The sequence below is a fragment of the Kitasatospora sp. NPDC096147 genome (assembly GCF_044763225.1).
Classification (GTDB): Bacteria; Actinomycetota; Actinomycetes; order Streptomycetales; family Streptomycetaceae; genus Kitasatospora.
The window spans coordinates 108,889-223,993 of record NZ_JBIWFX010000002.1 but is presented as its reverse complement, the minus strand read 5'-3'; the positions used below and the strand labels follow the sequence as shown (position 1 = coordinate 223,993).

Sequence of the window (115,105 nt, the reverse complement as noted above, 5' to 3'; positions counted from 1 at the left end):
CAGGAACTGCACGTCGTCCACCAGCAGGATGTCCATGTCCCGGTACCGCTTGCGGAAGGTGTCCGCCTTGCCGTCCCGGATCGAGTTGATGAACTCGTTGGTGAACTCCTCCGAGCTCACGTAGCGCACCCGGGTGCCCGGGAACAGGCTGCGCGAGTAGTGCCCGATGGCGTGCAGCAGGTGGGTCTTGCCGAGGCCGGACTCGCCGTAGATGAACAGCGGGTTGTACGCCTTGGCCGGCGCCTCGGCGACCGCCACCGCCGCCGCGTGGGCGAAGCGGTTGGAGGCCCCGATCACGAAGGTGTCGAAGAGGTACTTGGGGTTCAGCCGGGCGGCCGGCTCGTCCTTGCGCGAGCTGCTGCCGGCCGGCGGAGCACCCGGCGGCGCGGGCACCGGCACCGGCGAGCGATCGGTCGGCGAGGGGCCCGACTGCGGTGCCACGTCCGGGAGTTGACCCATCGGTTGGCCGGTCGACTGGTCCGCACGCCCGTCCCCCCGGCCGGTGCCCCGCCGGGCCGGCGGCCCGCCGGCCGCGGGCCGGTAGGCGCCGCCGAACAGGTCGTCCTGCCCCGAGCCGCCCGCGGCCTCCCGGTACGGCCCGGACTCCTGGTAGGGGCCCGGCTCCGGGTACGACGGGCTCTCCCACGGCCGCCCCTCGGACCGGCCGCCGTCCGGACCGCCCCAGCCGCCGGACTGCTCCGTGTCGGTGCCGCTGCCGTACGGTGCGGGCCGCTGCTGGTAGCCGGCCGTGTCGTAGCGGCCGGGCCGCTCGTAGTTCTGCTCCGGGGCGGCCTCGTAGGCGGGCCGCTGGCCGGCCGGGCCGTACTCGGCGCCGGTCGGCTGGTAGGACTCCGGCTGCTGGTAGTCGTCCTGGTACTGCTCCGGCGCCGACGGGTACGGCTCGGACACCGGCCAGCGGCCGGGGCCGTGCTGCCGCTCCGGACGCTCGGGGCCGTGCGGGCGCTCCGCGCGCTCCTGGCGCTCCGGGTAGCCGGACGGCTCCTCGCGGTACTGCTGGCGGGGCGGCCACTCGTCGGCCTGCTGCGGGCGGTCCTGACGGTCCTGGTGGGCTTGGCGGTCCTGGTGGGTCTGGCGGTCCTGGTGGGTCGGCTCGGCGGGGGCCGGGGCGGGCGGCGGGGGAGTGGCGTTGGCGTCCACCATCACGGCGATCCGGACCGGGCGGCTGAACGCCTTGCTCAGCTCCTCGGTCAGCGGCGGGAGCAGCCGACCCTCCAGCACCTGCTTGGCCCGCTCGTTGGGGGCCGCCAGCAGGGCGGTGTCGTGCATCATCCACATCGGCTGGGTGCGCTTGAGCCACATCTTGTCGCTGTCGCCGACTACCGGGTCGTTGACCAGCCGCTCGACGACCCTCGTCCAGACCGCGACGAGATCGCTGTTGACATCAGCCACTGGTGCACGCTTTCTCGTTCCCCGCGACGGGGGGTGTCAAGGGACTCCCGTGCCGGCCCGATCAAGACGAACAAACCCGACAAGTCCTGCAACGGTAGTCAGCCGACTGCACTGATACAAGTTTCTGTCCACAGGCTGTGGGCAGGCTCGCCGGAGGGCCGTCCGCAGGGCGACGGTGTCGGCACGGTCCTTGTGCCGCTTGGCCTCTATCATGATCGGGTCGCCTCCGGCGGGAGCTTCCCGGAGGTCGGAGGGCGGGGTCCGGTTTGACCCCCCGCCCCCGTCGCGCGTACCGTAACCAGGTCGAGTTGTCGATGGCCGCTGCCGCATGTCCGCGGGTCCGCCCGCATTCCGAAGGCGCGCAGCACGGGCGCCGTGGATTGCCTCAACCCCAGCCGACCTGGGTGTTAGGGGCCGGATTTCCCAGCGAGGGGAGATCACGCGGACGCACGGTGACGGCCAAGCGACCTCCCGTCACCCTACGATTCACCTCAGGAGCCCCCGAGTGAGCAAGCGCACCTTCCAGCCGAACAACCGTCGTCGCGCCAAGACCCACGGCTTCCGGCTGCGCATGCGTACCCGCGCCGGCCGCGCCATCCTGGCCGCCCGCCGTGGCAAGGGCCGCAGCGCCATCTCCGCCTGATCCGCGCAGTACAGGGTCTGCAGTGCTGCCCTCCGAGAATCGGCTGCGGCGGCGCCAGGACTTCGCGACCGCGGTGAAACGTGGTCGCCGGGCCGGTCGGCCCCTGCTGGTGGTCCACCTCAACAGAGACGGGACCACCGGGGGGCCGGCCGACCGGAACAGCGACATCACCAGCCCGCACGTCGCCGAGGGGCCCCCTTCGGCGCGTGCGGGTTTCGTCGTGAGCAAGGCCGTCGGCCCCGCCGTGGTGCGCAACCTGGTGAAGCGTCGGCTGCGTCACCTGGTCCGTGAGCGACTGGCGATGCTGCCCGCAGGTAGCCTGATCGTGGTGCGCGCGCTTCCCCCGGCGGGGGCGGCCTCGTACCTCGATCTCGAACAGGACCTGGACGCGGCGCTCCGCCGGCTGCTCCGGGCGGAGCCGGCCGCCACCGCGCCGACGGGAGCAGGGCGATGAAGTACCTGCTGATGGGGCTGATCAGGCTCTACCAGTGGACCATCAGTCCCCTGCTCGGGCCGGTCTGCCGTTACTACCCCTCGTGCTCCCACTACGGGTACGAGGCGGTCAGGACGCACGGCGCGATCAAGGGCGGCGGTCTGACCGCCTGGCGCATCCTGCGATGCAATCCGTGGTCCCCCGGTGGGGTCGACCATGTACCGCCGCGCAAGCATCCGGTCTGGCACCGTCGGCTGCGCGATCTGCTGAGCCCCCCGAGCGGGACCGCCGGGCCAGAGCCGGTGGCTAGCCCGATGTCCAAGGAGTCTGACCGGTGACCTTCGGTTTTCTGAGTCCCCTCTACACAGCGGTGTCCTGGATCATCGTCCAGTTCCACTCGCTGTACAGCCACGTCTTCGATCCGGACGGCGGCTGGGCCTGGGGCCTGGCCATCGTCTCGATGGTGATCGTCATCCGGATCTGCCTGATCCCGCTCTTCGTGAAGCAGATCAAGGCGACCCGGGCCATGCAGGCGATCCAGCCGAAGATGAAGGCCATCCAGGAGCGCTACAAGAACGACAAGCAGCGCCAGTCCGAAGAGATGATGAAGCTGTACAAGGAGGCGGGTACCAACCCGTTCTCCAGCTGCCTTCCCATCCTCGTGCAGGCGCCGTTCTTCACCGCGCTCTACGGTGTGCTCGCCTCGGTCGCCGACGGCAAGACCATCGGCGTCATCAACACCTCGCTGCTGCACAGCGCCCAGCAGGCGCACATCCTCGGGGCGCCGCTCTCCGCGACCTTCCTGAAGAGCGACGAGGTCAGCGTCAAGGTCGTCACCGCGGTGATGATCATCCTGATGTCGCTGTCGCAGTTCATCACGCAGCGGCAGCTGATGACCAAGAACATGGACCTGACGGTCAAGACGCCGTTCATGCAGCAGCAGAAGATGCTGATGTACATCTTCCCGATCATGTTCGCCGTGATGGGCATCAACTTCCCGGTCGGCGTGCTGCTCTACTGGCTGACCACCAACGTCTGGTCGATGGGCCAGCAGCTGATCGTGATCCGCAACAACCCGACGCCCGGCTCCCCGGCGTTCGCCGAGCGGCAGGCCCGGCTGAAGAAGGCCGGCCGGCTCAACCCGGACGGTTCGGTCAGCAAGGGCGGGCTGCTGGCGCTGTTCTCCGGCGGCGGGGCCAAGAAGGGTGTCGAGGTCGAGGCCGGGGCAGTCGTCCAGGAGGCGGCCCAGGTCCGCCGGCAGCAGCCGAAGAAGACCACCAAGGCGCAGCGCCAGCACACCGGCGCCCAGGCGGGCACCGCCGTCGAGGACGCCGGGTCGGCGGTGGCCGAGCAGCCCAAGGCCAACCTGGAGAAGGGCTCCGGTACGGCCGGTGCGCCCGCCGCGAAGGACGGTGCGGCCAAGCCCGCTGCCGCCCGGGGCGGCCAGCGGCAGCAGCCGAAGCGCGGCGGCCAGCAGGGCGGCCAGCGGCCGAAGAAGAAGTCCTGACCGGCTCCACCCCGGCCGGTAGCGGCCCCCCGAACTTCGTTCTCGGCCCCACCCGAGGGCCCATTCCCGAAGGAGTCCACCAGTGACGGAAGGCACCACCTCCGCCGCCGAGTCCTCGACCGACACCCTGGTCTCGCGCCTGGAGCAGGAGGGCGACATCGCGGCCGACTACCTCGAGGGTCTGCTCGACATCGCGGACCTGGACGGCGACATCGACATGGACGTCGAGGGCGACCGTGCCCTGGTCTCCATCGTCGGTGAGGGCAACGACCGCTCGCTGCAGCGACTGGTCGGCCAGGACGGCGAGGTGCTGGAGGCGCTGCAGGAGCTGACCCGGCTGGCGGTGCACCGCGAGACCGGCGAGCGCAGCCGCCTGATGCTGGACATCGCGGGCTTCCGGGCGCGCAAGCGTTCGGAGCTGGCGGAGCTCGGGGCCGAGGCGGCCGAGCGGGCGAAGTCGACCGGCGAGCCGGTGAAGCTCCGCCCGATGACGCCGTTCGAGCGCAAGGTGGTGCACGACGCGGTGGCGGCGGCCGGCCTGAGCAGCGAGTCGGAGGGCGAGGAGCCCCAGCGCTGCGTGGTCGTGTTGCCGCGCTGAGCGCGCCGCAGCCGGTCCGGTCCGACGACCCCGTCCGCCTCGTGCGGGCGGGGTCGTCGGCGCTCAGGGCTGAGCGGGTGTCAGAACAGCGCTGTTTCACGTGAAACGGCGCCACCGTGACAGAGTGTCCGGTATCGCGGGTGAGTGGAGACGGTGAGCGGAGAGGCTGAGATGGACACGGACGGCGTGGCGACCGAGGGCGGCCCGGCGGGGGACGAACCGCAGGGGCCGGGCGAGGCTCCGGCGGCGGCGCAGCAGATCTTCGGGGACCGGCTTCCGGTTGCCGTGCGCTACACCGAGCTGCTGGCCACGGCAGGGGTGCAGCGCGGCCTGATCGGGCCGCGCGAGGTGCCCCGGCTCTGGGACCGGCACGTGCTGAACTGCGCGGTGCTGGCCGAGCTGCTGCCGCCCAACGCCTCGCTCTGCGACGTGGGTTCGGGGGCCGGGCTGCCCGGCATTCCGGTGGCGATGGCCCGCCCGGACGTCTCGGTGACCCTGCTGGAGCCGCTGCTGCGGCGCACCACTTTCCTGGAGGAGGTGGTGCGGGAGCTGGAGCTGACCAACGTCACGGTGCTGCGCGGGCGGGCCGAGGAGATGGTCGGCAAGCTCTCGGTGGACGTGGTGACCGCGCGCGCGGTGGCACCGCTGGACAGGCTGGCCGGCTGGGGGCTGCCGCTGCTCCGCCCGTACGGGCAGATGCTGGCGCTCAAGGGCGACACCGCCGAGCAGGAGCTGGCGGATTCGCGGTCGGCGCTGACCAAGCTCGGTGCGGTGAAGTGGTCGGTGATCGCGGTCGGCGAGGGCGCCCTGGAGACCTCGACCCGGGTGGTCCGGGTGGAGGCGGGGGAGAGCCCCGGCGGCGTGAAGGCGGCCACCCGGCGGGCCAAGGCGGCCCGGGCCGGGCGTGGTCCGCGGACCGGTGAGGGCACCGGCCGGGGCGGGACCGGGCGGCGCCGGCGCTGAGGCCGGGGCGGCGGACCGGGGTTCGCCGACTGTTCACTTCCGCGGAGCGGGTACCCGGACGGGTGCCCGCTCCGCGCGTTCAGGGGGCGCACGGGGGCACGGGACCGGGAATCGGAGTGTCGCACCGTCAGATTTCCGACATAGCGGGCATGGTGTTTCACGTGAAACGTCGCTCACTGCTTTCCGGAATCCTCGGCCGCAGCCGGGCGGTGACTGTTGCCGCTCCGGTTTCACGTGAAACACTGACCCCCATGCAGGACTCGGAGACCATCGACCAGGTCGATGACACGCCCATCGCACGGGCCGCCATGGCTGCGGTGGCGGCTGCCGGACGAGCCGGCGAAGGACTGCCCAGGCCGCCCGCCACCCGGGTGATCGTGGTGGCCAACCAGAAGGGTGGCGTCGGCAAGACGACCACCACCGTGAACCTGGCCGCCGGGCTCGCCATGCACGGTCTGCGGGTGCTGGTGGTCGACCTCGACCCGCAGGGGAACGCGTCCACCGCGCTCGGCATCGACCACCACGCCGAGGTGCCGTCGATCTACGACGTGCTGGTCGAGGGCAAGCCGCTGGCCGACGTGGTGCAGCCGGTCCGGGACGTGGAGGGGCTGTTCTGCGTGCCCGCCACCATCGACCTGGCCGGTGCCGAGATCGAGCTGGTTTCGTTGGTGGCCCGGGAGAGCCGGCTGCAGCGGGCCATCGCGGCCTACGAGCAGCCGCTGGACTACATCCTGATCGACTGTCCGCCCTCGCTCGGGCTGCTGACGGTCAACGCCCTGGTGGCCGGCCAGGAGGTGCTGATCCCGATCCAGTGCGAGTACTACGCGCTGGAGGGCCTCGGTCAGCTGCTCCGGAACGTCGAGCTGGTCCGGGCGCACCTGAACCAGGCGCTGCACGTCTCCACCATCCTGCTCACCATGTACGACGCCCGGACCCGGCTGGCCGCCCAGGTGGCCGAGGAGGTCCGGACGCACTTCGCCCAGGAGGTGTTGAGCACGGCGATCCCGCGCTCGGTCCGGATCTCCGAGGCACCCAGTTACGGACAGACCGTGCTGACCTACGACCCCGGTTCCACCGGGGCGCTCTCCTACCTGGAGGCGGCACGCGAACTCGCCCTGCGGGCAGCGGGGACGGCGGTGCCCGGACAGCAGTCCGGGGCCGCCCTGGGGCAGCAGCGCACCGGCGCGGCGGCTCCGATGGCACAGCACGGCAGCACGATGGAGGACAACCGGTGAGTGGTGGGCGCAGGGGCCTGGGACGTGGGCTCGGGGCACTGATTCCGGCGGCGACGCCCGCGACGGCGCCGGCCGCCGTCCCGGCCGGTGCTGGGGGGCCGGCGGCGTCGCCCGGTGCCGTCTCGCCCAGCGCGGTCCCGCTGCTGCCCACCGACCGCGGCACGGTGGCCGCCAAGGTGGCGGCCGAGCTGGCCCGGGACACCGCGGTCCCGGCCGGACGGAGTGCCCTGGAGGACGAGCTGACCGCGCTGGCCCCGGTCGCCGGGGCCCGGTTCGCCGAGCTGCCGCTGGACTCCATCACGCCGAACCCGCGCCAGCCGCGCGAGGTCTTCGACGAGGACAAGCTGGCCGAACTGGTCGCCTCCATCAAGGAGGTGGGCCTGCTCCAGCCGGTGGTGGTCCGGCAGACCGCGGTCGGCCGGTTCGAGCTGATCATGGGCGAGCGGCGCTGGCGGGCCTCCCGGGAGGCCGGGCTGGAGCTCATCCCGGCCATCGTCCGGGCCACCGAGGACGACAAGCTGCTGCTCGACGCGCTGCTGGAGAACCTGCACCGGGCCGAGCTGAACCCGCTGGAGGAGGCCGCCGCCTACGACCAGCTGCTGCGCGACTTCTCCTGCACCCACGACGAGCTGGCGGACCGGATCGGCCGCTCCCGCTCGCACGTCTCCAACACCCTGCGGCTGCTGAAGCTCTCGCCCACGGTCCAACGCCGGGTGGCCGCCGGGGTGCTGACGGCCGGTCACGCCCGGGCGCTGCTCGGCGTGCTGGACGCCGAGGCGCAGGACCAGTTGGCCCGCCGGATCATCGCGGAGGGGCTCTCGGTGCGCACCACCGAAGAGATCGTCGCGGTGATGGACCAGGAGCAGAAGCCGCAGCGGGCCGGCGGCCCGAAGGCCGGCAAGCTCATCTCGCCGGCCTTCAACGACCTCTCGGCGCGGCTCTCGGACCGCTTCGAGACCCGGGTCAAGGTCGAGGTCTCGCAGCGCAACGGACGGCTGGGCAAGGGCAAGGTGGTGCTGGAGTTCGCCTCGGTGGACGACCTGAACCGGATCCTGGACAGCCTGGCCCCGGGCGAGGAGGGCCTCCGGCTCTCCGGGAGCTGACCGCCCCGGACCGACAGCAGCTGCGCGGGTGCATGTTTCACGTGAAACATGCACCCGTCGCCGTTCGGGGTGAGAGTGTTCCGGTGGGCTGACGGACCGTCGGAGGGTGCCGGCGGGGGAGCACGGAGGAGGCATCGGGCGTGGGGCGAAGGATCGTTCCGTTGACGCTGGACAACTTGGCGGACCTGCCGCTGCCCTGCCGGTCCTGCGTCTTCTGGGAGCTGGACCCGGTGAGCGGCAAGGCGGCCGAGGAGTCCGGCAAGCCGGAGCTGGAGAAGGAGGGCTGGATCTCCGCCGTGCTGCTGGAGTGGGGCTCCTGCGGCCGGGTGGTCTACGTGGACGAGCGGCCGGTCGGCTACGTGCTCTACGCCCCGCCGGCCTACGTGCCGCGCTCGGCCTCCTTCCCGACCAGCCCGGTCTCGCCCGACGCGGTGCAGCTGATGGTCAGTCGGCTGCTGCCCGGCTACCAGCGGCAGGGGATCGGGCGGGTGCTGGTGCAGACGGTGGTGAAGGACCTGGTGGCCCGGGGCTTCAAGGCGGTGGAGGCGTTCGGCGCGGCCGGCCGGGAGGTGCCGAGCTGTCTGCTGCCGGCCGACCACCTGCGGGCGGTCGGCTTCAAGACCGTCCGGCCGCACCACCGGTACCCGCGGCTGCGGCTGGAGGCGCGCTCCACGCTCTCCTGGAAGGGCGACGTGGAGACCGCGCTGGAGCGGCTGCTGGGCGGCGCCAGGGGAGGGGCGCGCAAGGAGCCCGCGCTGCGACCGTTCTGACGGGCCGGCGGAGGGTGACGGGGAGCGGTGCGGAGCGATGGGGGACGGCAGGGAACGACGGAGGGGCCCACGGTGTCGAACCGTGGGCCCCTCCGTCGTCAGGGGGTGGTGACCCCTAGAGGTACTCGGCCAGCTCGCGGAGCAGCGCGGCCTTCGGACGGGCGCCGGTGATGCTCTTCACCAGCTCGCCGTTCTGGTACACGTTCAGCGTCGGGATGGAGATCACGCCGTACTGGGCAGCGGTGCCCTGGTTGGCGTCCACGTCCAGCTTGGCGACGGTGAGCTTCTCACCGTGCTCGGTGGCGATCTCCTCCAGGATCGGGGCGACCTGGCGGCACGGGCCGCACCAGGTGGCCCAGAAGTCGACCAGGACGGGCTTGTCGCTCTTGAGGACCTCGGCGTCGAAGGTCGCGTCGGTCACGTTGATGGTGGCGCCGGCCACGGGAACTCCTAAAGGTCAGGACGGGGGTGTGCTGATGAGAACAACGCGCGGCGCTGTTCTGTTTCTCGGGCTCGCTCAGACCGCGACGGCGGCGGCCTGGGCGGCCTCGTGGTCCAGTGCGGCCAGGTAGCGCTCGGCGTCCAGCGCGGCGGCGCAGCCGGTGCCGGAGGCGGTGATGGCCTGGCGGTAAGTGTGGTCCACCACGTCACCGGCACCGAAGACGCCGGGCAGGTTGGTCCGGGTGGAGGGGGCCTCGACCTTGAGGTAGCCCTCGGCGTCCAGCTCCAGCTGGCCCTTGAAGAGCTCGGTGCGGGGGTCGTGGCCGATCGCGATGAACAGGCCGGTGACCGGCAGCTCGCGCTTCTCGCCCGTGGTGGTGTCGCGCAGGGTCAGACCGCTCAGCTTCGGGTCGCCGTGGATCTCCTCGACCGCGCTGTCCCAGGCGAAGGTGATCTTCGGGTCCGCGAAGGCGCGCTCCTGCATCGCCTTCGAGGCGCGCAGGCTGTCCCGGCGGTGCACCACGGTGACCGACTTGGCGAAGCGGGAGAGGAAGGTGGCCTCCTCCAGGGCGGTGTCACCGCCACCGACCACGGCGATGTCCTGGTCGCGGAAGAAGAAGCCGTCGCAGGTCGCGCACCAGGAGACGCCGCGACCGGACAGCTTGTCCTCGTTCGGCAGGTTGAGTTTGCGGTGCTGCGAGCCGGTGGTGACGATCACCGCGCGGGCCCGGTGCACCGTGCCCTCGGAGTCGGTGACGGTCTTGATCTCGCCGGTGAGGTCGACCGCGACGATGTCGTCCGGGATCAGCTCGGCGCCGAAGCGCTCGGCCTGGGCCCGCATGTTGTCCATCAGCTCGGGGCCCATGATGCCGTCCCGGAAGCCGGGGAAGTTCTCGACCTCGGTGGTGTTCATCAGCGCGCCGCCGGCCGTCACCGCACCCTCGAAGACCAGGGGGTTGAGGGAGGCGCGGGCGGTGTACAGCGCAGCGGTGTAACCGGCGGGGCCGGAACCGATGATGATCACGTTACGGACGTCGCTCACTGCTTCTCCTGGTTCGCATCGCGGGCCCGCGCTAGAGCGGGAGGGCGGTCCTGCTCCGCCGCCGGGGACAACGACTGACCAGTCTCCCGCATTCCCGGGCCGGGCCGTGCCAGACGCCCGCAGAGTGGGCAGCCGGGTGGGACGACGTCACCCGGACGCCGCCTCTCCGGCGGGTCGACGAGCGGTCAGCCGGCCGGGACGGTGCGGTGCAGCAGGACGCGGCAGCCGGGGGCGACCAGGTAGGTGTCGTAGCGGTCCGGGCCGAGCGGGAAGACCAGGGCGGTCACCTGCTCCCCGGCGTAGTCGCCCGGGGCCTCGGCCAGCGGCCGGCCGGGCGGCAGACCGGGGCAGGAGGGGCTCCCGGCCTCCTCGGTGCCCCCGGCGGAGGCGATGCCTGCCGAGGGGGCCGGGGAGGACGGTGCGGGGGAGGGTGCGGCGGGAGGGGTCGGTGCGGGCGAGGACGGCACCGTCGGGTGGTCACCGCCGTCGCCGGCGCCCGGCTGTTCGGCGGGGGCCGAGGCGCCCGGGCCCTTCCCGGGGGCGATGGCAGGGCCCCGGCCGGCGACCAGTCGCCGGACCTGTGCGGGCAGCTCCTGCTCGGTGAAGCGGGTGGCCGCGGTCGCCTTCGCGTCCGCGTGGGTCCCGGCCGCTCCGCTGGCGGCCGTGGTGTCGTGGGCCGACGGGTCGGGCAGGGCGCGCAGCAGGCCGCCGAATAGGCCGATCCCGAGCAGGGCGACGGCGGTGCCGATCAGGGCCCGGCGGGGCACCCGACGGCGGCGCGGTCGTCCGTCCCGGGGCCGGGTCGAGGCCGGGGTCGGGGTCGAGGCCGGGTTCGGGGGCCCGGGGCGCCCCGCCGGGAGGATCAGCGGGGCGGCCGGGCGGACGGTCGGTGCGATGGCCTCGGCGGCCAGTGCGGCGTCGATCCGCTCCGCCACCCCGGCGGGCAGCTCGGGGGACGGCATCGAGCCCAGCAGTTCGCCGACCTCGGCCAGTGCGGCCAGGGTGTCGGCGCACTCGGGGCAGTCGTCCAGGTGCGCCCCGAGGGTGTCGGTGGTGGCCGGGTCGGTGAGCCCCTCGGCCAGGTCGGCCAGCAGGTCGACCTCGGGGTGGTCGGTGCCGGACCAGGGACCGGTGGGCGAGGACGGGGAGGAGGGGGTCATCGCGGGGTCACGTCTCCTCTCAGGGCCTGGCCGGGGCTCGGCTGCTCTGGGACGGGCGGAGCGGCGTTCCGGTTCCCGGCCGCCGTTTCACGTGAAACGTCGCCGCTCCGTGTCCCGGGTCGTGGCCCGCGCCGTGCACCGGAGTCGGGGGAGGCATCGGAGGAGGGGGCGGGGGCGTCCGGGTCGGTGGATCCGGTTTCACGTGAAACCACACGCAGGTGCCGCACCAGCGGCAGCAGCTTGGCCCGGCCCCGGGCGCACCGGCTCTTCACCGTGCCGACCGGCACGCCGAGCACCTCGGCGGCCTCGGCCACCCCGTAGCCCTGCATGTCCACCAGCACCAGGGCGGCCCGTTGGTCGGGCGGCAGGGCACCGAGCGCGGCGGTCACCTCCCGCTGCAGTTCGGCCCGGACCACCACCGTCTCGGTGGCCTCGGCGCTGCCCAACAGGTGGTCCAGCCGGTGCTCCTCCCGGTCCAGCGGGGTGGCCGGGCGGCTGGCTGCGCGGCGGGCCCGGTCCAGGCAGGCGTTGACCACGATCCGGTGCAGCCAGGTGGTGACGGCCGACCGGCCCTCGAAGGTGTGGGCGGCCCGGAAGGCCGAGACCAGGGCGTCCTGAAGGGCGTCGGCGGCCTCCTCGCGGTCGCCCAGGGTGCGCAGGGCCACCGCCCAGAGCCGGTCCCGGTGGCGGGCCACCAGGACCCCGAAGGCGTCCGGGTCCCCGGCCGCATGCCGCGCCAGCAGGGTGGCGTCGGGCAGTTCCTCCGTCACCGCCACCCCCTCTCGCCCCGTCAGCCGGTGACCTTCACCTCGGCGATCCGGCCGCGGTACCTGCCGTCCACATCCTTGGGGATGCTGGTGAGCCAGAGCAAGAGGTAACGGGTGGTCAGCGGCTGGCCGGGCTTGAGTTCCAGCTGAGTTCCCTGCTGGACGGCCTGCGCGGAGCCGAAGGAGGCCAGGCCGTCCTTGCTGACCCGGGGGGCGGTGGTGGTGTCCTTGGGCTGGGCGTAGAGCTCCATCTTGCCGGGGCCGCCGAGCAGGACCTGCACCGAGCCGACCTGTTGCTCACTGCCCAGGTCCACCAGCAGGCCGGTGCCGGCCCGGTAGGCGCCGCCGAGGTCGTCGTTGTAGCCCGAGGTGGACCAGCTGGTGGCCGGGTCACCGTCGAAGGCGAACGGCACCTCGCTGGTGTGCTCGGCGTCGTTGCCCAGTGCGTTGAAGGAGGACATCCCCGCGATGGTGAGGTTCTTGCCCGGCGGGGCGGCCGGAGTGCCGGTGGCGGTCGGGCCCGAGGTCGGGGTGGTGTCCTTGCCGCCGTCGTCCGGCTGGTCCCGGTAGTTGCTGACGAGCTGCCAGGAGGCCACGCCGATGACGGCGAGCGCGACCACCGAGGTGGTCACCCGGACCAGTCGGCGCAGCCGGGGTCGGCGCGGGCGGGACGGCTGGTGGTGCAGGGCGGTCTCGGCGGCCGGCGGCTGCCCGTGGTTCGGCGGCACGGTGTGCTGCGCGGGGTGCGGCGGCAGGGTGTGCGGCGCGGGCCGACCGGGCGGCAGCTGGGCCCGGTGCGGCCGGGGCGGCGGCGGCGCGAACGAGGGGGCGGGCTGCTCGGGCTGACGGATCCTCGGCATCAGCGCGATCGCCTTGGCCAGCTCCTCCGGCGTGGTGATCGGATCCTGGTGGTGCGGCGGGTGCTCGCACAGGGCCCGGGCGGCCAGCTCGGAGAGGCCCTTGTGGACCCCGGCCTTCACCTGCTCCGGCGGGACGCAGTCCAGGCCCTTGGGCACCCCCTGGAGGTCGTAGCGGTCCTCCGGGTAGGGCCAACGGTGCGTCAGGGCGGCGAACAGCAGCGCTCCGATGGCCCGGGTGTCGGTGACCCCGGCGTCCTCGCCGTCCTCGCCGGGCAGCCCGCGCAGGGCGGCGTCCACCGCGATGCCGTTGATCCGGTACTGGCCGCTGTCGGTGCGCAGCACGCACCTGGGGGTGAGCCGCAGGTGGGCCTGGCCGCGTTGGTGCGCGGCGGCGATGGCGTCGGTGACCTGACGGACCATCTGGTACGCCTCGTAGGGCTCCAACGGGCCTTCGGCGAGCAGGTGGGCCAGATCGGAGGCGCCGGGCAGCCACTCCCGGACCACGTAGACGTGGTCGCCGTCCTGGACCGCGTCGAGCACCTGGACGAAGCGCGGGTCGTTCAGCAGGGCGGCCGACTTGGCGGCGGCCAGTACCCCCCGGGCGCGCTGGTGGCCGGCCGCCAGCAGGTGCACGCCGACCGGGCGGCGGAGCTTCTCGTCCACCGCGCGCCAGCTGCTGAAGTGCTCGGACTGGGTGATGCAGTCCTCCAGCCGGTACCGGTCGGCGATCCGGTCCCCGCTGTGCCGCAGCGGAGCCGGGCGGAGCAGCGGCAGTTCGCCGGTCGGCTGGTCGATGGTGGCGGCCAGTTCCTCGGACGTGGCGGCGGTGGCGGTCGCCGATGCTCGGACGGCCTTCCGGAGGGTCGCGGCGGCCTCCTCGGGGGTGCCGTCCTCCGGGGTTCCGGACGTGTCCTTGGAGTTCGCCTTCGGAGTGGTCCCGGCGTCGTCCTCGGTGGCGTTCTTGGTGGTGCCGGTCTTGGTGCTGCCGTTCTTGGTGGTGCCGGTCTTGGGAGTCGTGCGGTCCGGTGCCGGAGCGCGGTCGGTGAGTTCGGCGGCGATCTCGGCGGAGGAGAGCGGTGCGGTGGCCTCGGCCGCCCGCTCCACCGGCCCGTCGGAGCGGAGGTCGGAGAGGTCTCCGAGTGCGGTGGCCACCGCCGCCTCGTCCGTCGTGGACGTGTCCACTACCGCCTTGGTGCCATCAGCCACCGTTGTCCTGCCTCCCCTTGCATCGTCCCGGGTCCCGGAAAGTCGGCCGTCCGTCCGACCCCGCGGGGCGCCGTCGTGCCGGGACAATTGTGCCCACTGTTCCTCCCCTGCTACGACCGCTGGGCGAACCGACCGGTTGCGTTACGGTCTCGGCGGGCCGGAGTTCACCGTGCGGTGGCTTGCGCAGGCCCGGGAGAGCCACCGCACGGACTGACGGAGGGTCAGCGGCCCAGCCTGGCGCGCACCATACCGATCATCGCGGTCAGCTCCTCGATCCGCATCCGACGGGCGATCAGACCGAACACGGCCAGCTGCGCGCCGCCCGCCAGCACCAGGGTGACCACCGAGCCCGGCCAGTCGCCGAGCGCGCCGGTGAGCAGCTCGTGCAGCAGGAAGCCGAGACCCGCGCCGACCGCGGCGGCGGGCAGCGAGGCGATCGCCAGCCGGACGTAGGTCTTGGCGATCCGTCCGGTGTCCAGCCCGCCGATCCGGGCCTTCAGCCTGGGCACCGCGACCGCCACGCCGACGGCGTAGGCGAGGCCGTAGCCGAGGGCCATTCCGGTGACGGCCCACTGGGACGGCAGCAGGTACCAGCAGAGCACCGCGAAGGCCGCCTGGCAGCCCGCCACCCAGACGGTGTTGGCGAACGGCGTGCGGGTGTCCTCGTAGGCGTAGAAGCCGCGCAGCAGCACGTACTGGACCGAGTAGGGGATCAGGCCCAGGGCGAAGGCGGAGAGCATGTAGCCGATCGCGGTGGTGCCGTGCGCCACCGCGCCGCCGTTGCCGAGGCCGTAGATCGCGCTGCCGATCACCGGGCCCAGGGCGAGGAACAGGAAGGCGGCCGGCACGATCGCCACCGCCGAGGTGCGCAGGCCGTAGGAGAGGTCGTCCCGGACCGCCCCGGCGTCCTCGTCGGCGGCCGAGCGGGAGAGCCGGGGGAGCACCGCGCTCATCACCGAGACGGTGATCACGGCCATCGGCAGCTGCCAGATCAGCAGGGCGTTGGAGTACGCGGCCAGGCCGACGCCCAGGTGGCCGTCGGCCTCGGCGCGGGCGCCGGCGGCGGTGGCCAGCTGGGTGATCACCAGGTAGCCGGCCTGGTTGGCCAGCACGAACAGGAAGGTCCACTTGGCCAGCCGGGCGGCCTTGCCGAGGCCGTGGCCGCGCCAGTCGAAGCGGGGGCGGAAGCGGAAGCCGGAGGCCCGCAGGTAGGGCACCATCGCCAGGGCCTGGACGGCCAGCCCCAGCAGGGTGCCGAGGCCGAGCAGCCGGATGCCCTCGGGGGCGATGGTCCCGGGGGTCACCTCACTGTGCTGGAAGGTGCCGTAGACCCAGATGTACATCCCGAAGGTGAAGATCACCACGACGTTGTTGAGGACCGGGGTCCACATCATCGCGCCGAACCGGCCCCGGGCGTTCAGGATCTGACCCATCACCACGTGCACGCCCATGAAGAAGATGGTCGGCAGGCAGTACCGGGCCAGGGCCACGGTGGTGTCCGCGCTGGCCGGGTCCCTCATCAGCGAGTGCGAGATCAGCTGCACCAGCAGCGGGGCGCCGAGCACGGCCAGGAAGGTCACCCCGGCCAGGCCGGTCATCACCAGGGTGAGCAGCCGGTTGGCGTAGGCGGTGCCGTCGTCCGGGTCGTTCTTCATCGCGCGGACCAGCTGCGGGACGAAGACCGCGTTGAGCGCGCCGCCGCCGATCAGGATGTAGAGCAGGGTGGGCAGCGTGTTGGCGGCGTTGTAGGAGTCGCCCATGGTGCCGACGCCGATCGCGGCGGCGATCACCATGGTGCGCAGGAAGCCGGTGCCCCGGGAGACCAGGGTGCCGGCCGCCATCAGGGCGCTGGAGTTGACCAGCCCGGCCACCTTGCCCCCGCCCGGTGCCTTGGGCCCGGCAGCCGGTCCGGCATCGGCTCCGTCGGCCGGCCCGGCCGCGATCGGGGGCGCCAGCGGAGTGGCGGGCGGGCCGATCGCCTCGGCTTCGGAGAGCGGCGGGTCGAACTCGATCGGGGGGACGTACGGCTCGGCCGGGGTGCCGGGGCGGCGGGTGCCCGGGTCCCCGGTCGGGGTGGTGCCCGAGCCGCCCGCGGCGGTCAGCAGGCCGTCGACGCCGACGTACTCGGCGGCCGGGTCGGCGGGGTCGGCGGCGGGTGCGGCGGGTGCGGCGGGGACGGCGACCGGTTCGGCGGCCAGCGAGGCCCAGCGCGGGGCGGGGGCGGTCAGGTCGGGCTCGGCGGGGAGTTGACGGGCCGTCGGCCGGTGCAGCCGCAGGGTCTGCGGGTCGGCGGGTGCCTCCTGGGCGTCCGCCGCCGGCATCGCCGTCCCGGTCCCGGCGGGGGCGCCCGGAGCCGGGTCGGCGGGAGCCTCCGGAGCGGTGTGCTGCGGCGGTACGGCGGTGGCCGGGGCGCGCAGCCCGTACGGGTCCGGACCGGGCTCGGTCGGGTAGGGGTCGACGGCGTACGGGTCCTGGGCGTAGGTGTCCGCCAGGTACCAGTCGGCGGGCTGCGCCGCCGGGCCGTCCGGCCCGGCCGCGCGCCCCTGCTCACGGCCCTGTGCTCGGTCCTCGCGCGGCCCGCTCATGCCACCTCATCGCTGGTCGGGTACGGCCGCCCGTGCGGGGCGGCCTCAGTGACCCACCTTCTCATCACCGGAGGCGTGTTCCCCGGCACCTGCGCCGCTCTCCTGCGGCGTGCCTCCGGTCGCGGCGGCCCGCGCACCGGCCGGTGTGCCGGACTGCTCGCCGCCCCGGTCGGCGGTCCCGGCGGAGGCCGCGCGGTCTGCGCCGCCCGCAGCCTCCGTGGCGCCCGCACCGGCCGCGCGGTCGTTCCCGGCACCGGCCGTGCCGGGGGCCTCCAGCAGGGCCTCCGGGTCCTCGTGCGGCTCGTCCGCCCGCTTGCGCCGCTGCAGGGTGAAGCGGACGCCGGCCAGCAGCATCAGCAGCACGCCGCCGCCGATGACGTACAGCACGCCGGAGGTGACCGAGGTGACCTCCACCGTGAAGGCCATCGGCTCGCCGTACGGGCGGCCGTTGGTGGTCTCCAGCTGGGCGGTCATCGGGACCGGGCCGTTGCTCTTCGCCTTGGCGTTGAAGCGCAGGGTGCGGCTGGTCACCGCCTCGACCACCACCGGCTCGGGGCGGCTGACGAAGACCCGGTTCGGCTGGCTGGAGGTGAGCCGGATCCGGAGGTTGCCGACCGCCTGGTTGAGGTCGTTCTTCATGCTGACCAGGACGATCCCGTTGTCACCTGCGAGGGTGACCGTGCTCTTGGGGGTGAGCTTGACCGCGCCGATCAGGTTGTCCAGGTAGTTCTGCACCCCGGCCCGGTAGGTGGAGCCGGCCGGGCCCTGGTCGCGCCACTCGGTGGACATCGAGCGGACCATCGCCGCGTTGAACGGCCCCCGCACCTTCTGCGGCTGGGTGAGGATGAAGAGCAGCTGGTCCAGCTTGCCCTGGATGCCCATCACCTGGGCCAGCGTCTCGGTGGAGAGCTCGCCGGCCCGGAGCTGGTGCGGGTACTGGCCGGGGCTCGGCACGGCGGAGTTGGCGTTCGGGTCGGCCGGGGCGTTGGCCACGGCGGCCAGGCCCACCAGCTTGGCCCAGCCGCCCTGCTGGGCGGCGGCCACCGACTTGGCCAGGGTGTCGGCGGCGGCCGTCCCGAGGTTGCGCGGGGGGAGCACCAGCAGGGTGCGGGTGTCCGGCCGCTGATGGTTGATCACCATGGTCTCGGCCAGGAAGCGCTGGATCGTCGCGTTCTGCGCCTGAGGGGTGCTCAGGTCCTGCTGGAACAGCTCGGAGACGGTGGCGTCGGCCACCACGGCGGTCTGCCCGTTGCCGATCGGGCGGGCCGCGTTCGGGGTGTAGTCGAGCCGGTCGTCGGGCAGCGACCGGCCGTTGGCCAGCACCAGGCTGTTGCCGGTGGACCGGGCCAGTGCCGCGACCTGCTGGTCCAGCTGGCCCTGGTAGGGCCAGGACACGTTGGAGCTGATGTTCACCGAGAGGCGGCCCTCGGTGGTCACCTCACCGGCGGTCTGGGCCTTGCGCAGCGCGGTGTCCATGCCGGACAGGCCCTCGCCGTTGTGCGCGATCGAGGCCAGGTCCGGATCGGCGTACGGCAGCGAGACCACCTGGCTGCCGGCCGTGCCCACCGCCGTGCGGAGCAGCTTGAGCCACTCGGTGGCGGCATCCCGGCCGGCCCCGGCCACGGTGTTCTCCGGCTTGGCCGACTCACCGGCGGTGCCCGGCTTCTGCACCTGGTAGCCCCGGGTCATCGCCAGCACGGTGTCCAGCAGGTCCGGGTCGATCACCCAGGTCAGGCCGGCCAGGTCCTTGCCGGTCTGCACCAGCTGGTACAGCCGTCCGCCGGGTGCGAGCTCGGTGGCCAGCGAGTCGTCCCGCAGCACCGCCGTCTGGTCGTTCTCGGTGCCCATGCTCTGGGCGACCAGTGCCGGGGCGTGGGTGATCGGCCAGACCACCGCGAGCTGGGTCGGGTGGGTGTTCGGCTCGGTGGTGTAGGGCAGGAAGGTCCGGCCGATGCCCAGCGGACGGGCCTCGTCGTCGTCCTGGGTGCGCCCGATCGCGTCCACCGCGAGCTCCAGCAGCCCGCCCCTGGACGGCTTGAGGTCGGCGACCGGGAGGCTCACGGTGAACGCGCGGCTCTCGCCCGGGGCGAGCGTGCCCGTTTTCTCCCGGCCTGCGGTGATCGAGGTGCCGTCCGCGAACTGCTGCGGGTCGTTGCGCCGGGTGACGGCGTCGATGGTGCTCCGGTTGCCGATGCTGCGGGCGGTGCGCAGGCCCGCTTCGACGTCCTTGATCGGCGCGGGGCCGCCGTTGGTGATCCGCCCGGTGACGGTGACCCGGTCCTGCGGAGTGACCGCCCGGGGCGTCACCGAGTCCAGCGAGACCACCGCCGGGTACTCGGCCGAGGCGGCGGGCAGCGCCGGGGCGGCCGGGTGACCGGCCACGGCGGCCGTCCGGGCCGAGGCCGGCAGCGTGCCGCAGGTCAGCAGGGCACCCGCCGCCAGCAGCCCGGACAGCGGCCGGACCCATCGGCTCCACCGGGACCGGCCCGTCGCGCTCTGCCCCTGCTGCCGCACCGGCTCACCCACGCGTGTCGACCTCGCCGTTCTGGTTCGGAGGGCTCTGGATCGGAAGGAACTGGCGAGGCACCGAAGGAACTCGATGACCACGCACCGGACCGGGCGGGGGACGCCGTGACGGCAGCCGTGGCCCGGGCCGGATCTCACCACCGGCATGGTAACGAGGCCGGTGGGGCGCTGGTGTTGCGGGCCGGGAGCTCACGGGGCGTGACCGGCCGACGGGGCCCGGGGACCGGAGTCCGGGCGCCCGTCCGGATGGAGGACGCGGGGGCCCCGGTGACGGGTTCCGGGTGAACCGGACGAAACCGGGCGGCGGACGGCGGGGGCGGCCACGTACCCTTGTGAGCCGTGTCCACTGCCAACGCCCCCGGCGCCGAGTCCGTCCGCGCCCCGCTGCCCAGCACCGAAGCCGTCCGCGCCGCCGCCCCAGGTCTGACCGAGGCCCAGGCCCGGGGCCTCCAAGAGCTGCTCCGGGTCTCCCCGGTGGCGGACGAGATCGCCGGACGCTTCCGGGCGGCCGGGTACCGGCTGGCCCTGGTCGGCGGTTCGGTCCGGGACGCGCTGCTCGGCCGGCTCGGCAACGACCTCGACTTCACCACCGACGCCCGCCCCGAGCAGGTGCTCAAGCTGGTGAAGGGCTGGGCGGACGCGGTCTGGGACGTCGGCATCGCCTTCGGCACGGTCGGCGCCCGCAAGGACACCGCCGACGGCGGCTCCTTCCTGATCGAGATCACCACCTACCGGAGCGAGTCCTACGACCGCACCTCGCGCAAGCCCGAGGTGAGCTACGGGGAGAGCATCGAGGAGGACCTGGTCCGCCGGGACTTCACCGTCAACGCGATGGCGGTGGACCTGCCCGACCGCTCCTTCGTCGACCCGCACCACGGGCTGGACGACCTGGAGGCCCGGGTGCTGCGCACCCCGGCCACCCCGGAGGAGTCCTTCTCCGACGACCCGCTGCGGATGCTGCGGGCCGCCCGCTTCGCCGCCCAGCTGGACTTCACCCCGGCGCCCGAGGTGGTCGCCGCGATGACCGCGATGGCCGGGCGGATCGCCATCGTCTCCGCCGAGCGGGTGCAGGCCGAGCTCAACAAGCTGCTGCTGGCCGAGCACCCGGTGAAGGGCCTGCGGCTGCTGGTCGACACCGGCCTGGCCGGCCACGTGCTGCCCGAGCTGCCGGCCCTCCAGTTGGAGAGCGACGAGCACCACCGGCACAAGGACGTCTACGAGCACTCGCTGACCGTCCTGGAGCAGGCCATCGCGCTGGAGCAGGACGGGCCGGACCTGGTGCTGCGGCTGGCCGCGCTGCTGCACGACATCGGCAAGCCGCGCACCCGCCGCTTCGAGTCCGACGGGCGGGTCTCCTTCCACCACCACGAGGTGGTGGGCGCCAAGATGACCCGTCGGCGGATGCGCGAGCTCAAGTACTCCAAGGAGATGGTCGAGGAGGTCTCCCGGCTGGTCGAGCTGCACCTGCGGTTCCACGGCTACGGCGGCGGGGAGTGGACCGACTCGGCGGTGCGGCGCTACGTCACCGACGCCGGCCCGCTGCTGGAGCGGCTGCACAAGCTGACCCGCTCCGACTGCACCACCCGCAACCGCAAGAAGGCCGCCGCCCTCTCCCGGACGTACGACTCCCTGGAGGAGCGGATCGCCGTCCTGCGGGAGCAGGAGGAGCTGGACGCCGTCCGCCCCGCCCTGGACGGCAACCAGATCATGGAGCTGCTCGACCTCAAGCCCGGCCCGCAGGTCGGCCGCGCCTACAAGCACATGCTCGAACTCCGGCTGGAGCACGGGCCGATGGAGCACGAGGCGGCGGTGGCCGCGCTCCGGGCGTGGTGGGCGGAGCAGGACTGACTTCCCGTCAGGAAGTCAGTGGGGGCGTCCGGTGGGGGCGTCCGGTGCGGACGCCCCCACGGCACGTCAGTCCTTCAGGAAGTCCAGGCAGAGGGTGTACTTCCGGCTGCCCTGCTGCGCGATGAAGGAGCCGTCCGAGCTGGGGAAGCGGTCGCACAGCTTCTCGTCGGCGGCGTCGTCCACCTTGCCGACGATCCGCGCCTCGGCCTTCGGGTCGCTGCAGTCCAGCACCACCACGTCGGGGTCGCTGTCCGACTGGTCGGCCTGCACGGCCATGTGGCGGTTGTGCACGCAGTCGCCGACGGAGGCGTAGTCGGGGTCGCCGGCCAGCGAGTAGCCGAGCGCCCCGACCGCCAGCACCGGGAGCAGGATGCCCAGCGCGGCCGGGCGGCGGAGCACCGGCCGACCCGGGTTCATCGGCTGGCCGGGGGCGCCGGGGATGGGCTCGGCCAGCTTGTTGATCTTCAGGCGCTGGGGAATGTTGATCAGCATGGTGACCGGGTTGATGACGGCGGAGGCGATGCCCCACCAGCCCTGCCAGAGGCTCTTCGCCGTCATGTCGCGGTGCGCCGCGATGCCGCAGCTGCGGCAGAACGGCCCCTCCAGCTTGAGGAACTTCATGATCACCAGGAAGCCCTGGTGGCCCCGGATGGTCGCCTCGACGGCGGGTGCGGAGCCGCAGAACCGGCAGAACGGGCCGGGCGGCAGCGGGACGTGCTGGGGCGGCGGAACGGACAAGGGAATCCCCCGGAATGGATCGCGTGGTGAGAGAGAACGCCGAAAGCTATCGGGCGGGGGTGTTCCACCGGTAGGGAGTTTCCCGGGCGGTGGGGGAAATGACGCCTGGCCGTGATCATCGGGGCTTTTCCAAGATCGCCTGAACACCTGTCGCTTTAGCGGATCCGCTCGATGGTGTGCTCCAACTGCCGGGATCTGGCGGGTGGTTGGGCGGGCGTGGTGCGCTGTTCGCGGAGGCGGGACGGACCCGTCCTCCGGAGAGGGGCACGGTGATGGCCGTGGACGCGGTGCTGTTGGAGTCCCCGACGATGCGGGCGGTGGTCGCGGAGCGGGTGGAGGTGCTGGACCGGGTGAAGGCGCTGGCGGTGCTGCCGGACGGGGTGCACGTCACCACCGAGGGAGTGGCGCGGTACTTCGGGGTCGGCGAGACGGTGATCAAGGCGGTGATCCACGATCACCGGGGCGAGTTGGAGGCCGCCGGGTACCGGACGATCGAGGGCGGCGAACTGAGCTGTTTCAAGCAACTCTGTGGGATCCGGTCCCGCGCCAGGTCGCTCGCGCTGTTCAGCCGCCGGGCCGTGCTGAACGTGGCGATGCTGCTGCGGGACAGCGAAACCGCACGTCAGGTGCGGTGCCACCTGCTGGACGCGGAGCAGCACTACCGCCTGCAGCCTGTGGACAACCCTGTGCACCGGCCTGTGGACAACCGGTCGCGGTACCCCGAGGGGTCGGTGGACGCGGCGGTCGCGCGGGTGGCGGGGGAGGTGGTGCGCGAGGTGATCGGGACGGCGGTGGTGCCGGTGCTGAACGCGCTGGTGCTGGAGGTCGGCCGGAACAGCCGGAAGCTGGACGAGGTGTGCGGCCGGGTGGAGCGGCTGGAGCGGGTGGTGCTCGGCGGGTCGGGGCGGGCACGGGTGAGGGGGCGTCAGCGGGTGCGGGCCGAACGGGCGTAGAGGGCGGCGGTGACCGCGTAGAGCAGGGCGGTGACGAGCATCAGCGGGACGGAGCGGCCGTCGAGGGGGAGGAAGACGGCGGTGACGGCGGCGGCGCCGACGAAGGCCAGGTTGAACAGCACGTCGTAGAGCGCGAAGATCCGGCCCCGGTAGGCGTCCTCGACGGACTCCTGGACCACCGTGTCGGCACAGATCTTGACCGACTGGGTGACCAGGCCGAGCAGCAGGGCGGCGAGCAGGCAGGGGACCAGCGCGTAGGTCAGGCCGAGGGCGGGCACCAGGACCGCCGCCGCGCCGGTGCAGCCGGCGAGCCAGCCGGTCAGGCCGAAGCGCCGGGTGCACCAGGGGCTGATCAACGCGGCGAGGAAGAAGCCGACCGCCGAGACGGCCACCGCCTTGGCCAGGGTGGCCATGCCGGCGTCCACGTCCGAGGGGTCGTTGAAGGTGTTCCGGGCCAGCATCAGCACGGTGACCACCAGGATGCCGTAGCAGAACCGGACGGCGGTGATGGCGGCCAGCGCGTGGCTGGCCGGGCGGCAGTCCCGGACCAGGTGCCGTACGCCGTCGGCGAGTTCGCGCCCGGCCACCAGCAGGGTCCGGTGCAGCGGCGGCCGGTCGGGGTGCTGGTCGGGGCCGAGCAGGTCGGGGCTCATCCGCAGGGCGGAGAGCGCGGCGCACAGGTAGAGCAGCGCGGCGGCCGTGACCAGCAGGGCGTCCGCCGTGGCGCCGGGCGGCACGAACCGGTGGACCAGGAAGCCCAGGCCGCCGCCGGCCGTGGCGGCCACCGTGCCGAGGGTGGGGGAGAGCGCGTTGGCGGTGACCAGCTGCTCGGGCCGGACCACCCGGGGGAGCGAGGCGGAGAGCCCGGCCAGGATGAACCGGTTGAGCGCGGTGACCAGCAGGGCGGCCAGGAAGAAGAGCCAGCTGGGGGCCCGGGCCAGCAGCAGCGCGCCGGTCAGCAGGCCGAGCCCGGCCCGGGCCAGGTTGCCCAGGTAGAGCACCTGGCGGCGGCGCCAGCGGTCCAGCAGCACCCCCGCGAACGGGCCGACCAGCGAGAACGGCAGCAGCAGCACCAGCAACAGCGAGGCGATGTCGGCCGGGCTGGTCTGGCGCTCCGGGGAGAACACCACGTAGGAGGCGAGCGAGACCTGGAAGGCACCGTCGGAGAGTTGGGAGAGCACCCGCGCGGTGAGCAGTCGCCGGAAGTCCGCACCCCGGAGCAGTGCGCTGAGTGAGGTGCCGTTCCCCGTCCGATCCACCCGCCAAGGGTGCCACGACGCCGGGCGCGGTTTCACGTGAAACATCCCCCGGCGAAGCGAACGAGGGTCCTGACGTGACGTCAGGACCCTCGTTCAGGGGCTCAGGAGGAGAGCCGTGGTCAGCGCTCGACCTCGCCGCGGATGAACTTCTCCACGTTCTCCTTGGCCTCGTCGTCGAAGTACTGCACCGGCGGCGACTTCATGAAGTACGAGGAGGCGGAGAGGATCGGGCCGCCGATGCCCCGGTCCAGGGCGATCTTGGCGGCGCGGACGGCGTCGATGATGACACCGGCCGAGTTCGGCGAGTCCCAGACCTCGAGCTTGTACTCGAGGTTCAGCGGGACGTCGCCGAAGGCGCGGCCCTCGAGGCGGACGTACGCCCACTTGCGGTCGTCGAGCCAGGCGACGTAGTCCGACGGGCCGATGTGGACGTTCTTGGCGCCCAGCTCGCGGTCGCGGATCTGCGAGGTGACGGCCTGGGTCTTGGAGATCTTCTTGGACTCCAGGCGCTCGCGCTCGAGCATGTTCTTGAAGTCCATGTTGCCGCCGACGTTCAGCTGCATGGTGCGCTCGAGGATGACACCGCGGTCCTCGAACAGCTTGGCCATCACGCGGTGCGTGATGGTCGCGCCGACCTGGGACTTGATGTCGTCACCGACGATCGGCACGCCGGCCTCGGTGAACTTGTCCGCCCACTCCTTGGTGCCGGCGATGAACACCGGGAGGGCGTTGACGAAGGCGACCTTGGCGTCGATGGCGGCCTGGGCGTAGAACTTCGCCGCCTTCTCCGAGCCGACCGGCAGGTAGCAGACCAGGACGTCGACCCGGGCGTCTTTCAGGGCCTGGACGACGTCGACCGGAGCGGCGTCCGACTCCTCGATGGTCTCCAGGTAGTACTTGCCCAGGCCGTCGAGGGTGTGGCCACGCTGGACGGTGACGCCGGTCGGCGGCACGTCGCAGATCTTGATGGTGTTGTTCTCGCTGGCGCCGATGGCCTCGGCCAGGTCGAAGCCGACCTTCTTGGCGTCGACGTCGAACGCGGCGACGAACTCCACGTCACGGACGTGGTAGTCGCCGAACTGCACGTGCATCAGCCCGGGGACCTTGCCGGCGGGGTCGGCGTCCTTGTAGTACTCGACACCCTGCACCAGCGACGCGGCACAGTTGCCGACGCCCACGATGGCTACGCGAACCGAACCCATTCCGGTTGCTCCCTACTGATCTCATGAGAGCCGCCCGGACGGGCGGCCTCGCTCAACTTCTCTTCTCTGGCGGGCGCGACGCGCCCAGTCCCGCCGCCCACGCTCGGGGCGCGGCGGGTTCGGCGCTCCGTCAGGAACGCCCCGGGCGGTCGTGCGGTGGCCCCGGCGGGTCCGAGGACCCGGCCTCCTGGCCACGGCCGTCCGAAGTCATCTCGTCCGGTCCGGGACTGCGCCCGGCCCGGTTGGCCCGCTCGGTCTCGATCAGCTCGTTCAGCCAGCGGACCTCGCGCTCCACCGACTCGAGCCCGTGCCGCTGGAGTTCGAGCGTGTAGTCGTCGAACCGTTCGCGGGTGCGGGCGATCGAGCTGCGCATCCGCTCCAGCCGCTCCTCCAGCCGGCTCCGGCGGCCTTCCAGCACCCGCATCCGGACGGCCTTGTCGGTCTGGCCGAAGAAGGCGAAGTGCACGCCGAAGTGCTCGTCCTCCCAGGCGTCCGGCCCGGAGTCGGCGAGCAACTCCTCGAAGCGCTGCTTGCCCTCGGGCGAGAGCCGGTAGGTGATCTTCGACCGCTTCCCGTTCAGCGCGGTGGCCGGGACGTACTCGACGTCCGGGTTGTCCTCGACCAGGAAGCCCTGGGCGACCAGGCTCTTCAGGCAGGGGTAGAGCGTGCCGTAGGAGAAGGCGCGGAACGAACCGAGCAGCACGTTGAGCCGCTTGCGGAGCTCGTAACCGTGCATGGGGGCGTCGTGCAGCAGGCCGAGGACGGCGAACTCCAGCACTCCCGAGCGCCTGCTCACTCTCCCCCGCCTCCTTCCACCGTGCCCCGTATGCCGTGCCGATGTATCGGCTCGATATATCGAGAACAGTAAACCTGGGTCACGGAACGAGCAAGAGCGACATGGGTGAACGAGGTCACAGGATTCCTCCGGGCCGGACTGAGCATCCGTCAAGGTCCGTTCGGGGCCAGGTTGGCAACGGGCATGTAATGATCTGGCGGCGATATGCGCCGGTTGTCATCTGATGCCCGATTAGGTGCGTTCTTCGGATGCGTACTCTGTCGCGTGTGCACGGGCTCTCTGTTCGGCCGGGCACGAGGACCGAGGAGTGGCTGGAAGATGAGCGAACACCGCCGCAGGTCGCCGAACCCGGACGGCGACCAGGGGCCGCAGGGTAACCGGGCCGACGGCGGCCGTCCGTACGCGTACGGCTCCCCGCCGGACGGCGCTCCGGTGTACGGCGGCGACCGGGCCGGGGCCGCTCCCCGGGCCGGTGCCGCCCGGGCCACCGCCCAGCAGCCCCGGCTGACCAGGGCGGAGATGCGCCGCCAGGGCCAGAAAGCCGGGGCGAAGGGCGGTGCCGCCGAGGGACCGGGCCGGGGTGCCAGGGGCGGCAAGGGCGGCGGTCCGGGCAAGCCCGGAAAGAAGCGCTTCATCGACTACCCGAGGTTCGGCAAGACCGGCGTGCGGCGCTGGATCCCGTCCTGGAAGCTGCAGCTGTCGGTCTTCCTGCTGTTCTTCGGCACCGGCGTGGCGCTGGTCGGCGCGGCCTTCGCCTTCACCGAGGTGCCCAACCTGAACGCGGCCGTGGAGCGGCAGAACAACATCTACTACTGGGCCGACGGCACCGAGATGACCCGCCAGGGCGACACCAACCGCCAGGTGGTCGGGCTCGGCGACATCTCCAAGGACCTGCAGAACGCGGCCATCTCGATCGAGAACGCCAGCTTCTGGAACGACGCGGGCATCGACCCCAAGGGCATCGCCCGGGCCGTCTACAACATGGCCAGCGGCGGTGAGACCCAGGGCGGCTCGACCATCACCCAGCAGTACGTGAAGAACGCCTACCTGAGCCAGGACCAGACCCTGACCCGCAAGGCCAAGGAACTGATCATCACGCTCAAGGTGAACCAGGAGAAGGGCAAGCCGGAGATCCTCACCGGCTACCTGAACACCAGCTGGTTCGGCCGGGGCGCCACCGGTGCCCAGGCCGCCGCCCAGGCGTACTACGGCGTGCCGGCCAAGGACCTGAACCTCTGTCAGAGCGCGATGCTGGCCGGCCTGCTCAAGGGCGCCTCGTACTACGACCCCTCGATCGCGGCCAACAAGACCCGCTCGGTGAACCGGTGGAACGAGGTGCTGGACCGGATGGTGGTCACCGGCGCGATCACCAAGGAGCGGCGCGCCGAGTGCAAGGAATTCCCCATGCCGCTCGAGAAGAAGGTCTCGGCGAGCATGAACGGCCAGGTCAGCTACATGGTCGAGCTGGCCAACAAGTACGTGATGGCCAAGGACAAGAACATCACCGAAGCCGCACTGGGCCGGGGCGGCTACCAGATCTACACCACCTTCCAGCGGGACAAGGTGGACGCCCTGAAGAAGTCCGTGGACGACTTCCGGGCCGAGACCCTGGACGAGGTCAAGCGTCCGGACAACGACAGGTTCGTGCAGGTGGGCGCCGCCTCGGTGCTGCCGGGCGACGGCGCCATCGTGGCGATCTACGGCGGTGACGGGGTCGAGAAGGGGCACCACACCGACAACGCCGACACCTTCGGCATCCCGGTCGGCTCGACCTTCAAGCCCTTCGTGCTGGCCGCGGCCATGCAGGACGGCGTGCAGACCGAGACCGGCGAGGACGGCAAGCCCAAGCGGATCAACGCCGACAGCCGCTACCTGGCCGACGACAAGTCGGAGATCCGCGGCCTGGACGGCAAGCCGGTGCTGGGCGACGACAAGAAGCCCTACCGGCAGAAGAACAGCGGCAACAGCAAGCCGGGCTACGTGACCCTGCGCAAGGCGATGGAGCAGTCCTACAACGTCCCCTTCGTCCAGCTCGGCCAGGACGTCGGGACCAAGAAGGTCGGCGAGCTGGCCGAGCGGATGGGCCTGCGCAAGGAGAGCCTGGCCGACTCCTCGACCATCTCCTTCCCGCTCGGCACCTCCACCCCGAGCGCGATCCGGATGGCCTCGGCCTACGGGGTGTTCGCCGCCCGGGGGGTCCAGGTCGACCCGTACTCGGTGGTCAAGGTGGTCCACCAGGGCGCCGAGCAGAAGCAGTTCACCAAGCCGACGCCCACTCCGGTGTTGGAGCAGGCGGTGGCCGACAACGTCACCGACGTGCTGGTGAACGTCGCCAAGAACGGCACCGGGACCAAGACCAACGCGCTGAACCGGCCGATCGCCGGCAAGACCGGCACCACCGACAAGGGCATGTCGGCCTGGTGGGTCGGCTACACGCCCTCGCTGGTCACCTCGGTCGGCATGTGGCGCGAGGAGCCGGGCAAGCCCGGCCTGCTCACACTGAACGGCACCGCCAAGAAGGACGAGATCCACGGTGGTGACTTCCCGACCGACATCTTCACCCGCTACATGAAGACGATCCTGAACGGCCAGCCGAAGGAGAACTTCCCCAAGCCGGAGGAGATCGGCGAGCAGGTGGACTCCTCGGGCGCGCCGTCCACGGCCAGCCCGACGCCCACCGCGACCGAGACCGTCGCGGTGCCGTCGCCGACCACCATCGAGCCGACGGCGCCCACCGTGCCGACCGAGGCGCCGCCGAGCGAGAAGCCCTCCGAGAAGCCGACCGAGAAGCCGACCGAGACCAAGGACCCCTGCCTGGTCCCGGGCTTCTGCCCGACCCCCTCGGCCACACCGAGCACCAAGCCGACCGGGCGGCCGACCGGACGGCCCACCACCAGCACCAGCCCGAGCACCAGCACCAGCCCGAGCGACACCGCCTCGCCCGGTGGTGGCGCCGGCAACAACGGAGTGGCCCAGCTGGGCTGACGGAGCGTCCGTCCCGTCCGCACCACCCGGTGGCGGTCCTCCCCGGAGGGCCGCCACCGGCGCGTTCCGGGCGCGTTCCGGGCCGCCGCCGGAATCCGTTGGCGGGGGCACCTGCTGTGGAGTGGACCAGTGCGGCATCATGTCCGCCATGACGTCGAGCGCGCGTGACGAGAACGGCAGCAGCACGGCCACCGCCCCGGACCCGGTGGCGGCCGACGGGCCGCCGCCGAACACCGTGGTCGTGCCCGCGGACGAGGACCCGGTGGCCGCCGCCGGCAGCGAACTGTTCGGCGGCCCGCCCGGGCGCCGGGCCCTGCTCGGCGTCAACTGGTGGGTCCCGGCCCGCTTCCTGGCCCTACTGGTGATCGTCACCTGCGTGCTCGGCATGGCGCAGAAGCTGCCCTGCTACACCGACGGCTGGTTCCGGGGCGCCACCACCCAGTACACCCACGCCTGCTACAGCGACATCCCGCACCTGTTCACCTGGCGCGGCTTCGCCGCCGGGCTGACCCCGTACGTGGACATGCTGCCGCAGCCCAGTGCGGACATGCAGTACCTGGAGTACCCGGTGCTGACCGGCCTGTTCATGCAGGTGGCGGCCTGGCTGACGCCGGGCGGCGGCAGCACCGAGACCCAGGAGCAGTGGTTCTGGCTGATCAACGCCGGGATGCTGACGGCCTGTGCGGTGGTCACCGTGGTGGCCCTCACCCGGACCCACCGCCGCCGTCCGTGGGACGCCCTGCTGTTCGCGCTGGCCCCCGCGCTGGCGCTCAACCTCACCATCAACTGGGACCTGCTGGCGGTCGCCTTCTGCGCCGTCGCGATGGCCTACTGGGCCGGCCGCCGCCCGGCCTGGGCCGGCGCCTTCATCGGCCTGGCCACCGCCGCCAAGCTCTACCCCTTCCTGCTGCTCGGCCCGCTCTTCGTGCTCTGCTGGCGGTCCGGCAAGTGGCGCGAGTTCTGGCAGGCCGCCGGGGGCGCGGCCGGCGCCTGGCTGCTCGTCAACCTCCCGGTGATGGCGGCCAACTTCAAGGGCTGGTCGACCTTCTACACCTTCAGCCAGACCCGCAAGGAGGACTTCGGTTCCTTCTGGCTGATCCTGATGCAGGACCGGGGCGAGCAGTTGGAGACCCTCAACACCTGGATCGCCGGCCTGCTGATCCTCGCCTGCCTGGCCATCTGCTGGCTGGCGCTCTCCGCACCGCGCCGCCCGCGCTTCGCCCAGCTGGCCTTCCTGATCGTGGCCGCGTTCATCCTGACCAACAAGGTCTACTCGCCGCAGTACGTGCTCTGGCTGATCCCGCTCGCCGCGCTGGCCCGGCCGCGCTGGCGGGACTTCCTGATCTGGCAGACCTGCGAGGTGCTCTACTTCCTCGGCGTCTGGTCCTACCTGGCCTTCAGCGGCGACTCCAAGCAGCACGGCATTAACCAGGACTGGTACCAGCTGGCCATCGTGCTGCACCTGCTCGGCACGCTCTACCTGTGCTGGATGGTGGTCCGCGACATCCTCCGCCCGGAGCTGGACCCGGTCCGCTGGGACGGAAGTGACGACCCGTCGGGCGGGGTCCTGGACCGGGCCCCCGACGTCTTCGTGCTCGGCGCCGCCCGCCGCCTGCGGGAGGACCGCAGCTACGCCGACTACGCCCTGCCCGAGCAGGCCGACTGGCTCCCCGAGCGCTTCGAGCCCGGCCACACCGTGCACGACGTGGCCGGGGCGGAGGAGCCGGACGCAGCTGCGCCGGACGCCGAGGAGCCGGGCGAGCCGGGTGCCGGGCCGCGGCCCGAGCAACTGCGCAACGGCAAGGGCTGAGGCCTCCGGGCTAGGCGTCCACCACCCGGTCGAAGTGGGTGGTGGTGTGACGGGTGTTCAGCTCCAGCTCGTCGCCGATCGCCGGGGGCTTGGCCCCGGCGGGCAGGAACAGGATGCTCACCTGCATGTGCGGGGGCTCGGCGAACCAGAGCTGGCGGCCGTCCCAGGAGTACGGGGAGAGGGTGCGGTTCACGGTGGCCAGGCCGGCCCGGGCCAGGCCCTTGGCCCGGGGCAGCATGCCGTGCACGTACTTGGGCGCCTCCAGGCCGACCCCGTGCGCGGTGCCGCCGGAGACCACCAGCAGGTGGCCGTCCGAGGGGGCCCGGTGCTGGCGGTAGCCGTAGCGGTCGCCCTTGGCCACCGGGGTGACGTCCGTGACGGTGGCCAGCGCGGTGAGCGCGCCGACGTCGCCGAGCCAGAGCCGGGTGCCGATCCGGGAGCGGAAGTCGGTGCGGGGGTGGCGCTCGGCCAGCCGCGCCAGGCCGGCCGAGCCGAGGTGGCTGAGGAAGAACCGGTCGGTGGGCAGCCCGGCGGCGGCCACCGCGTCCACCCAGCCGGCCACCTCGGCCACCGGGTCGGAGCCGTCCGGCCGGTCCAGCGGCAGGTGCAGGGCGAAGCCCTCCAGCCGCAGGCCGTCCACCGGCAGCCGGGCCAGGTCGGCCGGCGCGATGCCGTGCCGGCGCATCGAGGTCATGCACTCCACCACCACCCGGCCGCCGGGCGGCAGTGCCCGGGCCGCCTCCAGGTGGGCCACCGTCCGGACCACCCGCCCGGTCAGCGCGGCCGGCAGCGGGTCCTCGCCGATCCGGTACGGGGTGAGCACCAGCAGCTCGCCGCCGAACGAGCCGGCCACCGCCACCGCCTCCTCGGCGGTGCCGACCGCGAGCAGCCCGGTGCCCAGCAGCCCGGCCTCCTCGGCCAGCCGGAGGTTGCCGAGGCCGTAGCCGTTGCCCTTGGCCACCGGCACCAGCCCGGGGAACTCGGCCAGCACGGAGCGTTGGTGGGCCCGCCAGCGGGCGGTGTCCAGCCGGAGCGAGAGGGTCATCTGGGCTTGTCTCCCCGGGGTGGTGAGGGTGGGTCAGACGGGGCGGGGCCGGGTCAGCGGCGCGACATGTAGAGGTCGAGCGCCTTGTGCAGCAGCTTGTTGAGCGGGAAGTCCCACTCGCCGACGTACTCGGCGGCCTGGCCGCCGGTGCCGACCTTGAACTGGATCAGCCCGAACAGGTGGTCCTCCTCGTCCAGGGTGTCGCTGATCCCGCGCAGGTCGTAGATGCTCGCGCCGAGCGCGTAGGAGTCGCGCATCATCCGCCACTGCACCGCGTTGGACGGCTTGACCTCGCGCTTGTGGTTGGCGGAGGCGCCGTAGGAGTACCAGACGTGCTCACCGACCGTCAGCATGGTGGTGGCGGCCAGCGGTTCGCCCTCGTGGTGGGCGAGGTAGAGCCGCATCCGGTTGGGGTCCTCGGCGGTGAGGGCGGTCCACATCCGCTGGAAGTAGGAGAGCGGGCGCGGGGTGAAGTGGTCCCGCTCGGCGGTCACCACGTAGAGCCTGTGGAAGACCGCGAGGTCCTCGTAGCCGCCCTGGACCACCTCGACGCCGCTCTTCTCGGCCTTCTTGATGTTGCGCCGCCAGAGCTGGTTGAAGCCCTTCTGCACGTCGTCCAGCGAGCGGTTGGCCAGCGGCACCTGGAACACGTAGCGCGGCTGCACGTCGCCGAAGCCGGCCCCGCCGTCCTCGCCCTGCAGCCAGCCGGACTTCCGCAGCCGGTCGGCCAGTTCGAAGGCGCGCGGCTCGTACCAGTCCGGGTCCAGGTCGCGCAGGCGCTTGGCCTGCTTGGAGGCGATCGCCTCCTTGATGGTGGGCGCGTTCCACCGGCGGATCACCACCGGCGGCCCCATCTTCACCGAGAACGCGCCCTGCGCCTTGAGGTGCGCCAGCATCGGGTCCAGCCAGCGGTCCAGGTCCCGGTCGAACCAGTCGATCACCGGGCCCTCCGGCAGGTAGGCCAGGTACCGCTTGAGCTTGGGCAGCTGCCGGTAGAGCACCAGCCCGGCGCCGACCAGCCGGTCCGCGCCGTCGAACCAGCCGATGCTCTCGGTGCGCCACTCGCTCTTGACGTCCCCCCAGGACGGCACCTGCATGTGACTGGCCGACGGCCGGGCCCGGACGAAGTCCAGGTGTTCCTCACGGGTGATCGTCCTCAGACGCAGGCTCATGCTGGGGTGCTCCTCCTAGGTCGGGCCGGTCCAGGGTGACCCTATCGCCCGAATGGTCCGTTTCGGGCGCAGTGCTCCGGGCCGGTCGGACGGCGGCCGGACGGCGCGGGGCGACGGGGGACGCCCTCCCTCGCGGTGTGTACGCGGGGAGGGCGTCGGAGGTTACGCGGTCCGGGCCGACCTGTCCGGCCGGACCAGCGCGCGGGCGTGGGTCACGCGCCCCAGAGTCCGCCGTGGGCGACGCCCAGGTAGAAGCCGACGCCGGCGGCGCCGAGCGAGATCATCAGCACGAAGCGCTCGGCCGTGGTGGCCGAGACGAAGAAGCCCCAGAGGGCGACCAGGATGCCGAACAGCCCGGTCCAGGAGCTGATCAGGTGCAGGTTGTGGAAGAACGCCGTCACGAAGGCCACCAGGCCCAGGACGACTGCCGCCCCGACGAGCGCGTTCTCCCTGGGGTGCGGATGGCCGTCGGTGTTGAGGGTGAACGGCGGCGTGCGGCGCACGGTCTGTGCCATGGGGCCCACCTCCCGGGTGAAGAGCCGTTCTGTCCAGATTGCGGCGATTGGGTGGTGGTTCACAACCCCTATGCGTTTTGTTCGGCCGTCCGGGTGCAGGTAGGCTGTGCGGTCTGCACTGGTGTACTTGTGCCCCCGTCTGCCCTTCACCGGGCCGGGAGCCGGATGTCAGTGCCGAGGGCTAGCGTCCTCGGTACGTCGTCCGCACACCCGTGCCGACGCTGCACAACCCTCCTGCCACGGAGAGACCGTGGCCGCTGAGTCCAAAGGAGGTGGGTTACCCATGCGTCACTACGAGCTCATGCTCATCCTCGACCCCTCCGTCGAGGAGCGCGCCGTCGCCCCGCTGATCGAGTCCTTCCTGAACGTCGTGCGCAACGGCGGCGGCAAGGTCGAGAAGATCGACACCTGGGGTCGTCGTCGCCTGGCGTACGAGATCAACAAGCAGTCCGAGGGCATCTACTCGGTCATCGACCTGAAGGCCACGCCCGAGGTCGTCAAGGAGCTCGACCGTCAGCTCAGCCTGAGCGAGTCGGTTCTGCGGACCAAGGTCCTGCGCCCGGACACCCACTGAGCCACCGTCTGACGCCCTAGGCGTCAGGTGGCTCGCGCCCGCTGTTTCACGTGAAACAGCGGACGAGCACCGCAGAACTTCTTTCCGAGAGGTCACCATCCATGGCAGGCGAGACCGTCATCACCCTCGTCGGCAATCTCGTCGACGACCCCGAGCTGCGCTTCACCCCGTCGGGTGCGGCGGTCGCGAAGTTCCGTATCGCGTCCACCCCGCGCACCTTCGACCGCCAGACCAACGAGTGGAAGGACGGCGAGAGCCTCTTCCTCACGTGCAACGTCTGGCGTCAGCCGGCGGAGAACGTGGCCGAGTCGCTGCAGCGCGGCATGCGCGTGATCGTGCAGGGCCGACTGCGCCAGCGGTCTTACGAGACCAAGGAAGGCGAGAAGCGGACGGTCTTCGAGGTCGAGGTCGACGAGGTCGGCCCGAGCCTCCGCTCGGCGACCGCCAAGGTCACCCGCGCCAACCGCTCCGGCGGTCCCGGCGGCGGCGGTGGCTACGGCGGCCAGCAGGGCGGCGGCGGCCAGGGCGGTTCCTGGGGCGGCGGTGGCGGCCAGCAGGGCGGCGGCAACTGGGGTGGCAACTCCGGTGGCGGCCAGTCCGGCCCGTCCGACGACCCGTGGGCTTCCAGCTCTCCCGCGCCCTCCGGTGGAAACCAGGGTGGCGGCGGCGGTGGCTGGGGCGCCCCGGCCGGTGGCGGCTACTCGGAAGAGCCTCCGTTCTAACAGCGGTGCGTGCCGGGCCCTCGGAAGCCCGGCGATGCTGACAGATCTCGTATTCACAGGAGCACACAATGGCGAAGCCGCCTGCTCGCAAGCCTAAGAAGAAGGTTTGCGTCTTCTGCAAGGACAAGGTCAACTACGTTGACTACAAGGACACGAACCTGCTGCGGAAGTTCATCTCCGACCGTGGCAAGATCCGTGCCCGCCGGGTCACCGGCAACTGCACCCAGCACCAGCGTGACGTCGCCACGGCCGTGAAGAACAGCCGTGAGATGGCGCTGCTGCCCTACACCTCCACCACGCGCTAAGAGAGGGTGACCGAAGAATGAAGATCATCCTCACTCACGAGGTCCCCGGTCTCGGCTCGGCCGGCGAGGTCGTCGAGGTCAAGGACGGTTACGCCCGCAACTTCCTGGTCCCGCGTGGCTTCGCCATCCGCTGGACCAAGGGCGGCCAGAAGGACGTCGACGCGATCCGTCGCGCCCGCAAGATCCACGAGATCCAGACCCTCGAGGCCGCCAACGAGGTCAAGGGCAAGCTCGAGGGCGTCCAGGTCAAGCTGGCCGTCCGCTCGGGCGACGCCGGCCGTCTGTTCGGCTCGGTGACCCAGTCCGACGTCGTCGAGGCCATCAAGGCCGCCGGCGGCCCGGCGGTGGACAAGCGCGCCGTCGCGATCGCCTCGCCGATCAAGACCGTGGGCACCCACAAGGTCTCGGTCAAGCTGCACGCCGACGTCCAGGCCAACCTCGACGTCGCCGTCGTCGCTGCCTGAACCACGCGTTAGCGTCAACGGCCCGGCCCCCCTCGGGGAGCCGGGCCGTTCGCCGTGCCGGAGCCGACGGGCCTTGTGGCGGCCCTGGGGGCGGGCCCGGGTGGCGGCCCTGGTGACGGGCCGTCAGCTCCGGACCGCGCCGGTGACCAGCCAGCGGTCGGTCAGCACCCGTCCGCCCAGGAAGGCGCCCCGGGCCAGCATGAACAGGTTGATCGCCCACCAGAGCGCGATCAGCCCGCCGCCCAGGGTCGGCACCAGCAGGGCCACCGGGGCGAACACCAGCAGGGTGCCGATCCCGGCCCAGGCCAGGTAGCGGCCGTCCCCGGCGCCCATCAGCACGCCGTCCAGCACGAAGACCAGCCCGCCCAGCGGCTGGGCCAGCGCGATCACCAGCAGCACCCGGGAGACCTGCTCGCGGACCACCGGGTCCTCGGTGAACAGCGGGACGTACAGCGGGCGGGCCAGCACCAGCAGCAGGCCGAGGAGCAGGCCCACCCCGAGCCCCCACTCGACCATCCGGCGGGTCGCCTCCCGGGTGCCGGGCACGTCCGAGGCGCCCAGGTAGCGGCCGACGATGGCCTGGCCGGCGATGGCGATGGCGTCCAGGGCGAAGGCCAGGAAGGTCCAGATGGTGAAGACGATCTGATGGGCCGCCATCGGCACGTCGCCCAGGCCGGCCGCCACGGCGGTGGCCAGCATCAGCACGGCCCGCAGGCTCAGGGTGCGGACCAGCAGCGGGCCGCCGGCCCGGGCGCAGGCCCGGATGCCGGCCGCGTCCGGCCGCAGCCCGGCGCCCTCCCGGCGGGCGCCGCGCACCACCACCACGACGTACACGGCGGCCATGCCGGTCTGGGCCAGCACGGTGCCCCAGGCCGAGCCGGCCACCCCGAGGCCGGCCCCGTAGACCAGCAGCAGGTTGAGCAGCAGGTTGACGGCGAAGCCGGCGACGGCCACCCGGAGCGGGGTGCGGGTGTCCTGCAGGCCGCGCAGCACGCCGGTGGCGGCCAGCACCAGCAGGATGGCCGGGATGCCGAGCGCGCTGATCCGCAGGTAGGTCACCGCGTGCGGGGCGGCGGTGTCGGAGGCGCCGAGCAGCTCGGCGGCCTGCGGGGCGAACAGCAGGGTGAGTACCACCAGGCCGGCCGAGATCAGCAGGGCCAGCCAGATGCCGTCGATGCCCTGCTGGACGGCGGCCCGGCGGTCACCGGCGCCGATCCGGCGGGCCACCGCGGCGGTGGTGGCGTAGGCCAGGAAGACGAAGACGCCGGTGAGGGTGGCCAGCACCGTGGAGGCGACGCCCAGGCCGGCCAGCTGGGAGGTGCCGAGGTGGCCGACCACGGCCGAGTCGGCCATCAGGAAGAGCGGTTCGGCGACCAGGGCGCCGAAGGCCGGGACGGCCAGGGCGAGGATCTCCCGGTCGTGCCGGCGGCGGGACGTGGCGGATCTCATTCAGCCAAGGCTACTCATCCACAGGTAAGTGGCACAAGAGGGCAAGGGCTCTTACTCGAAACGATGATCGAACGGCGGCTCGGCCGCCCGGGGAAGTGTGTGGACGATTTCTCGTCACACCGCGGATCGCCCGTCCTCGCAGGTCAGAGCGGTCATGGCGGTGGTCACTCAGGTACGTCCACAGGGTTGTGCACAGGAATCGGTGAGTTCTCCACAGCATGGGGACAGTTGTCCACACGCCCTGTGGATAACTGCTTGGTAGCGTTGGCTGGTGACCGGCCCCCAGTACGACGACCACGATGCGCCCCCGCCCCCGGAGGACGACTGGCAGCCGTCCGACGACGCCTTCCCGCCGGGGCCGTTCCCGGACGGGCCCGGTGACCGCCTCCCGGTGGGGCGGCGGGACGGCGGCAAGGGCGACGGACGGGGCGAGGGCGGCTTCGGCAAGGGCAAGGGGTCCTTCGGCAAGGGCGGCGGGCGCCGCCGCGACGGGGACGGCGACGAGCGCCCGGAGGCCGAGGGCTTCGAGCGGGTGCCCCCGCAGGACCTGGCGGCCGAGCAGTCGGTGCTCGGCGGCATGCTGCTGTCCAAGGACGCCATCGCCGACGTGGTCGAGGTGCTCAAGCCGGCCGACTACTACCGGCCCGCGCACGAGCTGATCCACGGCGCCATCCTCGACCTCTACGCCCGGGGCGAGCCGGCCGACCCGATCACGGTGGCCGGCGAGCTCACCAAGCGCGGCGAGCTGACCCGGGTCGGCGGTCCCGGCTACCTGCACACCCTGGTCAACTCGGTGCCCACGGCGGCCAACGCCGAGTACTACGCCGAGATCGTGCACGAGCGCGCGGTGCTCCGCCGGCTGGTCGAGGCCGGCACCCGGATCGCCGGCATGGGCTACGCCGCCGAGGGCGACGTGGACGAGATCGTCAACGCTGCCCAGGCCGAGATCTACGCCGTCACCGAGCAGCGCACCAGCGAGGACTACGCGCCGCTGGCCGACATCATGGAGGGCGCGCTCGACGAGATCGAGGCGATCGGCTCCCGGCAGGGCCAGATGTCCGGCGTGCCGACCGGCTTCGCCGACCTGGACGCGCTCACCAACGGGCTGCACCCCGGCCAGATGATCGTCATCGCGGCCCGTCCCGCGATGGGCAAGTCGACCCTGGCGCTGGACTTCACCCGGGCCTGCTCGATCACCAACGGGCTGCCCAGCGTCATCTTCTCCCTCGAAATGGGGCGCAACGAGATCGCCATGCGCCTGCTCTCGGCGGAGGCCCGGGTCGCCCTGCACCACATGCGCTCCGGCAACATGACCGACGACGACTGGACCCGGGTGGCCCGGCGGATGCCGGACGTCACCGCCGCCCCGCTCTTCATCGACGACTCGCCGAACCTGTCGATGATGGAGATCCGGGCCAAGTGCCGCCGCCTGAAGCAGCGTCAGGACCTCAAGCTGGTGGTCATCGACTACCTCCAGCTGATGCAGTCCGGCGGCTCCCGGCGGGCCGAGAACCGCCAGCAGGAGGTCTCGGACATGTCCCGTAACCTCAAGCTGCTCGCCAAGGAGCTGGAGCTCCCGGTGATCGCGCTCTCCCAGCTGAACCGTGGCCCCGAGCAGCGCACCGACAAGAAGCCGATGGTCAGCGACCTGCGTGAGTCCGGCTCGATCGAGCAGGACGCCGACATGGTCATCCTGCTGCACCGCGAGGACGCCTACGAGAAGGAGTCCCCGCGCGCGGGCGAGGCCGACCTGATCGTCGCCAAGCACCGTAACGGCCCGACCGCCACCATCACGGTCGCCTTCCAGGGCCACTACTCGCGCTTCGTCGACATGACCCGCGACGTGACCTGACGGATGTAGGTTCTCAAATCCCGTGTCATTTTCTCAGTCGTGATGTCATCTGACTGGCCGAACTGACACGGGATTGAGAATCGCTGTTCACTGCCATCACTCGTTTGGGTGAGCTTGTCCCAGACCTGGCGCGGGAGTCTCACGCGGATGCGAACGTAGCGCTCGCGGAGGCTGCCGACGATCCGGGGGTGACTCATGGCGGTAGAGCTGAGCGCGGCGTCGATCACCGTGAGCCTGCGGAGCGCGAGCGGCAGGCTGGTTGAGAACCGGGAGTGGGCTGGGTCCTCGATCGACGGGCTTGCGGCGGCGACACCCTGGCGGACCTTCCGCTGGTACAGGGGTCAGCGGCACTACTCGGGCACCTACTGGTCCGCCACAATGCATGACCACGTCATCTATGAGTCGCGCCTCGAACTGGCGAGGCTCCTCTTCGCTGATTTCGATCCTTCCGTACGGCGCATCGTGGCCCAGCCATTTCTGCTCAAGGCCCAGGTAGGCGAGGCTGTGCGCAAGCACATCCCGGACTACCTCCTGGTCACCGACGAGGGGCCTGTGGTTGTGGATGTGAAGCCGTTGCACCGGCTGTCCAAGCCGGAGGTGGCTTTTACGTTCGGCTGGACCCGTGAGGCGGTGGAGCTTCGGGGGTGGAAGTACGAGGTCTGGAGCGAGCCACCTGCGGCTGAGCTGGAGAACATCCGTTTCTTGTCGGGCTACCGCAGAGACTGGCTGTTCGATCGTGGGCTCGTTGACGAGCTCCGTGGCGCTGAGCTCGACGGAGTCTCCCTGCAGTGCGCTGTGGCCTGCTTGCCGGGGCGCTCGGAGGAGCAAGTCCGCTCTGCGGTCTATCACTTGTTGTGGACGCACGAGTTCACGGTGAATCTCGACCGGCCGTTGAGTTCGGCGCACGTGCTGAGGAGGGCTGCGTGAGCAGGGCGGGGGCGCGGGTCGGCGTCGGTACGCACTTTCGCTACGACGGGGAGACCGTCGAGGTGGTTGAGATGGCTGCCACCACGGCCGGAAACGAGGTCGTCCTCAAGGACAGTCAGGGCAGGCTCCTGCGGCTCTCCTTGCGAGAACTGCTCTTCTCCGACCGGGCCACCCTCATCCCGGATGGGCCAGGACCGTCTTCGGATGACGCCGATGAGATCGCCTCGGTGGTGCTGGGGCAGTTGGACGAGGACGACAGACGGCAGATCCTGGAGCGTGCCGAGCACGTCCGGGAGCTTCTCACGGGTTATCGGTCAGGCAGCGCTGAACTGGCGCGTGGAGGCGAACCGCGAGCTCCGTACACGCCGACCCTGTCGCTGGATGCACGCTATGCGGCGAAGGCCTCGGAACTCGGGATCACCGATCGCACCGTTCGACGATGGGTTGCCGACTACCGCCGACACGGTGAGGCCGGCCTCGTTCGGCGGACAAGCTCCCAGGCACGGCCCTTCGGCAGGGCCGATGACCGTTGGGTGGAGACCGCGCTGGAAGTCATGGTCGAGCACACCGGGGAGTCGAAGCCGTCACGCAAGATGGTCATCGACCGGACTCAGGCCCGGCTGATCGCGCGGTTCGGTCCGGACGTCGTACCTCAGCCCAGCCAAGCCACGGCCTACCGGGTGCTCACGGAGTTGGAGCGGCGGCACCCGCTGTTCCGGCTCAGCACTAAGCGGAACCGGGATATCGCCGACCGGCCGGACGGCGCCTATGGCAAGCTGCGGCCGACCAGGCCGGGTGAGTACCTGCTGATGGACTCAACCCGGTTGGACGTGTTCGCGTTCGATCCGCTCACGCTGCGATGGGTCCAGGCAGAGCTCTCGGTCGGCATGGACTGGTACACCCGCTGCGTCACCGGGATCCGGCTCACGCCAGTGTCGACGAAGGCCGTGGACGTCAGCGCGGTGCTCTACCAGTCGTTCCGGCCTCGGCCAGCGGGGAAGGACTGGTCGAGACATGCGGTCTGGCCCGAGCACGGGATCCCCAGGACGGTGCTGGTCGACGTCGACGCGGCTGAGGGTCTGGGGCTCGCGTCCCCGGCCTTGGTCCCGGAGACGCTGGTGGTTGACCACGGCAAGGTCTACGTCTCGGAGCACTTGACCAGCGTCTGCCGCCGGATGGGCATCTCGATCCAGCCCGCGCGGCTGCGGACGGGCCGGGACAAAGGCCCAGTCGAGCGGTTCTTCCGCACCCTGCGCGAGGACCTCCTGCAGGCCCTGCCCGGCTACAAGGGGCCTGATATCCACTCCCGGGGCGAGAGGCCGGAGGACGACGCGTTCTTCTTCCTGGACGAGTTGGAGGCGATCATCCGTGAGTGGACCGCGGTGGTCTATCACTGTCGACCCCACTCCGGTCTCCTCGATCCGGGCCTGCCCGGGATGAGGATGTCCCCGGCGAAGATGTTCGAGCACGGCATGGCTCGGGCCGGCTACATCGAGGCTCCTCGGGATCCGAACCTTGCCTTCGAGTTCCTTGAGACCAGGTGGCGCACGATCCAGCACTACGGCGTCGAGATCGACCGCCGCCGGTACAACGGACCCGCGCTCACCGCCTACCGCACCGCCAAGAGCCCGTATGACGGACCGGCCAAGAACGGCTGGCCGTTCCAAGTGGACCCCGACGACATCACCAGGATCTACTTCCGGGATCCCGACAGCCGCCGCTGGCACACCCTGCTCTGGGAGCATGCCCCTTCAGCGAACATGCCGTTGAGTGAGGACGCCCTGGCCTTCGCCCGGAAGCTGGCCGCCTCGAAGTACCGCTACCCGGACGACCGACTCGCCGTTGCGGACCTGCTGGAACGGTGGAACCTCGGACTGGGAACGACGCTGGCCGAACGGCGCATGGCTCTACGCCTCTCCCGAGAACAGGCTGCGATCGAACTGCCGGAGACCGAGGCCGAGATGGTCATCTCACTTCCCTCCGTACGCAAGGCCCTCGGGGCCAACCCGGACACGCCGGAGCCAGAGCAACCAGAGCCGACGGAGCTCGGCGATGACGACGAAGCCGACCTGGAAGACCTCGCCGGCGAGGACGACTTCTACGCCGACGCCCTGGAGGACGTGTGACCAGCACGGCCAGCCTGCCCAGCCCGGCGAACCTGGCGCTATCCCGGAAAGAGGACTTCAAGGCGTTCGCCGACGGCCCGCGCCGCACCCAACCCGACGTACTGACACGCGCCCAACTCAAGGCCCTGAGCCCGCAAACGCGAGCCGATTACAACCGCAGCAGGCGTGAGTGGCACGCCAACCTCGGGCCACTCAGGACACCGCAACTGGCAGAGCTCCACGAGGACTTGTGGGACATCATCGACAGCAACCTGCAGGACGGTGACAAGGCCAAGGGCGCCGTCGCAGTCGATGCCTTTCCCGGCTTGGGCAAGACCACCTCGGTGCTGGCATTCGCCCGGGAGTTCCACCGCCGGGAGATAGCCGAGCAAGGAGAGTTCACCCCCCAGGGGAACGAACGGGTGCCGGTCTGCCGGGTCGGCCTGACCGGCAATACCGGCATGAAGGACCTCAACCGGGCCATGCTGGAGTTCTTCGGCCACCCGGGACGCAACCGCGGGACCACCGCCCAACTCGGGCAGCGAGCCCTGGACTGCGTGCTCTCCTGCGAGGTCCGCCTGCTCGCGCTGGACGACCTGCACTTCCTGAAGTGGCGCAACACGAACGGCATCGAGGTCAGCAACCACCTCAAGTGGATCGCCAACGAGTTCCCGGTGACCCTGCTGATGGTCGGCGTCGGACTCGCCGACAAGGGACTGTTCAGCGAGGGCGGCACCAAGGGCGACGCGGTCATGGCCCAGACCGGCCGCCGCACCACACGGCTCGGCATGCGACCGTTCACGATCGAGACCGAGAAGAACCGCCAGGAGTGGCGGCAGATACTGCTGGCCCTCGAACAGCGCATTGTCCTGACCGACAAGCACCCGGGCATGCTCGCGGACGACCTGTCCGACTATCTCTTCGCCCGCAGCACCGGCCACATCGGTTCCCTGATGACGCTGATCAACCGCGGCTGCCAACGGGCAGTGCGAAGCGGTGAGGAAACACTCAGCCAAGACCTGCTGGACGGCGTGAAGAACGACGAAGCTTCGGAGAAGGCCCGCCAGGAACTCGAAGCCGCCCTGGAGAAGCGGCGACTGACCAGCCGGCCGCAGACCGCACGCAGGAAATCGGCATGACCGGTGCCCCAAGGACGCTGCCGATCCGGATCGACCCCCTACCCGGCGAAGCACTCGACTCCTGGCTCGAAGCCCTGGCCCATCGGCTGGGCACCCCACTTGGCGACGTGCGGTCGCATCTCGGCTTCCCGGTGAGAGACCGATCCGGGAACCACCTCAGGGACATCCCGCCGGACTGGACGATCGCGCTGCGCGAGCACGAGACATCGGCCGTCGCGCACGCGAGCGGACTCTCGCCGGCTCTGATCACGACCATGACGCTGGCCCACTACGACCAACGCGCCCTTCGTATCGACCTGGCCCGCCGGCACGTCGACCGCCGGGTGCTCTGGGGCCGCGGCCGAGGATCGCGGTTCTGCCCGGACTGCCTGGCCGGCTCCGGCGGCCGCTGGCAGTTGGCCTGGCGCCTGGGATGGGCCTTCGCCTGCCCCCGCCACCGTCGCCTGCTCGCGGACTGCTGCCCGAACTGCGGGCGTGTCCAGCGGGAGCGGCCCCGTTCCGGCCGGGTCGTTCCCCAGCCGGGCATCTGCGGCAATCCCCCCTCACAACCCGGCAGAGCGATATCCGGTGGCTGCGGCTTTGACCTCACCAAGACCAGAACGCTTCGGCTGCCCGCAGGCCATCCAGCGCTGACCGCCCAGGACCGGCTGCTGGAGATCATCGAATCCGGGACAGCCGCCTTCGGTGCCTACACCGCCAGCCCGCAGCCGGCATACGACGCCCTCGCGGACATCCGAGCCCTCGGCGGACGAGTGCTGGCGGACCTCCCCGCTGGCGTCATCAAGAAGCTGCTGCCCGCCGACCTCGCCGACGAGCATTTCACGCCCGACCCCAGCTCCCAACTCGCATCCCGGGCCGTGGAGCGGCCCGGCTTCATGGCCCCGCCACGGGCCGTGAGCGCCGGTGCCGCGATGACCATTGCGCTGCGAGTCCTTGAACACCGGGATCTCCACCAAGCCGGGGAGGCGATGCGCGGACTGCTGGAGGCGATGCGCGAAGAGCTCTGGCAGATCAGTGCCACGAGCATCGACAGCTGGGGACGCGGCCTGAGCCCCGTGCTCAACGCGGTACACCTGGCCGCGCTCGCCCCGTCGTTCCGGCCCAGTGACCAGCTCCGCTTCCGCACGGTGACCAGCATGCCCAGCAGACCGAACCTCACGGACACTGAGCTGGCGTGCCGAGCCCGGAACATAGCCAGCACATTCTGGCCGGCCTGGGCAGTACGGCTCACCCCGTCGGAAGGGGTCTACCCTCGTGTTCTCGCGCCCGTCCTGGCCAGCGCTCTCCTGATAATCGGCAGTCGGACCAGCCTTGATGACGTGGCCCGGCACCTCGGCGCAGTCGCTGACGGCATCGACATCTCCCGGATCTTGCAATTGCTGAACGATCAGCCGAAATGGCCGGACATGATGACCGCCCTGGTCCGCCTGGCCGACTACCTTGACTCCAACGACATTCCCATCGACTACCAGCGGCGCCGCCGCCTCGACTACACCAACCTGCTGCCGCACGAGCGCTGGCTCGACATCTGCCGCAGCACCGGCACATCGCCCGGCCAACGCCGACGAGAGCAGATCATCCGCTGCCGGTTGTTCCAACGCATCAGTGGCCTGCCGACCGAAGCCGTCCCCGGCTACCGCCAGGCCGGCGAAGCACCCTTCAGAGCCGAGGCCGCCCGAGCTGCAGCCCTCCAAACACCCGAGCTGGCCAAGGAACTGGACCGCGCAGCTATGGACTTCCTGGCAGCCCACGACATCCACGACGAGCCGGTGACCTGGCAGCCGCCTACCTCCCTGCTCGACGGACTGGACCTGCCCGGACCCGACCCCGCTCGTATCGAGATCCCGCACCTGCACCAGCTCATCCGCCAGCGCAAGAATCCGGTGCAGTACGCGGCCAGGGCACTCGACACCAGCGTCGAGGCGATCCGCTATGTACTGGACGAGCATCCCGCTCCCGCACCGCTGCCGACCAGGTCCGTTGCCAGAGCGACAGGCACCACCCGTCACCGAGCCCGCCAAGAGGTGCCGAAGGAGACCTTCGTCCGGCTCTACCTGCACGAGCACCAATCCCTGAACCAGATCGCCGCCCTCACCGGCTTCTCTCGCAAGGTGCTCGCCCCGCTTGCGCACGAGTACGACATCCGGCTCCGCGAAGGCCCACGGGACTACAAGCCGCGAGGAACCGTCGAACGGGACTGGCTGATCGAGCAGTACGTCAACCGCCGCCGGACCCTTGCAGACCTCGCCCGCGAGAAGGGCATGAGTACCGCGAACATGGCGCGCTGGGCCAAGACCCACAACGTCCCGCTGCGATCACGCGGAGGAGCCAGCCACAGCCAGGCGCTTCGCGCTGCCGACGGGGCCGATCGAGCGCCGCGCATCCTTCGGCCGGCACTCGGCGGCCAGGGTGCCAGCGAACGCCTCAGCCGATTCGCGGCCGCATCCGCCTACCCCAGCCTCAGCGCGGCGGCGAGTGGCCTCGGTCTCAACACCTTCACCCTCGTCGCGCAGATCAACCGGATCGAGCGAGACCTTGGCGGACCGCTGCTGGTCAGAGCCGAACGCGGCCGACCCATGACGCTGACCCCCTTGGGGAAGAGGGTGCTCAGAGCTATTCGCACGTCTCAAGATGGTGCAGCATCATGAAATCCGAAGCTCACTCCAGGTCGGAAAGGCGATGGAAGGCTCCGTCGGGGGTCCGTGAAGACTAGGAGCTGCAGGGTGCGATTAGATGTTGCTGGGGAAAAGACCGTGACGGTGTCGGTGTTTGCTCCTATCTTCAGACCATGACCGTCACCGCACGGCGGGAGCTGGTGAGCCCCGCAACCCGAAACGCTTTCCGCTCTCTGGCCACGGACCTGACCATCCGGATCGTGGCCGAGTTGTGGGAGGACCATGGCTTCGCGCCCATCCCGCCAGATGAGCTGAAGTACCAGGACTCAGGCCAGCGGCGTACCGAGTTCATGCTGTATGCGGAGGGTGTGGACTGGTCGGATCCGAGCCACGTTCGGCGTGCCCTTCTCGTCTTCGAGGACTTCATCCGCACCTACCGGAACCCGGACGACCAAGGAACGCCAAAATGGCTGGACGACATCAGAGTTCGCTTGGAGCGGGACGGCTTCGCCCTCGACAAGGAGGGGAAGATCTCTTGGTCAAGCCCGCCGGTGCTGGCCCGTGACCTCAGCACCCTGAGCGATGCATCAGGAATCACGATCGAGCTGGAGCGCATTCGACGGGACCTGACCACCGACCCCCATGGGGCCATTGGCGCGGCCAAGCAACTCATCGAAGCGACCGCGAAGACTGCTCTTCGGGAGCTGGGCATCGTGGTCGACAGGAACGCCGCGCTCCCTGCCCTGATCAGTACGGTCCAGAAGGCATTGAAACTCGATGCTGCCTCGGCTCCGGATGGACCCGACGGCAGCAAGGCCGTGAAGAAGATCCTCTCGGGGTCGGTGAACATTGCGATCGGTGTCGCTGAACTGCGGAACCAGGGGTTCGGCAGCGGGCACGGCCAGGCGAGTGCACCGTCTGGGCTTGGAGTGCGTCATGCTCGTCTGACGGTCAACGCTGCCGTGACGTGGTGTGAGCTGATTCTCGACACGCTCTCGGACTCTGCCGCTCCGTGGCGCAACACCAAGGTCTGATCAACTCCGGAAGACCAAGGGCCACCCCCAGAGTGCTCGGGAGGATGCCAACTTCGTGAGTGGATGTGCGAGGCGGCCGCAGTCCAGGTAGCTGACAGCAACATCGGTTCTCCGCCCCGTTCCCACGCGGACCCTGAACGGGCTCACAAGCGACGGGGCTGGGCGGATGCGTGTTGACAACTCCCGCCAGTACCATCCGCTTTGCCGAGTCCGTCATGGTGATCGCGAGGTCCGTCTTGCCAGTTACTCCACTTGCCGCTGCCACTGACGTACTGGCCCGGGCCCGTGGGCTCCTCGCCCTCGACACCAGCCCCACGCCTTTGGCTGTGCGCGAGGACCTGCGCCGTTCGGCGCTGGCGTTCGGTGTTGCTGCGCTCGATACGTACCTGCACTGGGAGATCCGCAAGGTTGCGTTCACGACGCCGCTGCCGAAGAAGCTCGCCGAGCTATCGGTCAACTTCGGTGATCTTCTCGCCATGGGTGACGCTTCGGTTGAGGCACGCAACAACCAGGTGAAGGACCGCCCGCGCACCCGAGCCCGGAACGTACTGAACGAACAACTGCTGACGATGACCTTCCAGAGCGCTCGCCAGGTCGAGTCGGCCCTGGCCATGTTGGGGGTGCAGAAGCCTTGGTCCAAACTGTCTGCCGTCATCACCCCGTCTGCCAGCGTGCAAGATCTACAGAGTCGCCTGAACGCGTTGTCTCACCGAAGGAACAAGATCGTTCATGAGGGTGACCTGATGCGTGAAGCAAGGCCTCAGAAGATCAAGCGCGAGGTCGTTACGCCGCAGACGGTTGCCGAGGACCTGGATTGGATCGAATCGTTCATCGCCGCACTCGCGACTGTCCTTACCTAAGAGCTGTCCCGCAATGGCGCGGCGATCGTGTGGTCGCGGGTGGGGACCAGGGTGCCGTCCACGATCAGCACGGTGTCCTTGCCGAAGCGGCGACGCGGCTTGAGCGCGAGCAGCGGTCCGACGTGGTCGATGATCTGGTCGGCCGCCGACTTGGACACCCGAACAGCGGGGCGAGCTGGCGCAGCGTCAGGTTCGTTCGCCAGGAGGCCGCGACCAGCATGATCCGGTCCTCCAGCGGCAGACTCTGCGGCCGGCCCGGCCGCACCGTGTCGGATCCCGCGCGGCGCAGTACCGTCATCAGCTTGCGGCACTCCCGCTGATTCAGCCCAGTGAACGGGCTGAATCAGCGGCCGATGAGGAACTGACACAGACCTGAGACTGGACTCGCCTGACACGATGTGAGAAAGCTCGAAGACGCGCAGGTCAGGACCTTGGCGGATGACGTCGTGGCTGAGAACCTACAACGGACCGTCGGCCGTGCGGTCCGGCCGGTCAGAACCAGTGCAGGCAGTGCGGCTCGCGCTCGGCGCGGAACAGGGCGTCGGCGGTGGCGGCGGCCTCCGTGGTGCGGGCCAGCACGTGGCCGGCCCGGACCAGGGTGGTGGGGGCGGTGCCGCCGAGCAGGATCGCGCCGAGGTCGCTGATGTCCAGGGTGAGGTCGGCGGGGCGCTCGGTGGGGGTGCAGCGGGCCTCGCCGGAGCGGGTGGTGAGGGCGAGGCGGTGGTGCTCGCCGAGGAACGGGTCGGTGACGTCCAGGACCAGTTCGCCGTCGGCCTGCCAGCCGCGCGCGGTGAGGGCGCCGGGGACGTCCAGGACCCGGGCCCAGAGCCAGTCGCCGTAGTGGGTGGCCTCGGCGGCCCGGGTGTCGGCGAGCTGCCAGCGCAGCGGGTGGTCGGGGGCGAAGTGCTTGAAGACCACCCGGGCGACCAGGTCGTGGCCGAGCAGGAAGGCGGTCAGGGCGTTGACCACCGCGTCGTCGGCGGCGATCGTCTCGTCGACCAGCAGGGTGTCGGGCTCGTTCAGGGAGTAGGCGGCGTAGCCGTCGGGGGTGCCGTCGGCGGCGCGGTGCACGGCCACGTACCGGGCGGCGGGGGCGACCGGCGGCTGGCCGCCACCGCGGGCCCACCAGCGGGGCGGGCGGGAGAGGGCGCCGGGCCGGGTGCGGCGGTAGCGGTCGTAGACCTGCTCCAGCAGCTCGGTGCACTGGCTGCGCCGGAGCACCTCGATGCTGCCGGTGCCGGGTGCGCTGCCGGGTGCGGCGGTCGCGGCGGTCGCGGCGGCCCGGGGCGGGGCGAGTGCGGCCCTGGCGCGGTCGACGGTGAGGCGGCCGGTGAAGGTGGCCGGGCCGTAGCCGAAGCGGCGGTAGATGACGGCTTCGGAGCAGAGCAGGACGGCGAGGTGCTCGCCGCGGGCGCGCAGCTCGGTGAGCTGGCGGCGCATCAGGGCGGTGAGCACGCCCCGGCGGCGGTGGCTGGGCAGCACGCCGACCGCGGTCACTCCGGAGACGGGGGCCAACGCCCCACCGGGGAGGGTGAGTTCGAAGGTGTAGGCGGAGGCGGTGCCGATCGCCCGGCCGTCCTGGTCCAGGGCGAGCAGGCCGCGCTCCGGCTCCAGCGCCGAGAACCAGCCGCCGGGGCCGTCGGCGGGCCCGTCGGGGAAGCGGGCGAAGGCGGTGTAGAGGGTCTCGACGAAGAGGTCGAGGTCCTGGGCGGTGGTGGGACGGATCTGCATGGCGGTCAGGGCTCCCCGGTCCGGCGGGGCGCCGCCGAGCGCGGTGCCCCGCCACAGTGCAGCGTCGGTGGCCGGAGCGGTCAACCGGATTACCGGGTGCCAGGGCGGGGGTGACGGTCGGTCAGCCGTCGGCCGGCTTGGTGTGCAGGATGTCGCGGGCCTGCTCGGCGGCCCGGACGATGCTCTCGGAGACGAAGTCGACGAAGCGCGCGATGTTCTCCAGCCGGGTGCCGGCCGGGGTGCCGGTGCCGAGCACGGCGACGCCGTCGCGGGCGGTGGTGGCGAGCTGGGCGGTGCCCCGGGCGCTGGCGACCATCGACTGGTACCAGACGTCGTCGTCCACCACGTAGCGCTCGCGCCGCCGGTCGTCCCGCTCGCGCCGGACCAGGCCCTGCTGGTCCAGGAAGGCGATCGCCTTGGAGATCGAGGCGGGACTGACCTGGAGCCGCTGGGCGAGCTCGGCCGCCGTCAGGCTGCCGGAGTCGGTGATGTAGAGGCAGGCCAGCACCCGGGCCATCATCTTCGGCGTGCCCGAGGCCATCAGCACGGTGGTGAGCACCTCCTCGTAGGCCCGGACGGCCTCCGGGTCGCGGCCGTGCGCCTGCGGGACGGCGCCCTGCGGGCGGGGTGCGCCGGGGGCGCGGCGCCGGGTGCGCTGCTCGGTGGCGCGGTGGGCCAGGTCGGCCCGGTAGGAGGTGGGGCCGCCGTTGCGCATCACCTCGCGGGTGACGGTCGAGGTCGGGCGGTCCAGCCGTCTGGCGATCTCGGCGTAGGCCAGGTTGTCGGCCAGGCCGAGGGCGATCTGCTGGCGTTCCTGCTGGGTGAGCCTGCCGCCCGGCATTGCGGTCTCCTTCGTCGTCGGATGCCGTGAGCATAGCGTTCGCGGCCATTTCATTGCAACGTTTCGTTGCGTTGCCTTCGAGGGCGTTGCAATGATTTCACTGCTCTGAGCTGCCAAAACATGCATACCGTGCAATGAAGTCGTTGCCAGGATCGTGACTGCAACGTAGCGTTTGCGATGTCAGAAACATCAACGACGCAGGAGCAGACACCATGCAGACGTACGCCACCACCGCCCCGGTCACCGCTGTCCTGGACATCGCGGCCGGCCGGGTCCAGCTGATCGCCGCCGACCGGGCGGACACCACCGTCGAGGTCCGCCCGGCCACCCCGGGCCGGAGCCGGGACGTCCGGGCCGCCGAACTGACCGTGGTCGCCTTCGAGGACGGGGTGCTCCGGGTGAGCACTCCGGAGGCGGCCCGGCGGGCCCTCGGCCCGTCCGGTTCGGTCGAGGTGACCGTCCAGCTCCCGGCCGGGTCCCGGGTCGAGGCCACGGTGGCCGCCGCCGACCTGCGCGCCGTCGGCCGGCTCGGCGAGGTCGTCCTCACCGGAGCGGCCGGCAGCGTGAAGATCGACGAGGCCGCCGCCGCCCGGATCGGCCTGCAGGCCGGGGACGTCCGGCTGGCCCGGCTCACCGGTGACGCTGAGATCAGCACGGTGAAGGGCGACCTGGACGTCGCCGAGGCCCACCGGGGCACCCTGGCGCTGCGCACCGGGGCCGGGCACATCACGGTCGGCGCGGCCCGGGGCGTCTCGGCCGCACTGGACGCCGGCACCGCCCACGGGCGGGTGAGCAACGCGCTGCGCAACGACGGCACCCCGGTGCTCGCGGTCAGCGCCACCACCTCCTACGGCGACATCACCGCCCGCAGCCTCTGACCACCCGTCAGCCCGTCAGCCCGTCAGCCGATCGGCCCGTCGGCCGAGGAACGCAGGAGAAGCGAGAGATGACCACCGCCCGTACCACCACCCGCACCGCCGCCAACCGCACCACCACCCACAGCTCCGAGGAGAACCGAGAGATGACCGCCTTCGCCGCCCCCGTCGCCCCCTGGACCGGCACCGTGCAGGTCGAGGACACCACCCTCCACGTCAGCGACACCGGCGACACCGGCGGCGCCGGCCGTCCGGTGGTCTACCTGAACGGCTGCTACGCCGACACCAAGCACTGGCGCCGGGTGGTCGCCGAACTCGGCGACGGCTACCGGCACATCACCTTCGACGCCCGGGCCCGGGGTCGCTCCGGCCGCTCGGCGGACTACTCCTTCGACGCCTGCGTGCGGGACGTCAGCGCGGTGCTGGCGGCGCGCGGCGTCACCGGGGCGGACCGGCCGGTGCTGGTCGGCTGGTCCTACGGCGCGGCGATCGGCATCACCTGGGCGGACCGCAACCCCGGTCTGGCCGCAGGTGTGGTCTCGGTGGACGGCGCGCTGCCGAACGACTGGCTGGACGAGGCGGGCCGGGCGCAGATCCGCCGGCTGTTCAAGCGGCTCGGCCCGCTCTTCCCGATCGCCCGGCGGCTCGGCCTGGCGGCGAAGATGAGCGCCGTCCAGCACGCCGAGGTGAACATCGAGGCCAACGAGGTCTGTGCCACCGGCGTCCTGCTGCCGGTGCTGGAGCGGATCCAGACCCCGGTCCGCTACGTGCTCGCCTCCGGCGGGAACCTGGGCGGGGCGGCCGAGGTGATGGAGGGCATCCGGGCGGACTTCCGCGTGCTCTCCGAGGCCTGCCCCGCCGTGGAGATCAGCGCCAAGGTGGCGAGCAACCACTCCAAGATCCTGAGCAGGGACTTCCGGGCCGTCGCCGACGCCGTCCGCGAGCTGGCCGGATGACGGCTGACGGACGGTCAGGCCGCCTCGGGGGACGGGGTGGCGGCGGCCCGTCGTACGGCGGCGGCCCGGATCGGGGACGGGCCGCAGGCCCAGACCATCACCCGCCCGAGCGCCCGGGCCAGCGGCAGGTCCCAGCCGGAGCGCACCGCGGCCGGGCGGCGGACGCCCAGCTCGGCCCGGGCCCAGGGCGGGAGCACCGCCAGCGCGGCGTTGGTGAGCAGCCGGACGGCCAGCCGCTCGCGCGGGGAGCGCCCGAAGTTCCGCAGCAGCCGCAGGACGTCGAACGCGGCCGGGACGGCGTGCAGTTGGGGCCGCATGCCGGTCAGGTAGGCGCGCACCCCGGCCTGTGAGACGGGTACCCCGGTGGCTCCGAGCAGCTCGGCCACCACCGCGTACTCGGCCAGGTAGGCGTCGCACTCGGCCGGGGTCAGCCGGTCGGCGGCGAAGGTCTGGTAGCCCGTCAGGAAGCAGGCCACCTCGGCGGTGTGCACCCAGGTGAGCAGCGCCGGGTCGTCGGCCCGGTACGGCCGCCCGTCGGGGGCGGTGCCCCGGATGTGCGGGTGGATCCGGCGGACCGCCGCTATCGCCTGCCGGGCCGACTCGGTGGAGCCGAGCGTGGTGGTGGTGACGAAGCGGGCGGTCCGATGCAGCCGGCCGGTCGGGTCGGCCCGGAAGTCGGAGTGGTGGTCCACCCCGGCCATCGCCAGCGGGTGCAGGGATTGCAGCAGCAGCGCGGCGAAGCCGCCGACCAGCATCCCGGCGGGGTGCGCGTGCACCCGCCAGACCACGCTGTCCGGGCCGAACAGGCCGGGGTCACCGGCGGGGCGGTCGTAGCGCTCCAGGTGCAGGTCCGGGCCGTGCACGGTGGCGTTGATCTGCGCCAGCAGCCGCCCCCGGAGCGCCTCCGGCAGGGTGGACACCCGCACTGCGGTCATGGACTGCTCCCCCCGTCGCCGGTCGTACCGTCACACCGTACCGACCCGCTCCTCCGGGGTCACCGGGGCCTCCTCGGACTCCCGCTGACGGCGGGTCAGGGCGGCGGCCACCGCCTCGTCCAGCGCGGGGCCCCGCCAGGCGCTGGCCAGGCCCCAGCGGTAGGTGGCGAAGCCGATCAGGGCGACCAGCAGGACGTCCCAGCCCGGCGCCAGGTAGCCCAGGCCGCCGAACTCGGTGCCGCCGAGCCAGGAGACCAGCGCCATCGCCACCAGGTAGACCACCAGCCAGAGCCCGGAGCGCAGGTGCCGGGCCAGGTCGTGGGCGGGGTCGGCGCGGTGCGCGCGCCACTCGTACCAGGCGTAGACCGGCAGGCCGGCCCCGATGATCAGCAGCACCTGGCCGGTGAGCGGCCAGCGGGCCCAGTAGAGCACCAGGGTGCCGAAGACGAAGGCCAGCGGTGCCAGCCACGGGAGTTGGCGCAGTCGCACCGGGCGGGGCAGCTCGGGGGCGATCCGGCGCAGCGCGACGGCGGCCACCGGTCCGGTGACGTAGGAGATCACGGTGGCCACCGAGACGATCGCGGCCAGGGCGCCCCAGCCCCGGAAGACGGCCAGGAAGAGGAAGGCGATCGCCAGGTTGAGCAGCATCGCCGGGCGCGGGATGCCGGACTTGGGGTCGACCTTGCCGAAGACCCCGGGCAGGTGTCCGTTGCGCTGGATGCCGTGGATCATCCGGGCGGTGGTGGCCGCGTAGGTCATGCCGGTGCCGCTGGGGGAGACGAAGGCGTCCGCGAACAGCAGCAGGGCCAGCCAGTTGAGCATCAGCGCGGTGGCCAGGTCGGCGAACGGCGAGCGGAAGGTGGTCTGCAGGCCGCCCCAGCCCTCGGCGGCCAGGGTGGCCGGGTCCACCGTGAGCAGGTAGGCGGTCTGCAGTCCGAGGTAGACCAGCAGCGCGATGCCGATCGAGCCGAGCACCGCGATCGGCAGCGAGCGGCCCGGGTTCTTCGCCTCGGCGGCCAGGTTGACCGGCGACTGGAAGCCGTTGAAGGCCCAGACGATGCCGGAGGTGGCGACGGCGGTGAGCACCGCCGAGGCGCCGTTCGGGGCGAAGCCGCCGCCGGAGGTGAGGTTCTCGGTGTGGTGCGAGGTGGCCAGCAGGGCGGTCACGGTGAGCGCCGGGACGACCAGCTTGAAGACCGTGATCGCGGTGTTGGTCCTGGCGAACAGACTGACGGCGAACCAGTTCAGCCCGAAGTAGAACACCACCAGCACCGCCGCCAGTACCAGCCCGCTGCCGGTCAACTCCTTGCCGTCGAACAGCCCCTGGGCCCAGTCGAAGCTCCAGGAGCTCATGTACTGGATCGAGGCGGTGGCCTCGCCGGGGATCACCGAGACGATGGCGATCCAGTTCGCCCAGGCGGCCAGGTAGCCGGTCAGCGAGCCGTGCGAGTAGTGGCCGAACCTGACCATCGCCCCGGCCTCCGGGAAGGCCGCGCCGAGCTCGGTGTAGGAGAGCGCGATGGTGAAGGCGATGGCCGCCCCGACCACCCAGGCCAGGATCGAGGCCGGGCCCGCGATGGCCGCCGCGTTGGCGGCGCCGAACAGCCAGCCGGAGCCGATGATCGAGCCGAGGCCGGTGGCGGTGAGGGCGACGGTGCCCAGCGTCCTCCGGTAGTTCCCGGTGCTGGGGGCGGGCGGCTGCGGCACGGTGCTCCTGTCGTTATGGGCGGGTCTGGTGGTCATGGCCACGGAAAAGGATCGCATGTCCCGTTTCGTGCCCTTCATCCGGTCCGGGACGGCTGACCTCCTACCCGTGCCGCGACCCCGACGCGCCCCGGCCGGCCCCGCTCCGCCCCGGCCCGCTCCGCCCCGGCCCGCTCCTCCCTGCTCAGAAGGTCAGCACCACCGCGCCGCGCACCCCGCGCTCGGCCAGCCGGGCGTGTGCCTTCGCCGCCTCGGTGAACGGCACGGCGGTGTCCACCCGGACGGTCAGCGCACCGTCCGTCACCAGGGCGGCCAGCTCGGCCAGCCGCTCGCCGTCCGGCACCACGTCGATGACCGTCAGCCGGGTGTCGGCGGGCAGGTCGGAGGTCGGGCGGACGGCGACGAAGACCGTGCCGGGCAGCAGGTGCGGCAGCAGCGCCGGGCCGAGCAGTGCGGTGTCCAGCACCGCGTGCACGCCCTCGGGGGCGAGCAGGGCGAGCCGGGCCAGGTCGTCCCGGTCCACCCAGCGCCCGCCGTGCGCGGTGACGAACTCCCGGTCCTCGGGGCCGGCCAGCGCCAGGACGTCCAGGTCCCGGGCGGTGGCCAGCTGGAGCGCCAGGCCGCCGAGGTTCCCGGCCGCGCCGGTGACCAGCAGGGTCTGACCGGCCGTCAGGCCGGTGGCGTCCAGCGCCTGGGCGGCGGTCAGCCCGTTCAGCGGAAGGGCGGCGGCCACCACCGGGGACACCCCGGCCGGTGCGGCGGCGACGGCCCCGGCGGGCAGCACCGCGTACTCGGCGTGCACGCCGTTGTGGGTGCGGAACCAGTGCGAGAGGCCGATCACCTCCTGCCCCGGCCGGAAGCCGGTCACCTCCGCGCCGACGGCGTCCACCACGCCCGCCAGGTCCCAGCCCAGCCGGTGCTCGGGGCGCGGCGGCAGGTACGCGGCCACCGCCCCGGAGCGGACGGCCGCGTCGGCCGGGTGGACGGCGGCGGCCCGGGTGCGGATGCGCAGCTCGCCGGCGGCGGGCTCGGGCAGCGGGGCTTCGGTGATCTCGACGTTCTCGGGGCCGCCGAAGGTGGAGACGGTGACTGCGCGCATGATGGGCACTCCTGGTCCGGTGTGGTGCGTGATCTCGCTGACGAGGACGAGACTTCCACCGCCCGCCGGACGGTGGCAGAGGACGGCTCACCCTGGGACCGGCGGTCCCAGGCTGGGCGGACGGGAGCGGAGCGGACGTGCACGGCACCAGCGGATACCGGGAGGCGGCGGTCGAGTTGATCGCCCAGTACGAGGAGGTGGGCTTCGAGCAGCTGCACGGCGAGCTGCTCCACCTGCTGCCCGAACGGCCGGTCCGGGTCCTGGAGTTGGGGGCCGGGACGGGGCGGGACGCGGCCTGGCTGGCAGCTCGGGGTCACCTGGTCACGGCGGTCGAGCCGGTGGTCGAGCTCCGGGTGCACGAGCGGCCCGGGATCACCTGGGTGGTGGACGAGCTGCCCGGACTGGCCTCGGTGGCGGGGGAGTTCGAGCTGGTGACGGCCGTGGCGGTGTGGATGCACCTGGACCCGGCGGAGCGGCGGGCCGCGATGCGGCGGGTGGCCGGGCTGCTGGCCCCGGGCGGGCTGCTGCTGCTGACGCTGCGGCACGGACCGGTGCCGGCCGGGCGGTCGATGCACCCGGTGTCGGCGGCCGAGACCGCCCTGCTGGGCCGGGAGTTCGGCCTGGTCGAGGTGCACCGGAGCGAACGGGCCGACGGGCACGGGCGGGCCGGGGTGCACTGGGAGCAGCTGGCGCTCGACCGTCCGGGGCAGGAGGCGGACCCCGGACGGTGAGGGTGCGTCAGAGGGTGACGGTGGCCCGGAAGACCGTGGCGCCGTCGCCGGCGAGGGTGGTCTCGGTGCCGTCGGCCTTGAGGAACACCGACTGGCCCCGGGCGAGGGTGAGTGCGGTGCCGTCGGAGCCGGTGAGCAGGGCGCTGCCCCCGGTGCAGAGCAGGATCTGCGGGGCCCGGCCCGGCAGGGCGCGGGCGGTGCCGTCCAGCAGGTAGCGGGAGAGCCGGAACTCGTCGATCGGCACCGGGTAGAGCTGCTCGCCGTCGGTGTCGGTGACCGGCCGCAGCACGTCCGGACGGGAGGCGGTGAAGTCGACCACCTTGAGCAATTCGGGGACGTCCACGTGCTTGGGGGTGAAGCCGCAGCGCAGCACGTTGTCCGAGTTGGCCATGATCTCGACGCCGGTGCCGCGCAGGTAGGCGTGTACCAGGCCGGCGCCGAGGTAGAGCGCCTCGCCCGGCTGGAGCCGGATGTGGTTCAGCAGCAGGGCCGCGATCAGACCGGTGTCACCGGGGAACTCCCGTGCGGCGAAGGCGTACCCGGCGTACTGCCCGGTCGGGTCGGAGCCGGCGGCGGCCCGCTCCAGCGCGGCGGCGGTGGCCGCCACGGCGCGCTCGGCGGCCTCGCCGGTCAGCGACAGGATGGTGGCCAGCGCGGCGCTGAGCGCCTCCGACTGCGGCTTGCCGCGCAGCAGTTCGATCAGTGGCGTCAGCTCGGGGACGGCCAGTGACTCCATCAGCGCGGCGGCCTCGGCCGGTGCGCGGAAGCCGCACAGGCCTTCGAACTCGTCCAGTGCGCAGAAGAGTTCGGGCTTGTGGTTGGCGTCCTTGTAGTTCCGGTGCGGCGCCTCGACCGGCACGCCCCGGGCCTCCTCCGCGGCGAAGCCGGCTCGGGCCTGCTCCAGCGTCGGGTGGGCCTGGATGGAGAGCGGGAGCCCGGCGGCCAGCACTTTGAACAGGAAGGGCAGGGCGGGGCCGAACTTGGCCACCGACGCGGCACCCAGCTCACCCACCGGATCGGCCTCGATCAGCCGGTCGAGACCGGTCCGGCCCTCGCCCCGGTCGACCTGGGACGGGTCGCCGGGGTGAGCACCGAGCCAGAGTTCGGCCTGGGGCGCACCGTCGGCCGGGACACCGAGCAGCGCGGGAATCGCGTGCACGGATCCCCAGGCGTAGGGGCGGACGGTGTTGGTGAGCCGGTCCATGGGTCGTCCTCCTGTCTGGTGCCGGTGCGCAGGTCGGTCACTACGCGGACGAGCCGTCGCGCAGGTGGAGTGACGACCTTAACCGAGCGCCCGTAACAGCCGTGGAACGGCTTGCTACGGGCGCTCGGCCGGGCTTCGCGTGGTCAGGCGCGGACGATGGCCAGGACGGTGTCGCGGATCTCGGCCATCACGGCCGGGTCCTTGGCCTCGACGTTCAGGCGCAGCAGGGGTTCGGTGTTGGAGGCGCGGAGGTTGAACCACCAGGTGGTGCCGGTGACGGTGACGCCGTCGAGGGTGTCGACGGTGACGTCCTGGCGGTCGGCGTAGTGGGCCAGGACGGCGTCGGTGCGGCCGCTCTGGTCGGTGACGGTGGAGTTGATCTCGCCGGAGGCCGCGTAGCGGTCGTAGGCGGCGGTCAGCTCCGACAGCGGCCGGTCCTGGCCGCCCAGGGCCGCCAGCACGTGCAGCGCGGCGAGCATGCCGGTGTCCGCGCGCCAGAAGTCGCGGAAGTAGTAGTGCGCGGAGTGCTCGCCGCCGAAGACGGCGTCGGTCACCGCCATCTCCTGCTTGATGAAGGAGTGCCCCACCCGGGTGCGCACCGGGGTCGCCCCCAGCTCGCGGACCACCTCCGGCACGGTCAGCGAGGTGATCAGGTTGTGGATCACCGTGGGGTTGTCCTCGCCCTGCGCGCGGGCCCGGGCGATCTCCCGGGCCGCGACCAGCGCGGTGATCGCCGACGGCGACACCGGGTCGCCCTTCTCGTCCACCACGAAGCAGCGGTCCGCGTCCCCGTCGAAGGCCAGGCCGATGTCCGCACCCACCTCGCGGACCCTCGCCTGCAGGTCCACGATGTTCGCCGGGTCCAGCGGGTTCGCCTCGTGGTTGGGGAACGTCCCGTCCAGCTCGAAGTACATCTCCACCACGTCCAGCGGCAGACCCCCGAACACGGTCGGCACCGTGTGGCCGCCCATCCCGTTGCCCGCGTCCACCACCACCTTCAACGGCCGGATCGCCGTCAGGTCCACCAGCGACAGCAGGTGGTCCGCGTACCCGCGCAGACTGTCCCGCGAGGACAGCGAGCCCGGCTTCACGTCCAGCGCCGGCACCGACACCACACCGTCCGCCGACGTCCACGACTCCACCAGCTCACGGATCTCGGACAGCCCCGTGTCCTGCCCCACCGGCGCCGCCCCCGCACGGCACAGCTTGATCCCGTTGTACCGCGCCGGATTGTGCGAAGCCGTGAACATCGCCCCCGGCAGATCCAACGACCCCGACGCGTAGTACAGCTGATCCGTCGAGCACAGCCCGATCTCCACCACGTCCGCACCCGACGCCGCCGCACCCTCCGCGAACGCCCGCGACAACGACGGCGACGACGGACGCATGTCATGACCCACCACGACCGCCGACGCACCCACCACCCGCACGAACGCCGCACCGAACGCCCGCGACAGCACCTCGTCCCACTGATCCGGCACCACACCCCGGACGTCGTACGCCTTCACCAGCTGCTTCAGGTCCCGCATCGGACTGGTACTCCACACTGTTCGGTCGACACCGGCGCGGGAAGGACCCCGGCTTCGGCAGTCGCCCTCCGACGCGAGAGGAGGCGTGGTGGGCGCCGGGCCGGACGCGAGGAGCCGGTTTGCTCCGCGACCCCACGGGTGTTCAGGATGTGCAGGAGACTACCCGTTCGGGGCTCCGGACCGGATTCGCAGGGTGGCGCCGAGGAGGGAGCACGCACCGGCCCGGGGTAGCATGCGGAGACTCGGACGGCTCCATACTTCTGCGGGCCGTGTACCAGCGCGTTGCTCAACGGCCGTGCTGGACTTCCGACGTGAGGGCCCGCTGCCTTGGTCCCCACCGCATTCCGAAAGGCTCCGACGTGACCGCCGCTGACCAGGAGAGCACCTTCGCCGATCTCGGCAAGGTGCTCGTGATCATCCCGACCTACAACGAGGCCGAGAACGTCGAGCGCATCACCTCCCGGGTCCGTGCCGCCGTCCCCGAGGTCCACGTGCTGGTCGCGGACGACAACAGCCCGGACGGCACCGGCGACATCGCCGACAAGCTCGCCGCCGGGGACGACCACATCCGGGTCCTGCACCGCAAGGGCAAGGAGGGTCTCGGCGCCGCGTACCTGGCCGGCTTCCGGTGGGGCATCGACAACGGCTACGACGTCCTGGTCGAGATGGACGCCGACGGCTCGCACCAGCCGGAGGAGCTGTACCGCCTGCTCACCGCGCTGCGCCAGGCCGACCTGGTGCTCGGCTCCCGCTGGGTGCCCGGCGGCAGGGTCGTCAACTGGCCGAAGTCCCGCCTGCTGCTCTCGCGCGGTGGCTCGGCCTACTCCCGCCTGATGCTCGGCGTGCCGATCCGGGACGTCACCGGCGGCTACCGCGCCTTCCGCAAGGAGACCCTGGAGGGTCTCGGCATGGACCAGGTCGCCTCGGCCGGGTACTGCTTCCAGGTCGACCTGGCCTGGCGCACCGTCAAGGCCGGCTACAAGGTCAGCGAGGTGCCGATCACCTTCGTCGAGCGCGAACTCGGTGCCTCCAAGATGAGCCGCAACATCGTGGTCGAGGCGCTCTGGCGGGTCACCGCCTGGGGCATCGGACACCGGCTGCAGAAGCTCACCGGCGAGGACCGGAAGAAGTGACCCCGCCGGGCGGCCCGCCGCCCGGCTCCCGGAGGCCCGTCCCGACCGCGCGTCGGGGCGGGCCTCCGGCGTGTGACCGGTCACTCACCTGGGCGTGCCCACCCGGCGAAAGCCCCGGTCACCGCCCAAGCTGGAGCCCTACGGGCCCCGGACACGGCCCACCCCACGCCGACCAGGGAGCCGATGTGACGCCGGAGCAGCCCGAGCACCCGGAGCAGCCCGAGCGGTCCGGGCCGTCCGGGCCCCCGCGCGAGGACGGCCCGCCGCCGGCCCCGCTGACCGTCGAGGTCTTCACCGGCCCGGAGACCGCCTTCTTCGCCACCTCCAGCCTGATCATGGGCGAGCGCACCGCGATCCTGGTGGACGCCCAGCTCACCCGCAGCGCCGGCCGCGAGCTGGCCGAGTGGGTGGCCGGCAAGGGCCGGCAGCTGCTGGCCGTGGTGATCACCCATCAGCACCCCGACCACTACTTCGGCGCGGAGGAGGTGCTCCGGCTCTTCCCCCGGGCCCAGCTGCTGGCCGCGCCCCCGGTGCTGGAGGGCATCGCCGCCACCGTCGCGGCCAAGGTGGCCCAGTGGAAGCCGGTCTACGGGGACGACATCCCGGACCACCCGCTGCTGCCCGCCCCGCTGCTGCCGCAGCCGCTGATGATCGACCGTCAGCCGATCCGGGTGCTCGGCCTCGGCCAGGGCGACTGCGCGGGCTCCACCGTGGTGCACCTGCCGGGCATCCGCACCGTGATCGCCGGGGACTTCGTCTACAACGGCACCCACGTCTGGACCGCCGACACCGACCCGGCCCAGCGCGAGCAGTGGCGGGCCAACCTGGCCCGGATCGCCGAGCTCGGCGCGGACCGGGTGATCGCCGGCCACCGGGCTCCCGGCGCGGACGACGACGCCTCCCGGGTGCTCGCCTTCACCAACGCCTACCTGCGGGACTTCGACGTCGCGTTCGCCGAGCACCGGAGCGACGCCGAGGCACTCGCCGCAGCCGTCAACGAGCGGTACGGCGGACTGACCCAGCCGGCGCTGCTGGACCTCAGCGCGGCGGCCAACGTGGCGGCGTACGCGGCGGAGGGGGAGCTGGTGGTGGAGGACCACGACGGCGGCCACGGGCACGGTCACGGCCACAGTCACGGCAACGGCAACGGCAACGGGATCGTGGACGCGGAGATCGTCGAGGACCCCGAGGGTCCCGAGCACCCCGAGGGGCGCTGAGCCGGGGGAGTACGGGTCGATACTTGCCGCATGACGATCCGTCCGAGGGCCCACGACGCACTGGTGCTGGCCGGAGGCGCGGCCCGGCGGCTCGGCGGTGCGGACAAGCCCGCCCAGCGGGTCGGCGGCCGTACCCTGCTGGACCGGGTGCTGGCCGCCTGCCCCGACGCGGCCACCACCGTGGTGGTCGGCCCCGAGCGGCCGACCGAGCGGGGCGGGCTGTGCTGGTGCCGCGAGGACCCGCCCGGCGGCGGGCCGGTGGCCGCCGTCGCGGCCGGGCTGGCGGAGGTGACGGCCGAGGTGGTGCTGCTGCTCGCCGCGGACCTGCCGTTCCTCGACCGGGCGGCCACCGGGCGGCTGCTGGACGGTCTCGGTGACCACCAGGGCGTCCTGCTGGCAGACGCCGACGGCCGGGACCAGCCGCTGGCCGGGGCCTACCGTACGGACGCCCTGCGGGCCTCCCTCGCCGGGCTGGGTGCACCCGCCGGCCTTCCGCTCCGCCGACTGCTCGCCCCGCTCCGGCTGCACCGCCTGCCGGACCCGGACGCGGCCGCGCTCGACTGCGACACCTGGGACGACCTCGCCGGGGCCGAGCTCCGGCTGATGCCCCCGCACCGAGCCGGGCCGGCGACCGACGGAGCGGGCGCCGGCTGACGGTCCCTCACCGTGCGCTCCTCGCCCAGGTGAGGGAAACGACCCGCGAGGGTCACGGGGCGAGACGGGGAGGGCAGCGGAGGATCGGGCAGCATGGGGCCATGGAGCGCACGCTGGATGACTGGATCGCCGAAGCCGCCGCCGAGCTGGGCATCGACCTGGCGGTGGACACCGCCGGGCTGCTCGACCTGGCCCGGGTGGTGGCCCACGGCGTGGCCCGCCCGGCCGCCCCGCTGACCGCCTTCCTGATCGGCTACGCGGCGGCCCAGCAGGGCGGCGGCCCCGAGGCCGTCGAACGGGCCCGGCTGCGCACCGCCGCGCTCGCCGAGCGCTGGGCCGAGGAGCGGCAGCCGTGACCGCCGTGGTCCCCGAGGCGTCCTCCGGCGAGCAGCCGGAGCCGGGCCCCGGGCCGCGGCCCGGGGCGGGGCCGTCCGCCGGGCCGGCGCGGGAGCCGTTCGACCCGCTGCGCGACGTCCCGCCGTCCGTCCTGGCCGGTGCGCACCGGAGGCGCCCGGGGAGCCGCCCGGGGAGCGGTGATCTGCCGTTCGACGTCATGCGTGACGAGTCGTCCGGGCGGGGGAGTGGTGCGTCGCGGGGTGACGGGTCGTCGGGCGGGGTTGCCGGTGATCTGCCGTTCGACGTCATGCGTGACGAGCCGCTCGGGCGGGGGAGTGGTGCGTCGGGTGGGTTGCCGGGTGACGGGTCGTCGGGCGGGGTTGCCGGTGATCTGCCGTTCGACGTCATGCGTGATGAGCCGTCCGGGCGGGGGAGTGGTGGGTCGGGTGGGTCGTCGTCGGAGGGGGCTGCCGGGGCCCCGCTGTTCGACCTGCTGGCGGGCCCGTCGTCGGACGCCGAGCCGTCCGGGCCCGTCACCCTGGACCACGGGGCCTGGCCCGAGGCCCGGCGGGCGGCCCGGCGGGCGGTGGCCGCCCCGGGGCCGGTGGAGCGGGTGGTGCTGCGGGCGGCGCTCGGCCGGACGTTGGCCGAGCCGTTGACGGCGCTGACCGACCTGCCGGCCTTCGACACCTCCGCGATGGACGGGTGGGCGGTGGCCGGCCCCGGCCCCTGGGGGCTGACGGGTCGTCTGCTGGCCGGCGGCAGCTGCTCGCCGCTGGCCGACGGTACGGCGGTGGAGATCGCCACCGGTGCGCAGCTCCCGCCCGGTGCGACCGGCGTGCTCCGGCGTGAGCACGGGCGGGCCGAGGGCGGTCAGCTGCACGGGCGGGGCGAGGTGGCGCCCGGTCAGGACGTCCGGCCGCGCGGGCAGGAGTGCCGTCTCGGCGAACCGCTGCTGGCAGTCGGCACCGTGGTCACTCCGGCGGTGCTCGGGCTGGCCGCGGCCGGTGGGTACGACCGGCTGGCGGTGCACCGGCGGCCCACCGTGGAGGTGCTGCTGCTCGGGGACGAGCTGCTGGACGAGGGGCTGCCGGCGCCCGGGATGGTCCGGGACGCGCTCGGGCCGCTGCTGCCGCCCTGGCTGGCTGCGGCGGGCGCGGAGCTGACCGGCTGCCGCCGGATCGGCGACGAGCTCGGGCTGCTGCGGGACGCGATCCGGCACTCGCCCGCCGACCTGGTGGTGACCACCGGGGGGACGGCGGCCGGGCCGGTCGACTTCCTGCACGAGGCCCTGGCCGCCGTCGGCGCCCACCTGGTGGTGGACGGCGTGGCCGTCCGGCCGGGGCACCCGATGCTGCTGGCCGCCCTCCCCGACGGCCGGCACCTGGTCGGCCTGCCGGGGAATCCGCTGGCGGCGGTGGCCGGACTGCTCACCCTGGCGCTCCCCGTGCTGCACGCCCGCTCCGGCCGCCCGGCCGCCGCGCTCCGCCGCGCCCCGGTCGCCGCCGCCCTGCCGGGCCACCCCGCCGACACCCGCCTGCTGCCGGTGCACCACACCGAGGCGGGCCTGCGGGCGCTGCCCTTCGACGGACCCGCCATGCTGCGCGGCCTGGCGCTGGCCGACGCCCTGGCGGTCGTCCCGCCGGGCGGACTGCCCCCGGGCGCCCTGGCGGAGGTGCTGCCGCTCCCGTCCTGACGGGGGCCCGGGCCCGGGGTGAACGGGACGGAAGGTCTGCCCCCGAGGGCGTACTTCACCGCACCCGGCCGCCCGAACGGGCCGCCGGGCGTGCCCCGACCGTGCTCCGACCGTACGGACGGCCCGTCCGGGGGTCAGCCCCGGGGGACGGCCTGCTGGATGGTGATGACCCGGTCGGTGAGCTTGAGCACGGCCGCCTCCGGGTCGTTGTAGTTGAGCAGCTTCCGGCCCCGGACCACCGCGACCACCAGGTCGTCGCACTCGCGCGGGTTCCGGCCTGCCTCCTCGCGGGCGACCGGACGCTCCAGCACGTCGAGACCGGTGCCGAAGGTGAGCAGGTCCTCCATCACCGCACCGGTGTTGGGGCTGAGCATCGACATGCCGAGCAGCCGGCCCGCGGAGCTGGAGCTGGGCACCACCACGTCGGCGCCGCTCTGCCGCAGCAGCGGGGCGTTCTCGTCCTCCCGGACGGCGGCGACGACGGTGGCCCGGCGGTTGAGCTGACGGGCGGTCAGGGTGATCAGCACCGCCGTGTCGTCCCGCTGCGGGGAGACCACGATCCGTGCGGCGCGCGGGAGTTCGGCGCGGATCAGGGTGTCGGATCGAGTGCCGTCGCCCCGGACGGCGACCAGGCCGTCGAGGGCGGCCTGCTCGACCACCTTGGGCTGCGGGTCGACCACCACGATGGATTCCTTGCTGAAGCCCTGGCCGAGCAGTGCGGCGACCGCGTGGCGGCCCTTGGTGCCGTAGCCGATCACCACCACGTGGTCCCGGACGGTGTCCTTCCAGCGGCTCACCCGCCACTGCTGGCGGGTGCGCTCGGTGAGCACCTCCAGGGTGGTGCCGACCAGGATGATCAGGAAGACCACCCGGAGCGGGGTGATCACCAGGATGTTGATCAGCCGGGCGAGGTCGCTGACCGGGGTGATGTCGCCGTAGCCGGTGGTGGAGAGGGTGACGGTGGCGTAGTAGGCGGCGTCCAGGAAGTCGACCGCGCCGTCCGAGTTGTCGTTGTAGCCGGTGCGATCCAGCCAGACGATCAGGGTGGTGGAGACCAGCACCAGGAAGGCCAGCAGCAGCCGGGCGGAGACCTGGCGGAGCGGGGGCCGGGGCGGCCGGGACGGCAGGGTGATCCGGGCGCCGGGGTCGTCGGTGTCCTGGACCCGGCCGTCCCGGACCCGGAGGCGGCGGGGCCGCGTGCTGTCGCCCGTGGGCTCGGGCTGCTGATTGGCAGTCATCGTCCAAGGATGGCGGGCGCCCCGCCGCCGCTCCGCCACCACCCCGGCGCGTCGCGTCGACCGGGCACGCCGACGGGGCACGTCGACCGGGCACGCCGACGGGGACGGGGCGGGGTGGTGCGGGGAGCGGCCGGACCCGCCGGGGCGGGTCGCCGGGCCGGGGCCGCCGGGTGGGTGGGTATCGTCGCGGGCAGTGGCCGCCGTGGCGGTGGCCGTCGTCCGGGAGCTGTCGGAGGTCCACCGTGCGGGAGCACACCGTCGTGATCGGCTACGGCACCAAGGGTCGGCACGCGGTCGCCGCGCTGCTCGGCCAGGGGGTGGGCAAGCACGAGATCGTGATCGTGGACCCGCAGCGCAAGGTGATCGACCAGGCCGGCCGGGACGGTCTGACCGGCGTGCACGGTGACGCCACCCGGACGGAGACCCTGCTCCGGGCCGAACTGCCGAACGCCGCCCGGATCGTGGTCACCCCGGAGCGGGACGACACGGCGGTGCTGGTCACCCTGACCGCCCGTCAGCTCAACAAGGAGGCCAGCGTGGTGGCCGCCGTCCGGGAGGACGAGAACGCCCCGCTGCTGCGGCAGAGCGGCGCCGACTCGGTGGTCACCAGCTCCAGCTCGGCCGGCCAGCTGCTCGGCCTCTCGCTGCTCAGCCCGCACGCGGGTGCGGTGATGGAGGACCTGCTCACCTACGGCACCGGCCTCGACCTGGTCGAACGGACCGTCACCAAGGCCGAGGCGGGCCGCAGTCCGCGCGAGTGCGGTGACCTGGTGGTGGCGGTGGTCCGGGGCCGCCGGGTGCTCAACTACACCGACCCGGAGGCGGCGGTGCTCCAGCTGACCGACCGGGTGGTCACCATCCAGCCGGCCGAGCAGGCCGGCTGACCGGGCCGGCCGACCGACCCCGCCGCCGGGTCCTGCGCAACGGCCGCCCGGCCCAGTACGGTCGGGGCATGCACGCGATGACGATCCCTCAGCCCGGCGGTCCCGACGCACTGGTGTGGGCGGAGGTCCCCGATCCGGTGCCCGGCGAGGGCGAGGTGCTGGTGGAGGTGGCGGCCAGCGCCGTCAACCGCGCCGACCTGCTCCAGCGCCAGGGCTTCTACGACCCGCCGCCCGGCAGCTCCCCGTACCCCGGCCTGGAGTGCGCCGGGCGGATCGCCGCGCTCGGCCCCGGGGTCTCCGGCTGGGCGGTCGGCGACGAGGTCTGCGCGCTGCTGGTCGGCGGCGGCTACGCCCAGCGGGTGGCCGTCCCGGTGGGCCAGCTGCTGCCGGTGCCGAAGGGCCTGACCCCGGCCCGGGCCGCCGCGCTGCCCGAGGTGGCCTGCACGGTCTGGTCGAACCTCTTCATGGTCGCGCACCTGCGCCCGGCCGAGACGGTGCTGCTGCACGGCGGGGCCAGCGGCATCGGGACGATGGCGATCCAGCTGGCCAAGGCGGTCGGGGCCCGGGTGCTGGTCACCGCCGGGAGCCCGGAGAAGCTGGCCCGCTGTGCCGAGCTGGGCGCGGACGTGCTGATCGACTACCGCGAGCAGGACTTCGTGGCGGAGGTCCTGGCCGCCACCGACGGGGCCGGGGCGGACGTGGTGCTGGACATCATGGGTGCCAAGTACCTCCAGCGGAACGTCGACGCGCTGGCCGTGAACGGACGCCTGGTCATCATCGGCCTGCAGGGCGGCGTCAAGGCCGAACTCGACCTCTCCACCCTGCTCCGCAAGCGCGCCGCAGTCGCCGCCACCACCCTGCGCAGCCGCCCGCTGGCGGAGAAGGCGGCGATCGTGGCGGCCGTCCGCGAGCACGTCTGGCCGTTGGTCGAGGCGGGCGTGGTGCAGCCGGTGGTCGACCGTGAGCTGCCGCTCACCGAGGCCGCGGAGGCGCACCGGGTGCTGGAGGCGGGCGAGCAGGTCGGCAAGGTGGTCCTGACGGCCTGACGGCCTGACGGCCTGACGGCCTGACGGCCTGACGGCCTGACGGCCTGACGGCCTGACGGCCTGACGGCCTGTCAGGCCGGGGCGGGCAGTTCGGCGAAGGTGGGGGCGAGGGCGGCCCGCAGCCGTGCCAGGTGCTCGGCCTCGCGGTCGGCGAAGGCCGGGTACTCGGTGACGAAGTGGCCCCACTCGACGTCATGACCGAGCAGGGCGAGCGTGTCCGGCCCGATCGGCGGGACCTCCTCCCCGCCGCCGGCCAGCACCTCGCGCAGCAGTTCCGGGCGGAGCGGGCTGTGCTCGGCCAGCAGGACGGCGTCCCGCAGGTCCTTGCCCTGCGGGTAGCTGTCGGTGAGCAGCCAGAGCAGCTTCCAGGCCAGGGAGAGCTCGGGGGTGGCCGCGTACAGCACCGCGTCCCCGCTCCGCTCCAGACCGGGCACGGCCATCGGCTCGGGCGGGGCGGGGAGCGGCTCGTTGAAGACGAAGTCGAGCTGGACCGTCCCGCCGGGCAGGCCTTCGGCGGTCCAGGGGAGCACCAGGCGGCGACCGGGTACCCGCTCGTAGGTCCAGATGTCCTCGGCGACCGCGGCCCCGGCCGTGAAGCGGACCGGGCCGGTATCCCGTCCGGCCGTCCGCTCGGCCGCCGCCGCGATGCCGGACAGCACGGTGGCGGTCCAGCCGCTGCGGAACTCCCGGTCGACCGGGAGCACGACGAAGTCCAGGTCGCCCGGCTCGCGGGCCTGTCCGCCGAACCAGGCGCGGAGCAGCACGCTGCCGCGCAGCACCAGCGAGTCCACCCAGGGGGAGTCGGCGATGGCGGCCAGCACCAGGTCCATCGCCCGCCGGCGGGCGGCCAGCCAGGCGGTGGCCGGCGCGGGATCGGTGAATCGGGGGTCGGAGGCCCGGTAGGCGTGGGGGTGCTGCTTGAGTGCCGGGTCGAAGACCGGCCGCTGGGCGGCCCCGGGGTCCTCGACCGGACGGAGCGTCAGGGGGAGTCCGTGGGTGAGCCGTTCGTCCTCGCTCGGACCGTGGTGCGGGACGCGGCGGCTGCGCCGGCCGAACGTGCTCCAGTCGTCGGTCACCGTTGCTCCCCGGTGGTCAGCCAGCCCTGGTCGACGGCGAGGTTGTCGTCGTAGACCACGAACTCCCTTTCGGAAGAAAGGACTTCGTACCCGGCTGCGGCCACGGCCGTGGTCAGCCGGGCCAGCTGCCGGCCGGCTTCCGGGAGGCCGGCCCGGTGGCAGCGCTGGGTGACGAAGCGCTGCTGTCGGCCGGCCCGGTCGGTCCGGCGGGCGTTCCAGGACAGGTGGGCCTGGTGGTGGCCGGCCAGTTCCGCCAGCGCCGCGTGGTCCGGGCCGGGCGGGAGCAGGACCTTGAGGTGGTGCTCGAAGTAGGTGTCCGGGCCCAGCCGGACCGCCTCGGCTGCGGTGACCGGGACGCCGGTGGCCCAGGGGGAAGCCTCGATCTTGATCCGGGTGACGGCGAATCCGGCCGACCGCAGCCGAGCGGCGGTGGCCAGGGCGGCGGCCCGCTGCTCGGGGAAGGTGCCCCGGCCGGTCAGGGTGAGCATCGGCTGGTGCCGGGTGCGGCCCCGGGCCAGCACGATGTGGGTGACCTCCAGCCCGGCCGTGTCGGCCCACTGCTCCAGCCGGGCCAACCGGGCGGCGGGGATCGAGACGGTCAGGTGCGTCTCGAAGTCGCCGCTGAAGTGGTCGACCGGGCTGCCGGAGGCCGAGGGGTGCTCGACCGTGACGGCCCGGACGGTGGTCGCCGGTGCGGTGGTGGGCATGCCCGGCATCATCGCAAGCCCCACTGACGGCGGCACCGTGATTCCGGTGCGTGGCCCCCGACGCACTGTCCGGAATGCCCCGATTGTCGGGCTGTGTGAGGCTGGTGCGGAGCTGTTCCCGCCCGCCGTCCGCGTCCGTGCGCGGTCGGCCGTCGGAAGGACCTCCACTCGTGGCCGCACTTCCGTTCGCGCACTCGAACCTCCCCGTCCCGGCGGTGCTCCGGGCTGCCGTGGTGGCCGGCCTGGCCGTGCCGCTGGCCCTGGCCGGCGGCACGGCGGCGGGACAGCAGGACGGCACCCGGCCGGGCGGGCCGGTCGCACTCGCGCACGCTCCGGGGCTGCCGGACGCATCCGGTGCGCCGGGCATCCCCGGTAGGCCGGCCGCCTCGGTCACTCCCGGTCCGCCCGTCGCCCTGCCGAGCCTGCCGAGCCTGCCGCTGGTGGAGATACCCCCGCTGCCGGCCCTGCCGACGATCCAGCTGCCGGTCACCGTGCCGAGTACGCCCGGACGGTCCGTCCCGGCCCGGCCGGAACCCGTCGAGGAGGAGCCGGCCGGGCCCGGTGGTACCTCGGCGCCTCGCCCCACCCCCGCGCCGACGCCCGCCGCCGAACCGAGCCCGGAGCCCCGGCCGACCCCGCAGCACCCGGCCTCCCCGGAGCCCACTGCCGCCTCCGCCCCCACCCCGGCCGCCGGGGCGGCCGTCCGGCCGACGGCGGCTCCGGTGGAGCCGGCCGGGCCGACCGCGACCGGGGCGCCGACCCCGAAGCCCACGCCGCGCCCCAGCTCGAAGCCCACCCCGAAGCCGACCCCCCGTCCCAGCTCGAAGCCCACCCCGACCCCGGTGCCGACCGCGACCCCGGCCCCCGCCGCCCCGGCCCTCCGGGACGACCCGCCGGTCCCGGTGCCGGCCCCCGCGGCCGAGGCCGCGGCCGGCCCGGCGGGGGAGCGGAGCGGGCAGCGGCCGGCGGCCCCGGCCACCCAGCGGCCCGCCCCGGTGAAGCGGGTCGCCCCCGGCGCCCCGGTCACCCGGCCCGCCCCCGGGCCGGCCGCCCCCGCCCAGGTGATGGAGGCCGAGGTGACGGCCGCCGAGGAGGCCTCCCCGGCGCCCGGGGAGGTGCCCGGCCCGACGCCGGCGGCGACCCTGCTGGCCGCTCCGCTGCGCTGGACGGACGCCTCCACGCTCCAGCTCCCGCTGGGCGCCGGGCTGACGATGATCGGCTGTGGTCTCGGCCTGGTGGGGCTGCGCCTGCGCCGTCGCTGACCGTCCGTCAGTTCCCTTCCGGGGCGGGCCGGCCGGCGGTGGCGGGGCGGCGCGCGGACGGCTCCGGGGTGGCCGGGTCGGGCGGCCCGTGCGCGGCATGATGGTCCCTCAGTTGACCCTCACCGCGCACGGAGCGTAGGAAGGAACCATGACGAAGCCGATGAACGAACGGTCGCTGTCGGAGGAAGACTCCCCGAAGGTGCTGATCGTCGGCCCGGACGGGCTGCCGGTCGGTGCGGCCCCCGGCTCCGGGTTCGGCCGGATCGGGGACGGCGAGGCGGTCGAGCCGCGCGAGCTGCCGGTGACCGAGATGGTGGAGCAGCCCGCCAAGGTGATGCGGATCGGCTCGATGATCAAGCAGTTGCTGGAGGAGGTCCGGGCGGCTCCCCTCGACGAGGCCAGCCGGGCCCGGCTGAAGGACATCCACGCCAGCTCGATCAAGGAGCTGGAGCTCGGGCTGGCCCCGGAGCTGGTCGAGGAGCTGGAGCGGCTCTCGCTGCCGTTCAACGAGGAGACCATCCCGACCGAGGCCGAGCTGCGGATCGCCCAGGCCCAGCTGGTCGGCTGGCTGGAGGGCCTGTTCCACGGCATCCAGACCGCGCTGTTCGCCCAGCAGATGGCGGCCCGGGCGCAGCTGGAGCAGATGCGCCGTGCCCTGCCGCCCGGTCTGCACGGCGGCGAGGCCGAGGCGGAGGAGCCGGAGCCCGGCCGCGGCATCCGGTCCGGCCCGTACCTCTGAGCGGCTCCGCACCGGAGCCGGCCCGGCTCCGGTCACCGCTCCGTCCCCGTACCGCACCGGCCCGGCAACACCTCGGACACAGCCGCGCCCCGGCACCCGGCGGCGTCGGGCCGAGCCGATACCCTGACCCCTGTTCGTCGGCCCGGTGGGCCGCCGGCCAGGGGTCGGCCCGGTTCAGCGGCCGGGCGGTGCCGGGAGCGCCTCCGCACCGGAGGGGGAAGCAGGGGACATGAGCGAGGACGGCGCCGCCGCCGGCGGCCACGCACTGGCGGGCGGGCGGTACGTGCTGCGGCACCTGCTCGGCCAGGGCGGGATGGCCTCGGTCCACCTCGCCCACGACACCGTGCTGGACCGGCAGGTCGCGGTGAAGACCCTGCACACCGAGCTCGGCCGGGAGCAGGCGTTCCGGGAGCGCTTCCGCCGCGAGGCGCAGGCGGTGGCCCGGCTCCAGCACACGAACATCGTCTCGGTCTTCGACAGCGGCGAGGACGTGGCCCCGGACGGGGCCACCACCCCCTACATCGTGATGGAGTACGTCGAGGGCAAGTCCCTGCGGGACGTGCTGAACGAGGCGATCGCCGCGCACGGCGCGATGCCGGCCGACCAGGCGCTGAAGATCACCGGGGCGGTGCTCTCCGCGCTGGAGGCCTCGCACGACCAGGGCCTGGTGCACCGGGACATCAAGCCGGGCAACGTCATGGTGAGCACCAAGGGCACCATCAAGGTGATGGACTTCGGCATCGCCCGGGCGCTCCAGTCCGGCGTCACCTCGATGACCCAGACCGGCATGGTGGTCGGCACCCCGCAGTACCTCTCGCCGGAGCAGGCGCTGGGCAAGAGCGTGGACGCCCGCTCGGACCTCTACTCGGTCGGCTGCATGCTCTACGAGCTGCTCACCGGCCAGCTGCCGTTCGACGGCGACTCCCCCTTCTCGATCGCCTACAAGCACGTCCAGGAGCAGCCGCCGGCCCCGTCCGGGGTCAATCCGGCGGTCCGGCCGGGCGTGGACGCGCTGGTGGCCCGGGCGCTCCGCAAGGACCCGGCGCACCGCTTCCCGACCGCCGAGGCGATGCGGGCCGAGGTGGAGCGGATCTCGGCGGGCGACGCGGCCTCGGGGGCTCCGGCGATCACGCCGCTGGTGATCGGCGAGGGGCCGCGCTCGGTGTCGGCCGGCGGTGGCGGGCCGGTCGCCTTCCCGCCGTTGACCGGCGAGCCGCGCAGCCCCGTCCCGCAGGTGCACCAGCCGTACGCGCCGACCCCCGCGCCGGCGTACGGCCCGCAGACCCCGCCGCCGGCCTTCCCGCCCGGCCCCGTCCCGCAGTACCCGGGCCCGCACACGCCCGGCCCGTTCGCGTCCGGGCCGCACACCCCCGGGCCGTTCCCGCAGCAGCAGGTGCCGCCGCAGTACCCGATGCCGCACCAGCAGCCGGGCTTCCCGCAGCCGCAGCCGCCGTTCCCGCAGCAGTTCGCCCGGCCGCAGACCCAGAACAACGGCTGCTCCACCGCGCTGGTGGTGGTCGGCGTGATCATCGGGGTGATCGTGCTGGCCGTCGTGATCGTCGCGATCGTGGTGGCCAAGCAGGAGAAGGAGAAGCTGGACCAGTACGGCAACCCGTACGTGACCGGCTCCCGTCCGGCCTCAGTGCTGCACCTGCCCGAACCGCCGGTCTGACCGTCGCACCGGCGCCGCCGGGCCGGACCGGGGCCACGCCCGGGGCGCCGAAGCGGTAGCGTGCCAGGAACGCAAGCGACAGGGCCCAGGCCCGGGGCGAGGAGTGATGGCGCAGACACAGCAGCCCGGCGACGGCGAGGACGAGCCCGACCAGCGGACGCCCGGGACGCCTCCGGCTCCGGCCCCGGGCGGGGCCGAGACCGCCGAGACGGCCGTCCTGCCCTCCACCACTCCGCTCTCCGGGCCCGCCACGCCGTCCCGGGGGGTGGCCTCCCCGCTCGGCACCCTGGGCGACGGCCGCTACCGGCTGACCTCCCGGCTCGGCCGGGGCGGCATGGCCGAGGTGTTCGCGGCCCAGGACGTCCGGCTGGCCCGGACCGTGGCGGTCAAGCTGCTCCGGCCCGAGCTGGCCCAGGACGAGGTGGCCCGGCTCCGGTTCACCCGCGAGGCGCACTCGGTCGCTTCGCTCAACCATCACTCGATCGTCGCGGTCTACGACACCGGCGAGCAGGTCGAGCACGGCGAGTCCACGCCCTTCATCGTGATGGAGCTGGTCGAGGGCCGGACGGTGCGCGAGCTGCTGGTGGACGAGGAGGCGCCGCCGGTCGACCAGGCGCTGATCATCATCGCCGGGGTGCTGGAGGCGCTCGCCTACAGCCACCGGCACGGCATCGTGCACCGTGACATCAAGCCCGCCAACGTGATCATCACGACCGGCGGTGCGGTCAAGGTGATGGACTTCGGCATCGCCCGGGCGCTCACCGGCGAGGCGTCCACCATGACCCAGACCGGCATGGTGATGGGCACCCCGCAGTACCTCTCGCCGGAGCAGGCGCTCGGCAAGTCGGTGGACCACCGCTCGGACCTCTACGCGGCCGGCTGCATGCTCTACGAACTCCTCGCGCTGCGACCGCCGTTCACCGGGGAAACCCCGCTCTCGGTGGTCTACCAGCACGTCCAGGACGCCCCGGTGCCGCCCTCCGAGGCCAACCACCGGGTGCCGCCGGCCCTGGACGGCCTGGTGCTCCGCGCGCTGGCCAAGAACCCGGACGACCGGTACCAGAGCGCCGACGAGTTCCGCGCCCACCTCCAGCACGCGCTGCGCGAGATGCACGGCGCGGCCGGGGCCGGCTACGCGGCCGGCGCGGCTGCCGCCGCCGCTGCCGCCGCCGGGCTGGCCGCCGCCGGGGCGGGGAACAGCGGGCACTACCCGGGCTTCCAGGACACCCCGAGTGCCTCCGCCGCGCTGACCGAGCCGCTCGGCCCGGCCGGCGGCGAGCAGACGGCGCTGATGCCGCATCCGGGCGGCTCGCCGTACCGGACGCCGTCCGAGCCGTACTCCGCCGTGGGTGCGGGAGGTGACGGCGGGTCGGGTGACGGCCGGTCGGACGGCCGGCGGCGCGGGCCCTGGCCGTGGGTGGCCGGGGTGCTGCTGGTGCTCGGCGCGGCCGGTACGGGCATCGGGATCGCGCTGAGCGGCAACGGGAACGGCACCAAGCCGACCACCCCGCCGCTGGTCAGCACACCGGTGACCACCCCGGACGAGACCCCGTCCACGCCGGAGGTCTCGCCGTCGCCGAGCAGGACGCCGACCAAGGGGAGCAGCAACGGCGGCGGCGTCACCAACCCGTCCACCCCGTCCAACCCGTCCACCCCGTCCCTGAGCCCGTCGGCGACGTCCTCCCCGACGTCCTCCCCGACGTCCAGCAAGTCGCCGAGTGCCAGCTCCAGCCCGTCCGGCACGCCGTCGGGCAGCACCTCGCCGAGCCCGAAGCCGAGCACCACGCCCTCGGCGACGGCCTCGTCCAACCCGCCGCCGTCCCCCACTCCGCCCACCAACGGCGGTACGGCCACCACCGCCGCCGGGACGGACCCGGGAGCAGGGCAGTAGCTGACGCCGGGTCAGTTGGTCAGCGCGTCCAGCACCTGCTCGTACTCCTGGCACCACCAGGTGAGCTGCCCGGCCGAGCCGGGGTAGAGGTGGTCGGCGCGGTGGTCGCCGCGCTGGTAGTGCCACTGGAGCATCCAGAGGTCGTTCAGCCGCTCCCACCAGACCCGGTGGGCGGCGGCGGCCAGCTCGGCGGCGGTGGCCGCCCCGGTGGCCCGGTAGGCCCGGGACCAGTGGCGGACCCGGCAGAGGTCGAGCACCCCGGTGCGCCGGTCGTCGAAGACCAGGGTGGCGGCCCGGACGGTCTCCTCGGCGGTGGGCCGGGTGCCGAGCTTGTCCCAGTCGAGCACGGCGGCCACCCGGCCGCCCCGGTGCAGCACGTTGAGGCCGTGGAAGTCGCCGTGCGTCCAGCCGGTCGGCGGGGCGTCCTCGGGGGCGGGGCGGCGGTGGGCGTGCGCGTCCAGCAGGTCCAGACGCTCCGTCAGGCGGCGTTCGGCCAGCACGTCGAAGGGCAGCCGGGGGCTCGCCGAGCGGGCCCGGGCGCGGAGCTCGCGGACCAGCCGCTCGGTCTCGGCCGGGTCGGCCGAGAGCCGGCCGGCCGGCTGGCGGACCGGCGGGCAGACCTCGGCCAGCGCCCCGTGCAGCCGGCCGAGCAGGGAGCCCAGCTCGGCGCAGCGGGCCGGGCTCAGCTCGGTGCCGTGCAGGTGGATGCCCTCGACCCAGGGGTAGAGGGCGAACAGCCGGCCGCCGTGGGCCACGGCGGTGTGGCCGCCGACCGCCCGCAGCGGGGGCGCGACGGGCAGGCCGCGCGCTGCCAGGGCGGTGGACGCGCGGTGCTGCGCCACGACCGCCGGGCGGGTGGAGGTGGCCAGGTCCACGTAGCACTTGAGGAAGTACCGGCCGGTCTCGGTCTCCACCCGGTAGCCGCGGTTGAGCAGGCCTTCGGCGACCGGGGCGATGGTCAGCGGACGGAGCAGGAAGCGCCGAAGCACCCCGGCCAGGGCGTGGTCCGGGACCGGGGGGCTGAGGGTGCCGACGGGCGGTGCGGCCGTGTCCGGGCGTGCCGGTGCGTCCGCGAAGCGGAGGGTGTGGTTCACGTCGCCTGAGCGTAGTGGTGACGCTTGGTGGTCCTTGACATACGGACCGTAATGTGCTTCTGAAGCCTGGATGGAGCTCCGGTGGAGCGCGGGTTCAGTGCTGGTGGTCGGCCTGGTGCCGGGCGACGTAGGCGGCAGCCTGGGTGCGGCGCTCCATGCCCATCTTGGCGAGCAGGCTGGAGACGTAGTTCTTGACGGTCTTTTCGGCCAGGTGCAGCTCGTTGCCGATCTGGCGGTTGGTCATCCCCTCGCCGATCAGGTCGAGGATCTTCCGCTCCTGCTTGGTCAGCTGGGCCAGTCGCTCGTCCTCCTTCTCCCCGCCGTCCCGCAGTCGCTCCAGCACCCGGCTGGTGGCGATCGGGTCGAGCAGCGACTTGCCGGCCGCCACGTCGCGCACCGCCGAGAGCAGGTCGGTGCCCCGGATCGCCTTCAGTACGTACCCGGAGGCTCCCGCCATGATGGCGTCGAAGAGCGCCTCGTCGTCCGAGAAGGAGGTCAGCATCAGGCACTTGATCTCCGGTCGCTCGGAGCGCACCGCGCGGCAGACCTCGACCCCGTTGCCGTCCGGGAGGCGGACGTCGAGCACCGCCACGTCCGGGTTGACGGCCGGGATCCGGGTCAGTGCCTCGGCGGCGGTGCCGGCCTCGCCGACCACCTCGATGTCGTCCTCCATGGAGAGGAGGTCGTGTACGCCCCGGCGCACGACCTCGTGGTCATCGAGGAGGAATACCCTGATATGTCCGTTTCCGCTCACGGGACGAATGCTCCCATAAAGCGGCACCGAAGACCTATCCGTGCGCACGCTCCCCGGCTGGAAATTGATGCCGGTTACCCCCTTACGCGGAGACCGGCGCCCGGATAGCGTGCGCAGGTGTCCTGACGGCACCCGTGAATGAGAGCCGCGCCACACCCGCGGCTGTTCTGACAGGGAACAAGTAGGACGTCCTAGCGCAGACGCGCCAAGGGGCCCCGCTGGGTAACGTTCTCGTGAGGGACGCCGTCGGAGAAGGAACACCACCTGCCGAGCAGAGTCGGTGCGCACACCCACGCGCTCTCCACTGCGAGGCGGTGACCGGACCGGTCACCGGCGACCCCGGGCGGCCGGACAGACCGAGGAGTGAACGTGACCGTCAAGAGCACGACGAGGGCGCGCAAGAAGCCCGCCCCCGCCGTCACTGACAGCCGGCGTACGGACGCGCCGGAGCTCGTACAGCTGCTCACGCCGGAAGGCACCCGGGTCGAGCACCCGGACTTCCCGCTGACCACGACGCCGGAGGAGCTGCGCTCGCTCTACCGCGACCTGGTGCTGGTGCGGCGCTTCGACGCCGAGGCCACCTCGCTCCAGCGGCAGGGCGAGCTGGGCCTGTGGGCCTCGCTGCTGGGCCAGGAGGCGGCCCAGGTCGGCTCCGGCCGGGCGATGCGCACCGGCGACTACGCCTTCCCGACCTACCGCGAGCACGGCGTGGCCTGGTGCCGGGACGTGGACCCGTTGAACCTGCTGGGCATGTTCCGGGGCGTCAACCACGGCGGCTGGGACCCGAACGAGAAGAACTTCCACCTCTACACCATCGTGATCGGCGCGCAGACCCTGCACGCCACCGGCTACGCGATGGGCATCACCAAGGACGGCACCGACGACGCGGTGATCGCGTACTTCGGTGACGGCGCCTCCAGCCAGGGCGACGTGAACGAGGCCTTCACCTTCGCCTCGGTCTACAACGCCCCGGTGGTGTTCTTCTGCCAGAACAACCAGTGGGCGATCTCCGAGCCGACCACCACCCAGACCCGCATCCCGCTCTACCGCCGCGCCTCCGGCTTCGGCTTCCCGGGCGTCCGGGTGGACGGCAACGACGTGCTGGCCTGCCTCGCGGTGACCCGCTGGGCGCTGGACCACGCCCGCAGCGGCCAGGGCCCGGTGCTGGTCGAGGCGTTCACCTACCGGATGGGCGCGCACACCACCTCGGACGACCCGACCCGCTACCGCGCCACCGAGGAGACCGAGTCCTGGAAGGCCAAGGACCCGATCGCCCGGCTGAAGGCGCACCTGGAGGCGGAGGGCATCGCCGACGAGGCGTTCTTCGCCGAGGTCGAGGCCGAGAGCGAGAAGCTCGGCCTGCGGGTCCGCGAGGGGGTCCGCACCATGCCGGACCCGGACCCGACGCTGATCTTCGACCACGTCTACACCGAGCCGCACGCGCTGGTGGACGAGGAGCGGGCCGAGTACGAGGCGTACGCCGCCTCCTTCGAGGGCGGGGAGAACCACTGATGGGCAGTCAGCTCAGTGTCGCGAAGGCGCTCAACAACGCGCTGCGCAAGTCGCTGGAGAGCGACCCGAAGACCCTGCTGATGGGTGAGGACATCGGCAAGCTCGGCGGGGTCTTCCGGATCACCGACGGCCTGCAGAAGGACTTCGGCGAGGACCGGGTGATCGACAGCCCGCTGGCCGAGTCCGGCATCATGGGCACCGCGATCGGCCTGGCGCTGCGCGGCTACCGCCCGGTGGTGGAGATCCAGTTCGACGGCTTCGTCTACCCGGCCTTCGACCAGATCGTCTCCCAGCTGGCCAAGATGCACGCCCGCGCGCTCGGCCACGTGAAGATGCCGGTCACCGTCCGGATCCCGTACGGCGGCGGCATCGGCGCGGTGGAGCACCACAGCGAGTCGCACGAGGCGTACTTCATCCACACCGCCGGTCTGCGGGTGGTCAGTCCCTCCAACCCGCACGACGCGCACTGGATGCTCCGTCAGGCGATCGCCTCGGACGACCCGGTGATCTTCCTGGAGCCCAAGCGGCGCTACTGGGACAAGGGCGAGGTGGGCGACGAGGCCGGGATCGGCCTGCACACCGCGAAGGTGGTCCGCGAGGGCGCCGACGCCACGCTGATCGCGTACGGGCCGATGGTGAAGGTCTGCCAGGAGGCCGCTGCGGCGGCCGAGGAGGACGGCCGCCGGCTGGAGGTGGTCGACCTGCGCTCGCTGTCGCCGGTCGACTTCGCCACCGTCGAGGCCTCGGTGAAGCGCACCGGCCGGGCCGTGGTGGTGCACGAGGCGCCGGTCTTCCTGGGCCTGGGCGCCGAGTTGGCCGCCCGGATCACCGAGAAGTGCTTCTACCACCTGGAGGCCCCCGTGCTCCGGGTCGGCGGCTACCACGCCCCCTACCCGCCGTCGCGGGTGGAGGAGACCTTCCTGCCCGACCTGGACCGCGTGCTCGACGCCGTCGACCGCGCGCTGGCCTACTGAGAACGGAGCGATGATGACCACCGAAGTGCGCTCGCTCCGCGAGTTCAGGATGCCGGACGTCGGCGAGGGCCTCACCGAGGCCGAGATCCTGACCTGGTACGTCAAGCCCGGTGACGTGGTGACGGACGGTCAGGTGGTCTGCGAGGTGGAGACCGCCAAGGCGGCGGTCGAGCTGCCGATCCCCTTCAACGGGGTCGTGGACCAGCTGTTCTTCCCGGCCGGCAGCACCGTCGACGTGGGCACCGCGATCATCTCGGTCGCGGTCGGCGAGGGCGGGGCCGAGCCGGCTCCGGCCGCCGTCGCGGCGCCCGCCGTCGAGGCCGTGGCCCCGGCCGCTGCTCCGGCTGGTGCCCCGGCCGCCGAGCCGGAGCGCCGGGAGGTGCTGGTCGGGTACGGCCCGCGCACCGGCACCGTGCAGCGCCGGGCCCGCAAGGCCACGGCCGCTGCTCCGGCCGCCCCGGCTCCCGCCGTGGTGGCTGCTCCGGTCGCGGCTCCGGCCGCACTGGTGCCCGCGCAGGCCGAACCCGCCGTTGGTGAGCGGCCGTTGGCGAAGCCGCCGGTCCGCAAGCTGGCCAAGGACCTGGGCATCGACCTGCGGACCGTCACCCCGACCGGCCCGGACGGCGTGATCACCCGCGAGGACGTGCACGCCGCCGCCACTCCGGCCCCCGCGCCGGTGTCGGCCGCTCCGGTGTCGGCCGTGCCGGTCGAGGAGCCGGTGGCCGTGGCCGTCCCGGTGCCCACCGGGGCCGGGGACGTCCGGGTGCCGGTCAAGGGCGTCCGGAAGGCCACCGCGCAGGCGATGGTGGCCTCGGCGTTCACCGCCCCGCACGTCACCGAGTTCATCCAGGTCGACGTGACCCGGACCATGAAGCTGGTGCGCGAGCTCAAGGAGAGCGGCGAACTGGGCGCCGGCGTGCGGGTCAGCCCGCTGCTGCTGGTCGCCCGGGCGCTGCTCACCGCGATCCGGCGCCACCCGGAGATCAACGCGGCCTGGGACGAGGCCAACCAGGAGATCGTGCTCAAGGGGCAGGTGAACCTCGGCATCGCCGCCGCCACCCCGCGCGGTCTGCTGGTGCCCAACATCAAGGACGCCGGGTCCAAGACGCTGCCACAACTGGCGGTCGCCCTAGGTGAGTTGACGGACGTCGCCCGGCAGGGCAAGACCTCCCCGGCCGACCTCTCCGGCGGCACCGTCACCATCACCAACGTCGGCGTCTTCGGCGTCGACACCGGTACCCCGATCCTCAACCCCGGCGAGGCCGCCATCCTCGCCTTCGGCGCGGTCCGCGAACTCCCGTGGGTGCACAAGGGGAAGGTGGTGCCGCGACTGGTCACCACCCTCGCGCTCTCCTTCGACCACCGCCTGGTGGACGGGGAGTTGGGCTCCAAGGTGCTCGCGGACACCGCCGCGATCCTGGAGCGCCCCAAGCGCCTGATCACCTGGAGCTGACGCTCCGGAAGACCCGAACGGGCCCTACCCACCACGGCGGTGGGTAGGGCCCGTCGGCCGTCACCGGTGGGAGCGGCTCCACCGGACGGCCGTCAGCACCGCCCCGCCGAGTGCGATGACACCCAGGGCGGAGAGGAAGACGAAGGTGGTCGGCGTGCTCGGCCCGGTGCTGGCCAACTCCGTTGCGGCGACGTCCTGCTGAACGGGCGTCGCGGTGCCGCTGGGCGCGGGTGCGGTGCCCTTGGTGGTCGGTGCGGTCGTGCCGGGCGCGGGTGCGGTGCCCTTGGTGGTCGGTGCGGTCGTGCCGGGTGCGGTGGCCTTGGTGGTGGCGGGCTTGGTGGTGGGTGCCTTGGTGGTGGCGGGCTTCGGTGCCGCCGGGGCGACCTTCAGGGTTCCCTGGGTACCGCCGCCGACCAGGTCCTCCCCTTGGGCGGACACGCTGTACATCACGGTGTCCAAGGCCTTCGGCACCCCGCCCACCAAGGCGAAGCGGAAGGAGAGTTCGGCGGACTCGCCCTGCTTCAGCGCCAGCCTCGGCAGCGTGTCCTGGTTGACCAACCCGCGGGTGCAGCCCGGCTGGAGCCCGAGCTTCTTCCAGGAGCCCCGGCCCTGGCGCCACTCCACCTTGACCTGCTCGGCCGCCAGGTCGGCCTTCATGTCGTAGAAGTGCCCGATCGAGAACAGCGGCTCGACCTGCCGGTACGGGGCGTCCGTCCGGTTGGTGATCCGGATCGGGACCTCCACCTGAGCACCGCCCGCCGTGATCCGGGTCGGCGGCGCCGTCAGCGCCTTGACCTCCAGGGTGCCCTGGTGCCTCGGAGCCGGAGCGGTGGAGGGGAGGGGGTTGGCTGCGCTGCAGACGGCCCAGGCGGCGCTGGAACCGGTGGCGAGAGGGACGCCGACGGCGAAGGTCAGGGCGGCTGCGGTGACGGCGAGCGGGCGGGCGATGCGCACGGTGGAGGTTCCCCCGGGTTCCGAAGTGAGTGGTGGTCAGCGGGCAGTGCGGTGGCGGCGGGTGAAGAGCAGGGCAGCGGTGCCGAGGGCGAGGAGGGCGGCGGCCCCGGTGATCAGGGCGGCACGGGGGGGCTTGGGGCCGCTGCTCGCCGGCTCGGTGGCCTGGCGGGCGTCCGTGTGGAACGGCTCGGCCGGCGCCTGAGTGCGGGCCCAGGCGGTGTCGGCGGCGGCCACGGTCGGGTCGGTGGTGACGGAGGGTCGGGCAGACTTCGTCGAACGGGTTCGGACGGACGTGCGCATGGTGTGTTCCCCCCTGGGAATCTGACAGTGCATCGGCGAATCGCGTGGTGGTCAGCGGGCGGTGCGGCGGCGGGCGACGAGGATGCTGCCGGTGCCGAGGGCGAGCAGGGCGGCCCCGCCGCCGGCCAGCACGAAGGTCGAGGTCTTCGGGCCGGTGGTGGCCAGCTCGGTGGCCGGCTTGTCGGCGGGCTCGGTCACGGCCGGGGTGGCCGGTGCGGTGGGGCTGGCGGTGACCGGCGGCGGGGTGGTGGCCGGGGCCGGGGCGCTCGGGGTGGACTTCGGCGCCTCGGCGGGGACCTTGGCGGGCTTGGCAGCGGGCTTGGCGGCGGGCTTGGTGGCGGGCGCGGCGGTGGCCGGAGCGGCGGACGGGGCCGGTCGGGCCATGGTGAGGGTGAGCGGCTTGGCGCCCACCCCGATGTGGATCTCCAGGGACTTCTGCACGGCCGGGGTGCTGTTCTTCAGGCCGATCCGGAACAGGGTGCGGTTGGCGCGGCCGTCCTCCAGCGGGCCGCGCAGAGCCGTGACGTCGGCGTTCAGCGCCGGGTCGCAGCTCTGCTTCAGCGGGAGGTTCGTCCACCGGCCGCCGACCATGGCCTCCAGGGTGATGTCCTGGGGGCGCAGGTTGACCGGCTTCCCGGCGTTGGCGGAGTCGGCGGACTGCGGGTTCCAGAGGCTGACCCGCGGCGCGATGCTCCGGTACGCCTCGCCGGTGCCGTTGTACATCTCGACGCCGAACTCGACCTTCGGGCCGCCGACCGTGATGCGGTCGGGCAGCTGCGGGATGAAGGCGCTGGACGTGTCGGTGCCGTGGTGCTCCCAGGGCTGCTCGGTGGCGGCCGGGGCGGGCTGGTCGCCGCAGGCCCAGGCGGTGGTGGCGGTGCCGACGGTGAGGCCGGCGGTGAGCAGGACGGTGGCGACGGAGAGCGGGGCAAGCTTCGCAAAACGGTTGATAACGGATGTACGCATGACGTGTCCCCCCAGGGAGTCGTGTCTGACGGTGTGTGAGGTGAAGGACCCTGCGGCGCCGGTCCCCTTGCCGGGGCCGCTCTCCGTGCCTTCAACCGTTAAGACGTGTATCGCCCCGGGGGGTTGCAGGTGAGTTCGAAGATTTTTCCGGAGACCTCCGGAGGGCCTCCGGGGATACTGCCCGGGTGACGAAACCACAGGTGAAGACCGAGGCTCCGGCGGCCGTCCGGGACGGGCGTCCGTCGCTGCGGCGGGACGTGTCGGGACCGGCTCTGCTGGCCGGGTTGGTGTGCGTGGCGGTGTCGTTCTCCGGCCCGCTGGTGGTGGTGCTGGCGGCGGCCCAGGCCGGACGGCTGGACCAGGGGCAGACCGCGTCCTGGATCTGGGCGGTCTCGATCGGCAGCGGGCTGAGCTGTCTGCTGCTCAGCTGGTGGACCCGTACGCCGGTGATCGCGGCCTGGTCCACGCCCGGTGCGGCACTGCTGGTGACCAGCCTGGGCGACTACCCGTACCGGGAGGCGGTCGGCGCCTTCCTGCTGAGCAGCGTGGCGGTGACGCTGTTCGGGGTCACCGGCCTGTTCGGCCGGATGATGCGGGCGATACCCGTCGGGATCGTGAACGCGATGCTGGCCGGCATCCTGTTCTCCTTCGGGGCCGGCATCTTCACCTCGGTGAAGAACGCCCCCGCGCTGGTGCTCGGCAGCTTCGCGGCCTTCCTGCTGGCCCGCCGCTTCGTCCCCCGGTACGCGGTCCCGGTGGCCCTGGTGGCCGGGGCGGTGCTGGCCGCCGTCACGGTCGGACTGCCGCTCCACCCCGGCCAGGGCGGGCCGGTGCGGCCGGAACTGACGGTGCCCCAGTTCAGCTGGGCGGCCACCGTCGGCCTGGCGCTGCCGCTCACCATCGTCGCGCTGGCCTCGCAGAACGCCCCCGGCCTCGGGGTGATGCGGGCCTCCGGCTACGACCCGGACGACCGGCTGCTGATCGGCGCGACCGGCGGACTCTCGGTGCTGCTGGCCCCGTTCGGCTCCCCGGGGGTGAACCTGGCCGCCATCACGGCCGCCATCTGCACCAGCCCGGAGAGCCACCCCGACCCGCGCCGCCGGTACGTGGCCGGGATGTCCACGGGCGTGCTGTACATCCTGATCGGCAGCTTCGCCGGGGTGCTGGTCGCTCTCTTCACCGGGCTGCCGGCCGCCCTGATCGCGGTGATCGCCGGGGTGGCGCTGCTGGCCTCCTTCCAGGGCAGCCTGATCGGCGCGGTGACCGAGCCGTTCGGGCGGGACGGGGCGGTGGTGACCTTCCTGGTGACGGCCTCGGGGATGACGCTGTTCGGGATCGGCTCGGCGTTCTGGGGGCTGCTGTTCGGGGTCGGGACGCACCTGGTGCTGGAGGCCGGGCGCGGCGAGAAGCCCTGACCGGCCCGGCCGTCCGGCCGTCCGGCGCGGCCCCGCCGGCCGGTCCGTCGGGTCCCGCGCCCGGCGGGGCGCGGCTGGGCCGAATGGCTGTCGCCGTCCCCCTCCCCGGTGCCACCGTCCGCGCGGCGCGGCGGAGGCGGCCGGGAGCCGGCGTGGTGCTCCGGCATGCTCGGTGTGACCTGTGCGGTGGCGCGACCAGTCCACCGCACGCCGACGTGCCGCCGTGCGGGAGGGTGCCGGAGTGGACGAGAGCGGGACGTCACGGCTGCCCCGGCGTCAACGCGCCGTCCTGGTGGTCGCGGTGGGTGCCGCGCTGGTCTCCACCGGCGGCTGGGCCGCCTCCTCGCTGGTCGAATCCCCGGCCGGGCGGGCGGTCGGGGCCGCCCCGCCGCAGCGCAGCCTGCTCACGGCCCCGGTGACGCTGCGCGCGCTCACCCCCTCGGTGGTGACCCGGGGGCAGGTCTACCCGCCGACCCGGTACGAGGTGACGCCCAAGGCGTCCTCCGAGGAGATCACCCAGCTCTTCGTCTCCGCGCTGGCCGTCCGTCCCGGCGAGCAGGTGGAGAACGGGAAGCTGCTCGCCGTGGTCTCCGGGCGTCCGCTCTTCGCGCTGCGCGGGGCGGTGCCCGCGTACCGGGACCTGCGGCCCGGCGCCAGCGGTCCCGACGTGGCCCAACTCCAAGCAGCCCTAGCCGAGTTGGGATTCACCTCGGGTGGTGACCCGGAAGGCGGCTACGGCCGGGGCACCGCCAAGGCGGTGGGCGACTACTACCGCAGCATCGGCCAGCTGCCGCCGACCCCCGGCCCGGCGGCCCAGCAGGCGGTGGACGCCGCGAAGCAGGCCGTCGAGGCGGATCTGCGGCAGCTCGCCGAGACCGCCGCCGATCCCGAGCGGTACGCCCAACTGCCGGAGTCGAGGCGGAGGTTGGCAGCCGACCGGGAGGCGCTGGCGAAGGCCGAGGCGGCCAACGGTCCGATGGTGCCGGTGGCGGAGCTGGTGGTGCTGCCCGCCTTCCCGGCCACCGTGACGGCGGTCAACGCGCCGGTCGGGGCGCCGGTCACCGGCCCGCTGCTCACACTGGCCAGCGGGGGCCTGGCCGTCACCGGGCAGCTGACGCCCGCTCAGGCCACCGGCGTCCGGGCGGGCATGACGGTGGAGCTGCTGGCCGAGTCCACCGGGGCCACCGTCCGGGGCACGGTCTCCGGCCTGGGTGCCCCGACGGCGCAGCCGCCGGCCGGCCGGGTGATCCCGATCGGCGGCCAGGCCCCGGCGGCTCCCTCCCCGGACCCGGCCGGACCGCTCTACGTCCCGCTCCAGATCACCACCGAACAGGGCCTGCCCGTCGAGCTCAACGGCCAGAACGTCCGGCTCACCGTGCTCCAGGGCCCGGCCGCCGAGCCGGTGCCCAGCGTCCCGGTCGCCGCCGTCTTCACCGACGAGGTCGGCCGCACCCTGGTCACCCGGGTCACCGAGGACGGCCGCCGGGAGGTGGTCGTGGTCACCACCGGTGCCACGGTGGCCGGTTGGGTCGGCCTGACCGGTGGCGGGCTGGCCGCGGGTGACCAGGTGGTGGTCGGCTCGTGACGTCCGGAGTGGCGGGAGCAGGGTCGGCGGCATCGGCATCGGCAGCGGCGGGGTGGTGGCTGCGGCCCGCATCCGCCGGGCCCGGGGCGGCCCGGGCCCGGACGGCGGTGGTCTGAGGTGCTGCGGCGGTGGCGGTCGTGGCTGCGGTGGCGCGGTCCGAGCGCGCGGGTCCGGGTGGCCCGGCTGGCGGCCGGGCTGGCCGCCCGGCCACGGCGGACCGCGCTGACCCTGCTCGGACCCGGGATCGGGGTCGGCGTCCTGGTGGCCGCACTTGGGTGGACCGCCACAGCCGAAGGACAGGTCCGGCCCGGGTACGACCTCACCGGGGCGACCACCGTCACCGTCGTGGACCAGCCCGACACCGCCGGTCTGGCCCCCGGGGCGGTCCCGCCGCCGAGCCTGCCGGCCGACACCGACGCGCGGGTCGCCCGGATCGCGGGGGTGGCGGCGGCCGGGGTCTGGTGGCGGGTCGGCGACGGACTGCGGATCGTCGCCAATCCGGCCGCCAACCCGGCCGCCGCACCGGCCCCGCCGTCCGGAGACGCTCCGACCGTTCCGGCCGACCAAGCCGACCAGGCCGACTCGGACGGACCGGTCACACCAACCGATCCCGTCGGTCCGGCCGTTCCTGCGGGTCCCGTCGGGTCGGCGGGGTCGGCCGCCCTGCCCGGTCCGGGGTTGACGGTCTTCGCCGCCAGCCCCGGTGCGGTCGCCGCGATGGCCCCGGAACTGACCGCTGGGGTGACGCTCGATCAGTTCGCCGAGCGCCGACGGCTGCCCGTGGCCCTGCTCAGCGAGGAGGCCGCCGTCCGCCTCGGCATCGGCCCCGCGCTGCTCGCGGCCCAGCCCGCCGTCTTCGTGGAGGGCCTGCCGTTCACCGTGATCGGGGTCTACCGCGCGGTGGCCCGCGCCCCCGAGACGCTGCACGGCCTGATCGTGCCGACCAGCACCGCGCTGGAGCGCTTCGGGAATCCGGGACCGGCCGGCCGGGAGACCGCGAAGGTGCTGGTCGCCACCCGCCCCGGTGCGGCCGGCACGGTGGCCGGCCAGCTGGCGGCGGCGCTGCGCCCGGAGGACCCCGGCCAGCTGGCGGTGTCCGCCCCGCCGGACCCGTACGAGCGGCGCGGCCCGGCTCCCCGGCGTACCGGGCTGCTGGTGGCGCTGGCCGTGGCCGGGCTCTGCCTGGCCGTCGGCGCGGTGGGCCTCGCCTCGGCGATGCTGCTTGCGGTGGTGGAGCGCACCCCGGAGATCGGTCTGCTCCGAGCGTTCGGGGCCCGGCCCCGGCAGGTCGGCGGCCGATTCCTGGCCGAGGCGGCTGCCGTCGGCACGCTCGCCGGGCTGCTCGGCACCGGCCTCGGTGTGCTCACCGTGCTCGGGGTGGCGCTGGCCCGGGACTGGACCGCCGTCCTCCCGGCCTGGGCCACCCTGCCCGCCCCGTTGCTCGGCACCGCCGTCGGCCTGCTGGCGGGTGCCCACCCGGCACTCCGGGCGGCCCGCACCGACCCGGTCAGGGCGCTGCGGGCCCGCTGACACCGGGTCACCCGGGGCGGTCCGGTGACGGTTCCGGTGACGGTGGCCCGCCGGTCCCGGGTGGACGTCCAGGGGCGTCAGCCGTGGCCTCCGACGGCGGCGGCCCGGCCGGTCCGCCCCCGGGGGTGCCGTCGGCGGCGCGGTGCCGTCGGGCCACCCGCCGAACGCGGAAGAGATGCGCGGGGGCGTACGCGGGGCGGTCGCTCCGTGCCCGTACCGAGCCGTCCGCAAGCCGGGTGGGCCGGGCGGCGGAACCCGTTGGCCCGGCCCGGGGAACCTGCGGCGCGGGAGTGCTGCGGGCCTGCGGGCCGGGGGTACGTCTCCGCGACCCCCCACCCTGGCCCCCGCCGGGTGACCGGAGCACCGAGGACGTACCCGCATGGCGCCTGGCGATCCCGGACCCCGCGTCCGCCGAGGTGTGGGCCGAGGGCTGGCCGCGGTCCTGCTGCTCTCGCTGGCCGGGCTGCCCGCCGCGTTGGAGCTGACCGCCAGGCCGCCCTACGAGGTGATCGGGGTCCCGTCCCCGGCTCCCGACCGGGCCGCCCCGCCGAACGGCGTCGAGCGTCCCCCCGGCCCGCCCGCCACCGAGCCGGGCACCGCCCCGACCGTGGACATACGCCGTACCGGCGACCCGGCGAACCGGATCACCCTGGTCCTGCTCGGCGACGGCTACACCGCCGACCAGCAGGAGCTGTTCCGCCGTCAGGCCGACCAGGCGTGGCACGCGCTGATGGAGATCGAGCCGTTCCGCAGCTACCAGGGCTTCTTCAACATACGGCGGGTCGAGGTGGTCTCCCCGACCTCCGGCATCGCCGAGGGCGAGCAGACCGGCCGCCGGCCCGGCACCCCGCTCGGCATGCACTTCTGGTGCGAGGGCACGGCCCGGCTGCTCTGCGCCGACGAGACCGCCGCCGCCCGCTACGCCGGGGAGGGCGAGGGCCCGCAGTACCTGATCGCGCTCGCCAACTCCCGGGAGTACGGCGGAGCCGGCGGCACCGGAGTGACCACCCTGGCGGGCGGCAGCCCGGACGCCGGACGGATCATCCAGCACGAGATGGGCCACACCGTCGGCGACCTCGGGGACGAGTACGACAGCGCGCCGGGCGACGCCGACTACCCGAACCTCTCCACAGTGGACGCCGAGGAGATGAGGCACCGTCAACTCAAGTGGTGGCGCTGGCTGGGCGCCGAGACCTCCGACGGCGGCGGCCCGGTCGGTGCCTACCGGAGCGCCAACGGCACCTTCCGCCCCACCGCCGACTCGGTGATGCGCACCCTCGGCGGCAGCTACAACCCGCCGTCCCGGGAGGCCATCGTCAAGCAGCTCTACCAGCGGATCAGCCCCGTCGACCGCCCCGAGCCGGCCCCCGGCCCGGTCGCCGGCCGCCCCCGGCTGCTGGTCCGGCCGATCCCGCTCACCGGGGACCGGCAGCTGGTGGTCGAGTGGCGGGTGGACGGCCGGCCGGTCACCAGCCCCGCACCCGACGGCAGTTGGCTGGAGACCGCCACCCTGGCCGTCCCCGGCGGACGGACCGTCACGGTCTCGGCCACCGTGCGGGACGACACCGACTGGGTCCGGGACGAGCCGTTCCGGGAGCAGCGGATGACCCGGACGGTGAGCTGGACGCTCAAGGGCTGAGACGGTCCTTCGTGCACCACGGCGGGTCGGGGCGGTTGACTGCCCGCCTACGCTGTTCGGGTGAGCACCGACCCGGAGACCGTCCGACCCGCCGCCGTCGCCGCCGTCCCCGGGCAGCGCGCGCCGGTGGCGGTGCCCGCCGTGGCGCCCGTCCCGGCTCCGGGCGGCCGGGCGGCCTGGTTCGCCTGGGCGGTGGCCGCCACCGTCTACGTGCTCGCGGTGATCCACCGGACCAGCCTCGGGGTGGCCGGCATCGACGCCGCCGACCGCTTCGGCATCGGTGCCTCGGCGCTCTCCACCTTCGCCGTGCTCCAGGTGCTGGTCTACGCCGCCATGCAGATACCGGTCGGCCTGCTGGTGGACCGGTACGGCCCCAAGCGGGTGCTGCTCGGCGGCATCCTGCTGCTGAGCCTCGGTCAGCTCGCCTTCGCCTTCTCCACCGCCTTCGGTCCGGCGCTGGCCTCCCGGGCGGTGCTCGGCTGCGGCGACGCGATGACCTTCATCAGCGTGCTGCGGATCGCCGCCCGGTGGTTCCCGGCCGCCCAGAACCCGATGGTCGCCCAGATCACCGGCCTGGCCGGGATGGGCGGCAACCTGCTCACCACCGCCGTACTCGCCCAGGCCCTGCACAGCGAGGGCTGGACCGCCTCGTTCACCGCCGTCGCACTGCTCGGCGTCGCGGTCTTCGCGGCGGTCGCGCTGCTGCTCCGGGAGGCCCCGCCCGGGGTCACCGTGGTGCCACCGGTCGCCGAGGGCCGACCCGCGCTCCGCTCCCAGGTCCGCGACAGCTGGCGGGAGCCCGGCACCCGGCTCGGCCTCTGGGTGCACTTCACCACCGCCTTCCCGGCGGGCGCCTTCGGACTGCTCTGGGGCATGCCGTACCTGGTGGAGGGTCAGGGCCTCTCCCGCGGCGAGGCCGGCGGTCTGCTCACCCTGCTGGTCTTCAGCAACATGGTCTTCGCCCTGCTGCTCGGCCGGATCCTGCTGCGCTCCGTCCGGGCCCGGATGCCGATCACCCTCACCGTCATCACCGTCACCGCCACCACCTGGGCCGCCGTCCTCGCCTGGCCCGGCGCCACCCCGCCGACCTGGCTGCTCGTCACCCTCCTGGTGGTGATGGGCACCAACGGCCCCGCCTCCCTGGTCGGCCTCGACTACGCCCGCGCCCACAACCCCCCGACCCGCCTCGGCACCGCCACCGGCATCGCCAACATGGGCGGCTTCCTCGGCATCGTCACCACCCTGCTCGGTGTCGGCCTGCTCCTCGACGCCCTCACCCCGGCCGGCGCCGCCCACTCGGCGGACGGCTACCGCTGGGCGCTCTGCTGGCTGTTCGTCCCGCTCGCCTTCGGCACGGGCATGATCCTGCACCTCCGGCGCAAGGTCGGCTGAGCCGTGTACTTGCACTGCGGCCGTCTCACCGCCCCCGACCTCGCCCGCCGCGGCCTCACCTTCGCCACCGCCCCGGTCGAGGTCCTGCTCACGGACGTCGAGGCCCGCTTCGCCCTGGCGGACGGCGAGCGGGTGCTCTGGGAGGAGGCGGCCTTCCCGGTGGCCGAGCTCGCCGACGCACTCGCGTCCTGGCTGGCCGGGCCGGAGCCGGCCGCCTTCCGCTTCGACTCGTGCTTCGACCGGCCCGGTGCGCTCGGTCTGACACCGACGGCGGCCGGCTGGCAGGCGCACTCCTGCTACGCGCCGGAGCTCCGGACGGCGCCGGTGTCGTGGGCCGCACTCGCTGCGGAGGCCCACCGCTTCGTCGGCGCCGTTCGCGACGGACTGGCGACGGTGGGGGCCCACCTGCCGGTGGCTGAGGGTTTGCGATAACCCGAATGCCCTCACGGAGGGTGAGGGCATTCGGGCCGTGTGCCTGCGATGGATCGAGGCACACGGGGCCTCGGTCACAGCAGGCCGCTGCGCCGCATCAGGTCGACGAACTCGTCCGGCCCGGTGCTGAACCGGAACGGGCCGACCTCGCCGTGCACCGTCCCGCCGGGGGCGGGCTCGGGCGCGGGAGGCCGGGAGTTCAGGCGGCGGACCAGGTCGACCAGCTTGAGCTTCTCGCAGCGCGGGATGGCCTTGCCGCCCCGGATGCCGACCCGCTCGAAGCTGAGGCACTGGAAGTACCCGCCGAAGGGCGGCCCGCTGTCCTCCTGCCGGCCCGGCACCCGGAACTCCATCTCGCCGTGTCGGCAGTGCACCGTCCCGTCGGAGCGGACGTGGAAGTCCGGGCCCTCGTCCTGCCGGACCTCCGCGACGATGTGCACCTGCTGCCCGATCGCGTCCGCCAGGGTCTCCGCCATCCGCCGCTGCTGGCCCGGCACGTCGGTGTCACCGCGCCGGATCGAGGGGAGCAGCTCGGCGGTGACCCACTGCTGGAACGGCCTCGCGGTGACCTTGTCCGAGCGGAGGATCAGGGTGTAGAGCCCCGGCTCGTTCACCACGTTGAGGATCGGGTAGCCCCTCGGGAAGGGCTCTTCACCTGCGGAAACGCCCTTACCCTGATTCCGGATCAGGGTAAGGCTGACGGTCCGGTACTGATCCGGGGTGAGCAGCTTGTTGGCCTTGGTCGGGTTGCCCCGGCCGAGGATCTTGCAGACGTCGGCCGTGACGAACCACGGCTCGCCGTCGATCATCACCACCCGGATCGGCTGGCCGGTGACCGGGAAGCTGGTGCGGACCAGTTCCATCGACTCGTCGTCGTGCTGGTGGTGGTTCATGTGACAGCCCCTCAATTCTGTTCGGAGGTGTGGGCTGTCTGGCACAACGAGGCCGAACGGGTGACGTACGGGGCCGCATCAGCCGCACGGGAGCACGGGGATCACGCCACCCCGCGCGCGCCCGGCGGGCGCGCCGCTCAGGGCGTGACGGCGAAGTGGTCCAGGATGCGGTCGGCCAGTTCGTGGTCGCCGTCGACGGTGACGGGGCCGCGCTTGCCCCGGCCGCAGGAGAGGCGGACGAAGGTCTCCCAGTCCATGCCGAGCGAGACCGTCGGGCCCAGGGTCACCGACTCGTCGACGGTGGCCCGGCCGTCGGCGCCGACCCGGACGGTGCGGGAGAACTCCAGCGCGCCGGTGACGTCGAGGGCGAGGGTGGTGCCGATCGGGGCGCCGGCGGTCTTGGCGACGGTGCGGGGGAGGGCGGAGACCAGGTGGTCGCGGGTGAGCCGGGCGGCGGGGGAGTCGAGGTTGCCCGGGAGGCCGAGGGCCCGGCGGAGGTCCTGCTCGTGCACCCAGACGTCGAACGCCCGCAGCCGCAGCAGGGTCAGGTAGGGGATGTCCCGGGAGAGCGGCCCGGCCGGCCAGCGGACCGGGTCCTCGGCCTGGTGGCGGGAGTCCCGCAGGGCGCGCGAGCGCCGGATGATCGTGTACTCCAGCTCGCTGGTGAGCTCGGGCGGGGTGTGGCAGCGCCGCTTGTCCACCGGGAGCTCCATGTAGCGGGCGAAGTCGCCGGTGACGTGCCGGAGGTCGGAGGGGAGCGAGTGGATCGGGCGCGGGTCGCCCAGGAGCTCGGACTCCAGGGCGATGATGTGCGAGACGACGTCGCGGACGGACCAACCGGGGCATTCGGTCGGCCGGTTCCAGGCGTCGCCGGGAAGAGCGGCGACGAGTTCGGATATCGCCTCGATCGACTGCGTCCAGGCGTCGACGCAGGTCTGCACGGTCGTCTCGTTGTCGGTCACGGGTTATCCGGCCCTCCGTCAGTTCCGCACCACCGCGCCAAGGTCGGGGCTTCCCCGCGCGGGCGCTACCCGCACGTTACGCTGCCGGGTGACAGCAGGGCAGCGCTTTCGGGTGACGATCGTAGGACTGGTCCCATGGACGGTGGTAGTGTGCGCGCCTCATTGATCCAACTCGCCGTGTCCGACGCCGAGCCGGTGGCCGAACGCCGGGCCAGGGCAGCCGCGTTGGTCCGCGCCCAGGAGGGCGCCGACCTGGTGGTGCTGCCCGAGCTCTGGCCGCTCGGCGGGTTCGCGTACGACGCGTGGTCGGACGGGGCGGAGCCGCTGGACGGCCCGACCGCCGAGGCGATGTCGGCAGCCGCCCGGGCGACCGGGGTGTGGCTGCACGCCGGTTCGATCGTGGAGCGCGATCCGGACGGGCCGATCTACAACACCTCGCTGCTGTTCGCCCCGGACGGCGAGCTGGCCGCGACCTACCGGAAGATCCACCGCTTCGGCTTCGACAGCGGCGAGGCGGTCGCGATGGGGGCGGGGCAGGAGATCGTCACCGCCACCACCGAGCTGGGCACCCTCGGCCTGGCGACCTGCTACGACCTGCGCTTCCCGGAGCTGTTCCGGGCGCTGCTGGACGCCGGGGCCGAACTGCTGGTGGTCCCGGCGGCCTGGCCGGAGCGCCGCCGCGAGCACTGGACCCTGCTGGCCCGGGCCCGGGCGGTGGAGGAGCAGGCGTACGTGCTGGCCTGCAACACCGCCGGCACCCACGCCGGGGTGGAGCAGGGCGGCCACTCCATCGTGGTGGACCCGTGGGGCAGGGTGCTGGCCGAGGCCGGGGCCGGCGAGGAGGTGCTCACGGTGGAGTTCGACGGCGCCGGGGCGGCCAAGGCCCGGGCCGAGTTCCCGGTGCTCCGGGACCGGCTGCTGGGCATCCCGGCCCCGGTCCAGCGCTGACCCCGGCGGAGCCGGGGCACGGCGCCGCGACGCGGTCGGCCCTTGCGCAACGCTCCTGATCGGAGCCCGTGGCGGGGGCCGGAGTGAACGGACTCCAGCCCCCGCCGCACCCGCCGGTCACCCCTGTTGACCTGCGCGCACGACCGAATGTCCGGGTATGAACGCGGTAACGCCCTTGCGCACCGGCTGGGCGCATTTGAGAAGATGAGCCGGGGTCGCGTTCCCGTCCGGGGCGACCGAGACCCCCGCCGAGCCGGAGAGGAGCCCGTCGTCCGCATGTCCAGCACCCTCGGCCTGCCCGGCGACGGCCGCCCGGCGATCCAGCGCAACAGCCTCCGCGAGCAGATCGCGGCGGCCCTCCGCGAGGAGATGATGGCGGGCCGGCTGGAGGCCGGCCGCAACTTCACCGTCAAGGAGATCGCCGAGCTCTACGGGGTCTCCGCCACCCCGGCCCGCGAGGCGCTGGTCGACCTGGCCGCGCAGGGCCTGCTCCGGGCCGAGCACCACCGGGGTTTCACGGTGCCCGAGTTCTCCTGGTCGGACTTCCTGGAGATCTTCGAGGCCCGCACCCTGCTCACCGACGCCGCCCTGCGTCAGCTCCACGACCGGGTCGGCCGCTACGACTGGCGCCGCCTCCCGTCGCTCCGCCGCCGCGCCGAGGCAGCACAACGGGCCTCCCGGGCAGGGCAGTTGGACATCCTGGTCGGCTGCGACCTGCGGTTCTGGCACGAGGCCGGGGTGCTGTTCGACAACAGCCGGATCGCCGGGTACCTGGGCTGGCTGCGGGTGCAGTCGTGGATGTACGCCGCCCCGTACCTGCGGGCCGCCGGCCGGATGGACGGGGTCTGCTGGGACCGCCACCCCGAGCTGGTGGACCGGATCGAGGCCCGGGACGTCCCCGGCGCGCACCGGGTGGTGAACGAGTACAACCTGTTCACCGTCGAACTGCTCGCCCGGCTCGGCGGTCATCCGCTGGAGTCGGTGGCGGTGCTGCCGCTGCTGCGCGGCCCGGTGCCCGACGCCGGCCGCCCGGTGGCGGCGCCGTCCGCTGACGTTCCGTCAGGGTCGGCGGATCCGGTCGGTCAGGTCGGTGCGGTGGAGGCGGCGGAGGGTGCGGGGCCTGAGGTCGGCCACGGCCTGGTGCCGCTGCCGAGGGCCGTCCCGCCCGGTCGCTTCGGCCGTCCGTCGGCGCCCCGGCCGGTGCGGCGGGCGCAGGAGCGGACCGAGGAGCCCGCCGGGCGCCGGGAGGCCCGTCCCGGGCAGTAGGGTGGGCCCTCCGTAGCCCGCCCCCTGTGAGAGGAAGAGCCGGTCCATGGCCTGCGACCTCTGGCTCGTCCCGCTGGTGGACGTCCTGACGTACAGCTCCGACAACCCGTTCCGCGACGACCTGGCGCGCTACGACGCCGTGCTCGCCGCGAACGGGCTGCCGCCGGTGCCGGTGTACCAGTACTCGGCGGAGCTGAGCGGTTCGGTGGAGCCGATAGCCGCCTTCGACTACGACTCGCTCCACTTCCTGCGCCGTGCCTACCTGTTGGGGCTGACCGGCTTCCAGATCACGCCGGTCGACGCGCTCGGCAGCGACTACGAGCAGCTGCTGGAGATGTTCGAGTCCACGGCCGAGCAGTCGCACCTGGTCTGGCACTTCGACCACGCCGGGGCGTACGTTCCGATCGACTTCCAACTTCCGCTGGTCGCCGACGAGTTGCTCGCCGAAGGCGGACCGCTCGGGTCCTCGTACGGGCTGCTGCGCGAACTCCAGGCGGTGGCACCGGTGCTGGGCATCGACCCGCTCGACCCGCCCGCCCCGACCCGGCCGCTCGCGCCGACCGAGCTGGAGCAGCCCTTCGAGCCCCCGATCGACGACCTGCACCCCTACGCCCGCGAACGCCACGCCTGGGCCGGCCTCTACGCCGCCGCCACCCGCAGCGTCACCCAGGGCTCCATGATCGTCTTCGCCTGACCGCCCTCGCCCCCTCGGAGGGCAGTCAGGGGCGCGGGGAACTGCGCGAGTCGGAAGAACCGAATCCGTATGCCGGGTGCGGAGGTTCACTTGCAGGTGAGCGCCCGTACCCGGCACAGGGGCTGTCGCCTTCCGCTGCGCGCAGTTCCTCGCGCCCCTGGGCGGCTGCCTGGTGGCCGCCTGCCTGTCTGTATCCCCCGTGTGTCGCGGTGGCCCTTCGGGTGCCCGGCTGCCCGGAGGGCAGTCAGGGCGCGGGGAACTGCGCGAGTCGGAAGGATCAGGCCCGTCCGGCGGGTGCGGACAGCCATGTGCACGTGAGTCTCCGTACCCGGCACACGGGTTGTCGGCCTTCTGCTGCGCGCAGTTCCTCGCGCCCCTGGGCGGCTGCCTGGTGGCCCGCCAAGAACGTCCCCGCCTGCCGGCGGGACTAGCGGAGCGGCCCCTCCGGGGGGCGCTGGCGGGGCATGGTGGGGCGGGTGCCCGGCGGGGGGAGGATGCGGACGTGGGCTCCGGTGCCGGTCTCGGTCCGGCCGCCCCAGGGGCCGGGGGACTGGGTCGGCAGCTGGGTCATGCCGGCCCGGAACTCGAGCATCCACTCGGAGGTCTCGCTGCGGACCACGTCGGAGACGTCCTCGCAGAAGCGCCGCAGCACCCCGAGGCACCGCTCGGCCGCCTCGCCCGCCGTACCCTCGGTCGGGCCGAGCACCTCCCGCACGCACTCCGAGGCCCAGTCGAACTGGAAGGTCTCCAGCCGCCGCTGCAGCGCCTGTGCGGTGGAGACGTCCCGCATCCAGCCGGAGGTGAGCCCGAACGCCCGGTCCAGGCCGACGAACGCGGCGGAGAGCGCCAGCCCGACGTAGCCCCAGGAGGCGGAGAAGTCGTAGGCGCCGGTCATCGAGACCAGCGGCGCGGTCACCCCGGCGACCGCCGAGCCGGCCGCGCCGATGCGGAGCAGGCGGGCCCAGCGCCGCTTCCAGACTCGGTCCCGGCGGTACCAGTCGATGGCCTCGACGGCGCGCTCCTCGGACCAGCGGTAGAGCTCCTCCAGCCGCTCGGCGGGCTCGCCCCAGTCCCCGAGCGGGAACTGGCGGGCACTCAGGTCGGTGCGCCGACGGGTCGGGGTGGGGCTGGAGGTGGTCACCGGCTGGTCCTCCTCACCGACGTCCTTGCCCCAGGGGCTCTCCTCGGGCTGCATTTCCGGCTGGCTCACCTGTGGGGCTCCCTGTGGCGGGCGGACTGCGAAGGCCCCGACGGGGTGCCGGGCCTGACGGTGCGTCGAACGGTCGGGGTGCGGGGACTCCGACCGGATCTGACACCGTGTCGGACGGCGGCGCCAGGAGCGGGTGCGGGCCACCCATGGTGCCGTGCCCCGACCGTGGCCGGTGGCCGTCCAACAGCACTTCTTACCGCCAAATGGCTGACCGTGTGGCCGCTTCGGCCGCGATCGTTATCCGAATTCACCTCATTGACCCGAGGTCGGAGAGTTGCGGCGGCCGATCCGATTTCACCCGTCCGAGCGAGCCCGTCCGGTCCTGCGGCCCTGACCGCCGCCCCGTCCGCTGGAGCTTCCTCCAGCCCGCCGACCCCGTTCGGCGCACCCTCCTGGAGCTTCCCACGGGGCCCGCGCCCGAGGTCGGGAGCGCCACCGACTACCCTTCCAGACGTGAAGGTCCTCGTCATCGGCGGCGGCGCCCGCGAACACGCCCTGTGCCGCTCCCTGTCCCAAGATCCTGTCGTGACCGAGCTGCACTGTGCCCCGGGCAACGCCGGGATCGCGCAGGTGGCGACGGTCCACCCCGTCGACCAGCTGGACGGTGCGGCCGTGACCGCGCTGGCCCGCGAGCTCGGCGCCGAGCTGGTCGTGGTCGGCCCGGAGGCCCCGCTGGTGGCCGGCGTCTCGGACGCCGTCCGGGCGGCCGGCATCCCGGTGTTCGGCCCGTCGGGGGAGGCCGCCCTGCTGGAGGGCTCCAAGGCCTTCGCCAAGGACGTGATGGCGGGGGCGAACGTGCCCACCGCCCGCTCCTACGTCTGCCGCACCCCGGAGGAGGCGGCCGAGGCGCTGGACGCCTTCGGCGCCCCGTACGTGGTGAAGGACGACGGCCTGGCGGCCGGCAAGGGCGTGGTGGTCACCTCCGACCTGGCCGAGGCGCTGGCCCACGCGGCCTCCTGCGAGCAGGTGGTGATCGAGGAGTACCTGGACGGTCCCGAGGTCTCGCTGTTCGCCATCACCGACGGCACCACCGTGCTGCCGCTGGTGCCGGCCCAGGACTTCAAGCGCGCGCTGGACGGCGACCAGGGGCCGAACACCGGCGGCATGGGCGCCTACTCCCCGCTGCCCTGGGCCCCCGAGGGCCTGGTCGACGAGGTGCTGGAGACGGTGCTCCAGCCGACCGTGGACGAGCTGCGCCGCCGGGGCACGCCGTTCTCCGGCCTGCTCTACGCGGGTCTGGCGCTCACCTCGCGCGGCACCCGGGTGATCGAGTTCAACGCCCGCTTCGGCGACCCGGAGACCCAGGTCGTGCTGGCCCGGCTGCGCACCCCGCTGGCCGGTGTGCTGCTGGCCTCGGCCAACGGCACGCTCGGCGAGCTGGAGCCGCTGCGCTGGGACGAGGGCGCCGCCGTCACCGTGGTGGTGGCCTCCGAGGGGTACCCGGCCGCGCCGCGCACCGGTGACCCGATCGAGGGTCTGGCCGAGGCGGAGGCCGAGGGCGCGTTCGTGCTGCACGCGGGTACCGAGGAGGGCCCGGGCGGCAGCGTGCTGAGCGCCGGTGGCCGGGTGCTCTCGGTCACCGCGACCGGGGCCGATCTGGCCGCGGCCCGTGAGCTGGCCTACCGGGGCGTCGCGCGGATCGCGCTCAAGGGCGGGCAGCACCGCACCGACATCGCGCTGAAGGCCGCCGGGCAGTAGCCCGGGACCGACCGCAGGAGGGCGCTGCGCCCGGTGGATCACCCGCCGGACGCAGCGCCCTCCGTCGTTTCCGGGGCGCCCGCCGGGTCGCTCTCCCGTTCGAGCGGGGGTCGAACCGCCGCCCCGCCCGGCGGCAGGATTCCAGCCCTTCGGGTGATCCGATGACCATCCGGCTGACGTGGCCGTGTCCCGGGTCGTAGGGTGCGCTGGATCGCGTCGGCGGCCTCCGGGCCGCCGGTGTCGCCGCCGGGTGTCCGGGCCCGGCCGGGGGGAAGCTGACGGTGGTGTCCCGGGTGGCTGTTGTCACCAGGACGGGTGGAAACGGTAGCGATCCGGAACACCCACCCGTGGACGGGCGTCAAAACTGTCAGAAGTGCCACGCAGGATGCACAACCGGGGGCGGCTGCCGCCGCCTCCCGGCCGGAAACTGATCATTTCGAGTCGGCCCGGGCTGTCCGGACCGCTGCCGCCCCTCCCCGGGGGCGGCCCGGTCCGCCCGTCCCCCGGGCCCCGAAGGGGGTGCCGCGCCGTATGGCCGCTGTCGACGCAGCCCGCGCACGTGCCCGGGCCGTGCTGAAGGTCCGGGGGCGGGCGCTGGGCGCCGCCGCGCTGCCCGCCGCCGTCGCCGTGGTGCTGCTGGCCGGCCGGTTCACCGGCCGGATCGGCGCGCCCGGCTCCGCCGACGCGGGTGCCTGGGACGCCGTCCGCTGGGTGGTCGGTGCGGTCGCCGTGCTGGTGCTGCTGGCGGCCGGCCTGGCGGCCCGGGCCTACGCCCGGGCGGTGCCGCCGCGCACCCCGGCGGTGCCGCTGGCCGAGGAGGCCGCGCCGGAGCTGTACCGCCAGATCCGCGACCTGGCCGAGCGGCTCGGCGTCCCGGCGCCCTCCGCGATCTCCCTCACCCCGGACTGCGACAGCTGGCTGGAGGAGCCACCGGGCCGCCGCCGCAAGCGGGTTGACGCCGGGTCGGCCCCGGCCGACGACGAGCTGCACGCCGCGGGCCGGCGGTCCGAGCCGGCCGCTCCGGTGCTGGTGATCGGCTCCCCCTTCCTCTGGTGGATGCGGGCCGGCGAGCTCCGCGCCCTGCTGGCCCCGGTGGTGGCGGGCACGGCGGCCTCGGCCGATCCGGAGATCACCGCCGCCCGCCGCTTCCTGCGCGCCCTGGACGCCTCGCTCGGCGAGCGACGCGGGCCCGGTGCGCTGCCGGGTGCGCTGCTGGACCGGCTGACCGGGGTGCTGCTGGCAGCCTGCCGGGAGCACGCCGCCGAGCTGGAGCGGGCGGTCGCGGCCGCCGCCTCCGAGCAGGCCAAGTCGGTCGACTACGGCCTGCGGATCGCCGCCCAGGAGCAGGTCGGCCTGGCCTACGCGGGCTGGGACCGGCTGCTCACCCGGGTCGCGCTGCCGGCCTGGCGGCTCGGCCGGCACCCGGCCCACCTGAACGCGGGCGTGGTCTCCGCGCTCACCGAGCTGTCCCGCCGGGACCGGCTGGCCGACGGCTACGGCTCCCGGCTCGGCGACCGGCCGGCCTGTGACCTGCTGGAGGAGCCCGGTGCGGTGGACGCGGCGGTCTCGCTGCTGGCCGCCGAGGTGCTGTTCGGCGAGCCGGTGGGCACGGTCGGCACCGGCTGGCGCGAGCTGGCCTGGGCCGACTACCCGGCCGAGGTGGTCGAGGAGGGCTGGCGCGGCCAGGCCCGGGCGCTGCGTGCGGTGCTCGGCGAGCGGGCTCCGGAGGAGCCCGGTCCGGCCCTGCACCTGGCCCTGACCCGGCTCGCGGAGGGTGGCGGCGAGCCCCTGGCGGCAGCACTCGCCGCGCACGTGGCGCGCACCGGGCAGGTCGCGCCCCCGCTCCAGGTGGTGCGCACCGGCCGGGACCTGCTGGCCGACCACGTCACCGCGCTGGTCTGCCTGACCGCGCTGGAGGCCGGGTCGGGCCGTCCCGGACTGGACTGGCTGGACGGCCCGGTGCTGCTGCTGGGCGGCGTCCGGCGGCCCGAGCTGGCCGCCCTGGTGGCCGAGGCGGTCGAGCTCGGCGAGGACGCCCCGCTGCGCTCCTGGCTGGAGGCGGCCGGCCTCCGCACGACCGGCTCGGTACGCCTCTGACGAGGCGTCATGCCCCGGTCAGGGGGCCCGAGGGGCACGGACCGAATTTCGACAACACTTGTTGCTACGGTGGGGTGACGCAGCGCCAGCACTGTGGTGTGCTGGTCCGCACGCACATCCGCGTGGCACATGCCACCGGGGGCCGAGCCGGGCCGGTGCGAGGGGGGGAGGGGCGCGCGTGGGGACGGAACTCAACCGCCGCTGGGAGTCGGGGACGCTCAAGCACGGGGTCTCGGACCCGTTCGGCCAGGGCCCGCTGCCCTGGCTGCGCAGCCCGGACCACTACGTGGCCGGCATCGAGGGTGCGGTGCCCTGGTACGTCAGCCTGGACGCCCCGGGCCAGCGCCCGCAGGCGGCCCCGCGCCCCAAGCCCCCGGTCGGCACCCCGGCCAACTCGGACGACGTGGACCAGCAGATCAAGGGCTTCGCCTCGGCCGGGGTGATCCGCCCCGGCGGGTCGGTCGACCTGCGGGTCACCGTGCACCCGCCCCGGGCCTTCACCGTGGACGTCTACCGGATCGGCCACTACGGCGGCGACGGAGCCCACCACATGACGGCCAGTCCGCTGATCGCCGGCCTGGCCCAGCCCGCCCCGCTGGTGGTCGGCCGCACCGTCTCCTGCCACCACTGGTGGCAGTCCTGGCGGCTCCAGGTGCCGCTGCACTGGAGACCGGGCGCCTACGTCGCGGTGCTGACCACCGCCGACAACCTGCACCGCAGTCACATCCCGTTCACCGTCCGGGACTTCGAGCAGCCCGCCGACCTGCTGCTGGTGCTCCCGGACGTCACCTGGCAGGCGTACAACCTGTTCCCCGAGGACGGCCTGCGGGGCGCCAGCCTGTACCACGCCTGGGACGAGGCGGGCGGGCTGCTCGGCGAGCAGGAGGCCGCCGTCACGGTCTCCTTCGACCGCCCGCACGCCGGGGCCGGGCTGCCGCTGCACGTCGGCCACGCCTACGACTTCATCCGCTGGGCCGAGCGCTACGGCTACGACCTGGCCTACGCCACCGCCACCGACCTGCACGCCGGCCACGTGGACGCCTCCCGGTACCGGGCGTTGGTCTTCCCCGGCCACGACGAGTACTGGTCCGAGCCGATGCGCCGGGCGGTCGAGGGCGCCCGGGACGGCGGGACCTCGCTGGTCTTCCTGTCCGCGAACTCGGTCTACTGGCGGGTCGAGCTCTCGCCCGGCCCGTCCGGCGAGCCGCACCGGCTGCTCAACTGCCGCAAGCGCCAGCGCGTCCCGGCCGACCACCCGGCCGCCGGCGTGCCGGGCGGACGCAGCGCGCTCTGGCGGGACGCCGGGGAGCCGGAGCAGCGGCTGCTCGGCGTGCAGTACGCGGGCCGGGTGCCGACCCCGGTGCCGCTGGTGGCCCGGCACACCGGGCACTGGCTCTGGGAGGGCACCGGACTGCGGGAGGGCGAGGAGCTGCCCGGCCTGGTGGCCGGCGAGGCGGACCGTTACTTCCCCCGGGTCGCGCTGCCCGAGCACACCGAGCGGGTGCTGCTCGCGCACTCGCCGTACCACGACGCGGACGGGCGGCTGCGGTACCAGGAGAGCTCGCTGTACCGGGCACCCAGTGGGGCCTACGTGTTCGCCTCCGGCACCTTCGCCTGGTCGCCCGCGCTGGACCGGCCGGGCCACACCGACGAGCGCATCCAGCGGGCCACCGCCAACCTGCTCGACCACCTCTGCAAGCAGGACGGTCCGCGCGACTGAGGACGCCCGCTCGGCGGGAAGCGGGGGCACCCGTGAAAGACTCGGAGCCCCAGCCCCCCTTCCTCCGAGGACTGAGACGACCTTGAGCGGATTTGTCACCAAGCCCGAGCCGGTCCAGGTACCTGGTCTGGAGCACCTGCACACCGGCAAGGTGCGCGATCTCTACCGGGCCGCCAACGGCGACCTGGTGATGGTCGCCAGCGACCGCACCTCCGCCTTCGACTGGGTGCTGCCCAACGAGATCCCGGACAAGGGCCGGGTGCTCACCCAGCTCTCGCTCTGGTGGTTCGAGCGGATCGCCGACATCGTGCCGAACCACGTGATCTCCACCGAGCTGCCGGCCGGCGCCCCCGCCGACTGGAAGGGCCGCACGCTGATCTGCAAGGCGCTGGAGATGGCGCCGGTGGAGTGCGTGGCCCGCGGCTACCTGACCGGCTCCGGCCTGGTCGAGTACCGGGCCGACCGGACGGTCTGCGGCATCGCGCTGCCGGAGGGCCTGGTGGACGGCTCCGAGCTGCCCGCCCCGATCTACACCCCGGCCCTCAAGGCCGAGGTGGGCGAGCACGACGAGAACGTCCCGTACGAGGAGACCGCCCGCCGGATCGGTGCGGACCTGGCGGCGACGCTCCGTCAGACCACCCTGGCCGTCTACTCCCGGGCCCGGGACATCGCGCGCGAGCGCGGCCTGATCCTGGCCGACACCAAGTTCGAGTTCGGCCTGCTGGACGGCGAGCTGGTGATCGGCGACGAGGTGCTCACCCCGGACTCCTCCCGCTACTGGCCGGCCGACCTGTGGGAGCCGGGCCGCGCCCAGCCCTCCTTCGACAAGCAGTTCATCCGGGACTGGCTGGACTCCCCGGCCTCCGGCTGGGACCGCAAGGGCGAGCAGCCGCCGCCGGAGCTGCCGGCCGAGATCGTCGAGACCACCCGGGCCAAGTACGTCGAGGCGTACGAGCGGCTGACCGGCACCAGCTGGCAGTGACGCGACGACGGCCGGGGCCCCGCGACGGGGCCCCGGCCGTCTCCGTGACGGGCCCTCAGATCCAGCCGTGCTCGCGGGCGATCCGGACCGCCGCGTGGCGGTTCTCGGCGCCCAGCTTGCCGGCCGCCGAGGAGAGGTAGTTGCGCACGGTGCCGGCCGACAGTGCGGCCCGGTCCGCGATCTCGGCGATCGAGGTGCCGTGCGCGGCCAGCTCCAGCACGTCCGTCTCGCGCGGGGTGAGCGGGCTCTCGCCGGCCGCGATGGCGTCCGCCGCCAGCTCCGGGTCGACGTACCGGCCGCCCGCCACCACGGTGCGGATGATCCCGGCCAGGTCGGCGGCCGACACGGTCTTGGGCAGGAAGCCCCGCACCCCGACCTCCAGGGCCCGCTTCAGGTAGCCGGGCCGCCCGTGGCCGGTGACGATCATCGTCCGGCACTCCGGCAGCACCCGGCGCAGCTCGGTGGCCACCTCGATCCCGTCCATCCCGGGCATCTGCAGGTCCAGCACCGCGACGTCCGGCCGGTGCGCCTTGGCCATCGCCAGCGCCTCCGGGCCGGAGGCCGCCTCGGCGACCACGGTCAGGTCGTCCTCCAGGGACAGCAGGGCGGCCATCGCACCCCGGATCAGGTGCTCGTCGTCGGCGAGCAGCAGGCGTACGGGCGTGGCGGTCATCCGGTGGTCTCCAGCGAGAGGGCGGGGGCGGTCAGCGGCAGGTCGACGGTGAGCCGGAACCAGCCGGGCTCGGCCGGCGGGGTGGCCAACTCCCCGCCGTAGACGCCGAGTCGCTCGCGCAGCCCGGTCAGGCCGGTGCCGGGGGCGGCGGCGGGCCGCTCGGGCACCCCGTCGTTGGTCATCTCCAGCAGCGCCTGGCCGCCGCTGACCCGCAGCCGGATCCGGCAGGTGGTGGCCTCGCTGTGCCGGAGCACGTTGGTGGTGCCCTCGCGGACCACCCAGCCGAGCACCGACTGGGCGGTGACCGGGAGTTGCTCGGCCCCGGCCAGCTCCACCCGGCAGTCCACGTCGGCGGCCCGGAGCACCGAGCCGGCCCCGGTCAGCTCGGCGTGCAGGTCGGCGCCGCGGTAGGCCCGGACCACCTCGCGCACCTCGCGCTGGGAGTCCTGGGCGATCCGCTGCACCTCGGTCATCTGGTCGGCGGCCTCCGGCCGTCCCCGGCGGGCGAGTTGGGAGGCGAGCTCGCTCTTCAGCGCGATCGTGGTGAGGTTGCGGCCGAGCACGTCGTGCAGGTCGCGGGAGAACCGCAGCCGCTCCTCGGCCACCGCCAGCCGGGCCTGGGTCTCCCGGGCGCCGTCCAGCTCCCAGACCACCCCGGCCAGCCAGGCCGAGGACCGGCAGGTGAGCGCGAAGACCGCGCAGGCCACCGAGAAGACGGTGAGCGCGCCGAGCGCGGTGCCCAGCCCGATCCCGCGCAGCAGCAGGGCCGGCAGCAGGAGCAGCATGACCAGCAGGCCGAGCGGTGCGGAGCGGCGCGGCGGCAGCGCGACGGACACCGGGCCGAACCAGAACATCACCAGCAGGGGGGAGAGCCCCGCCGAGAACTCCAGGCCGGCGCCGTCGGACATCACCAGGCCCCAGACCGATCCGACGGACAGCACGGTGGAGGCGGTCAGCAGGGTGACCGGCAGCGGCCGGCGGCCCAGGTAGTGGGCGAGCCCGGCGCGCAGCAGCAGCACCGACAGCACCGTGCCCGCCAGCGAGGCCACCAGCATCAGACGGAGCGTCAGGACGGGCACCTCGTCGGCCTGGCCGACCAGGGCGCCGAGCAGGGCCAGCGGCTCCGCGCCGAGCGCCAGGTAGCAGGACCAGCGGACGAACAGCTCGGTGCGCTGCGGCTTGCCCAGCGAGCGCCAGCGGCGCATCGGTCGGCGCAGCTCCACGGTGTCTCCTCGTGCGGTGGTCGGTACGGAATTCCTATCAGGTCTCAGCGCCGGGGCTCCCAGCGGAACCAGCGCAGCGCGGCCCAGCCGGCCACCAGGGTCCAGGCCACCGCCAGGCCGAGCTGCGGCAGCGCCTCGCCCCAGCCGGTGGTGCCGGTCCAGCCCTCCCGGACCAGCTGGACGGCCGGGGTGGTGGGCAGCAGGCGGCAGAAGGTGGCGAACTGGTCGGGCATCGAGTCCAGCGGGATGATCATGCCGGAGCCGAACTGGCTGATCAGCAGCAGCGGCAGGGTGGTCAGCCCGGAACTCTCCACGGTCTTGGTGATGATGCTGGAGAGTGCGGCCAGCGGCACCAGCACCACCAGGCCGAGCAGCACGCCGAGCACCACCCGCACCGGGTCCGAGGGGGCCGGCAGGTCCATCAGGAGGGCCGCCGCCGCGCAGAGCACCACGCTCAGGGTCAGCGAGAGCAGCAGCGAGGGCAGCGCGCTGCCGCCGAGGATCTCGGCGTCCCGGGCCTCGCCGGTCCGCATCCGCTTGAGCACCAGCTCGCCGCGCCGGGCCACGTAGGCGGCGGTCAGGTTGTAGTAGACGACGAACAGCGGGAGCAGTCCGAGCAGTCCGGTGACCACCAGGGCCGCGGCGGAGACGCCGGGGGAGTTCTTGCCCTGCTCCTTGATCGGCTCGCTGAGCGCCACGGTCATCAGCGGCGGCAGCACCAGGGCGGTGAACAGCGCGGTGCGGTTGCGCAGCAGCAGGGTGGTCTCGGCCCGGCCGAGGGCCAGCATCCGGCTCAACGCGGTGGAGGCGGGCGCGGTGGTGGTGGCGGTTGCGGCGGTGGCGGTCATCGGGAGGCTCCGGTCAGGACGGTCTCGGCGGGGGTGGGGGTGGTGCCGGCGGCGTCGGAGGCGATCGCCAGGAAGGCCTCCTCCAGCGAGGCGCTGCGGGCGTCCAGCCCGGCCAGCGGGACCTGGTGGCGGGCCGCCCAGTCGAGCAGGCCGGTCAGGGTGGCCTGCAGCTCCGGGGTCTGCACGGTGATCCGGCGGCCCTCGGTGACGACCTCGGCCCCGGCCAGCGGGGGCAGTGTCAGCTGCTCGAACCGGCCCTCCCGCGCCGGGAGTTCGAAGGAGATACGGGACGGCCGCCCGGAGATCACCTCGGCCACCGTGCCCCGGGTGACGATCCGTCCGGCGTGCATGATGGCCAGCCGGTCGGCCAACTCCTCGGCCTCCTCCAGGTAGTGCGTGGTGAGCAGCACCGTGGTGCCCTGGGCCCGCAGCTCGCGGACCAGCCGCCAGACCCCGGCCCGGGCCTCCGGGTCCAGTCCGGTGCTGGGCTCGTCCAGGAAGAGCACCTCGGGCCGGCCGAGCAGGGCCAGCGCCAGGTCCAGCCGGCGCCGCTCGCCGCCGGAGAGCTGCTTGACCCGCACCGTGCGCCGGCCGAGCAGGCCGACCAGCTCCAGCGCCTCGTCCACCGGACGGGCCCCGCTGGTCGTCCCGGCCCAGAGCCGGCCGGTCTCGGCCACCGTGAGCTCGGAGGGGAAGCCGCCCTCCTGGAGCATGATGCCGATCCTCGGACGCACCACCGCCCGCTCCCGGTGCGGATCGTGGCCCAGGACCCGGACCTGACCCTCCGTCGGGGCGGCCAGCCCTTCGAGCAGCTCCATGGTGGAGGTCTTGCCCGCGCCGTTGGTGCCGAGCAGGGCGAAGACCTCGCCCCGGTGGACCGTGAGGTCCAGGCCCCGGACGGCGTCGAAGCCGGCCTCCCCGGCGGGGCCGTAGTGGCGGTGCAGGGCGGTGGCCTCGATGGCGGGCTGCTCGCGGTGGCTGGTGTTCATGCCTCAAGCCTCCCGGCGGGGGAGGCGCGGGGGCAGTGCGGGCCGTCACCGGTCCGGGCCGCGTTCACACGGGTCGGCGGTGACAAATGTCATCGGCCCGGGAGGCTGCCCCCGGGAACGACGAAGGGCCCCTCTTCCGAGGGGCCCTTCACACTGAGCGGACGACGAGATTCGAACTCGCGACCCTCACCTTGGCAAGGTGATGCTCTACCAACTGAGCTACGTCCGCACGATCTTCGGTTGTACTGCGGTACCGCTTGAACTACGAGCGGACGACGAGATTCGAACTCGCGACCCTCACCTTGGCAAGGTGATGCTCTACCAACTGAGCTACGTCCGCATGGTGGTTGTCGGGCCACCGGTTGCCTCCCCGGATCTCTCCGGTTGCGGCGACAGGAAGAACTGTACCGCATCGCAAGAGGTGGTCGCCCCACCCTTTCCACCGGTCCGGCGGGGGCAGGGCGACCGCGCTCGCGCCGCAGGTCAGTTGGCCTCGGCGAACTGCTCGTAGACGTGCTTGGGGATGCGGCCGCGGGCCGGCAGTTCCATTCCGCGGGACTGCGCCCAGGCACGCACGGCGGCCGGGTCCGGGGTGAGCGCGGTGCGGCGGAAGGACTTTCCGGCGCGGCTCTGGCGGCGGCCGGCCGCGACGAACGGGGCGAGCGCCTCCCGGAGCTTCTCCGCGTTGTCCTGCGACAGGTCGATCTCGTACGACTTCCCGTCGACACCGAAGTGGACGGTCTCCGCGGCGGCGCCGCCGTCCAGGTCGTCGGAGAGCGTGACGACTACACGCTGAGCCATGGGTGTCAATCCTCTCGGGCAATTCGCGAGCGCGTCCGGGCAGGCAGGAACCCGCGCTGATGTGCAGCGCCCGCCGTCACCGGTGGGCCCTATTCTGCACCCAAAGGGGAGGGAAATCGAAGGGATGCGCTTTCTTTTTCCGGATATTCACGAGACTTCGCCCCGTGCGGGATAGCGGTGGATCGGGCTGGCCGTTCTGTCCCGTAGTGCCGGTATTCGGCCGGTCCGCAAGGGGGCGTGATAACGGTCGAAAAGGGACGGCGTGGTGGCGCTCGGGGGCGCTGGAACCCTTGGGGCGTAAGGGGTGGAGGTCTACGCGCGTCGCCCCGACCGGCCCGCAAACTCACCCGAATGCCCCGGTAGTCTGGAGGTCCCCCCGCCTCACGCACCACACCAACGGGAGTGCCAGTGGCTCGCGTCGTAGTCGACGTCATGCTCAAGCCCGAGATCCTCGACCCCCAGGGCCAGGCGGTGCAGCGCGCACTGCCCCGCCTCGGATTCGCCGGGATCGCCGATGTCCGCCAGGGCAAGCGTTTCGAACTGGAGGTGGAGGGTCCGGTCGACGAGGCCGCCCTCGCCAAGATCCGCGAAGCCGCCGAGACCTTCCTGGCGAACACCGTGATCGAGGACTTCACCGTCCGGATCGAGGAGGAGGGCAAGTGACCACCCGCGTAGGCGTCGTCACTTTCCCCGGCTCGCTCGACGACCGCGACGCCCAGCGCGCGGTCCGCCTGGCCGGCGCCGAGCCGGTCGCCCTCTGGCACCGTGACCAGGATCTCCACCAGGTCGACGCGGTCGTCCTGCCCGGGGGTTTCTCCTACGGTGACTATCTGCGCTGCGGGGCCATCTCCCGCTTCTCGCCGGTGATGGAGACCATCATCGAGCAGGCGAAGCTCGGAATGCCGGTCCTCGGTATCTGCAACGGGTTCCAGGTGCTCTGCGAATCGCACCTGCTGCCCGGCGCGCTCACCCGGAACGACTCGCTGCACTTCGTCTGCCGCGACCAGAAGCTCCGGATCGAGAACGCCGAGACGGCCTGGACCAAGGATTACTCCGCGGGCCAGGAAATCGTCGTGCCGCTCAAGAACGGCGAGGGCCGGTTCGTCGCCGAGGAGCGCGTGCTGGACCAGCTGGAGGGCGAAGGCCGCATCGTCGCACGGTACTTGGACCTGAACCCGAACGGTTCGTACCGCGACATCGCCGGCATCACCAACGCGGCCGGCAATGTGGTCGGCCTGATGCCGCACCCCGAGCACGCCGTCGAGCCGCTCACCGGGCCGACCACCGAGGGCCTGGGCTTCTTCACTTCCGTCCTCAAGCAGTTGGTGAACGCCTGATGTCCCTCGACACGGTCAAGAACGCCGAGCAGACCCCGGACTCCGCGCAGCCCTGGGCCGAACTCGGGCTCAAGGAAGACGAGTACGCGAAGATCCGCGAGATCCTCGGCCGCCGTCCCACCGGGGCCGAGCTGGCGATGTACTCGGTCATGTGGTCCGAGCACTGCTCCTACAAGAGCTCCAAGGTGCACCTCAAGCAGTTCGGCGAGAAGAAGCCGGACAGCGACGCGATGCTGGTCGGCATCGGCGAGAACGCCGGTGTGGTCGACGTGGGCCAGGGTTACGCGGTGACCTTCAAGGTCGAGTCGCACAACCACCCCTCGTACATCGAGCCCTACCAGGGCGCGGCCACCGGCATCGGCGGCATCGTCCGCGACATCCTGGCGATGGGCGCCCGCCCGGTCGCCGTGATGGACCCGCTGCGCTTCGGTGCGGCCGACCACCCGGACACCCGGCGGGTGCTGCCCGGGATCGTCGCGGGCATCGGCGGCTACGGCAACTGCCTGGGCCTGCCGAACATCGGCGGCGAGGTCGTCTTCGACTCCTGCTACCAGGGCAACCCGCTGGTCAACGCGCTCTGCGTGGGCGTGATGAAGCACGAGGACATCCACCTCGCGCAGGCCAGCGGCGCCGGCAACAAGGTCATCCTGTACGGAGCCCGGACCGGCGGCGACGGCATCGGCGGCGTCTCGGTGCTGGCGTCCGAGACCTTCGACGACACCAAGCCCGCCAAGCGGCCCGCCGTCCAGGTCGGTGACCCGTTCCAGGAGAAGCTCCTGATCGAGTGCACCCTGGAGATCTTCGCCGAGAAGCTGGTGCTCGGCATCCAGGACCTCGGCGGCGCCGGGCTCTCCTGCGCCACCTCGGAGTTGGCCTCGGCCGGCTCCGGCGGCATGCGGATCGAGCTGGACACCGTGCCGCTGCGCGACAACACGCTCTCGCCGGAGGAGATCCTCATGAGCGAGTCGCAGGAGCGCATGTGCGCCATCGTCGAGCCCGACAAGGTCGCCCGCTTCCTGGAGATCTGCGAGAAGTGGGACGTCATCGCCACGGTCATCGGTGAGGTGACCGAGGGCGAGCGGCTGGAGATCTTCTGGCACGGCGAGCAGGTCGTCGACGTGCCGCCGCGCTCCGTCGCGCACGACGGCCCGACCTACAACCGCCCGTTCGCGCGGCCGAGTTGGCAGGACGCGCTGCAGGCCGACGCGCCCACCGCCGAGCGGCTGGCCCGCCCGGCCAACGGTGACGAGCTCAAGGCGGCCCTGCTCGCGGTGGCCTCCTCGCCGAACCAGGCCTCCAAGTCCTGGATCACCGACCAGTACGACCGCTACGTGCTCGGCAACACCGTGCTCTCGCACGGTGAGGACTCCGGCATGATCCGGATCGACGACGAGACCAACCTCGGCGTCTCGGTCGCCACCGACGGCAACGGCCGCTACGCCAAGCTGGACCCGTACACCGGTGCCCAGCTGGCGCTGGCCGAGGCGTACCGCAACGTCGCGGCCGGCGGTGCCAAGCCGCTCGCCGTCTCGGACTGCCTCAACTTCGGCTCCCCCGAGGACCCGGACGTGATGTGGCAGTTCGCCGAGGCGACCCGCGGCCTGGCCGACGCCTGCCTGGTGCTCGGCACCCCGGTCACCGGCGGCAACGTCTCGCTGTACAACCAGACCGGCGAGGTCGCCATCCACCCGACCCCCGTGGTCGCGGTGCTCGGCGTCATCGACGACGTCACCCGCCGCACCCCGGTCGCCTTCGGCGAGCAGGGGCAGCTGCTCTACCTGCTCGGCGACACCGAGGACGAGCTCGGCGGCTCGGCCTGGACCGAGGTCGTGCATGGTCACCTGGGCGGCCTGCCGCCCAAGTTGGACCTGGAGCGCGAGCGGCTGCTCGGCGAGATCCTGATCGCCGCCTCCCGGGACGGCATGATCGACGCGGCCCACGACCTCTCCGACGGCGGCCTGGGCCAGGCCCTGGTGGAGAGCTGCCTCAAGGGCGGCAACGGCGCGCGCGTCGTGGTCCCCGAGGGCATGGACCCGTTCGTGTTCCTGTTCTCCGAGTCGGCCGGCCGGGCCGTGGTGGCCGTGCCGCGCAGCGAGGAGCTCCGGTTCAACGACATGTGCGGCGCCCGTGGCCTGCCCGCCACCCGGATCGGTGTGGTCGACGGTGACGTGCTGGAGGTCCAGGGCCAGTTCAGCGTCCCGCTGGCCGAGCTCAAGGACGCGCACACCGGTGTGATCGAGGCGCTGCTCGCCTGACGGCGGATCAGCAGTCTCACCAGGTGAAGGGGCGGCCCGGTCGGGCCGCCCCTTCGCTGTAGGCTCGCGAGATGGCGAACTCCGCGAAGAAGGCCCGCAGTTACGACCCCGCCAAGGTGCGCGCCGCGCTGGCCGGGCAGAGCGCGGCGCTGCGTGCCGCCGTGCACGAGCTGTGCGCCCGCCCCGAGGCCGAGCAACTGCTGGCCCGGCCGACCAGGCTGGGGGAGTGGAACGTCCGGCAGCTGATCGCCCACCTCGGCTTCTGCCTGGACTGGCTGCCCCGGCACCTGGACGAGCCGGTGCCGGCCGGGGCGGCCATCCCGCTGGTGGAGTGGCCGGGCCTGACCCGGAGCGCCGCCGAGGCCATCTCGGCCGCCGTGGTCGAGCACGCCGAGGGTGCCTTCGCCGGCTCCCCGGCCCAGGTGGCGAAGGAGTTCGACGCGGCCTGCGACCTGCTGCTGGAGACCCTGGAGCGGCCCGAAACCGCCGACCCGGCACGGCGGTTCGTGATCCGCTTCGGCCCGATCCTGCTGGCCGACTTCCTGGTCACCCGGCTGGTCGAGACCGTGGTGCACGCGGACGACCTGGCCGCCGCCCTGGAGCTGCCCGCCTTCCCGCACGACCGGCAGGCGCTGGCCGCCGTCACCCGGCTGCTGGCCGACGCCTTCGCCGACCGGGCGCCCGGCGGCGCGGTCGAGCTGCGCATCCCCCCGTACGCCGTCGTCCAGGCCGTCGAGGGCCCCCGCCACACCCGGGGCACCCCGCCCAACGTGGTCGAGACCGACCCGCTCACCTGGATCCGGCTGGCCACCGGCCGCACCGACTGGGCCGCCGCCGAGCACGGCGCGCAGCTGCGGGCCAGCGGCGAGCGCAGCGACCTCTCCCCGTACCTCCCGGTGCTGGGCTGAGGGGGCGTCAGCTCACTTGCGGGCCGGGCCGGAGATGTACTTGCCGGCCTCGGTGTAGGGCCAGGCGTTGGAGACGCAGCCCTCCAGGCCGTAGATCTGCTGCATCATCGCCGGGGCGGGCTTGCCCGCGCCGCCGCAGCCCTCGTGGCCGTGGCCGATGAAGTGGCCCACCTCGTGGTTGACGATCAGCGCGCGGTACTCCTCGATCGGGCCGCTGAACTGCGGGGAGCCGATGGTCCAGCGCTTGGTGTTGACCATCACGGCGTCGCCGACGTTGCAGTTCACCTCGCCGCCGGTGTTCAGCCCGGCCTTGCCGCAGACCGCGTCCACGGTGTCGGGCGAGGCGATCTTGACCGAGAAGTTGGCCGGGCCGGAGGCGACCAGTTGGAAGGAGTGCTTGCCGTCGGCGGTCCAGCCGCGCTTGTCGGCGAGGATCTTCTGCACCTGGTCGGTGGCGGTGGCGGCGTCGATGCCTATGCCGTCCTCCACTTCCACCTTGTACTTGCGCAGGGTGCTGCCCTTGCCGACCACCGGGCCATTGGCCTGCACCGTGCTGAAGGTGCCCTTGCCCTTCTCCACCACCTCGACCGGAGTCGGGCTGGGCGTCGGCGCGGGCTCGGGCGCGGGCGGCTGGGCCGGCGGCGTGCCCTCGGCCGCCGGGACGGCCCGGGCCTGGGTGGTGGCGGGGGCGGTGGGCTCGCCGTCGGAGCCGGTGAGGTTGAAGGCGGTGACCCCGAGCACGGCCAGCGCCCCGGTCAGACCGACCAGCAGCACCAGCCGGCGCCGCCGGACCGCCTGCTGCCGCCGTCGGGCGGCGGCGGCCCGTCGCCGGGTCGGTGCGGGGGCGCCCGCGCGGCGAGCGCGGGGGGCCGGGTTGCTCCTGGGGTTGGATCGCACTACGGATGCTCTCTGGTCGCCTGGCAGGACTCGACGCGCTGTCCCTCAGGACGATACCCGGCGCCCTTCCGGTTGCCGACGACCGGATCACCGGGGGAGCCGGACGGCCGGGTACCGGGCGGGAGGCGACAGCCGTACCGCCGAACGGGCAGACTGGCACGCATGAGTATTCACCAGAACCTCCTCGGTGGCCCCGAGCCGACCCGGCTGCCGGAGGACGAGCAGCCCTACCGGATGCTGGGCGAGGAGTCGGCCTCGCCGACCCAGGTCGCCGCCGCGTTCCCGACCTTCTCGCTGGCCTGGGCGATGCTGGCCGACGACGCGTACGACGCCGGCCGGGTGGTCGAGTCCTACGCCTACGCCCGCACCGGTTACCACCGGGGCCTGGACTCGCTGCGGCGGGCCGGCTGGAAGGGCCACGGCCCGGTGCCGTGGGAGCACCGGGGCAACCGGGGCTTCCTGCGCTGCCTGGCCGCGCTGGCCCGGGCCGCCGAGGAGATCAAGGAGACCGAGGAGGCCGAGCGCTGCTGGCAGTTCCTCAAGGACAGCAGCGCCGAGGCGTACGCCGAGCTGAAGCAGTAGTCGCGCACGCGCAGGAGCCCCGGCCCGTCACGGGCCGGGGCTCCTGCGCGTTCACGCCCTACTTGATGCGCTTGCCGGCCGAGCGCAGCTGCTGCGCGGCCTCCAGCACGCGGGCGGCCATGCCGGCCTCGGCCAGCTTGCCCCAGGTGCGCGGGTCGTAGGTGTTCTTCTTGCCGACCTCGCCGTCGACCTTCAGCACGCCGTCGTAGTTGCTGAACATGTGCGCCACCACCGGGCGGGTGAAGGCGTACTGGGTGTCGGTGTCGAGGTTCATCTTCACGACGCCGTTCTCCAGCGCGGTGGCGATCTCCTCGGCGGTGGAGCCCGAGCCGCCGTGGAAGACGAAGTCGAACGGGTCCTGCTTGCCGTACTGCTTGCCGATCTCGTCCTGCAGGTCGCGGAGCAGCTCCGGCTTCAGCACGACGTTGCCCGGCTTGTAGACGCCGTGCACGTTGCCGAACGAGGCGGCCAGCAGGTAGCGGCCCTTCTCGCCCAGGCCGAGCGCCTCGGCGGTGCGGACCGCGTCGTTCACCGTGGTGTAGAGCTCGTCGTTGATCTCGTGGGTGACGCCGTCCTCCTCGCCGCCGGTCGGGGTGATCTCGACCTCGAGGATGATCTTCGCGGCGGCGGCCTGGGCCAGCAGCTCCTGGCCGATGGCCAGGTTGTCGGCCAGGGTCTCGGCCGAGCCGTCCCACATGTGCGACTGGAACAGCGGGTTGCGGCCCTGGGCCACGCGCTCGGCGGAGACCGCGATCAGCGGGCGGACGTAGGCGTCCAGCTTGTCCTTGGGGCAGTGGTCGGTGTGCAGCGCGACGGTGATGTCGTACTTGGCCGCCACGATGTGGGCGAACTCGGCCAGCGCCACCGCGCCGGTGACCATGTCCTTGTTGTGCTGGCCGCCGAGGAACTCCGCGCCGCCGGTCGAGATCTGGATGATGCCGTCGCTCTCGGCCTCGGCGAAGCCGCGCAGGGCGGCATGCAGGGTCTGCGACGAGGTGACGTTGATGGCCGGGTAGGCGAACTTGCCCGCCTTGGCCCGGTCGAGCATCTCGTTGTAGACCTCGGGAGTTGCGATGGGCATGCGAATTCGCTCCTGTCGGTGCTCGGCGTACGGACGACCTGTCCGACGCTCGGTACGCCTTCGGTACGACGCGCGGTGCCGGCTGCCGTCGCGGCTCTGCGGTGCGGCTCCGGTACCCCGGTTCGACGGAGTCCGTCGCGGTGTGCACTTGAGGGTGGGTGCGACCGCGGGCCGGACACCTGTGCCATCTTCCCAGACTCGGCCCCCGGAGACACCCATGGGCCCGCTGGTTGGGACGGTTGGTGTCGGAGGAGGGGCCGGAGGTCC

The 115,105-nt window shown here is 73.0% G+C and carries 97 protein-coding genes, 2 tRNA genes and 4 pseudogenes (1 of these 103 cut by a window edge); 59 read left to right on the top strand and 44 right to left on the bottom strand.

Translation table 11 applies throughout. The features are described 5' to 3' along the window. Positions 1-1,410 carry the 5' portion of a chromosomal replication initiator protein DnaA gene (gene dnaA / locus ACIRBX_RS06480; RefSeq protein ID WP_402294077.1) on the bottom strand. The gene continues 696 nt to the left of window position 1, outside the view, so the window shows 1,410 of its 2,106 coding nt (coding positions 1-1,410); its start codon is at positions 1,408-1,410; its stop codon lies beyond the left edge, outside the window. Between the two features lie 505 nt (positions 1,411-1,915). Here dnaA and rpmH point away from each other — a divergent pair. From rpmH to ACIRBX_RS06435, 9 genes are all read left to right on the top strand, one after another. Beyond that, entirely contained in the window at positions 1,916-2,053 is a 138-nt protein-coding gene (rpmH, locus tag ACIRBX_RS06475) for a 50S ribosomal protein L34 (RefSeq protein WP_148643823.1), read from the top strand. A 22-nt stretch (positions 2,054-2,075) separates the two neighbouring features. Then, the gene (gene rnpA, locus ACIRBX_RS06470) at positions 2,076-2,507 is read left to right on the top strand and encodes a ribonuclease P protein component (RefSeq protein ID WP_402294076.1); all 432 of its coding nucleotides are present in this window, start codon (positions 2,076-2,078) and stop codon (positions 2,505-2,507) included. Continuing rightward, on the top strand, positions 2,504-2,824 hold the full coding sequence (yidD, locus tag ACIRBX_RS06465) for a membrane protein insertion efficiency factor YidD (protein WP_402294075.1): 321 nt from the start codon (positions 2,504-2,506) through the stop codon (positions 2,822-2,824). Before rnpA ends, yidD begins: the two co-directional genes overlap by 4 nt. Then, entirely contained in the window at positions 2,821-3,993 is a 1,173-nt protein-coding gene (gene yidC / locus ACIRBX_RS06460) for a membrane protein insertase YidC (protein ID WP_402294074.1), read from the top strand. The genes yidD and yidC overlap by 4 nt, the downstream gene beginning before the upstream one ends. 82 nt (positions 3,994-4,075) lie before the next feature. After that, positions 4,076-4,591, top strand: coding sequence for a protein jag (locus tag ACIRBX_RS06455; protein WP_402294073.1), 516 nt, complete (start codon positions 4,076-4,078; stop codon positions 4,589-4,591). Between the two features lie 171 nt (positions 4,592-4,762). Then, positions 4,763-5,554 (top strand): 16S rRNA (guanine(527)-N(7))-methyltransferase RsmG, encoded by a 792-nt coding sequence (gene rsmG, locus ACIRBX_RS06450; RefSeq protein WP_402294072.1) that lies wholly within the window; start codon positions 4,763-4,765, stop codon positions 5,552-5,554. 149 nt (positions 5,555-5,703) lie between these two features. Then, positions 5,704-6,789 carry a ParA family protein gene (locus tag ACIRBX_RS06445; RefSeq protein WP_402294071.1) on the top strand — a complete coding sequence of 362 codons (1,086 nt, stop codon included), beginning with the start codon at positions 5,704-5,706 and terminating at the stop codon, positions 6,787-6,789. After that, entirely contained in the window at positions 6,786-7,892 is a 1,107-nt protein-coding gene (locus ACIRBX_RS06440) for a ParB/RepB/Spo0J family partition protein (protein WP_402294070.1), read from the top strand. The genes ACIRBX_RS06445 and ACIRBX_RS06440 overlap by 4 nt, the downstream gene beginning before the upstream one ends. A 140-nt stretch (positions 7,893-8,032) precedes the next feature. Next, positions 8,033-8,662, top strand: a complete 630-nt coding sequence (locus ACIRBX_RS06435; RefSeq protein WP_402294069.1) for a GNAT family N-acetyltransferase — start codon at positions 8,033-8,035, stop codon at positions 8,660-8,662. Positions 8,663-8,777: 115 nt separating this feature from the next. Here the strand turns inward: ACIRBX_RS06435 and trxA are convergent, their stop codons facing one another. The 7 genes from trxA to ACIRBX_RS06400 all read right to left on the bottom strand — a co-directional run bounded on the left by trxA (position 8,778) and on the right by ACIRBX_RS06400 (position 19,249). Next, positions 8,778-9,104 carry a thioredoxin gene (gene trxA / locus ACIRBX_RS06430; RefSeq protein WP_345290523.1) on the bottom strand — a complete coding sequence of 109 codons (327 nt, stop codon included), beginning with the start codon at positions 9,102-9,104 and terminating at the stop codon, positions 8,778-8,780. Positions 9,105-9,179: 75 nt separating this feature from the next. Next, positions 9,180-10,145: a thioredoxin-disulfide reductase gene (gene trxB / locus ACIRBX_RS06425; RefSeq protein ID WP_402294068.1), complete on the bottom strand. Its 966-nt coding sequence runs from the start codon at positions 10,143-10,145 to the stop codon at positions 9,180-9,182. Positions 10,146-10,330: 185 nt separating this feature from the next. Continuing rightward, positions 10,331-11,305: a hypothetical protein gene (locus ACIRBX_RS06420; RefSeq protein ID WP_402294067.1), complete on the bottom strand. Its 975-nt coding sequence runs from the start codon at positions 11,303-11,305 to the stop codon at positions 10,331-10,333. After that, positions 11,302-12,081 (bottom strand): RNA polymerase sigma factor SigM, encoded by a 780-nt coding sequence (sigM, locus tag ACIRBX_RS06415; RefSeq protein ID WP_402294066.1) that lies wholly within the window; start codon positions 12,079-12,081, stop codon positions 11,302-11,304. The genes ACIRBX_RS06420 and sigM overlap by 4 nt, the downstream gene beginning before the upstream one ends. Before the next feature lie 14 nt (positions 12,082-12,095). After that, positions 12,096-14,114, bottom strand: a complete 2,019-nt coding sequence (locus tag ACIRBX_RS06410; RefSeq protein ID WP_402294065.1) for a protein kinase family protein — start codon at positions 14,112-14,114, stop codon at positions 12,096-12,098. A 245-nt stretch (positions 14,115-14,359) separates the two neighbouring features. Continuing rightward, positions 14,360-16,723, bottom strand: a complete 2,364-nt coding sequence (gene murJ / locus ACIRBX_RS06405) for a murein biosynthesis integral membrane protein MurJ (RefSeq protein ID WP_402294064.1) — start codon at positions 16,721-16,723, stop codon at positions 14,360-14,362. Positions 16,724-16,768: 45 nt separating this feature from the next. Further along, complete coding sequence (locus tag ACIRBX_RS06400) at positions 16,769-19,249, bottom strand: DUF6049 family protein (protein WP_402294063.1); 2,481 nt, start codon at positions 19,247-19,249, stop codon at positions 16,769-16,771. Positions 19,250-19,633: 384 nt separating this feature from the next. Between ACIRBX_RS06400 and ACIRBX_RS06395 the strand changes: the two genes are divergently transcribed. Further along, positions 19,634-21,097 carry a CCA tRNA nucleotidyltransferase gene (locus ACIRBX_RS06395; protein WP_402295252.1) on the top strand — a complete coding sequence of 488 codons (1,464 nt, stop codon included), beginning with the start codon at positions 19,634-19,636 and terminating at the stop codon, positions 21,095-21,097. Between the two features lie 66 nt (positions 21,098-21,163). Here the strand turns inward: ACIRBX_RS06395 and ACIRBX_RS06390 are convergent, their stop codons facing one another. Beyond that, positions 21,164-21,835, bottom strand: a complete 672-nt coding sequence (locus ACIRBX_RS06390; RefSeq protein WP_402294062.1) for a hypothetical protein — start codon at positions 21,833-21,835, stop codon at positions 21,164-21,166. Between the two features lie 272 nt (positions 21,836-22,107). Here ACIRBX_RS06390 and ACIRBX_RS06385 point away from each other — a divergent pair, with 272 nt between their 5' ends. Beyond that, a complete protein-coding gene (locus ACIRBX_RS06385; protein WP_402294061.1) occupies positions 22,108-22,788 on the top strand; it encodes a restriction endonuclease in 681 nt (226 codons plus the stop codon). Here the strand turns inward: ACIRBX_RS06385 and ACIRBX_RS06380 are convergent. The 3 genes from ACIRBX_RS06380 to ACIRBX_RS06370 all read right to left on the bottom strand — a co-directional run bounded on the left by ACIRBX_RS06380 (position 22,761) and on the right by ACIRBX_RS06370 (position 26,045). Beyond that, complete coding sequence (locus ACIRBX_RS06380; RefSeq protein WP_402294060.1) at positions 22,761-24,047, bottom strand: MFS transporter; 1,287 nt, start codon at positions 24,045-24,047, stop codon at positions 22,761-22,763. The two genes, ACIRBX_RS06385 and ACIRBX_RS06380, sit on opposite strands and share 28 nt — an antisense overlap. A gap of 119 nt (positions 24,048-24,166) precedes the next feature. Continuing rightward, positions 24,167-25,249, bottom strand: a complete 1,083-nt coding sequence (locus ACIRBX_RS06375) for an inositol-3-phosphate synthase (protein ID WP_402294059.1) — start codon at positions 25,247-25,249, stop codon at positions 24,167-24,169. Positions 25,250-25,379: 130 nt separating this feature from the next. Then, complete coding sequence (locus ACIRBX_RS06370) at positions 25,380-26,045, bottom strand: helix-turn-helix transcriptional regulator (RefSeq protein ID WP_402294058.1); 666 nt, start codon at positions 26,043-26,045, stop codon at positions 25,380-25,382. Positions 26,046-26,363: 318 nt separating this feature from the next. On the opposite strand from ACIRBX_RS06370, the gene ACIRBX_RS06365 reads away from it, so the two are divergent. Together ACIRBX_RS06365 and ACIRBX_RS06360 are read left to right on the top strand one after the other, a co-directional pair. Further along, positions 26,364-29,030 carry a transglycosylase domain-containing protein gene (locus ACIRBX_RS06365; protein WP_402294057.1) on the top strand — a complete coding sequence of 889 codons (2,667 nt, stop codon included), beginning with the start codon at positions 26,364-26,366 and terminating at the stop codon, positions 29,028-29,030. Between the two features lie 148 nt (positions 29,031-29,178). Next, positions 29,179-30,840 (top strand): glycosyltransferase family 87 protein, encoded by a 1,662-nt coding sequence (locus ACIRBX_RS06360; RefSeq protein WP_402294056.1) that lies wholly within the window; start codon positions 29,179-29,181, stop codon positions 30,838-30,840. Between the two features lie 10 nt (positions 30,841-30,850). Here the strand turns inward: ACIRBX_RS06360 and ACIRBX_RS06355 are convergent, their stop codons facing one another. The 3 genes from ACIRBX_RS06355 to ACIRBX_RS06345 all read right to left on the bottom strand — a co-directional run bounded on the left by ACIRBX_RS06355 (position 30,851) and on the right by ACIRBX_RS06345 (position 33,572). After that, positions 30,851-31,885, bottom strand: coding sequence for an alanine racemase (locus ACIRBX_RS06355; RefSeq protein WP_402294055.1), 1,035 nt, complete (start codon positions 31,883-31,885; stop codon positions 30,851-30,853). Between the two features lie 53 nt (positions 31,886-31,938). Beyond that, on the bottom strand, positions 31,939-33,057 hold the full coding sequence (locus ACIRBX_RS06350; protein WP_402294054.1) for a lipid II:glycine glycyltransferase FemX: 1,119 nt from the start codon (positions 33,055-33,057) through the stop codon (positions 31,939-31,941). A 212-nt stretch (positions 33,058-33,269) separates the two neighbouring features. Further along, positions 33,270-33,572 carry a hypothetical protein gene (locus ACIRBX_RS06345; protein ID WP_402294053.1) on the bottom strand — a complete coding sequence of 101 codons (303 nt, stop codon included), beginning with the start codon at positions 33,570-33,572 and terminating at the stop codon, positions 33,270-33,272. A gap of 283 nt (positions 33,573-33,855) precedes the next feature. Between ACIRBX_RS06345 and rpsF the strand changes: the two genes are divergently transcribed. From rpsF to rplI, 4 genes are all read left to right on the top strand, one after another. Continuing rightward, positions 33,856-34,146, top strand: a complete 291-nt coding sequence (rpsF, locus tag ACIRBX_RS06340; protein ID WP_345290507.1) for a 30S ribosomal protein S6 — start codon at positions 33,856-33,858, stop codon at positions 34,144-34,146. A gap of 101 nt (positions 34,147-34,247) precedes the next feature. Then, a complete protein-coding gene (locus tag ACIRBX_RS06335; RefSeq protein WP_402294052.1) occupies positions 34,248-34,868 on the top strand; it encodes a single-stranded DNA-binding protein in 621 nt (206 codons plus the stop codon). Positions 34,869-34,936: 68 nt separating this feature from the next. After that, complete coding sequence (gene rpsR, locus ACIRBX_RS06330) at positions 34,937-35,173, top strand: 30S ribosomal protein S18 (RefSeq protein WP_030270170.1); 237 nt, start codon at positions 34,937-34,939, stop codon at positions 35,171-35,173. A 17-nt stretch (positions 35,174-35,190) separates the two neighbouring features. After that, complete coding sequence (gene rplI / locus ACIRBX_RS06325; protein WP_402294051.1) at positions 35,191-35,637, top strand: 50S ribosomal protein L9; 447 nt, start codon at positions 35,191-35,193, stop codon at positions 35,635-35,637. Between the two features lie 123 nt (positions 35,638-35,760). On the opposite strand, the gene ACIRBX_RS06320 is transcribed toward rplI, so the two are convergent. Beyond that, positions 35,761-37,086, bottom strand: a complete 1,326-nt coding sequence (locus tag ACIRBX_RS06320) for an MATE family efflux transporter (protein WP_402294050.1) — start codon at positions 37,084-37,086, stop codon at positions 35,761-35,763. A 271-nt stretch (positions 37,087-37,357) separates the two neighbouring features. Between ACIRBX_RS06320 and dnaB the strand changes: the two genes are divergently transcribed. The 7 genes from dnaB to ACIRBX_RS06285 all read left to right on the top strand — a co-directional run bounded on the left by dnaB (position 37,358) and on the right by ACIRBX_RS06285 (position 47,618). Beyond that, entirely contained in the window at positions 37,358-38,938 is a 1,581-nt protein-coding gene (gene dnaB, locus ACIRBX_RS06315; protein WP_402294049.1) for a replicative DNA helicase, read from the top strand. 195 nt (positions 38,939-39,133) lie between these two features. Further along, the gene (locus ACIRBX_RS06310) at positions 39,134-39,865 is read left to right on the top strand and encodes a TnsA-like heteromeric transposase endonuclease subunit (protein WP_402294048.1); all 732 of its coding nucleotides are present in this window, start codon (positions 39,134-39,136) and stop codon (positions 39,863-39,865) included. Next, the gene (locus ACIRBX_RS06305) at positions 39,862-41,991 is read left to right on the top strand and encodes a helix-turn-helix domain-containing protein (RefSeq protein WP_402294047.1); all 2,130 of its coding nucleotides are present in this window, start codon (positions 39,862-39,864) and stop codon (positions 41,989-41,991) included. The genes ACIRBX_RS06310 and ACIRBX_RS06305 overlap by 4 nt, the downstream gene beginning before the upstream one ends. Beyond that, on the top strand, positions 41,988-43,109 hold the full coding sequence (locus ACIRBX_RS06300; protein ID WP_402294046.1) for an AAA family ATPase: 1,122 nt from the start codon (positions 41,988-41,990) through the stop codon (positions 43,107-43,109). The genes ACIRBX_RS06305 and ACIRBX_RS06300 overlap by 4 nt, the downstream gene beginning before the upstream one ends. Continuing rightward, positions 43,106-45,757, top strand: a complete 2,652-nt coding sequence (locus ACIRBX_RS06295) for a TniQ family protein (RefSeq protein ID WP_402294045.1) — start codon at positions 43,106-43,108, stop codon at positions 45,755-45,757. Before ACIRBX_RS06300 ends, ACIRBX_RS06295 begins: the two co-directional genes overlap by 4 nt. Before the next feature lie 140 nt (positions 45,758-45,897). Continuing rightward, complete coding sequence (locus ACIRBX_RS06290; protein WP_402294044.1) at positions 45,898-46,758, top strand: abortive infection family protein; 861 nt, start codon at positions 45,898-45,900, stop codon at positions 46,756-46,758. A 326-nt stretch (positions 46,759-47,084) separates the two neighbouring features. After that, on the top strand, positions 47,085-47,618 hold the full coding sequence (locus ACIRBX_RS06285; RefSeq protein ID WP_402294043.1) for a hypothetical protein: 534 nt from the start codon (positions 47,085-47,087) through the stop codon (positions 47,616-47,618). A 20-nt stretch (positions 47,619-47,638) separates the two neighbouring features. Here ACIRBX_RS06285 and ACIRBX_RS06280 read toward each other — a convergent pair. From ACIRBX_RS06280 to ACIRBX_RS06270, 3 genes and pseudogenes are all read right to left on the bottom strand, one after another. Next, a pseudogene (locus tag ACIRBX_RS06280) lies at positions 47,639-47,943 on the bottom strand (transposase family protein); the annotation flags it as partial. Between the two features lie 167 nt (positions 47,944-48,110). Further along, positions 48,111-49,349, bottom strand: coding sequence for a GNAT family N-acetyltransferase (locus ACIRBX_RS06275; protein ID WP_402294042.1), 1,239 nt, complete (start codon positions 49,347-49,349; stop codon positions 48,111-48,113). 121 nt (positions 49,350-49,470) lie between these two features. Then, positions 49,471-50,190, bottom strand: coding sequence for a helix-turn-helix domain-containing protein (locus tag ACIRBX_RS06270; protein ID WP_402294041.1), 720 nt, complete (start codon positions 50,188-50,190; stop codon positions 49,471-49,473). Between the two features lie 212 nt (positions 50,191-50,402). On the opposite strand from ACIRBX_RS06270, the gene ACIRBX_RS06265 reads away from it, so the two are divergent. After that, positions 50,403-51,068, top strand: a complete 666-nt coding sequence (locus ACIRBX_RS06265; RefSeq protein ID WP_402294040.1) for a DUF4097 family beta strand repeat-containing protein — start codon at positions 50,403-50,405, stop codon at positions 51,066-51,068. Positions 51,069-51,136: 68 nt separating this feature from the next. Continuing rightward, on the top strand, positions 51,137-52,021 hold the full coding sequence (locus tag ACIRBX_RS06260; protein WP_402294039.1) for an alpha/beta fold hydrolase: 885 nt from the start codon (positions 51,137-51,139) through the stop codon (positions 52,019-52,021). A gap of 14 nt (positions 52,022-52,035) precedes the next feature. Here ACIRBX_RS06260 and ACIRBX_RS06255 read toward each other — a convergent pair whose 3' ends face one another. The 3 genes from ACIRBX_RS06255 to ACIRBX_RS06245 all read right to left on the bottom strand — a co-directional run bounded on the left by ACIRBX_RS06255 (position 52,036) and on the right by ACIRBX_RS06245 (position 55,759). Next, entirely contained in the window at positions 52,036-52,956 is a 921-nt protein-coding gene (locus tag ACIRBX_RS06255) for an oxygenase MpaB family protein (protein ID WP_402294038.1), read from the bottom strand. Positions 52,957-52,986: 30 nt separating this feature from the next. Further along, the gene (locus ACIRBX_RS06250; RefSeq protein WP_402294037.1) at positions 52,987-54,699 is read right to left on the bottom strand and encodes an APC family permease; all 1,713 of its coding nucleotides are present in this window, start codon (positions 54,697-54,699) and stop codon (positions 52,987-52,989) included. 145 nt (positions 54,700-54,844) lie between these two features. After that, positions 54,845-55,759, bottom strand: a complete 915-nt coding sequence (locus ACIRBX_RS06245; RefSeq protein WP_402294036.1) for an NADP-dependent oxidoreductase — start codon at positions 55,757-55,759, stop codon at positions 54,845-54,847. A 137-nt stretch (positions 55,760-55,896) separates the two neighbouring features. Here ACIRBX_RS06245 and ACIRBX_RS06240 point away from each other — a divergent pair, with 137 nt between their 5' ends. Further along, positions 55,897-56,490 carry a class I SAM-dependent methyltransferase gene (locus ACIRBX_RS06240; RefSeq protein ID WP_402294035.1) on the top strand — a complete coding sequence of 198 codons (594 nt, stop codon included), beginning with the start codon at positions 55,897-55,899 and terminating at the stop codon, positions 56,488-56,490. A gap of 7 nt (positions 56,491-56,497) precedes the next feature. On the opposite strand, the gene manA is transcribed toward ACIRBX_RS06240, so the two are convergent. Both manA and ACIRBX_RS06230 read right to left on the bottom strand, forming a co-directional pair. Next, positions 56,498-57,694, bottom strand: coding sequence for a mannose-6-phosphate isomerase, class I (gene manA, locus ACIRBX_RS06235; protein WP_402294034.1), 1,197 nt, complete (start codon positions 57,692-57,694; stop codon positions 56,498-56,500). A gap of 143 nt (positions 57,695-57,837) precedes the next feature. Further along, a complete protein-coding gene (locus ACIRBX_RS06230; protein ID WP_402294033.1) occupies positions 57,838-59,223 on the bottom strand; it encodes a phosphomannomutase/phosphoglucomutase in 1,386 nt (461 codons plus the stop codon). Between the two features lie 359 nt (positions 59,224-59,582). Here ACIRBX_RS06230 and ACIRBX_RS06225 point away from each other — a divergent pair, with 359 nt between their 5' ends. The 5 genes and pseudogenes from ACIRBX_RS06225 to ACIRBX_RS06205 all read left to right on the top strand — a co-directional run bounded on the left by ACIRBX_RS06225 (position 59,583) and on the right by ACIRBX_RS06205 (position 64,259). Then, a complete protein-coding gene (locus ACIRBX_RS06225) occupies positions 59,583-60,356 on the top strand; it encodes a polyprenol monophosphomannose synthase (RefSeq protein WP_402294032.1) in 774 nt (257 codons plus the stop codon). 185 nt (positions 60,357-60,541) lie between these two features. Further along, on the top strand, positions 60,542-61,573 hold the full coding sequence (locus tag ACIRBX_RS06220; protein ID WP_402294031.1) for an MBL fold metallo-hydrolase: 1,032 nt from the start codon (positions 60,542-60,544) through the stop codon (positions 61,571-61,573). 30 nt (positions 61,574-61,603) lie between these two features. Then, positions 61,604-62,169, top strand: a pseudogene (locus ACIRBX_RS06215) (molybdenum cofactor guanylyltransferase); the annotation flags it as partial. Between the two features lie 138 nt (positions 62,170-62,307). Then, positions 62,308-62,583: pseudogene (locus ACIRBX_RS06210) on the top strand (DUF6457 domain-containing protein); the annotation flags it as partial. 386 nt (positions 62,584-62,969) lie between these two features. Further along, positions 62,970-64,259, top strand: coding sequence for a molybdopterin molybdotransferase MoeA (locus ACIRBX_RS06205; RefSeq protein WP_402294030.1), 1,290 nt, complete (start codon positions 62,970-62,972; stop codon positions 64,257-64,259). A 134-nt stretch (positions 64,260-64,393) separates the two neighbouring features. On the opposite strand, the gene ACIRBX_RS06200 is transcribed toward ACIRBX_RS06205, so the two are convergent. Next, positions 64,394-65,497: a potassium channel family protein gene (locus tag ACIRBX_RS06200; RefSeq protein WP_402294029.1), complete on the bottom strand. Its 1,104-nt coding sequence runs from the start codon at positions 65,495-65,497 to the stop codon at positions 64,394-64,396. A 185-nt stretch (positions 65,498-65,682) separates the two neighbouring features. Between ACIRBX_RS06200 and ACIRBX_RS06195 the strand changes: the two are divergent. Both ACIRBX_RS06195 and ACIRBX_RS06190 read left to right on the top strand, forming a co-directional pair. Then, positions 65,683-66,381: pseudogene (locus ACIRBX_RS06195) on the top strand (potassium channel family protein); the annotation flags it as partial. Positions 66,382-66,449: 68 nt separating this feature from the next. Next, positions 66,450-67,427, top strand: coding sequence for an NAD(P)H-quinone oxidoreductase (locus ACIRBX_RS06190; protein WP_402294028.1), 978 nt, complete (start codon positions 66,450-66,452; stop codon positions 67,425-67,427). Between the two features lie 71 nt (positions 67,428-67,498). On the opposite strand, the gene ACIRBX_RS06185 is transcribed toward ACIRBX_RS06190, so the two are convergent. Continuing rightward, on the bottom strand, positions 67,499-68,503 hold the full coding sequence (locus tag ACIRBX_RS06185; RefSeq protein WP_402294027.1) for a nucleotidyl transferase AbiEii/AbiGii toxin family protein: 1,005 nt from the start codon (positions 68,501-68,503) through the stop codon (positions 67,499-67,501). After that, positions 68,500-69,210 (bottom strand): hypothetical protein, encoded by a 711-nt coding sequence (locus tag ACIRBX_RS06180; RefSeq protein WP_402294026.1) that lies wholly within the window; start codon positions 69,208-69,210, stop codon positions 68,500-68,502. Before ACIRBX_RS06180 ends, ACIRBX_RS06185 begins: the two co-directional genes overlap by 4 nt. A gap of 170 nt (positions 69,211-69,380) precedes the next feature. Here ACIRBX_RS06180 and ACIRBX_RS06175 point away from each other — a divergent pair, with 170 nt between their 5' ends. The 4 genes from ACIRBX_RS06175 (at position 69,381) to ACIRBX_RS06160 (ending at position 74,774) form a co-directional block, all read left to right on the top strand. After that, entirely contained in the window at positions 69,381-70,472 is a 1,092-nt protein-coding gene (locus ACIRBX_RS06175; RefSeq protein ID WP_402294025.1) for a hypothetical protein, read from the top strand. 148 nt (positions 70,473-70,620) lie between these two features. Then, a complete protein-coding gene (locus ACIRBX_RS06170; RefSeq protein ID WP_402294024.1) occupies positions 70,621-71,211 on the top strand; it encodes a bacterial proteasome activator family protein in 591 nt (196 codons plus the stop codon). Between the two features lie 229 nt (positions 71,212-71,440). Next, entirely contained in the window at positions 71,441-72,883 is a 1,443-nt protein-coding gene (locus ACIRBX_RS06165) for a protein kinase (RefSeq protein ID WP_402294023.1), read from the top strand. Between the two features lie 106 nt (positions 72,884-72,989). Continuing rightward, complete coding sequence (locus ACIRBX_RS06160) at positions 72,990-74,774, top strand: protein kinase (protein ID WP_402294022.1); 1,785 nt, start codon at positions 72,990-72,992, stop codon at positions 74,772-74,774. Between the two features lie 11 nt (positions 74,775-74,785). On the opposite strand, the gene ACIRBX_RS06155 is transcribed toward ACIRBX_RS06160, so the two are convergent. Beyond that, positions 74,786-75,868 carry a phosphotransferase gene (locus ACIRBX_RS06155; RefSeq protein WP_402294021.1) on the bottom strand — a complete coding sequence of 361 codons (1,083 nt, stop codon included), beginning with the start codon at positions 75,866-75,868 and terminating at the stop codon, positions 74,786-74,788. Between the two features lie 94 nt (positions 75,869-75,962). Then, positions 75,963-76,622, bottom strand: coding sequence for a response regulator (locus tag ACIRBX_RS06150; protein WP_402294020.1), 660 nt, complete (start codon positions 76,620-76,622; stop codon positions 75,963-75,965). 369 nt (positions 76,623-76,991) lie between these two features. On the opposite strand from ACIRBX_RS06150, the gene pdhA reads away from it, so the two are divergent. Genes pdhA through ACIRBX_RS06135 form a run of 3 tightly spaced genes read left to right on the top strand, consistent with a single transcriptional unit; the run spans position 76,992 to position 80,561 of the window. After that, positions 76,992-78,134, top strand: a complete 1,143-nt coding sequence (gene pdhA / locus ACIRBX_RS06145) for a pyruvate dehydrogenase (acetyl-transferring) E1 component subunit alpha (protein ID WP_402294019.1) — start codon at positions 76,992-76,994, stop codon at positions 78,132-78,134. Continuing rightward, a complete protein-coding gene (locus ACIRBX_RS06140; protein ID WP_402294018.1) occupies positions 78,134-79,108 on the top strand; it encodes an alpha-ketoacid dehydrogenase subunit beta in 975 nt (324 codons plus the stop codon). The genes pdhA and ACIRBX_RS06140 overlap by 1 nt, the downstream gene beginning before the upstream one ends. A 13-nt stretch (positions 79,109-79,121) precedes the next feature. Then, positions 79,122-80,561 carry a dihydrolipoamide acetyltransferase family protein gene (locus tag ACIRBX_RS06135; RefSeq protein ID WP_402294017.1) on the top strand — a complete coding sequence of 480 codons (1,440 nt, stop codon included), beginning with the start codon at positions 79,122-79,124 and terminating at the stop codon, positions 80,559-80,561. A 60-nt stretch (positions 80,562-80,621) separates the two neighbouring features. Here the strand turns inward: ACIRBX_RS06135 and ACIRBX_RS06130 are convergent, their stop codons facing one another. The 3 genes from ACIRBX_RS06130 to ACIRBX_RS06120 are packed head-to-tail and all read right to left on the bottom strand — an operon-like array spanning position 80,622 to position 82,781. Then, a complete protein-coding gene (locus ACIRBX_RS06130) occupies positions 80,622-81,515 on the bottom strand; it encodes a hypothetical protein (RefSeq protein WP_402294016.1) in 894 nt (297 codons plus the stop codon). A 36-nt stretch (positions 81,516-81,551) separates the two neighbouring features. Beyond that, on the bottom strand, positions 81,552-81,815 hold the full coding sequence (locus ACIRBX_RS06125; RefSeq protein ID WP_402294015.1) for a hypothetical protein: 264 nt from the start codon (positions 81,813-81,815) through the stop codon (positions 81,552-81,554). 51 nt (positions 81,816-81,866) lie between these two features. Then, positions 81,867-82,781: a hypothetical protein gene (locus tag ACIRBX_RS06120; RefSeq protein WP_402294014.1), complete on the bottom strand. Its 915-nt coding sequence runs from the start codon at positions 82,779-82,781 to the stop codon at positions 81,867-81,869. Positions 82,782-82,966: 185 nt separating this feature from the next. On the opposite strand from ACIRBX_RS06120, the gene ACIRBX_RS06115 reads away from it, so the two are divergent. The 6 genes from ACIRBX_RS06115 to ACIRBX_RS06090 all read left to right on the top strand — a co-directional run bounded on the left by ACIRBX_RS06115 (position 82,967) and on the right by ACIRBX_RS06090 (position 90,774). Next, entirely contained in the window at positions 82,967-84,196 is a 1,230-nt protein-coding gene (locus ACIRBX_RS06115; protein ID WP_402294013.1) for a benzoate/H(+) symporter BenE family transporter, read from the top strand. 241 nt (positions 84,197-84,437) lie between these two features. Next, on the top strand, positions 84,438-85,781 hold the full coding sequence (locus tag ACIRBX_RS06110; protein ID WP_402294012.1) for a peptidoglycan-binding protein: 1,344 nt from the start codon (positions 84,438-84,440) through the stop codon (positions 85,779-85,781). Between the two features lie 117 nt (positions 85,782-85,898). After that, a complete protein-coding gene (locus ACIRBX_RS06105; RefSeq protein WP_402294011.1) occupies positions 85,899-87,311 on the top strand; it encodes an ABC transporter permease in 1,413 nt (470 codons plus the stop codon). Positions 87,312-87,729: 418 nt separating this feature from the next. Next, a complete protein-coding gene (locus ACIRBX_RS06100) occupies positions 87,730-88,950 on the top strand; it encodes a M64 family metallopeptidase (RefSeq protein WP_402294010.1) in 1,221 nt (406 codons plus the stop codon). Between the two features lie 60 nt (positions 88,951-89,010). Then, the gene (locus ACIRBX_RS06095; RefSeq protein WP_402294009.1) at positions 89,011-90,342 is read left to right on the top strand and encodes a nitrate/nitrite transporter; all 1,332 of its coding nucleotides are present in this window, start codon (positions 89,011-89,013) and stop codon (positions 90,340-90,342) included. Between the two features lie 3 nt (positions 90,343-90,345). After that, on the top strand, positions 90,346-90,774 hold the full coding sequence (locus tag ACIRBX_RS06090) for a hypothetical protein (RefSeq protein WP_402294008.1): 429 nt from the start codon (positions 90,346-90,348) through the stop codon (positions 90,772-90,774). Positions 90,775-90,848: 74 nt separating this feature from the next. On the opposite strand, the gene ACIRBX_RS06085 is transcribed toward ACIRBX_RS06090, so the two are convergent. Together ACIRBX_RS06085 and ACIRBX_RS06080 are read right to left on the bottom strand one after the other, a co-directional pair. After that, complete coding sequence (locus ACIRBX_RS06085; RefSeq protein ID WP_402294007.1) at positions 90,849-91,667, bottom strand: Bro-N domain-containing protein; 819 nt, start codon at positions 91,665-91,667, stop codon at positions 90,849-90,851. Positions 91,668-91,804: 137 nt separating this feature from the next. Then, positions 91,805-92,629 carry a maleylpyruvate isomerase family mycothiol-dependent enzyme gene (locus ACIRBX_RS06080; protein ID WP_402294006.1) on the bottom strand — a complete coding sequence of 275 codons (825 nt, stop codon included), beginning with the start codon at positions 92,627-92,629 and terminating at the stop codon, positions 91,805-91,807. Positions 92,630-92,779: 150 nt separating this feature from the next. Here ACIRBX_RS06080 and ACIRBX_RS06075 point away from each other — a divergent pair, with 150 nt between their 5' ends. The 3 genes from ACIRBX_RS06075 (at position 92,780) to ACIRBX_RS06065 (ending at position 95,537) form a co-directional block, all read left to right on the top strand. Further along, the gene (locus ACIRBX_RS06075; RefSeq protein ID WP_402295250.1) at positions 92,780-93,577 is read left to right on the top strand and encodes a carbon-nitrogen family hydrolase; all 798 of its coding nucleotides are present in this window, start codon (positions 92,780-92,782) and stop codon (positions 93,575-93,577) included. A 276-nt stretch (positions 93,578-93,853) separates the two neighbouring features. Continuing rightward, positions 93,854-94,843 (top strand): GntR family transcriptional regulator, encoded by a 990-nt coding sequence (locus ACIRBX_RS06070; protein WP_402294005.1) that lies wholly within the window; start codon positions 93,854-93,856, stop codon positions 94,841-94,843. Between the two features lie 46 nt (positions 94,844-94,889). Beyond that, positions 94,890-95,537 (top strand): hypothetical protein, encoded by a 648-nt coding sequence (locus ACIRBX_RS06065; protein WP_402294004.1) that lies wholly within the window; start codon positions 94,890-94,892, stop codon positions 95,535-95,537. A gap of 427 nt (positions 95,538-95,964) precedes the next feature. Here ACIRBX_RS06065 and ACIRBX_RS06060 read toward each other — a convergent pair whose 3' ends face one another. Next, complete coding sequence (locus tag ACIRBX_RS06060) at positions 95,965-96,747, bottom strand: SLATT domain-containing protein (protein ID WP_402294003.1); 783 nt, start codon at positions 96,745-96,747, stop codon at positions 95,965-95,967. A gap of 453 nt (positions 96,748-97,200) precedes the next feature. Here ACIRBX_RS06060 and purD point away from each other — a divergent pair, with 453 nt between their 5' ends. The 4 genes from purD to ACIRBX_RS06040 all read left to right on the top strand — a co-directional run bounded on the left by purD (position 97,201) and on the right by ACIRBX_RS06040 (position 103,244). After that, a complete protein-coding gene (gene purD / locus ACIRBX_RS06055; RefSeq protein WP_402294002.1) occupies positions 97,201-98,445 on the top strand; it encodes a phosphoribosylamine--glycine ligase in 1,245 nt (414 codons plus the stop codon). A 531-nt stretch (positions 98,446-98,976) separates the two neighbouring features. Next, positions 98,977-100,542, top strand: coding sequence for a hypothetical protein (locus tag ACIRBX_RS06050; RefSeq protein WP_402294001.1), 1,566 nt, complete (start codon positions 98,977-98,979; stop codon positions 100,540-100,542). A 178-nt stretch (positions 100,543-100,720) separates the two neighbouring features. Next, positions 100,721-102,262, top strand: coding sequence for a N,N-dimethylformamidase beta subunit family domain-containing protein (locus ACIRBX_RS06045; protein WP_402294000.1), 1,542 nt, complete (start codon positions 100,721-100,723; stop codon positions 102,260-102,262). An 82-nt stretch (positions 102,263-102,344) separates the two neighbouring features. Continuing rightward, positions 102,345-103,244 (top strand): phosphoribosylaminoimidazolesuccinocarboxamide synthase, encoded by a 900-nt coding sequence (locus ACIRBX_RS06040; RefSeq protein WP_402293999.1) that lies wholly within the window; start codon positions 102,345-102,347, stop codon positions 103,242-103,244. A 55-nt stretch (positions 103,245-103,299) separates the two neighbouring features. Here ACIRBX_RS06040 and ACIRBX_RS06035 read toward each other — a convergent pair whose 3' ends face one another. From ACIRBX_RS06035 to ACIRBX_RS06005, 7 genes are all read right to left on the bottom strand, one after another. Further along, positions 103,300-103,917, bottom strand: a complete 618-nt coding sequence (locus ACIRBX_RS06035) for a response regulator (RefSeq protein WP_402293998.1) — start codon at positions 103,915-103,917, stop codon at positions 103,300-103,302. Beyond that, complete coding sequence (locus ACIRBX_RS06030) at positions 103,914-105,140, bottom strand: sensor histidine kinase (protein ID WP_402293997.1); 1,227 nt, start codon at positions 105,138-105,140, stop codon at positions 103,914-103,916. Before ACIRBX_RS06030 ends, ACIRBX_RS06035 begins: the two co-directional genes overlap by 4 nt. A 44-nt stretch (positions 105,141-105,184) precedes the next feature. Next, positions 105,185-105,988 (bottom strand): ABC transporter permease, encoded by an 804-nt coding sequence (locus ACIRBX_RS06025; RefSeq protein WP_402293996.1) that lies wholly within the window; start codon positions 105,986-105,988, stop codon positions 105,185-105,187. Then, entirely contained in the window at positions 105,985-106,977 is a 993-nt protein-coding gene (locus ACIRBX_RS06020) for an ABC transporter ATP-binding protein (protein ID WP_402293995.1), read from the bottom strand. The genes ACIRBX_RS06025 and ACIRBX_RS06020 overlap by 4 nt, the downstream gene beginning before the upstream one ends. A 156-nt stretch (positions 106,978-107,133) precedes the next feature. After that, positions 107,134-107,206: transfer RNA gene (locus tag ACIRBX_RS06015), tRNA-Gly, on the bottom strand. Between the two features lie 38 nt (positions 107,207-107,244). Further along, positions 107,245-107,317 (bottom strand) — tRNA-Gly (locus ACIRBX_RS06010). A gap of 143 nt (positions 107,318-107,460) precedes the next feature. Continuing rightward, positions 107,461-107,778, bottom strand: coding sequence for an Lsr2 family protein (locus tag ACIRBX_RS06005; protein ID WP_396293113.1), 318 nt, complete (start codon positions 107,776-107,778; stop codon positions 107,461-107,463). 408 nt (positions 107,779-108,186) lie between these two features. On the opposite strand from ACIRBX_RS06005, the gene purS reads away from it, so the two are divergent. The 4 genes from purS (at position 108,187) to ACIRBX_RS05985 (ending at position 112,278) form a co-directional block, all read left to right on the top strand. Then, positions 108,187-108,441: a phosphoribosylformylglycinamidine synthase subunit PurS gene (gene purS / locus ACIRBX_RS06000; RefSeq protein ID WP_402293994.1), complete on the top strand. Its 255-nt coding sequence runs from the start codon at positions 108,187-108,189 to the stop codon at positions 108,439-108,441. Next, positions 108,438-109,115, top strand: coding sequence for a phosphoribosylformylglycinamidine synthase subunit PurQ (purQ, locus tag ACIRBX_RS05995; protein WP_402293993.1), 678 nt, complete (start codon positions 108,438-108,440; stop codon positions 109,113-109,115). The genes purS and purQ overlap by 4 nt, the downstream gene beginning before the upstream one ends. Next, positions 109,115-111,370, top strand: coding sequence for a phosphoribosylformylglycinamidine synthase subunit PurL (gene purL, locus ACIRBX_RS05990; RefSeq protein WP_402293992.1), 2,256 nt, complete (start codon positions 109,115-109,117; stop codon positions 111,368-111,370). The genes purQ and purL overlap by 1 nt, the downstream gene beginning before the upstream one ends. Positions 111,371-111,441: 71 nt before the next feature. Beyond that, positions 111,442-112,278 (top strand): sterol carrier family protein, encoded by an 837-nt coding sequence (locus ACIRBX_RS05985; protein ID WP_402293991.1) that lies wholly within the window; start codon positions 111,442-111,444, stop codon positions 112,276-112,278. 12 nt (positions 112,279-112,290) lie between these two features. Here the strand turns inward: ACIRBX_RS05985 and ACIRBX_RS05980 are convergent, their stop codons facing one another. After that, positions 112,291-113,175, bottom strand: coding sequence for a DUF3152 domain-containing protein (locus tag ACIRBX_RS05980; protein ID WP_402293990.1), 885 nt, complete (start codon positions 113,173-113,175; stop codon positions 112,291-112,293). Positions 113,176-113,337: 162 nt separating this feature from the next. Between ACIRBX_RS05980 and ACIRBX_RS05975 the strand changes: the two genes are divergently transcribed. Next, positions 113,338-113,757, top strand: a complete 420-nt coding sequence (locus ACIRBX_RS05975; protein WP_402293989.1) for a DUF3151 domain-containing protein — start codon at positions 113,338-113,340, stop codon at positions 113,755-113,757. Positions 113,758-113,815: 58 nt separating this feature from the next. Here ACIRBX_RS05975 and fbaA read toward each other — a convergent pair whose 3' ends face one another. After that, positions 113,816-114,838 (bottom strand): class II fructose-bisphosphate aldolase, encoded by a 1,023-nt coding sequence (fbaA, locus tag ACIRBX_RS05970; RefSeq protein ID WP_345289970.1) that lies wholly within the window; start codon positions 114,836-114,838, stop codon positions 113,816-113,818. Between the last annotated feature and the right edge of the window lie 267 nt (positions 114,839-115,105).

Bases quoted from the DNA above. Each gene is read 5' to 3' on its own strand.
- ACIRBX_RS06310 (WP_402294048.1), top strand. From the start codon at position 39,134: ATGGCGGTAGAGCTGAGCGCGGCGTCGATCACCGTGAGCCTGCGGAGC.
- ACIRBX_RS06255 (WP_402294038.1), bottom strand. From the start codon at position 52,956: ATGACCGCAGTGCGGGTGTCCACCCTGCCGGAGGCGCTCCGGGGGCGG.
- ACIRBX_RS06135 (WP_402294017.1), top strand. From the start codon at position 79,122: ATGACCACCGAAGTGCGCTCGCTCCGCGAGTTCAGGATGCCGGACGTC.
- rpsF (WP_345290507.1), top strand. From the start codon at position 33,856: ATGCGTCACTACGAGCTCATGCTCATCCTCGACCCCTCCGTCGAGGAG.
- rpsR (WP_030270170.1), top strand. From the start codon at position 34,937: ATGGCGAAGCCGCCTGCTCGCAAGCCTAAGAAGAAGGTTTGCGTCTTC.
- ACIRBX_RS06385 (WP_402294061.1), top strand. From the start codon at position 22,108: ATGGCCGTGGACGCGGTGCTGTTGGAGTCCCCGACGATGCGGGCGGTG.
- manA (WP_402294034.1), bottom strand. From the start codon at position 57,694: ATGGACCGGCTCACCAACACCGTCCGCCCCTACGCCTGGGGATCCGTG.
- ACIRBX_RS06170 (WP_402294024.1), top strand. From the start codon at position 70,621: ATGACGAAGCCGATGAACGAACGGTCGCTGTCGGAGGAAGACTCCCCG.
- ACIRBX_RS06365 (WP_402294057.1), top strand. From the start codon at position 26,364: ATGAGCGAACACCGCCGCAGGTCGCCGAACCCGGACGGCGACCAGGGG.
- ACIRBX_RS06180 (WP_402294026.1), bottom strand. From the start codon at position 69,210: ATGCCCACCACCGCACCGGCGACCACCGTCCGGGCCGTCACGGTCGAG.
- ACIRBX_RS06230 (WP_402294033.1), bottom strand. From the start codon at position 59,223: ATGCGGGACCTGAAGCAGCTGGTGAAGGCGTACGACGTCCGGGGTGTG.
- ACIRBX_RS06025 (WP_402293996.1), bottom strand. From the start codon at position 105,988: ATGACCGCCACCGCCGCAACCGCCACCACCACCGCGCCCGCCTCCACC.
- ACIRBX_RS06445 (WP_402294071.1), top strand. From the start codon at position 5,704: ATGGTGTTTCACGTGAAACGTCGCTCACTGCTTTCCGGAATCCTCGGC.
- ACIRBX_RS06065 (WP_402294004.1), top strand. From the start codon at position 94,890: ATGGCCTGCGACCTCTGGCTCGTCCCGCTGGTGGACGTCCTGACGTAC.
- ACIRBX_RS06420 (WP_402294067.1), bottom strand. From the start codon at position 11,305: ATGACCCCCTCCTCCCCGTCCTCGCCCACCGGTCCCTGGTCCGGCACC.
- ACIRBX_RS06360 (WP_402294056.1), top strand. From the start codon at position 29,179: ATGACGTCGAGCGCGCGTGACGAGAACGGCAGCAGCACGGCCACCGCC.
- ACIRBX_RS06050 (WP_402294001.1), top strand. From the start codon at position 98,977: ATGGCCGCTGTCGACGCAGCCCGCGCACGTGCCCGGGCCGTGCTGAAG.
- ACIRBX_RS06345 (WP_402294053.1), bottom strand. From the start codon at position 33,572: ATGGCACAGACCGTGCGCCGCACGCCGCCGTTCACCCTCAACACCGAC.
- murJ (WP_402294064.1), bottom strand. From the start codon at position 16,723: ATGAGCGGGCCGCGCGAGGACCGAGCACAGGGCCGTGAGCAGGGGCGC.
- ACIRBX_RS05985 (WP_402293991.1), top strand. From the start codon at position 111,442: ATGGCGAACTCCGCGAAGAAGGCCCGCAGTTACGACCCCGCCAAGGTG.
- ACIRBX_RS06200 (WP_402294029.1), bottom strand. From the start codon at position 65,497: ATGACTGCCAATCAGCAGCCCGAGCCCACGGGCGACAGCACGCGGCCC.
- ACIRBX_RS06020 (WP_402293995.1), bottom strand. From the start codon at position 106,977: ATGAACACCAGCCACCGCGAGCAGCCCGCCATCGAGGCCACCGCCCTG.
- rsmG (WP_402294072.1), top strand. From the start codon at position 4,763: ATGGACACGGACGGCGTGGCGACCGAGGGCGGCCCGGCGGGGGACGAA.
- ACIRBX_RS06070 (WP_402294005.1), top strand. From the start codon at position 93,854: ATGTCCAGCACCCTCGGCCTGCCCGGCGACGGCCGCCCGGCGATCCAG.
- ACIRBX_RS06275 (WP_402294042.1), bottom strand. From the start codon at position 49,349: ATGCAGATCCGTCCCACCACCGCCCAGGACCTCGACCTCTTCGTCGAG.
- ACIRBX_RS06290 (WP_402294044.1), top strand. From the start codon at position 45,898: ATGACCGTCACCGCACGGCGGGAGCTGGTGAGCCCCGCAACCCGAAAC.
- ACIRBX_RS06085 (WP_402294007.1), bottom strand. From the start codon at position 91,667: ATGAACCACCACCAGCACGACGACGAGTCGATGGAACTGGTCCGCACC.
- ACIRBX_RS06295 (WP_402294045.1), top strand. From the start codon at position 43,106: ATGACCGGTGCCCCAAGGACGCTGCCGATCCGGATCGACCCCCTACCC.
- yidD (WP_402294075.1), top strand. From the start codon at position 2,504: ATGAAGTACCTGCTGATGGGGCTGATCAGGCTCTACCAGTGGACCATC.
- ACIRBX_RS06125 (WP_402294015.1), bottom strand. From the start codon at position 81,815: ATGCGCACGTCCGTCCGAACCCGTTCGACGAAGTCTGCCCGACCCTCC.
- ACIRBX_RS06355 (WP_402294055.1), bottom strand. From the start codon at position 31,885: ATGACCCTCTCGCTCCGGCTGGACACCGCCCGCTGGCGGGCCCACCAA.
- rplI (WP_402294051.1), top strand. From the start codon at position 35,191: ATGAAGATCATCCTCACTCACGAGGTCCCCGGTCTCGGCTCGGCCGGC.
- ACIRBX_RS06205 (WP_402294030.1), top strand. From the start codon at position 62,970: ATGCGTGATGAGCCGTCCGGGCGGGGGAGTGGTGGGTCGGGTGGGTCG.
- ACIRBX_RS06375 (WP_402294059.1), bottom strand. From the start codon at position 25,249: ATGGGTTCGGTTCGCGTAGCCATCGTGGGCGTCGGCAACTGTGCCGCG.
- ACIRBX_RS06165 (WP_402294023.1), top strand. From the start codon at position 71,441: ATGAGCGAGGACGGCGCCGCCGCCGGCGGCCACGCACTGGCGGGCGGG.
- ACIRBX_RS06320 (WP_402294050.1), bottom strand. From the start codon at position 37,086: ATGAGATCCGCCACGTCCCGCCGCCGGCACGACCGGGAGATCCTCGCC.
- ACIRBX_RS06140 (WP_402294018.1), top strand. From the start codon at position 78,134: ATGGGCAGTCAGCTCAGTGTCGCGAAGGCGCTCAACAACGCGCTGCGC.
- ACIRBX_RS06160 (WP_402294022.1), top strand. From the start codon at position 72,990: ATGGCGCAGACACAGCAGCCCGGCGACGGCGAGGACGAGCCCGACCAG.
- ACIRBX_RS06005 (WP_396293113.1), bottom strand. From the start codon at position 107,778: ATGGCTCAGCGTGTAGTCGTCACGCTCTCCGACGACCTGGACGGCGGC.
- ACIRBX_RS06270 (WP_402294041.1), bottom strand. From the start codon at position 50,190: ATGCCGGGCGGCAGGCTCACCCAGCAGGAACGCCAGCAGATCGCCCTC.
- ACIRBX_RS06335 (WP_402294052.1), top strand. From the start codon at position 34,248: ATGGCAGGCGAGACCGTCATCACCCTCGTCGGCAATCTCGTCGACGAC.
- ACIRBX_RS06250 (WP_402294037.1), bottom strand. From the start codon at position 54,699: ATGACCACCAGACCCGCCCATAACGACAGGAGCACCGTGCCGCAGCCG.
- ACIRBX_RS06120 (WP_402294014.1), bottom strand. From the start codon at position 82,781: ATGCGTACATCCGTTATCAACCGTTTTGCGAAGCTTGCCCCGCTCTCC.
- ACIRBX_RS06190 (WP_402294028.1), top strand. From the start codon at position 66,450: ATGCACGCGATGACGATCCCTCAGCCCGGCGGTCCCGACGCACTGGTG.
- ACIRBX_RS06350 (WP_402294054.1), bottom strand. From the start codon at position 33,057: ATGAGCCTGCGTCTGAGGACGATCACCCGTGAGGAACACCTGGACTTC.
- ACIRBX_RS05975 (WP_402293989.1), top strand. From the start codon at position 113,338: ATGAGTATTCACCAGAACCTCCTCGGTGGCCCCGAGCCGACCCGGCTG.
- fbaA (WP_345289970.1), bottom strand. From the start codon at position 114,838: ATGCCCATCGCAACTCCCGAGGTCTACAACGAGATGCTCGACCGGGCC.
- purL (WP_402293992.1), top strand. From the start codon at position 109,115: ATGTCCCTCGACACGGTCAAGAACGCCGAGCAGACCCCGGACTCCGCG.
- ACIRBX_RS06260 (WP_402294039.1), top strand. From the start codon at position 51,137: ATGACCACCGCCCGTACCACCACCCGCACCGCCGCCAACCGCACCACC.
- ACIRBX_RS06035 (WP_402293998.1), bottom strand. From the start codon at position 103,917: ATGACCGCCACGCCCGTACGCCTGCTGCTCGCCGACGACGAGCACCTG.
- ACIRBX_RS06245 (WP_402294036.1), bottom strand. From the start codon at position 55,759: ATGCGCGCAGTCACCGTCTCCACCTTCGGCGGCCCCGAGAACGTCGAG.
- ACIRBX_RS06265 (WP_402294040.1), top strand. From the start codon at position 50,403: ATGCAGACGTACGCCACCACCGCCCCGGTCACCGCTGTCCTGGACATC.